General features: G+C 67.2%; 75 protein-coding genes and 3 pseudogenes (1 of these 78 only partly in view). 47 read left to right on the top strand and 31 right to left on the bottom strand.

All coding sequences use genetic code 11. The features are described from left to right. The 7 genes from C0541_RS06700 to C0541_RS06670 all read left to right on the top strand — a co-directional run. Positions 1–795 carry the end of a TonB-dependent receptor plug domain-containing protein gene (locus C0541_RS06700; RefSeq protein WP_115046869.1) on the top strand. It extends 2,019 nt beyond the left edge of the window, so the window shows 795 of its 2,814 coding nt (coding positions 2,020–2,814); its start codon lies beyond the left edge, outside the window; its stop codon occupies positions 793–795. Positions 796–1,066: 271 nt separating this feature from the next. Next, positions 1,067–5,437: an Ig-like domain-containing protein gene (locus C0541_RS06695; protein ID WP_115046867.1), complete on the top strand. Its 4,371-nt coding sequence runs from the start codon at positions 1,067–1,069 to the stop codon at positions 5,435–5,437. Beyond that, positions 5,434–7,020: a family 43 glycosylhydrolase gene (locus tag C0541_RS06690; RefSeq protein ID WP_115046864.1), complete on the top strand. Its 1,587-nt coding sequence runs from the start codon at positions 5,434–5,436 to the stop codon at positions 7,018–7,020. Before C0541_RS06695 ends, C0541_RS06690 begins: the two co-directional genes overlap by 4 nt. Positions 7,021–7,115: 95 nt before the next feature. Next, complete coding sequence (locus tag C0541_RS06685) at positions 7,116–9,380, top strand: S9 family peptidase (RefSeq protein ID WP_115046862.1); 2,265 nt, start codon at positions 7,116–7,118, stop codon at positions 9,378–9,380. Positions 9,381–10,066: 686 nt separating this feature from the next. Beyond that, positions 10,067–10,270: a hypothetical protein gene (locus C0541_RS21015; RefSeq protein ID WP_153064963.1), complete on the top strand. Its 204-nt coding sequence runs from the start codon at positions 10,067–10,069 to the stop codon at positions 10,268–10,270. Between the two features lie 249 nt (positions 10,271–10,519). Further along, positions 10,520–13,414, top strand: a complete 2,895-nt coding sequence (locus tag C0541_RS06675) for a TonB-dependent receptor domain-containing protein (protein WP_115046858.1) — start codon at positions 10,520–10,522, stop codon at positions 13,412–13,414. 163 nt (positions 13,415–13,577) lie between these two features. After that, positions 13,578–15,953 carry a glycoside hydrolase family 127 protein gene (locus C0541_RS06670; protein WP_115046856.1) on the top strand — a complete coding sequence of 792 codons (2,376 nt, stop codon included), beginning with the start codon at positions 13,578–13,580 and terminating at the stop codon, positions 15,951–15,953. A gap of 402 nt (positions 15,954–16,355) precedes the next feature. Here the strand turns inward: C0541_RS06670 and C0541_RS21280 are convergent, their stop codons facing one another. Further along, positions 16,356–16,988, bottom strand: coding sequence for a DUF6624 domain-containing protein (locus C0541_RS21280; protein WP_238601274.1), 633 nt, complete (start codon positions 16,986–16,988; stop codon positions 16,356–16,358). Positions 16,989–17,673: 685 nt separating this feature from the next. Continuing rightward, a complete protein-coding gene (htpG, locus tag C0541_RS06660; RefSeq protein WP_115046854.1) occupies positions 17,674–19,578 on the bottom strand; it encodes a molecular chaperone HtpG in 1,905 nt (634 codons plus the stop codon). Positions 19,579–19,750: 172 nt separating this feature from the next. On the opposite strand from htpG, the gene rsmD reads away from it, so the two are divergent. The 6 genes from rsmD to C0541_RS06630 all read left to right on the top strand — a co-directional run bounded on the left by rsmD (position 19,751) and on the right by C0541_RS06630 (position 25,825). Continuing rightward, positions 19,751–20,440, top strand: coding sequence for a 16S rRNA (guanine(966)-N(2))-methyltransferase RsmD (gene rsmD / locus C0541_RS06655; protein WP_193725889.1), 690 nt, complete (start codon positions 19,751–19,753; stop codon positions 20,438–20,440). After that, the gene (gene coaD / locus C0541_RS06650) at positions 20,437–20,943 is read left to right on the top strand and encodes a pantetheine-phosphate adenylyltransferase (protein WP_104582103.1); all 507 of its coding nucleotides are present in this window, start codon (positions 20,437–20,439) and stop codon (positions 20,941–20,943) included. The genes rsmD and coaD overlap by 4 nt, the downstream gene beginning before the upstream one ends. Positions 20,944–20,990: 47 nt before the next feature. Continuing rightward, positions 20,991–21,488: a hypothetical protein gene (locus C0541_RS06645; protein WP_161959918.1), complete on the top strand. Its 498-nt coding sequence runs from the start codon at positions 20,991–20,993 to the stop codon at positions 21,486–21,488. A 231-nt stretch (positions 21,489–21,719) separates the two neighbouring features. Next, a complete protein-coding gene (locus C0541_RS06640; RefSeq protein WP_115046848.1) occupies positions 21,720–22,004 on the top strand; it encodes a YfhL family 4Fe-4S dicluster ferredoxin in 285 nt (94 codons plus the stop codon). Then, positions 22,001–23,779 (top strand): gamma-glutamyltransferase, encoded by a 1,779-nt coding sequence (gene ggt, locus C0541_RS06635; RefSeq protein WP_115046846.1) that lies wholly within the window; start codon positions 22,001–22,003, stop codon positions 23,777–23,779. The genes C0541_RS06640 and ggt overlap by 4 nt, the downstream gene beginning before the upstream one ends. 285 nt (positions 23,780–24,064) lie before the next feature. Next, positions 24,065–25,825, top strand: coding sequence for a glycoside hydrolase family 9 protein (locus C0541_RS06630; protein ID WP_115046844.1), 1,761 nt, complete (start codon positions 24,065–24,067; stop codon positions 25,823–25,825). 235 nt (positions 25,826–26,060) lie between these two features. Here C0541_RS06630 and upp read toward each other — a convergent pair whose 3' ends face one another. Then, positions 26,061–26,693 (bottom strand): uracil phosphoribosyltransferase, encoded by a 633-nt coding sequence (gene upp / locus C0541_RS06625; RefSeq protein WP_024940024.1) that lies wholly within the window; start codon positions 26,691–26,693, stop codon positions 26,061–26,063. 151 nt (positions 26,694–26,844) lie between these two features. Here upp and C0541_RS06620 point away from each other — a divergent pair, with 151 nt between their 5' ends. From C0541_RS06620 to C0541_RS06605, 4 genes are all read left to right on the top strand, one after another. After that, entirely contained in the window at positions 26,845–29,406 is a 2,562-nt protein-coding gene (locus C0541_RS06620; protein ID WP_161959917.1) for a TonB-dependent receptor, read from the top strand. Positions 29,407–29,411: 5 nt separating this feature from the next. Beyond that, a complete protein-coding gene (locus tag C0541_RS06615) occupies positions 29,412–30,539 on the top strand; it encodes a phytase (protein ID WP_115047344.1) in 1,128 nt (375 codons plus the stop codon). Positions 30,540–30,583: 44 nt separating this feature from the next. Continuing rightward, a complete protein-coding gene (locus C0541_RS06610; protein ID WP_429001336.1) occupies positions 30,584–31,915 on the top strand; it encodes a metallophosphoesterase in 1,332 nt (443 codons plus the stop codon). Between the two features lie 236 nt (positions 31,916–32,151). Further along, positions 32,152–32,859 carry a glycosyltransferase family 32 protein gene (locus C0541_RS06605; protein ID WP_115046840.1) on the top strand — a complete coding sequence of 236 codons (708 nt, stop codon included), beginning with the start codon at positions 32,152–32,154 and terminating at the stop codon, positions 32,857–32,859. A gap of 271 nt (positions 32,860–33,130) precedes the next feature. On the opposite strand, the gene C0541_RS06600 is transcribed toward C0541_RS06605, so the two are convergent. Next, positions 33,131–34,627 (bottom strand): aminotransferase class III-fold pyridoxal phosphate-dependent enzyme, encoded by a 1,497-nt coding sequence (locus tag C0541_RS06600; protein WP_115046838.1) that lies wholly within the window; start codon positions 34,625–34,627, stop codon positions 33,131–33,133. Between the two features lie 121 nt (positions 34,628–34,748). Here C0541_RS06600 and C0541_RS06595 point away from each other — a divergent pair, with 121 nt between their 5' ends. From C0541_RS06595 to secF, 6 genes are all read left to right on the top strand, one after another. Then, a complete protein-coding gene (locus C0541_RS06595; RefSeq protein ID WP_104582110.1) occupies positions 34,749–35,180 on the top strand; it encodes an Lrp/AsnC family transcriptional regulator in 432 nt (143 codons plus the stop codon). A 304-nt stretch (positions 35,181–35,484) separates the two neighbouring features. Then, on the top strand, positions 35,485–36,555 hold the full coding sequence (gene queA / locus C0541_RS06590; protein WP_115046836.1) for a tRNA preQ1(34) S-adenosylmethionine ribosyltransferase-isomerase QueA: 1,071 nt from the start codon (positions 35,485–35,487) through the stop codon (positions 36,553–36,555). Between the two features lie 69 nt (positions 36,556–36,624). Further along, complete coding sequence (tgt, locus tag C0541_RS06585) at positions 36,625–37,770, top strand: tRNA guanosine(34) transglycosylase Tgt (RefSeq protein WP_115046834.1); 1,146 nt, start codon at positions 36,625–36,627, stop codon at positions 37,768–37,770. A gap of 132 nt (positions 37,771–37,902) precedes the next feature. Beyond that, positions 37,903–38,256, top strand: coding sequence for a preprotein translocase subunit YajC (yajC, locus tag C0541_RS06580; RefSeq protein ID WP_016903294.1), 354 nt, complete (start codon positions 37,903–37,905; stop codon positions 38,254–38,256). A gap of 187 nt (positions 38,257–38,443) precedes the next feature. Further along, positions 38,444–40,288, top strand: a complete 1,845-nt coding sequence (secD, locus tag C0541_RS06575) for a protein translocase subunit SecD (RefSeq protein WP_161959916.1) — start codon at positions 38,444–38,446, stop codon at positions 40,286–40,288. 111 nt (positions 40,289–40,399) lie between these two features. Next, positions 40,400–41,368 carry a protein translocase subunit SecF gene (gene secF / locus C0541_RS06570; protein WP_115046830.1) on the top strand — a complete coding sequence of 323 codons (969 nt, stop codon included), beginning with the start codon at positions 40,400–40,402 and terminating at the stop codon, positions 41,366–41,368. Positions 41,369–41,577: 209 nt separating this feature from the next. On the opposite strand, the gene C0541_RS06565 is transcribed toward secF, so the two are convergent. The 5 genes from C0541_RS06565 to ptsP all read right to left on the bottom strand — a co-directional run bounded on the left by C0541_RS06565 (position 41,578) and on the right by ptsP (position 50,001). Beyond that, a complete protein-coding gene (locus tag C0541_RS06565) occupies positions 41,578–42,738 on the bottom strand; it encodes an alpha/beta hydrolase family protein (protein WP_161959960.1) in 1,161 nt (386 codons plus the stop codon). A 456-nt stretch (positions 42,739–43,194) separates the two neighbouring features. Continuing rightward, entirely contained in the window at positions 43,195–44,472 is a 1,278-nt protein-coding gene (locus C0541_RS06555) for a carbohydrate porin (RefSeq protein WP_161959915.1), read from the bottom strand. Between the two features lie 185 nt (positions 44,473–44,657). Continuing rightward, positions 44,658–46,418, bottom strand: coding sequence for a PTS fructose transporter subunit IIC (locus C0541_RS06550; RefSeq protein WP_115046829.1), 1,761 nt, complete (start codon positions 46,416–46,418; stop codon positions 44,658–44,660). Between the two features lie 113 nt (positions 46,419–46,531). Then, a complete protein-coding gene (gene pfkB / locus C0541_RS06545; RefSeq protein WP_115046827.1) occupies positions 46,532–47,488 on the bottom strand; it encodes a 1-phosphofructokinase in 957 nt (318 codons plus the stop codon). After that, positions 47,485–50,001, bottom strand: coding sequence for a phosphoenolpyruvate--protein phosphotransferase (gene ptsP / locus C0541_RS06540; RefSeq protein ID WP_115046825.1), 2,517 nt, complete (start codon positions 49,999–50,001; stop codon positions 47,485–47,487). Before ptsP ends, pfkB begins: the two co-directional genes overlap by 4 nt. Positions 50,002–50,162: 161 nt before the next feature. Here ptsP and C0541_RS06535 point away from each other — a divergent pair, with 161 nt between their 5' ends. Then, complete coding sequence (locus C0541_RS06535) at positions 50,163–51,152, top strand: LacI family DNA-binding transcriptional regulator (protein WP_115046823.1); 990 nt, start codon at positions 50,163–50,165, stop codon at positions 51,150–51,152. A 909-nt stretch (positions 51,153–52,061) separates the two neighbouring features. Here C0541_RS06535 and C0541_RS06530 read toward each other — a convergent pair. The 3 genes from C0541_RS06530 to C0541_RS06520 are packed head-to-tail and all read right to left on the bottom strand — an operon-like array spanning position 52,062 to position 57,217. Further along, entirely contained in the window at positions 52,062–55,232 is a 3,171-nt protein-coding gene (locus C0541_RS06530; RefSeq protein WP_115046821.1) for a multidrug efflux RND transporter permease subunit, read from the bottom strand. 12 nt (positions 55,233–55,244) lie between these two features. Then, the gene (locus tag C0541_RS06525; protein ID WP_115046819.1) at positions 55,245–56,543 is read right to left on the bottom strand and encodes an efflux RND transporter periplasmic adaptor subunit; all 1,299 of its coding nucleotides are present in this window, start codon (positions 56,541–56,543) and stop codon (positions 55,245–55,247) included. A gap of 14 nt (positions 56,544–56,557) precedes the next feature. Beyond that, complete coding sequence (locus C0541_RS06520; RefSeq protein WP_115046817.1) at positions 56,558–57,217, bottom strand: TetR/AcrR family transcriptional regulator; 660 nt, start codon at positions 57,215–57,217, stop codon at positions 56,558–56,560. A 289-nt stretch (positions 57,218–57,506) separates the two neighbouring features. Here C0541_RS06520 and C0541_RS06515 point away from each other — a divergent pair, with 289 nt between their 5' ends. Together C0541_RS06515 and C0541_RS06510 are read left to right on the top strand one after the other, a co-directional pair. Then, positions 57,507–62,516, top strand: coding sequence for an NAD-glutamate dehydrogenase (locus C0541_RS06515; RefSeq protein WP_115046815.1), 5,010 nt, complete (start codon positions 57,507–57,509; stop codon positions 62,514–62,516). A 517-nt stretch (positions 62,517–63,033) separates the two neighbouring features. Then, positions 63,034–63,330, top strand: coding sequence for a hypothetical protein (locus C0541_RS06510; protein WP_115047338.1), 297 nt, complete (start codon positions 63,034–63,036; stop codon positions 63,328–63,330). Between the two features lie 32 nt (positions 63,331–63,362). On the opposite strand, the gene C0541_RS06505 is transcribed toward C0541_RS06510, so the two are convergent. The 5 genes from C0541_RS06505 to C0541_RS06485 all read right to left on the bottom strand — a co-directional run bounded on the left by C0541_RS06505 (position 63,363) and on the right by C0541_RS06485 (position 73,232). Next, positions 63,363–64,790, bottom strand: coding sequence for a DHA2 family efflux MFS transporter permease subunit (locus C0541_RS06505; protein WP_115046813.1), 1,428 nt, complete (start codon positions 64,788–64,790; stop codon positions 63,363–63,365). Positions 64,791–65,316: 526 nt separating this feature from the next. Next, the gene (locus C0541_RS06500) at positions 65,317–66,309 is read right to left on the bottom strand and encodes an HD-GYP domain-containing protein (RefSeq protein WP_115046811.1); all 993 of its coding nucleotides are present in this window, start codon (positions 66,307–66,309) and stop codon (positions 65,317–65,319) included. Between the two features lie 32 nt (positions 66,310–66,341). Further along, on the bottom strand, positions 66,342–70,436 hold the full coding sequence (locus tag C0541_RS06495; RefSeq protein WP_115046809.1) for a CHASE domain-containing hybrid sensor histidine kinase/response regulator: 4,095 nt from the start codon (positions 70,434–70,436) through the stop codon (positions 66,342–66,344). Between the two features lie 152 nt (positions 70,437–70,588). Continuing rightward, a complete protein-coding gene (locus C0541_RS06490; protein ID WP_115046807.1) occupies positions 70,589–71,893 on the bottom strand; it encodes a DUF445 domain-containing protein in 1,305 nt (434 codons plus the stop codon). Positions 71,894–72,374: 481 nt separating this feature from the next. After that, positions 72,375–73,232, bottom strand: coding sequence for a plasmid replication/partition related protein (locus C0541_RS06485; protein ID WP_115046805.1), 858 nt, complete (start codon positions 73,230–73,232; stop codon positions 72,375–72,377). A 713-nt stretch (positions 73,233–73,945) separates the two neighbouring features. Between C0541_RS06485 and C0541_RS06480 the strand changes: the two genes are divergently transcribed. From C0541_RS06480 to C0541_RS06460, 5 genes and pseudogenes are all read left to right on the top strand, one after another. Continuing rightward, positions 73,946–75,625, top strand: coding sequence for an OFA family MFS transporter (locus C0541_RS06480; protein WP_115046803.1), 1,680 nt, complete (start codon positions 73,946–73,948; stop codon positions 75,623–75,625). Positions 75,626–75,631: 6 nt separating this feature from the next. Beyond that, entirely contained in the window at positions 75,632–76,477 is an 846-nt protein-coding gene (fdhD, locus tag C0541_RS06475) for a formate dehydrogenase accessory sulfurtransferase FdhD (protein ID WP_115046801.1), read from the top strand. Beyond that, positions 76,474–78,835, top strand: a pseudogene (locus tag C0541_RS06470) (FdhF/YdeP family oxidoreductase). The gene fdhD and the pseudogene C0541_RS06470 overlap by 4 nt, the downstream one beginning before the upstream one ends. Continuing rightward, complete coding sequence (locus tag C0541_RS06465; protein WP_161959914.1) at positions 78,825–79,103, top strand: hypothetical protein; 279 nt, start codon at positions 78,825–78,827, stop codon at positions 79,101–79,103. Before C0541_RS06470 ends, C0541_RS06465 begins: the two are co-directional and overlap by 11 nt. A 526-nt stretch (positions 79,104–79,629) precedes the next feature. Continuing rightward, on the top strand, positions 79,630–80,934 hold the full coding sequence (locus C0541_RS06460) for an MFS transporter (protein ID WP_115046797.1): 1,305 nt from the start codon (positions 79,630–79,632) through the stop codon (positions 80,932–80,934). Between the two features lie 44 nt (positions 80,935–80,978). Here C0541_RS06460 and C0541_RS06455 read toward each other — a convergent pair whose 3' ends face one another. The 3 genes from C0541_RS06455 to C0541_RS06445 all read right to left on the bottom strand — a co-directional run bounded on the left by C0541_RS06455 (position 80,979) and on the right by C0541_RS06445 (position 85,069). Next, positions 80,979–82,277, bottom strand: coding sequence for a diguanylate cyclase (locus tag C0541_RS06455; RefSeq protein ID WP_161959913.1), 1,299 nt, complete (start codon positions 82,275–82,277; stop codon positions 80,979–80,981). Between the two features lie 96 nt (positions 82,278–82,373). Then, complete coding sequence (locus C0541_RS06450; RefSeq protein ID WP_193725876.1) at positions 82,374–83,693, bottom strand: NAD(P)/FAD-dependent oxidoreductase; 1,320 nt, start codon at positions 83,691–83,693, stop codon at positions 82,374–82,376. After that, complete coding sequence (locus tag C0541_RS06445) at positions 83,690–85,069, bottom strand: glutamine synthetase family protein (protein WP_115047336.1); 1,380 nt, start codon at positions 85,067–85,069, stop codon at positions 83,690–83,692. Before C0541_RS06445 ends, C0541_RS06450 begins: the two co-directional genes overlap by 4 nt. Positions 85,070–85,355: 286 nt before the next feature. On the opposite strand from C0541_RS06445, the gene C0541_RS06440 reads away from it, so the two are divergent. The 10 genes and pseudogenes from C0541_RS06440 (at position 85,356) to C0541_RS06395 (ending at position 98,209) form a co-directional block, all read left to right on the top strand. Continuing rightward, positions 85,356–86,111: a gamma-glutamyl-gamma-aminobutyrate hydrolase family protein gene (locus C0541_RS06440; RefSeq protein ID WP_115046791.1), complete on the top strand. Its 756-nt coding sequence runs from the start codon at positions 85,356–85,358 to the stop codon at positions 86,109–86,111. A gap of 6 nt (positions 86,112–86,117) precedes the next feature. Next, a pseudogene (locus C0541_RS06435) lies at positions 86,118–87,497 on the top strand (glutamine synthetase family protein). 223 nt (positions 87,498–87,720) lie between these two features. Further along, positions 87,721–89,097 (top strand): aspartate aminotransferase family protein, encoded by a 1,377-nt coding sequence (locus C0541_RS06430; protein ID WP_115046789.1) that lies wholly within the window; start codon positions 87,721–87,723, stop codon positions 89,095–89,097. Positions 89,098–89,304: 207 nt separating this feature from the next. Beyond that, positions 89,305–90,420 (top strand): polyamine ABC transporter substrate-binding protein, encoded by a 1,116-nt coding sequence (locus C0541_RS06425; RefSeq protein ID WP_115046787.1) that lies wholly within the window; start codon positions 89,305–89,307, stop codon positions 90,418–90,420. 194 nt (positions 90,421–90,614) lie between these two features. Then, positions 90,615–91,814 carry an HlyD family secretion protein gene (locus C0541_RS06420; RefSeq protein WP_115046785.1) on the top strand — a complete coding sequence of 400 codons (1,200 nt, stop codon included), beginning with the start codon at positions 90,615–90,617 and terminating at the stop codon, positions 91,812–91,814. Further along, positions 91,811–93,394, top strand: coding sequence for an MDR family MFS transporter (locus C0541_RS06415; RefSeq protein ID WP_115046783.1), 1,584 nt, complete (start codon positions 91,811–91,813; stop codon positions 93,392–93,394). Before C0541_RS06420 ends, C0541_RS06415 begins: the two co-directional genes overlap by 4 nt. Positions 93,395–93,398: 4 nt before the next feature. After that, a complete protein-coding gene (locus C0541_RS06410) occupies positions 93,399–94,886 on the top strand; it encodes an efflux transporter outer membrane subunit (protein WP_161959912.1) in 1,488 nt (495 codons plus the stop codon). A gap of 436 nt (positions 94,887–95,322) precedes the next feature. Further along, on the top strand, positions 95,323–96,453 hold the full coding sequence (locus C0541_RS06405) for an ABC transporter ATP-binding protein (RefSeq protein WP_161959911.1): 1,131 nt from the start codon (positions 95,323–95,325) through the stop codon (positions 96,451–96,453). Next, the gene (locus tag C0541_RS06400) at positions 96,450–97,364 is read left to right on the top strand and encodes an ABC transporter permease subunit (protein WP_115046779.1); all 915 of its coding nucleotides are present in this window, start codon (positions 96,450–96,452) and stop codon (positions 97,362–97,364) included. The genes C0541_RS06405 and C0541_RS06400 overlap by 4 nt, the downstream gene beginning before the upstream one ends. Continuing rightward, positions 97,361–98,209: an ABC transporter permease subunit gene (locus C0541_RS06395; RefSeq protein WP_115046777.1), complete on the top strand. Its 849-nt coding sequence runs from the start codon at positions 97,361–97,363 to the stop codon at positions 98,207–98,209. The genes C0541_RS06400 and C0541_RS06395 overlap by 4 nt, the downstream gene beginning before the upstream one ends. A 157-nt stretch (positions 98,210–98,366) precedes the next feature. Here C0541_RS06395 and C0541_RS06390 read toward each other — a convergent pair whose 3' ends face one another. Beyond that, entirely contained in the window at positions 98,367–98,789 is a 423-nt protein-coding gene (locus C0541_RS06390) for a hypothetical protein (protein WP_161959959.1), read from the bottom strand. Positions 98,790–99,032: 243 nt separating this feature from the next. Here C0541_RS06390 and C0541_RS06385 point away from each other — a divergent pair, with 243 nt between their 5' ends. Next, positions 99,033–100,424 carry an NAD-dependent succinate-semialdehyde dehydrogenase gene (locus C0541_RS06385; RefSeq protein WP_193725875.1) on the top strand — a complete coding sequence of 464 codons (1,392 nt, stop codon included), beginning with the start codon at positions 99,033–99,035 and terminating at the stop codon, positions 100,422–100,424. 272 nt (positions 100,425–100,696) lie between these two features. Here the strand turns inward: C0541_RS06385 and C0541_RS06380 are convergent, their stop codons facing one another. The 10 genes and pseudogenes from C0541_RS06380 to C0541_RS06335 all read right to left on the bottom strand — a co-directional run bounded on the left by C0541_RS06380 (position 100,697) and on the right by C0541_RS06335 (position 109,401). Continuing rightward, a complete protein-coding gene (locus C0541_RS06380; RefSeq protein ID WP_115046775.1) occupies positions 100,697–101,698 on the bottom strand; it encodes a magnesium and cobalt transport protein CorA in 1,002 nt (333 codons plus the stop codon). A gap of 14 nt (positions 101,699–101,712) precedes the next feature. Then, complete coding sequence (locus C0541_RS06375; RefSeq protein ID WP_238601273.1) at positions 101,713–102,966, bottom strand: DUF4105 domain-containing protein; 1,254 nt, start codon at positions 102,964–102,966, stop codon at positions 101,713–101,715. A 14-nt stretch (positions 102,967–102,980) separates the two neighbouring features. After that, the gene (locus C0541_RS06370; RefSeq protein WP_016901625.1) at positions 102,981–103,859 is read right to left on the bottom strand and encodes an HlyC/CorC family transporter; all 879 of its coding nucleotides are present in this window, start codon (positions 103,857–103,859) and stop codon (positions 102,981–102,983) included. A gap of 94 nt (positions 103,860–103,953) precedes the next feature. Beyond that, on the bottom strand, positions 103,954–104,472 hold the full coding sequence (locus C0541_RS06365) for a hypothetical protein (protein ID WP_115046771.1): 519 nt from the start codon (positions 104,470–104,472) through the stop codon (positions 103,954–103,956). Beyond that, positions 104,472–104,957 (bottom strand): rRNA maturation RNase YbeY, encoded by a 486-nt coding sequence (gene ybeY / locus C0541_RS06360; protein ID WP_115046769.1) that lies wholly within the window; start codon positions 104,955–104,957, stop codon positions 104,472–104,474. The genes C0541_RS06365 and ybeY overlap by 1 nt, the downstream gene beginning before the upstream one ends. Before the next feature lie 24 nt (positions 104,958–104,981). Beyond that, the gene (locus C0541_RS06355; protein WP_115046767.1) at positions 104,982–105,536 is read right to left on the bottom strand and encodes a hypothetical protein; all 555 of its coding nucleotides are present in this window, start codon (positions 105,534–105,536) and stop codon (positions 104,982–104,984) included. Further along, complete coding sequence (locus tag C0541_RS06350) at positions 105,533–106,522, bottom strand: PhoH family protein (protein ID WP_115047329.1); 990 nt, start codon at positions 106,520–106,522, stop codon at positions 105,533–105,535. The genes C0541_RS06355 and C0541_RS06350 overlap by 4 nt, the downstream gene beginning before the upstream one ends. A gap of 347 nt (positions 106,523–106,869) precedes the next feature. After that, on the bottom strand, positions 106,870–107,073 hold the full coding sequence (locus C0541_RS06345) for a hypothetical protein (protein WP_115046765.1): 204 nt from the start codon (positions 107,071–107,073) through the stop codon (positions 106,870–106,872). 246 nt (positions 107,074–107,319) lie between these two features. After that, positions 107,320–108,774, bottom strand: a complete 1,455-nt coding sequence (gene miaB / locus C0541_RS06340) for a tRNA (N6-isopentenyl adenosine(37)-C2)-methylthiotransferase MiaB (RefSeq protein ID WP_115046763.1) — start codon at positions 108,772–108,774, stop codon at positions 107,320–107,322. Positions 108,775–108,812: 38 nt separating this feature from the next. Then, positions 108,813–109,401: pseudogene (locus C0541_RS06335) on the bottom strand (glutathione S-transferase family protein). A 156-nt stretch (positions 109,402–109,557) separates the two neighbouring features. Between C0541_RS06335 and C0541_RS06330 the strand changes: the two are divergent. The 5 genes from C0541_RS06330 to C0541_RS06310 all read left to right on the top strand — a co-directional run bounded on the left by C0541_RS06330 (position 109,558) and on the right by C0541_RS06310 (position 114,588). Next, entirely contained in the window at positions 109,558–110,526 is a 969-nt protein-coding gene (locus tag C0541_RS06330; RefSeq protein WP_115046757.1) for a helix-turn-helix transcriptional regulator, read from the top strand. A 49-nt stretch (positions 110,527–110,575) separates the two neighbouring features. Then, positions 110,576–111,565 (top strand): lytic transglycosylase domain-containing protein, encoded by a 990-nt coding sequence (locus C0541_RS06325; RefSeq protein WP_115046753.1) that lies wholly within the window; start codon positions 110,576–110,578, stop codon positions 111,563–111,565. 368 nt (positions 111,566–111,933) lie between these two features. Beyond that, positions 111,934–112,578, top strand: a complete 645-nt coding sequence (gene petA, locus C0541_RS06320) for a ubiquinol-cytochrome c reductase iron-sulfur subunit (protein WP_024939275.1) — start codon at positions 111,934–111,936, stop codon at positions 112,576–112,578. Beyond that, positions 112,578–113,837: a cytochrome b gene (locus C0541_RS06315; RefSeq protein ID WP_104649060.1), complete on the top strand. Its 1,260-nt coding sequence runs from the start codon at positions 112,578–112,580 to the stop codon at positions 113,835–113,837. Before petA ends, C0541_RS06315 begins: the two co-directional genes overlap by 1 nt. Next, positions 113,830–114,588 (top strand): cytochrome c1, encoded by a 759-nt coding sequence (locus C0541_RS06310; RefSeq protein ID WP_161959910.1) that lies wholly within the window; start codon positions 113,830–113,832, stop codon positions 114,586–114,588. The genes C0541_RS06315 and C0541_RS06310 overlap by 8 nt, the downstream gene beginning before the upstream one ends. Positions 114,589–115,343: the final 755 nt, after the last annotated feature.

Here is a 115,343-nt window from a genome sequence, read left to right as displayed (position 1 = left end):
GTCACCTCCGGTGCCAACAATCTCGGCTTCCGGCTCAAGCCCGAACGCGGCCGTTCCTACAATGTCGGCCTGGTGTACGACCCGGAAGCGGTGCGTGGGCTGTCGCTCAACGTGGACAGCTGGCGCGTGGTGCTGGACGACATGCTGAGCGGGATCGGCCTGCAACAGGTGGTCAGCGATTGCTTCGACGCACGCGATGCTGCGCTCTGCCCGTTGATCCAGCGCGATGCGTCCGGCCAGCTGACCCGGGTGTCGGTGCCGTTCGCCTACAACAGCGGCAAGGTCGATATTCGCGGCTACGACGCCGGCCTCCACTACACGCTGACCGAGGCCGCCTGGGGCGACCTGTCGGCCGGGCTGGATGCAACGTTCTTCTCCCGCTATCGCTTTGCTGGCGACGCGCACAACTACGTCGGCGAAAACTCCAGCTGGGGCAACATGCCGCGCTGGCGGGCGGTGGCCAACCTGGCCTGGGACAGGGGCCCGTGGCACGCGAGCTGGACTACCCGCTATCTGGGGCGCACCGTCAACGGCAGCCGGTACGAGGCATTCTGTGCCGACACCAATGCCGATGGCAGTTGCCGCTATTTTCCGATCGGCTCGATGGTGTACCACGACGCCTCGCTGAGCCGGAAGATCGCGGCCGTGCACGGCACGCTGGCGGTGGGCGTGGATAACCTGGGCAACCGCGCGCCGCCGCGTTTCTACAGCTATTCCAACGCGGCCAATACCGAGGCGACCACCTACGACACCCTGGGCCGCTATTTCTGGAGCCGGCTGCGGGTGGAGTTTTGACGGGCGTCGATGGGTGCGCGGGTGCTGCCCGTGCCGGCGATGCGCATGCGGCCACGCCGTCCTCGCCGCTGCTCCGCCACGGCGCACCGGCGCTGCGACGCAGCCGGCCGGCGCGGTGGCCGTGCATCCAGTGCATGGGCGGTGGTGCCCGCCTGCGTGGCCGCGCGCGGGCAGTGGCCTGCCGCCACGCCGCCGGATGGGTGGCGCTGGTGCGTGAGCGGCGAGGGGCCTTGCGCCGGTGCGTCGGCAGTGTCCACCGGGGCAGCGCGGCATGCTGAGCCATCACCTGCAGCCAGGGCGACGCCTGCAGCGGCGCGGCATCGCCGCGCTGCGCTGCCGGGTCGCCGCCGCACTGTGCGGAATGGCCAGCCTGTCGATCGCCTGCGCGGCCACCGCCACACAGGCGATCGAGCCGCCACCGGCCATCGCCAACGCGGCGATCGGTGCGCCGCAGTTTCGCGGGCTGGCGCATCCGGTGCCGGACACCGGCGTGGCCTTCGCACCCGGCGGGCAGCTGGCCCGCATCTACGCCGCCGACCTTGACCATGGCGCGGGGCAGGCGCCCGGGCAGGATTTCTGGATCGATCGCATGCTGGTGCGCGAGGGCAGCGCCGGTGGTGCGGAGGAGACCAACAACTGGCTGTTCACGCGCGGCCGCGCGGCCTATCTGTCGGCGCATCTGCCGGAGCTGCCCGGCTTCGTCGGGCAGGCCGCCTATTGGCATGCCACCGATTACGACGCGTTGTTCCGTATCGAATCCACCCAGGGCAGCGCGCCTGTGCACTGGACCGAGCGTGCGCAGCAGCGGCGGCAGACGCCCAGCTATTTCAGCACGGTGTTCGAAGATGCGGCTGCCGGCGTGCGGATGCACCTGGTCAAGTACATCACCGAGCAGAACGTGGCGGTGGCCAGCATCGTGCTGTCCAGTCTGGACGGTGCGGCGCATACGCTGTCGGTCCAGGCACGCTCGCCGATGGCGCAGCACGCCGACGGTGACGAGCTGACCGGCGCGTTCGATGCCTACAACGCCATCACCACGGTATTCCCGCGCCTGTCCGGCGACGGGTTCCGGGTCGAGGGCCAGCGCCTGGTGCGCGAGGTGGCCGTGCCGGCGGTTGGCAAGACGCCGGCGATCAAGCTGCAACTGGGTCTGCTGACCGACGAGCTGCCCGAAGCACGCGCCGACTACCGGCAGATCGCGGCGCAATCGCCGCAACAGGCCTATCGGCACCACGTTGCCAGCTACAACCGCTGGTGGGTGGACAACGTGCCGTATCTGGAAACGCCGGACGAAAACATCACCAAGAGCCTGTTCTATCGCTGGTGGCTGCTGCGCTTCAACCTGCTCGATGCCAACGTGCCGGGCAACGACTACCAGTTCCCGGTCGCCATCGAAGGGGTGCTGGGCTACAACAACGCCATCGTGCTGACCACCGGCATGTTCGTGGACGACCTGAAATACCTGCGCGATCCGCTCTATGCCTACGGCAGCTGGCTCAGCGCCGGCGAAACCGCTGGCGGGGGCAAGTACACCGACAACCCGGGTTCGCCGGAACACTGGTCCAACTCCTACGCGCAGTACATCACCGCGGCCGCATGGCGATCGCTGCAGGTGCATGGCGGCCCGGCGGCATTGGCAGCCAAGCTGGCGCGTTACGGCAGCGGCGACGTGGACGGGCTGCTGGCCGCCTACGATCTCAACCACAACGGCCTGATCGAATACGAGTGGGCGGCGATGACCGGCAACGACGCCGATGCGGTGTCGTTCGATTGGGCCAGGCGGCATGGCGGCATCCGCATGGACCGCACCGAAAGCGCCTATGTGTATGCCAACGCGCAGGCTGCCGCCGAAGCTGCCGCACTGGCCGGCGACACCGCGACCGCGCACCGCATGCAGGCCACCGCGCAACGCATCCGCAAGGCAGTGCTCGCCGTGTTGTGGCAGGGCCATGGCGCGCATGCCGATTCGGTGGGCCTGCACGGCGATCTGCTCAAGCATCGCCAGGCCGGGGGCGCGCGCCTGCCGGTGGACTGGAAGGAGACCAACAACTACTACCCCTTCAGCGTCGGCCTGATGCCCAAGCGGGGCGATGCCGATGACGACCCCAGCTACGTGCGGGCGTTGCGGCTGTTCGCCGATGCGGCGCAGTACCCGCTGTTTCCGTTCTATACCGCAAACCAGGTCGACCTGAAGGCGCGCGGCAGCGGCGCCGCTGCCGGCAGCAACAATTTTTCCACCATCAATGCGACCGTGGGATTGCGCCTGCTGGGCACCGCCCTGCGCACGTATCCCAGCCCGTATCTGAGCGCGCGCAGCTACCGCAGCCTGCTGTACTGGAATGCATGGGCGACCTACATCGACGGCGACAACCGCTACCCGGACCAGAACGAGTTCTGGGCCCGGGGCAGCGCCGCTGCGGGCGGCAGCATCGGCTACCGCTCATGGATCCACCATACCCAACTGGGCGCGACCAACTTCAGCATGATCGAAGACGCGATGGGCCTGCGTCCGCGCAGCGACAGCAAGATCGAGCTGTATCCGATCGCGATCGGCTGGGAGCATTTTGCCGCCGACAACCTGCGTTACCGCGGCCGCAACCTGAGCATCGTCTGGGACCGCGACGGGACGCATTACGGCGGCAACGTCGGCAAGGGGTACGGCGTTTACCTGGATGGCCAGCTTGCGTTTCGCGTCGATCGTCTGGCGCACGTCATCTACGACCCGGCCAGCGGGCAGGTAAGCGCGGCGCCGGACGCAGTCAATCCTGAGGGGCCTGCACGGGTGCTGGAATCGCATCCCGCGCAGATCGCCTCGATCACCCAGGTGCCGGTTGCCGCCGACGCGCGCACCGCGCAGATCCTGGCCAAGGCCGGGGTGGATGTGACGCTGGCCGGCGCGGCGAGCCGCAACCTGGCCCAGGGTGCGGCCGTTGTCGCCAGCTTCGCCACGCCCGGGTACGCCGCCGCCGCGGCAGTGGATGGCAGCACCGCCAGCGCGCCGTTCTGGGGCACGCGCGGCTCGCCGGCGCGCAGCGACTGGATCGCGCTGGACCTGGGCAGCCCGCAGCTGGTCGATCAACTGGTGCTGTATGTCTACCGAAGCTCCTCGCCGGAGGGTACCCAGCACGGCTTTCCCTCCGGCACGCGTGCCGGCTATGCCGCGCCCTGGAGCTACACCCTGCAGTATTTCCGCGACGGGGACTGGAAGACGGTGCCAGGCCAGGTGCGCGACCTGCCGTTTGCCGCGGGCAACCGCAACCGTGTGCGCTTTCCGGCGATCCGTGCGCAACGGCTGCGCGTGGTCGTCAGCCATGCGGGCGATGCACGCACCGGCATCAAGGAGCTGCAGCTGTTCCACACTGGCGCGGCGCCGCCCGCCGTGGACGGCGCCGGCTCGCCGCAGGCGGGCGTGCAGGTGCAGGCCTGGCAACTGGACGACCCGGCAGCGGCCGGGCACGTTGTGGTCCGTGGCCGCATAGGTGCCGATGGGCGGTCCGCTGCGCCGCTGCAGCTGCATTGGGAGGTGTGGCAGGGGCCGGATGGCGGTGATGCGGTGTTTGCCGATTCCGCCGCGCTGCAGACATCGGTGCGCTTTACCCGCGCCGGGCACTACACGCTGCGTTTGACCGCCAGCGACGGCACCGAGCGCGCTCACGCCGACGTCGCGGTGGACGCGCCCGCAGCGCCAGCGCTGCAGTGGATTGCATTGCAGGGGGTGGCGACGGCCAGCGCCGAGGTCACTGCCGCGCATCATCGCGTGCAGGCGCTCAACGACGGCTTCGTTCCGGCTGCCGGGAGCATGCCGGGCAACGCGCGTCGCTGGGGCAGCTACGGCCGCGCGCAGCCTGCGTCGGTATGGCTGCAGTACCGCTGGCCGCTGCCGGTGCGCGTGTCCTCCAGTGCGCTGTTGCTGTGGGACGACCAGCCCGAGGGCGGTGTCGCACCCCCGACGGGCTGGAAGTTGCAGGCATTGCGCGACGGCCGCTGGCAGGACATCGCCAGCCCCGGCGGCTACCCGGTCGCTGCACACGGCGCGGCCAGCACCGCCATGTTTGCGCCGATCGTGACCACCGGCCTGCGTGCGGTGCTGACGACGCAGGCCACGCCGCGTGGACGCCTGGCACTGGGCGTGGACGAGTGGCAGGTAGCATCGGAGCTGCCCAGGCAGCTGGAAGACATCGACCTGCGCACCGCGCCCGGTCAGCGCCCCGCGCTGCCGCAGACCGTCACCGCGTTCTTCGCCGACGGCAGCGTGTTGCCGATGGCGGTGCAATGGCCGGAGGTGCCGCCGAGCAAGCTCGCCAGCGAGGGCAGGGTGGAGCTGCAGGGCCTGCTGGCAGGTGTGTTGCCGGTCAAGGCCAGCATCTGGGTGCGTGCAAGCCCGCCGGGCCAGATCACCACCGTGCAGGCATTGCCGGTGGTGACGGCCGCGCCGGGACAGCCGCCCACGCTGCCGGGCTTTGTCAGCGTGCAGTACAACGACGGCTCGCGCGAGCGGCTGCCGGTGCAGTGGCCGCTGCTCGCGCCGGCGCGCTATGCGCAGCAAGGTTCGATCGTGCTCAGCGGCACGGCGCAGGGGCGTGCGCCCACCGGGCAGGTTGCGGTGCCGCTCACCCTGCAGATCACGGCACCCACGCCATGACGCGCACGCTCGCCCGCGCATGTGCCCTGGCGTGCAACGTGGCGCTGGGCAGCGTCGCGTCCTGTGCGGTGCTGCCGCCGCGGGGCGCGCACCTGCACGTGCCGGGCAACCCGATCCTCGCCGACGGCAGCGAATACTCGGCAGACCCGGCTCCGCTGGTGGCCGACGGCAAGCTGTACATCATCGCCGGGCGCGATAGCGCCGCCGCCAACCGCAATGCCTTCGTGATGCCGGGCTGGCAGGCGTTCGTCAGCGCCGAGCCGGCCAGCGGCGAGTGGACGCACTACCGCGACGTGCTGCGACCGCGACAGGTGTTCGCCTGGGCCCGCAGGCGCCATGCCTACGCCGCACAGATCGTGCAGGGCCCGGATCGGCGCTACTACCTGTATGCACCGGTGCAGCAACGCAACTCGCCCAACCCCGATCCGTTCGCGATCGGCGTGGCGGTGGCCGACAGCCCGCTCGGGCCATGGACCGACGCGCATCCGCAAGGCCCGGTGGTGTCGCAGTCGGTGCCTGCCCGCAACACCATCCAGAACATCGACCCCACCGTGCTGGCCGACGACGACGGGCGTGTGTATCTGTACTGGGGCACGTTCGGCGCGCTGTATGGCGTCGAGCTGCAGCGCGACATGGTGACCTTCAAGGCAACACCGGTGCGGGTGCAGACACCGGACGGCTATTTCGAGGCGCCCTGGCTGTTCAAACGCAACGGCACGTATTACCTGGCGTATGCGGCCAACAACGCCGGCCGCGGCTCGGCGTGCACGCCCACGCTGTATCACGCGTGCATCGCCTACGCGAGCGCGCCCACGCCGCTGGGGCCATGGACCTACCGTGGCATCGTGTTGCCGCCGGTGTCCTCGACGACCGCGCATCCGGGCATCGTCGCCTTCCATGGGCAGTGGTACCTGGTCTATCACACTGCCGACGCGGCCGGCGGCGGGCATTTCCGCCGCAGCGTGGCGATCGATCGCCTGGACTGGGACGACAGCACGCAGCCGGCCCGCATCCGCACCGTCGTGCCAACCCGCCGTCCGCTGCCGTCGGCGCCGCCGCGCCGCAACCAGGCGCCCTCGGCCCATGCCAGCGCATCCAACGGGCCGCAGATCCCGGTGCAGTACTGGATGGGCGCGCTCAACGACGGCATCGTCAAGGCCAACCCGCTGCCGCCGCAACTCTGGGGAAGCTGGACGCCACACAACCCGCCGCAGCAATGGCTTCAATACAGCTGGACGCGGCCGGTCACGCTGGATCGCACCCGCATCGTGTTCTGGGCCGACCAGCCAGCCGGCGCCACAACCGGCGTGGCCCCGCCGGCGCACTGGCACCTGGAGGCACGCCAGGGCGGACAGTGGCAGCCGGTGCAAACCCGCGAGCGCTACCGCACGCGCACCGATCGCTACCAGGCGGTGTCGTTCGCGCCGGTGACCACGCGTTGCGTGCGGGTGGTGCTGGACGCGTCCGGCGCCGGCACCCGGCATGCCGCGCTCGCCGTGCAGGAATGGGAAGTTCTGGCCCCGCAAGCGCAGCGTCTGCCAGCCGCCAGCGCCGCCGATGCCGCACGCTGCGACGCGCCCTGAGCGCAAGCCGCTCCATCACCGCCCCTTCTGCGAGGACGCACGTGCCATCCGCCTTCTTTCGTCATCTCCGCAACCTCTCCGCCTGCTGTTTGAGCATGGCACTGTGGCCAGGCCCCGGCCACGCGGCTGCGCCGCCCACCGCCGCGCAGTACACCCAGGCGCTGGGCCTGGCCGATCACTACGAATCGCTGGTGGATCACGAACCGCTGCTGCCGGTATGGGTCGATGCCGGGCATTTTCTGTATCAACGCAAGGTGGCACGCACCGATCGGTTGCCGGCCGTCGAATACCGGCTGGTGGATGCGGCCAGCGGCCGCAACACGCTGGCGTTCGATCATGCGCGCCTGGCAGCGGCGCTGACACAGGCCGGTGCGCAAGGCGTCGATGCCGCGGAATTGACGCTCCGGTGGCCGACCCTAGAGCAGCAGCGCCTGCGCTTTCAATTGGCAAGGCTGGGCTGGCAATGCGATCTGCTGCGCTATCGCTGCGAGCACCTGCCAGAGCGCGACGCGCCGCCGCAGACGATGGACCCGCGCATGCCGCTCAAGCAGGGCGAGGCCGCTGCCAAGGTATCGCCGGATGGACGTTGGCGCGCGTGGGTGGAGCAGGGCAACCTGGTGATGGCGCCGGCGGGCGGTGGCGCGCGCAGCGTGCTCAGCCACGATGGCAGCGCCGATGACTACTACGCCATGGACAGCGTGGCGTGGTCGCCGGATTCGCAGCATCTGGCCGCGTACCGGGTCAAATCGCCACCGCCGCACATGGTGTACTACATCGAGTCCGCGCCGGCCGATCGCGTCCAACCCAGGCTGCATCAGCAGGTCTATCCCAAGGCCGGCGACCCCTTGCCGGTGATGCAACCGGTGTTGTTCGACATCGCCACCCGCGCCGCGCACCCGGTGGCGATGACGCTGCTGCCCAACGCCTTCACCCTTGGCGACCTGCAGTGGTGGAAAGACAGCCGCGGCGTCACCTTCGAATACAACGCACGCGGGCATCAGCTGTACCGCGTCATCGAAGTGGATGCGCGCACGGCACAGGCGCGCACGCTGATCGAGGAGACCTCGCCCACCTTCATCGAATACTCCCCGCTCAGTGGCGACCACGAGGACGGCGGCAAGTATGCGCGTGAGGACCTGGCCGATGGCCGGCAGATCCTGTGGGCGTCCGAGCGCGACGGCTGGGAGCACCTGTATCTCTACGATGGCCAGCGCGGCGAGGTGATCCGGCAGGTCACGCGCGGGCAGTGGGTGGTGCGCAAGATCGACCGGGTCGACGAGGCCACCGGGCAGGTGTACTTCACCGCCTCGGGCATGCAGCCCGGCGAAGACCCGTACTACCGGCACGCGTACCGCATCGGCCTGGACGGCACCGGCCTGACTGCGCTCACGCCGCTGCAAGCGGATCATCAGGTGAGCTATTCGCCGGATGGCAAGTGGTTCGTGGACCTGTATTCGCGCGTGGATCTGGGCCCGGTGCTGGAGCTGCGCCGCAGCACCGATGGCGCACTGGCCAAGACGGTGGAGCGCACCGACCTGAGCCGACTGCTGGCCAGCGGCTGGCAGCCGCCGCTGCCGTTCCACAGCGTCGGGCGCGATGGCAAGACCGAGATCTGGGGCGTGATCCATCGCCCGCAGCAGCTCGACCCGCAGCAGCGCTATCGCGTGATCGAAGACATCTACGCGGGCCCGCAGGGGTCGTTCGTGCCCAAGACCTTCACCGCGCGCACGCCAGCGTTGACCGCAATGGGTTTTGCGGTGGCGCAGATCGATGGCATGGGCACCAACAACCGTTCGCGCGCCTTCCATGATGTGGCCTGGCGCAATCTCAAGGATGCCGGCCTGCCCGATCGTATCGCCTGGCACACTGCCGCCGCCGCGCAGTATCCCTGGTACGACATCGACGGCGGCATCGGCGTGTTCGGCACCTCGGCCGGCGGGCAGAACGCCTTGGGCGCGCTGCTGTTCCATCCGGAATTCTATGTCGCAGGTGTCGCCAATTCCGGCTGCCACGACAACCGCATGGACAAGATCTGGTGGAACGAGCAATGGATGGGCTGGCCGGTGGGGCCGTGGTACGCCGAATCGTCCAACGTGGAAAACGCGGCGCGCCTGCAGGGCCATCTGCTGCTGGTCACCGGTGACATGGACATGAATGTCGACCCGGCCAGCACCTTTCAGGTGGCCGATCGGCTGATCAAGGCCGGCAAGGACTTCGATCTGCTGGTGGTGCCGGGCGGCGACCACGGCGCCGGCGGCGACTACGGCAAACGCCGCCTGCTGGATTTCTTCGTGCGCTGGATGCGCGACGCACCAACGCCGGACTGGAACCGGACCGGTGCCACGCTGCCGGCCGGCTGAACGCCTGCAGCATGCCGCAGCGCCTTGCGCGTGGCGCGCCAGGCGCGCAGCAGAAGCGCCTGGCAGCCACGCGGCCATCGTTGCCGGGCGCGGGGCAGCTGCCGGCAGCGGGCGCGCCGCTTGTGTGTGTTGCCGACCTGGTCAATGCCGGTTGCGGCGCGCCTTGCCAGCACGCACCACGGTGTATCCGGGTGCAACCGGCTTGCCCTGGGCGCAGGCCGGCGACCGCACACCGGCACCGCGACGCCGCACCGCTGACCAGTGGCTCCCGGCGGAGAAGGGCAACGGGCTGGCAGGGAACATGCGGCTCATTCCCGACTCCCCATTTCCGGCCGCTCGATGACCCGCATCCTGGGCATCGATCCCGGCTCGCAGCGCACCGCGGCCGCGCAGTCTGCGTACGAGGTCGGTATCCACGGCGCCGTGTCGTCGATGGGCGCGGCGATGAGCGGCCGGGCCTATGCGGCGACCGCTGGCCTGCACCGCACCTGGAGCTGCAACATGCACCAGGTCGCAGCGCAGCCCTGCCGCTGGCATGCGCGGCTACGCGACGATGCGGCTCCGGCGCACCGATGCGATGCCCGGGCCGGCAGCAGCAGGCGTCGCCGCACCGGGTCGGCGCAGGCTGTCCGCATTGAGTGCATCGGGTGCATCTGGGCAGCGACGGGGATGTGCAGGAAACCGCAGTGTCGGCCAAGCGCTGCGGCGGTGCGCAGGCCGACGACGCATGCCCGTACAAGGCCGGGCATGCGGGCGCGGACATGCCCGGCGGTGCGCTGCGTGACGCACCACGGCGCAGCCAGCGCCGGCGTCGACCCATCATGCGATTTTCCGCACGCGCTTTCGCCAAATGCGACAAGACGCCGCGCGTGCGCACAGGCACATTGTGACCAGCTGATGAAAGCGGATCGCATCGAACGACACCGCTCTGTGACGACATCCATCCGACACTGCGCAGTGCGACACGGCCGCTAGCGGACGTGCGCGTGCACGGTGCCGACCATACCCGCCGCGCATGCGTCGCACACGCCGTGCGGCGGCATCACCGCTCTCCAGGTTCCGACCCACGCTGAGGCTGGCGCACGCCGGCACGGACCTGTGTTGCCGATCGTTCGCCCAAGTTGCCCCAGGAGTCCCGCATGCCGATCTCGCCGTTGCCTTACGCCTCCACCCATGCTGCCGCTGCGCGTCCGATCCCGCATGTGCTCGCCACCGCCTTGTCCCTCGCGCTCTGTGCAGGTGCCGCGCTACCGGTGCAGGCGCAGCGGGCGCCCGGCGGCGACGCGACGCAAACCCTGGACAGCGTGGTCGTCACCGGCTCGCGTCTGCGCCGCGTGGATACCGAAACCGCCAATCCGGTGGTCACGGTCAGCCAGGAACAGATCGCCGCGACCGGCAAGGCCACGGTTGGCGATCTGCTGCAGGAGCTGCCATCGATCGCCGGCAACGCCACCAATCCGTACACCAACAACGGCGGCGGCACCGGTGCGTCGGCGATTTCGCTGCGCGGGCTGGGCGACAAACGCACGCTGGTGCTGGTCAACGGCATCCGGCTTGCCTACAACGACGTCAACGCGATTCCGTCCAGCATGATCGAGCGCATCGAAGTGCTCAGCGACGGCGCCTCTGCGGTGTATGGCTCCGACGCCATCGGCGGCGTGGTCAACTTCATCCTGCGCAGCACGTTCGATGGCGTGCAGTTCAGCAGCGACTTCGGCACCAGCAGCGAGCGCGACGGCAACCGCCGCAACTTCACCCTCACCGCCGGCAGGAGCTGGGAGCGCGGCAGCCTGATCGGCGGGCTGTCGTATCACAACATCGACCCGGTCTCGGCAGCGGCGCGCGACTATTCCAGGGACGCGCTCGCACTGACCAACGGGCAACCGGTGAAGCAGGGCTCGTCCGCAACGCCGACCGGCACCGTGAATTTCAACGATGGCTCGGATCAGTCCGCGCAGCTGGCGCAGGCCAACGGTTGCGGGCGGGTCACCTTTAACAGCGGCGTCAGCGGTCGTGCCGGCCCGGGCGATTTCCACTGTTACAACGCCAGCGCCGACTCCTACAACTACCAGCCATTCAACCTGCTGCAGACCCCGCAAAAACGCACCAACGCGTTCCTGCTGGGCAGCTATCGCTTCAGCGACAACGTCGAAGGCTACGTCAACACCTGGTTCAGCAAAACCGAATCCGCCTCGATCATCGCGCCGATTCCGATCTTCTCCAACGGCGACAACATCCTGGTGTCGGCGCAGAGCTACTACAACCCGTTCGGGGTGAACTTCGGCACCGATCGCGGCACCGGCACGTCCTACAACGACCTCAACACGCGCGCCACCGTGCTGGGCAATCGCAGCTATCAGTACAATACCTACAACTTCCAGATCAGCCCCGGCCTGCGCGGCCGCTTCGGCGACAGCTCCTGGCAATGGGATGCCACCTTCAACTACGGCAAGGTCAAGCAGAAGTCGATCAACAACGGCTTTCTCGACTATGCCGCGTTCAATCAGGCCATCGGCTCCTCGTTCCTGGACAGCGATGGCGTGGTCACGTGCGGCAGCGCGGGCGCGGCGATCGCCGGCTGCACGCCGCTGAACTTCTTCAACCTCAACGACAGCGCCAACCTGTCCACCTTGCAGGGCATGGTGGTCAACCCCATCGTGACCAGCGTCTATACGGTCAAGCAGTTCGAAGCCAATGCCAACGGCTCGCTGTTCGATCTGCCGGCCGGCACGGTCAGCCTGGCGACCGGCGTCTCCTATCGCAAGGAGCGCTCGACCACCGCCTCTGACGCGCTGTGGACCGGCGATGAGAACGGCCTGTGCGGAGTGATCGAATTCTGTTCGTCCACCCTGGCCGGCAGTTTCGACGTCAAGGAAGCCTATGCCGAAGCGCTGTTCCCGCTGCTGAAGGACCTGCCCGGCATCAACGCCTTGAACATCACCCTGGGCACGCGCTTTTCCGATTTCAGCTCGGTCGGCAGCAAGACCAACAGCAAGGTGGCGCTGGAGTATCGCCCGATCGAGAACCTGCTGGTCCGCGGCACGGTGTCGGAGGTGTTTCGCGCGCCCAACATCAACGAGCTGTACGCCGGCGTGGCCGGCGATGCGGCCACCGTCAACGATCCGTGCAACGGCTACACCGGCGGCAACGCCGTGGCCTGCGCCAATGTGCCCATCGACGGCAGCTACCAGCAATCCGATGGCCAGGTGTCGGGCAAGGTGTCCGGCGCGGTGGTGGCCGGGTACCAGCTCAAGCCGGAAACCGGCAAATCCTACGACGTGGGGCTGGTCTACGACCCGCAGTGGATCGATGGCCTGTCGCTGAGCGCGGACTGGTGGCGCATCGACCTGGAAGACACCATCACCACGGTGTCGGCGCAGACCGTGCTCAATCAATGTTTCGCCAATTCGGGCAGCGCCTTCTGCGCCCTGATCCATCGCAATGGCAACGGCACCATCAACTACATCGCCGAACCCACCGTCAACCTGGGCAAGCTGTGGGCCAAGGGCCTGGACGTCAACCTGACCTACCGCGCGCCGCCTACCGCCTGGGGCAATCTCAGCGCCGGCCTCAACGGCACCTATCTCACCCGCTACGACGTGCTGCCCGACACCACCGACCCCAGTTCGGTCACCATCCACAACGTGGGCCGCTACACCCAGGCCTACGGCAATTTCCCGCGCTGGCGCGCGCTGGGCACGCTGAACTGGGCCTTGGACGACTGGAGCGCCACCTGGCGCATCCGCTATGTCGGCCACACCGCCATCGGCAGCACGGATCCGGACCAGAGCCTGTCGGCCGATTCCAGCGAACCGATGGTGGTGCGCAAGATCGGTGCCTACGTCTACAACAACCTGCAGCTTGGCTACAACGTCGCGCCGTGGCACACGCGTTTTGAAGTGGGCGTGGACAATATCGCCAACAAGCAGCCGCCGCTGTATTACTCCAACAACGTCGGCAATGCCAATACCGATGTGGCCACCTACGATCTGCTGGGCCGGTTCTACTGGGCGCGAGCCACGGTGACGTTTTGAGCGCCGTCGTGTCGTCGCTACCGCTTCAGCGCGCCGCCGTGTATCGCTTGATCCCGGCGCGCGCACTGAGTACGTCCCGGGCAGCCGCGTTGATCGCGGTTGCCGACATGGGTTGCCACGGTGCGCGCAGTCTGCGCGCACAGACAGGAGCCAAGCTGATCCCATGACCGATGCCTTCGATACCGAGCACGCTGCCGGCCACGCGTTGAACCTGTCGCGGCGCCGTTTTCTGGCCTGGAGCAGCCTGGCGGTTGCGGCGGGTTTCCTCAGGTTTCCGGCGCAGGCCAGTGCCGCGCAACCCGGCAGCGTGCGCGCCGTGCCGCTGGCGCAGGTGCGGCTCACGCCGTCGTTGTTCCTGGATGCGCTGCACACCAACCGTCGCTATCTGATGCGGCTTGAGCCGGACCGGCTGCTGCACAACTTCGTGCTGTACGCAGGGCTCGATCCCAGGGCCAAGGCATACGGCGGCTGGGAGGCAGACACCATCGCCGGGCATACGCTGGGCCACTATCTCAGCGCACTGGCGCTGATGCATGCGCAGACCGGCGATGCGCAATGCCGCGCACGCGCAGCCTATCTGGTGGGCGAGCTGGCGCGGTGCCAGGCACACGCAGGCGATGGTTACGTGGCCGGCTTCACCCGCAAGAATGCCGCAGGCAAGATCGAAAGCGGCCGCGCGGTGTTCGATGAGCTCAAGCGCGGCAAGATCGACCCGGCGCCGTTCTACCTCAATGGCAGTTGGGCACCGCTGTACACCTGGCACAAGCTGTTTGCCGGCCTGCTCGACGTGCATGCGCATTGCGACAATGCGCAGGCGCTGCAGGTGGCGGTCGGCCTGGCCGGCTATCTGCAAGGCGTCTTCGCCGCACTCGACGACGCCCAGCTGCAGAAGGTGCTGTCGTGCGAATTCGGCGGCCTCAACGAATCCTTCGTCGAGCTGCACGTGCGCACCGGCAATGCGCAATGGCTGGCGCTGGCCCAGCGCCTGCACCACCATGCCGTGCTCGATCCGCTGATTGCCCAGCGCGACGAGCTGGTGCACCAGCATTCCAACACCAACATCCCCAAGCTGATCGGCCTGGCACGCGAGTACGAGGTCACCGGCGATGCCGCTTCGGGCGCGGCGGCGCGCTTCTTCTGGCACACCGTCACCGACCACCATACCTACGTGATCGGCGGCAACGGCGACCGTGAGTACTTCCAGCAGCCGGAGAGCATCTCGAAGTTTGTCACCGAGCAGACCTGCGAGCACTGCGCCAGCTACAACATGCTCAAGCTCACCCGCCATCTGTACCAGTGGGGCCCGCAGGCCGAGTTCTTCGATTACTACGAGCGCACGCTGCTCAACCACGTGATGGCGCAGCAGCATCCGCGCACCGGCATGTTCACCTACATGACACCGATGCTGGCCGGCGAAGCGCGCGCTTGGTCGTCGCCGTTCGACGATTTCTGGTGCTGCGTCGGCAGCGGCATGGAGGCGCACGCCCAGTTCGGCGATTCGATCTATTGGCAGGACGGGCAGGGCGTCTACGTCAACCTGTATGTGCCCTCCAGCGTGCGCGACGCCGCCGGGCTGGACATGACCCTGCACAGCACGATGCCCGAGCAGGGCAGCGCCTCGCTACGCATCGATGCCGCCCCGGCCGAGCAACGCACGCTCGCACTGCGCGTGCCCGGCTGGGCGCAGTCGCCGAAGCTGCAGCTCAACGGCCAATCGGTCGATGCCGCCGTCAACGAGGGCTACCTGCGCATCACCCGCCGCTGGCGCGCGGGCGACACGCTCACCCTGTCGTTGCAGATGCCGCTGCGCCTGGAAACCACACCGGACGACCCGGCCTGGGTCTCGGTGCTGCGCGGGCCGCTGGTGCTGGCGGCCGACCTGGGCGATGCGGCAAGACCCTGGTCGGGCACCGCTCCGGCATTGATCGGCGGCGATGAGGTCTTGCAGCGCCTGCAGCCGGTGGCAGGCCAGGCCGCGTTCGACTACCGCGACGGCGACCAGCAGTGGCGCTTCTCGCCGTTCTATGCCCAGTTCGATCGCCGCAGCGCGCCCTACCTGGAGCATCGCGATGCCGCTGCATGGCAACAGCACCGAGCCGAGCAGGCCGCAGCAGATGCGAAACAACAGGCGCTGGACACGCGCGCGCTGGACCGCATCGCCCTGGGCGACGACGCGTCCGAAAAGGCCCATGGCCTGCACAGCGAAAGCTCCTACGCACTGAGCTACCGCCGCCGCGCCGGCCGCGACGCCCGCACCGGCGGCTTCATCGCCTTCACCCTGCGCAACACCACCCGGGCCCGCATCCTGCGCCTGCGCTACTGGGGCGACGAAACCCGCCGCCGCTTCCGCATCCTTGCCGACGGCGAACTCATCGCCAACGAACGCCTGGACGGCAACCGCGGCCTCGACTTCGTCGATGTGGATTACGCCATGCCCGCAGCGGTCGCCGGCCGCGACACGCTGCAGATCCGCATCGAACCGGAAACCGGCTACTCGGCCGGGCCCGCGTTCGGGTGCTGGGTGCTGGAGTCGGCGTGATCAACGCATGGACCGCCATGTTGCCCTGCTTACCTACGCGCTGCGTCAGGTGTAGATGGCACATCACACAGCGATCCCGAGCGCGCAAGGAGCGAAGCATCAAGAGCAGCCTGCGCAGAAGATAAAAGCCCCTCTCCCGCCGGGAGAGGGGTCGGGGTGAGGGTACGGGCCAAGCGCCGTGTCATTCAGTCGCGCCAAGCCTGTAGTTCAGTGCCTCACTGCCCAGCATTGCGCGCCACCGGCATCACCAGCTCGCCCGCGCGCAGTGATCTGCAGCTTGCAACTAGATCGTTCATTTGCCGCCGGTTCGCCGCACCCTGGGGGCTTCTACGCGGCCTCGGTCGGTGAGGCTGTGTGGCAGGCACAGCATGGCCTTGAAGCTTCGTGGTGAATGACACAAGGTTATTCACCCAGCCCCTTGCCGGATGCCACGGCCTTCTTGACGTGCCGTAGCTTTGCGCGCAACTCCGATATGGGCGGCAATCCCATGGATTCCCGCCGCTTGTCGACGTTGCTTTCGTCCTCAATGGGATACAGCTCAAAAGATTCATTTGCTTGGGTGCCAAAACGTTGAGGCTTCCCGGCGTAGACCAGCTGGCGATCAATGAATGTGGCGAAGGCATCCTTGGGAAATTCACCCTTCTCAACCAGCTCTTGCAGCTGTTGGGCCATGTCCGCATGGAGCGTGCGGTTGTCGGAGTGTTGGAGGATGAGAAATTGCGCGGACACCGCAGCTTCACCCACTTCGCTCAGGCCCAGTAGCCTTCCCGAGGTGATCTCAAGCCAGGCTGCCTCCCGGCGCCGGTCTGCCTCTGCAAGTCGGGCGTCATCGAACCCGGGTGTCATGGCCTGCTTGCGATCACGCTGATCTTCTTCGCCAAGCGCAATCAATTGCTGCGCGACCCCAGCTGCTGATGGTTTGTCGGTTGGATGGCCTGCGACCTCACGAGACGCACTCGCCAAGTTTGAGGCAGTCACAGTCCCTGCTGCCAAGCCCATGGCGATAAAAACTAAAGATGCCGCTCGTGGTTTCATGGATGCTCTACCCACTGTTCATGGCGTTGCCTGGTCGAAAAGCTTGCTCCTGGCGAATTTATACGATCCTGCATCTGCGCAACAGCAAAGGAAGTCTGTGGCTTGCGTAGCTTTGGAATGTCTTTTGAAGCGCGGAGCCAACCCTGCTTTGCAAGGAATGAGCGGAATTTTGAAAGAATATTGGAATCCGGCGTATTGGTTGCCAACAACAACCAGGTGCCGGAGCGGTTTGAATTCAGGAAATGATGCGGTCGTTCTGGTCTGGGGGCGTTCCATGCAGGCCACTTCGGTACCCGTCCTCGACGTCAAAAACCTGCCTTCCCCCGCATCTCTGCGCTGAGCCGTCTGGCATCGGGTACGCCCATTTCAACCAATTCGTTGTGCTACAGATAGCGCGAGGCTTCGCTGAAGCCAGGGCGCCGGCAGGTCAGCCACGCCACCTTCGGCTACGCGTAGGAAACCGCGCCACAACAGGATAAATCGATGGGTTTTTTGTCAGCGATGCTTGAAGCATCTTTCAAGTCTCGCGAACAGCGCTGAATGGACAGGAGACTTTGTCTGCGGTTAAGCATCGAGGCATCTGGTCGAAGCGGTGCAGGGGCAATGACTCGAACAGTCGGCAGATTCAATACAACGGCCAGCACCCGCGCTGGCCGTTGTAGTCTCAGCTACGCCATCGCAGCTCTCAGGCCGACAACTCCAACAACAACTTGTTCAACCGCTTCACATAGCCGGCCGGGTCCTTGAGGCTGTCGCCCGCCGCCAGCGCCGCCTGGTCGAACAGCACCCGGCTCAGATCGCCAAAGCGGTCCATGTCGGCTTCCGCATCCAGCTTTTCGATCAGCGGGTGGGCCGGGTTGAACTCGAATACCGGCTTGGTTTCCGGCACGGCCTGGCCGCTGGCTTCCAGCAGCTGACGCATCTGCAGGCCCAGGTCGCCCTGGCCGATGGCCAGGATGGCCGGGGAATCGGTCAGGCGGTGCGACACGCGCACTTCGGCCACGTCGTCGCCCAGGGCGGCTTTGATGCGCGAGGCCAGGCCTTCCTTGGATTTTGCGACTTCTTCCTGCGCCTTCTTGTCTTCTTCCGAATCCAGCTTGCCCAGGTCCAGGTCGCCGCGGGCCACGTCCACGAACGACTTGCCGTCGAATTCGGTGAGGTAGCTCATCAGCCATTCGTCGATGCGGTCGGTGAGCAGCAGCACTTCGATGCCCTTCTTGCGGAACACTTCCAGGTGCGGGCTGTCCTTGATCTGCGCATAGCTTTCGCCGGTGAGGTAGTACAGCTTGTCCTGGCCATCGGCCAGGCGGCTCACGTAATCGGCCAGGCCCACGCTCTGCGCGCCGGTGCTGTCATGCGTGGAGGAGAAGCGCAGCAGGCCGGCGATCTTTTCGCGGTTGGCATAATCCTCGGCCGGGCCTTCCTTCAACGCCTGGCCGAAGTTGCGCCAGAACGTCGCATAGTCGTCCGGCTTGTCCTTGGCCAGTTTTTCCAGCATGTCCAGCGAGCGCTTGGTCAGCGCGGACTTCATCGAGTCCACCACCGGGCCGGATTGCAGGATCTCGCGCGACACATTGAGCGACAGGTCGGACGAATCCACCACGCCCTTGATGAAACGCAGGTACAGCGGCAGGAACTGCTCGGCCTGGTCCATGATGAAGACGCGCTGCACGTACAGCTTCAAGCCCTTGGCCGAATCGCGGTGATACAGGTCGAACGGGGCGCGGCCGGGCACGAACAGCAGCGAGGTGTACTCCAGCTTGCCTTCGACCTTGTTGTGGCTCCACGCCAGCGGGTTACCGGCATCGTGGGCGACGTGCTTGTAGAACTCCTGGTACTCCTCATCCTTGATCTCGGACTTGGGCCGCGTCCACAGCGCGCTGGCGCGGTTGACCGCTTCCCATTCGGGCTCGGCGGGCGCGTCGGCCTGTTCGCCGTGGTGCTCCTTGCGCATCTCGATCGGCAGGCCGATGTGGTCGGAATACTTCTTGAGGATGCCGCGCAGCGTCCAGCCGTCGGCAAAGCTGTCCTCGCCGTCCTTCAGGTGCAGCACGATGCGGGTGCCGCGCTCGGGCTTGTCGACGCTGGCGACTTCGAACTCGCCCTCGCCACGCGAGGACCAGTGCACGCCCTCGTTGGCCGGCAGGCCGGCGCGACGCGAGTACACGTCGACCTGGTCGGCGACGATGAAGGCGCTGTAGAAGCCCACGCCGAACTGGCCGATCAGGTTGGCGTCCTTCTTCTGGTCGCCGCTGAGGTGCTTGAGGAAGTCGGCGGTGCCGGACTTGGCGATCGTGCCCAGATGCGAGACCGCGTCCTCGCGGCTCATGCCGATGCCGTTGTCGTCGATGGTGACGGTGCGCGCGTCCTTGTCGTAATCCACGCGGATGCGCAGCTCGCCGCCGCCTTCCAGCAGCTCCGGCTTCACCAGTGCCTCGAAACGCAGCTTGTCGGCGGCGTCGGCGGCATTGGAGACCAGCTCGCGCAGGAAGATTTCCTTGTTCGAGTACAACGAATGGATCATCAGCTGCAGCAGCTGCTTGACCTCGGTCTGGAAGCCAAGCGTCTGCTTGTCGGTGTCAACGGTCATTGGGGTCGTGCTCCATGGTGGCCCAGGCCGCAACGCGGCCGATGGCCTGGGGGATGAGGCCGTGTGGGGATTTTTCAAGGCGAGCGTGCGCCAGATCGCCTGCGTCGATGCCGGTCGGGGGAGGGCGGTTGCGGCAATCGCGGCGGTATCATGGCCGGCCAACCGTCCTGCCCTGAGCCATGTCGCCATCCGTGCCGCCGCTGTCCCGCCTCCGTTCGCCCGCCCCCGGCGCGCAGCGATGAGCCGCCCCGCACGGCCGGCGCCACGCGGCGCGGAAGGGCAGGTGCGCATCGTCGGCGGGCGTTGGCGCAACACCAGATTGTCGGTGCCGGACCTGCCCGGCCTGCGCCCGAGCAGCGACCGCGTCCGCGAGACGGTGTTCAACTGGCTGATGCCGCGCCTGCCCGGCGCGCGCGTACTGGACCTGTTCGCCGGCTCGGGCGCGCTGGGCCTGGAAGCGGTGTCGCGCGGTGCGGCGCATGCGACCCTGGTCGAGCGCGATGCCGGCCTGGCGCAGCGCCTGCGCCAGCACGTGACCCGGCTGGACGCGGCCGACCAGGTGCTGGTGCTGCAGGAGGATGCGCTGCGCTGGCTGGAGCGCGCGCCGGTGGCGCAGGCCAGCATCGTGTTCGTCGATCCGCCGTTTGCCGCCGGCCTGTGGCCCAGCGTGCTGGAACGCCTGCCCGCGCACCTGAGCGCCGATGCCTGGCTGTATCTGGAAGCCCCGGCCGAGCTGCCGCCGCAGGTGCCGGCTGGCTGGCACCTGCACCGCGAGGGCGCCACCCAGCAGGTGCGCTATGCGCTGTACCGCCGGGCCGCTGCTACACTGAACGGCGATCCGACCCCGGTAGTTTCCGTATGAGCGTGGCCAATAGCCGCACCGCCGTCTATCCCGGTACCTTCGACCCGATCACCAACGGGCATATCGATCTGGTGAACCGCGCCGCGCCGTTGTTCGAGCGGGTGGTGGTCGGCGTGGCCTACAGCCCCTCCAAGGGCCCGGCCCTGCCGCTTGAACGCCGCGTCGAGCTGGCCCAGGAAGCACTGGCCGCGCATGCCAACGTGGAAGTGCGCGGCTTCGACACGCTGCTGGCCCACTTCGTGCGCGACATGGGTGCCGGCGTGCTGCTGCGCGGCCTGCGCGCGGTGTCCGACTTCGAATACGAATTCCAGATGGCCAGCATGAACCGCCATCTGATCCCGGAGGTGGAAACGCTGTTCCTCACCCCGGCCGAGCAGTACAGCTTCATCTCGTCCTCGCTGGTGCGCGAAATCGCGCGGCTGGGCGGGGACGTGTCCGGTTTCGTTCCAGCTTCGGTCGTCGAAGCCTTGCGGCAGGTGCGGCAAGCCCGCGCGCAGGCCTGATTCTCTAGCAGTCACACCACCACATGCTTTTCAACGGGAGGAGTTTCATGAAACACACCATGCGCGCGCTGGCGCTCGCTTCGATCGCCGCTCTGGCCGTCACCGCCTGCAAGAAGGAAGAGCCGGCACCGACCGCCGCTGCGGCTCCCGCGCCGCTGAAGGCGCCGGCCAAGGACGACAACGCCGGCTGGAAGAAGTACCTGCAGGAAGTGGTCGGCCAGAACCTGGGCGCCACCACCAACAGCCCGTTCCTGTACTACTTGCCGCCGGAGTCCGATGCCGAGTTCTCCGGCAGCTACGAGCGTCAGCTGGAAAGCGTCAAGACCGCACTGGCGCGTGGCGTGCAGCCGGGCAACATGCTGGCCTTCGGTTCGTCGGCGTCGACCAAGATGGCCGACCTGATCGAGGCCGCATTCAAGGACGTGCAGCCGGATTCGATGAAGGGCGTGCGCGTGCTGTTCATCGGCGATGCCGCCGAGAACGCGCGGGTGCAGGGCATCGTCCAGCCCAAGGGCGTGGAATACACCTTCGTTGAAGCCAAGTAATGCCGTCCCAGGCCGGAGGCGCGGGAGGGCGCGTCCGGCCGCCGTGCGGGATCGCGGCATGCCGCTGATTCCGCACCCCATCGGGGCCGGTCCGCGCGGACCGGTTGCCGACCACGTGCGTGGCAGTGTGCATGCCTGGTCCCGGGCCGGGCGCGTTGGCGTCCGGCAGTACGTTGCGTTCCAGCACCTGGCGTTGCATCGCGCCGCGTTGCATCGCAGGGTGATGCCGCCATGTCGCTGAAGATCAACGAGCTCTGCGTCAACTGCGATGTCTGCGAGCCGGCGTGCCCGAACCAGGCGATCTCGATGGGCGAAACCATCTACGTGATCGACCCGGCACGGTGCACCGAGTGCGTGGGCCATTTCGACGAAGCGCAATGCGTGGTGGTGTGCCCGGTCGAATGCATCGACCCGGATCCGGACATCCCGGAAACCCACGATCAATTGCTCGCCAAGCTCATCCAGCTGCAGCGCGATCACCCCGAACTGTACGAACAGGAGCCTCCCGCCCCGTGAGCATCTTTTCCCGACGTTTTCCTTCGCGCGGCCTGTTGCTGCTGGCCTTCGTACTGGCGCCGCCGGCCTGGTCGGCCGATGGCGCCAGGCCGGCGGCGGCCGCGACCTCGCCGGTGGCGGGGCATCCGCCCGGCGCGGCGATCGCCAGCGGGCACGCCCTGGCCACCGACGCCGGCCTGCAGATCCTGCGCGAAGGCGGCAATGCGTTCGATGCGGCGATCGCGGTGTCGTCCACCCTGGCGGTGGTCGAGCCGATCAGCTCGGGCCTGGGCGGCGGCGGGTTCTTCCTGTTGCACGATGCCAAGACCGGCAAGGACGTGATGCTGGATGCGCGCGAGACCGCACCCGAGTCGGCCAGCGAGGCGCAGTTCCTCGACAAGCAGGGCGCGCTGGACCGCGACCGCTCGGTCAACGGCCCGTGGTCGGCCGGCATTCCCGGGTTGCCCGCGGCGCTGGTGGAACTGGCCACCAAGCACGGCCGGCTGCCGCTGAAGCAGTCGCTGGCGCCGGCGATCCGCATCGCCAGCGAAGGTTTCCCGGTGTACGCGCGCATGGCCGAGGGCTATGCCTCGCGGCGCGAGGTGATGGAGCGTTATCCCGGCACGCGCGAGGTTTATCTGCGCGGCGGCAAGCCGATTGCCGAAGGCGACATCTTCAAGCAGCCCGAATTGGCCCACACCTTGACGCTGCTCGGCGACAAGGGCTTTGATGGCTTCTACAAGGGCGAAACCGCCAGCAAGCTGCTGGCCGGCGTCAAGCAGGCCGGCGGGCAGTGGAAGGCCGCCGAGCTGGCCGGGTATCGGGTCAGGCAGCGCACGCCGATCCAGTTCGATTACCGCGGCTGGAAGATCACCACCGCGCCGCCGCCGTCTTCCGGCGGGATCGCACTCGCCGCCATGCTGCAGATCCTGGAAGGCTGGGAGCTGGATACGCTCGATGATGCGCATCGCACCCATCTGGTGGTGGAAGCGATGCGCCGCGCCTACCGCGACCGCACCTTCTTCCTCGGCGACCCGGACTTTGTCGCGGTGCCGCAGCGCGTGCTGACCAGCAAGGACTACGCGCAAGGCCTGCGTGCCACGATCAACCCGGACAAGGCCACGCCCAGCGATCTGTTGTCGGGCAATCCCACGCCGCTGGAAGACGACGAGACCACGCATTTTTCCATCATCGATGGCGAAGGCAATCGTGTCGGCGCCACCCAGACCGTCAACCTGCTGTACGGCTCGGGGCTGATCCCCAAGGGCACCGGCGTGCTGCTCAACGACGAGATGGACGACTTCGCGCTCAAGCCGGGCACGCCCAATGCCTTCGGCGTGATGGGCTATGCCGCCAACGCGCCCAAGCCGGGCAAGCGCATGCTCAGCTCGATGACGCCGACCTTCATGGAATCGGCCGACAAGGTCGCGGTGATCGGCACCCCGGGCGGCAGCCGCATCATCACCATGGTGCTGCTCGGCATCCTGGGCTACGACGCCGGCCTGGACGCACAGCAGGTCAGCGCCTTGCCGCGCTATCACCACCAGTGGCTGCCGGACGTGATCGAGGCCGAGAGCAACGCGTTCTCGCCGCAGACCGCCCAGGCGCTGCAGGCGATGGGGCATGCGCTCAAGCTGCCCGGCGACACCGCCGAAGGCGGCCGCGGTTCCAGCCACGTCTGGGGCAACCTGCAGACGGTGGAGTGGGACAAGCGCAGCAACGTGCTCAGCGGCGGCAGCGACCCGCGCAACCCGGTGGGCAAGGCGCAAGTGCAGCTGGCGACACCTGCACGCTGAGTGCCGCATGCCTGCTCCGTGCATCGGGGCAGGCGTGACACGGCCGGCGATGAGAACCGGCGTGCGCTGAGGCGCGGGCCTGGCCTGCCGGTTCGGCCCAGCCGGCACCGGTGCCGAACACGCGGCGCGGCAAACCGTGTCCCTCGGCAACCACGTGCAGCACGCCTGCAGCGGCCCGAGTGGGTGCCGGAAGCCCACTGCCTGCCAGCAGCAATGCGGTTTGCTGCCGTGTCCTATGCCGGGATTGGACTTGTCGCTGTGCAGCGATTTGGAGACCATCGTGGCATGACCATTTTGCAGACCCTGCTCACCGCCATGGTGATCGCATCGCCCATCGCCGCCTGCGCGGCCGATACGACCGGCACTGCCGGTAGCACGGCGGCTGCCGGCGCCGCGATCCACGTCAATCAACTCGGTTATCTGCCGGGCTCGGCCAAGCTGGCAGTGGTCGGCTTGCCGCCGTCCGCTGCGGCGGCGACAGACCGCTTCACGGTGGAGGATGGCAACGGCCGCCGCGTGCTGGAGGGCCGCTTGTCGCCGGCGGCCAGCTGGGCACCAGCGGGGCAACAGGCGCGCGTGGCCGACTTTTCCGCGCTGCGCGCCCCGGGGACGTACCGGGTGAAGATCGCCGGTTTGCCGGCGTCGGATCCATTCCCGATTGCGGCCGCTGCCTACCAGCCCGTCGTGGATGCCTCGCTCAAGGCGTTCTACTTCAATCGCGCCAGCACCGCGCTGCCGGCGCAGTTCGCCGGGCGCCATGCGCGTGCGGCCGGGCATCCGGACACCGATGTGCGCATCCATCCTTCCGCGGCCTCGGCCACGCGCCCGGCCGACAGCGTGATCCGTGCGCCCAAGGGCTGGTACGACGCCGGCGACTACAACAAGTACATCGTCAATTCCGGCATCAGCACCTACACCTTGCTGGCCGCCTACGCGCAGTATCCGGCGCTGTTCAAGGCGCAGCCGCTGACCATCCCCGACGACGCCCCCGGCGTGCCCGGCATCCTGCAGGAGACCTGGTGGAACCTGGAATGGATGCTGGCCATGCAGGACCCGGCCGATGGCGGCGTGTACCACAAGCTCACCGACAAGCAGTTCGACGGGCTGGTGATGCCCGACCAGGCCAGGCAGCAACGCTACGTGGTGATGAAGGCCACTGCCGCCACGCTGGATTTCGCCGCGGTCATGGCGGCCGCCAGCCGCGTGTATGCGCCATTCGACACGCAGTATCCGGGCGCGTCGGCACGCATGTTGAAGGCCGCGCGCAGCGCCTGGGCGTGGGCGCAGCAGCATCCGGATGTGATCTACCGCCAGCCCGACGATGTGCGCACCGGCGGCTACGACGACGCGCAGGTGGACGACGAATTCGCCTGGGCCGCGGCCGAGCTGTATGTGAGTACGCGCGAGGACGGCTTCTACGACGCAATGATGGCGCGCAACGTGCCGGCCAGCGTGCCGGGCTGGAGCAACGTCGGCGGCCTGGCCTGGATGTCGCTGGCCGAACACCGCGACCGGCTCACCGCGCATGCCGATCGCGCGCGGATTACGCGCGAGATCGCCGGCCTGGCGCAACGCCTGGGCGACCAGTGGCAGGCATCGCCGTGGCGTTTGGCCATGGCCGACAACGACTTCGTGTGGGGCAGCAACGCGGTGGTGCTCAATCAGGCGATGATGTTGCTGCAGGGCTATCGCGTCACCCAGCAACGTCGCTATCTGGACGCCGCGCAGTCGCAGCTGGATTACATCCTGGGGCGCAATCCCCTGGGACTGTCGTTCGTCACCGGGGTCGGGCTGCGCAGCCCGCTGCATATCCATCATCGCCCTTCCGAAGCCGACGGCATCGACGCGCCGGTACCGGGCTGGCTGGCTGGCGGCCCGCAACCGGGCCAGCAGGACGCCAAGGACTGCAAGGTGGCCTATCCCTCAAAACTGCCGGCGTTGTCGTATCTGGATAACGCCTGCAGCTATGCCAGCAATGAAGTGGCGATCAACTGGAACGCGCCGCTGGTGTATGTGAGCGCGGCGATCGAAGCGTCCACGCGCTGAGGCGGCGGGCTCCAGGCGGCAGCGCGATTTTCCCTTCTCCCATCGGGAGAAGGTGGCGCGCAGCGCCGGATGAGGGTGCGGCAACGGCAGCACCACCGACACACCGTACCCTCACCCCAACCCCTCTCCCGTGGGGAGAGGGGCTTCAATCCGCCGATTACCTCACCGGCGCTATGCCGGCGCGATCGGCAATCGTCCAGCGCGCATCAGTTCTTGAATTGGTCGCTGTAGCAACTCACTCCACCCGCGTGCCGAAGATCCGGTCGCCGGCATCGCCCAGGCCGGGCAGGATGTAGCCCTTGTCGTTGAGGTGGTCGTCGATCGCGGCGGTGTAGACCTCCACGTCCGGGTGCACGGCTTCCAAGGCTTTCAAGCCTTCCGGTGCGGCCACTAAAAAGATGCCCTTGATCCGCCGCGCGCCGGCGCGCTTGAGCATGTCGATGGTGGCGATCAGCGTGCCGCCGGTGGCCAGCATCGGGTCCAGGATCAGCGCGTCGCGCTCTTCCAGGCGGCCGGTGAGGCGTTCGAAGTAGGGCACCGGCTGCAGGGTTTCTTCGTCGCGCTGCAGGCCGACCACGCTCACGCGCGCGGCCGGGATCAGCGCCAGCACGCCGGGCAACATGCCCAGGCCTGCGCGCAGGATCGGCACCAGGGTGATTTTTGCGCCGGCAATCCGCTGCACGGTCACCGGGCCGGCCCAGCCGGGTTGCACGTGCGATTCGGTATCCAGATTGGCGGTGGCCTCGTAGGCCAGCAGCGTGCCCAGCTCGGTGACCAGTTCGCGGAAGCCCTTGGTGCTCAAGGCGGCATCGCGCAGCAGACCGATCTTGTGCTGGACGAGGGGGTGACGGACTTCGACGATTTTCATGGGCAGCGACAGGCGGGAGAGACCCACAGTGTGCCGCAGCCAGCGGCAGCGTCGCCACACATTGCGCGTGATCGCGCTTGCAGATGTCATGTCGGTGAAACGTCGTGGACATAGTGTGCCCACCCATTCTTAACCGATTGGGGAAGCACCCGTGTTGAACAAGACTCCGCTGTGCCTGGCGATCACGCTGACGTTGGCGGCGGCCACGTGGAGCCCGCTTGCGCAGGCGGCCGAGGGTGCGGCAGCGGCGACCGGTGCGTCCGGCGCGGCAGCCATCGACCTGGAGCGCCTGGAAGTGCGCCCGCAGGTGGAATCGCAGGTGCGCGCGGTCGATCTCAAGCGGGGTTCCGATGCGATCCAGGATGCGGTCGCCTCCGATGTGCTGGGCCGCTACCCCGACAAGAATGTTGCAGAATCCTTGCAGCGCCTGCCCGGCGTCAGCGTCACCCGCGACCAGGGCGAAGGCCGCTTCGTGGTGATCCGCGGCCTGGATTCGGCGCTCAACAGCGTCACCATCGATGGCATGACCATGGGCACGCCCGAAGACGGCACCCGCTCGGCGCCGCTGGACGTGATTCCCTCCGACTCCACCGAACGCCTGAAAGTGGTCAAGTCGCCGACCCCGGACATGCCGGGCGACTCCATCGGCGGTGCGATCCAGGTCGAGTCCACCTCTGCGTTCGATCGCGACGGACGCACGCTGCGTGGCTCGGTCGAAGGCAGCCACCAGTCGCTGTCGGGCAAGACCAGCCCCAAGGGCGCGTTCAACTACAGCGACATCTTCGACGGCACCTTCGGCGTGGCGGTCGGTATGAACTACCAGGACCGCGAATTCGAGTCCGACAACACCGAAGTGGCCTACGACAGCTTCGACGGCGGTGCGGCCGACGATCTGTTCGCCGGCGAGGTGCAGCGCCGCAAGTACTTCATCGAGCGCACCCGCATGGGCGCCAACCTCAACCTGGACTGGCGCCCGGACGCCGACAACCGCTACTACCTGCGCACGCTGTACAGCCGCTTCGACGATGCCGAAACACGCCAGCGCACCCTCTTCGGCCTGGCCGACGGGCAGGTCAGCGCCAATGGCGATGGCACCTACACCGTGGCCGACCTGCCGGCCGATTCCATTTCCAAGCGCGTGCGCTACCGCACCAAGAAGGAAGACACCATGGCCTTGAGCGTGGGCGGCGAAAACCGTCTGAGCGCAGCCACGGTGGACTACAAGCTGGGCTACACCAAGACCACCGAGCGCGTGGACGACGAGATGGAAGCGCGCTTCAACTATGCCGGCGACGATCTGTCGGCCACGGTCGATCAGAACAGCGGCATTCCGCGCCTGGGGTTCTCCGACAACGGCTGGCAGCGCAACGACGATTTCGTGTTCGACCGCTTCGTGCTGGCGCCCAAGCGGGTGGACGACAGCGAGCGCAGCGCGCAGGTCAACGTGCGCTTCGATGGCGAGCATTCCAGCCTGAAGATGGGCGTGCTCGGCCGCTGGCGCGAGCGCGATGTCAACGTGGACGAAAACGAGCTGCGTCGTGGCCCGGCGATCGATCCGGGCGACTGGACCACCGCCGCACCGGAACACCGTGGCGGCACGCTGGGCGAAAGCATCGGCTCGGACGGCATGCGCCGTTACTGGAACACCTCCGGCACGCTGTACAGCGCACGTCCGCAGGATGTGGGCGGCAACCTGCAGGTCTCGCTGCAGGACGACTACAGGGCCACCGAAGACGTGTTTGCGACATACGCGATGGGCACCTGGGACATCGGGGCGCTGCGCATGATCGCCGGCGTGCGGGTGGAGAACACCCAGTTCAATGCCACCGGCAACCAGGTCGAGGTGGCCGAGAACGGCCGCACCGCCACGGTGACACCGCGCGAGGCCTCCAGCAGCTATACCAACGTGCTGCCTGGCCTGCACCTGCGCTACGACACCGGCAACGACTGGGTGCTGCGGTTTGCCGCCAACAAGACCTTGTCGCGGCCTGCGTTCGGCGATGTGTCCCCGCGTGTGAGCATCAATCGCGGCGACAACGAGGTGAACGTCGGCAACCCGGATCTCGATCCGTACCGCTCCAGGAACCTGGATCTGTCGTTCGAAAAATACATCGGCAGCACCGGGCTGATCTCGCTGGGCGTGTTCGACAAGTCGATCGACGACTACATCGTGCAGACCATCAGCACCAACGATGCCCAGTTCCCGGGCCTGCAGGTCACACGTTCGATCAATGGCGACACCGCCAAGGTGCGCGGCGCCGAATTCAATTGGCAGCAGGCCCTGGACTTCCTGCCCGAGGGCTGGAATGGCCTGCTGGTCGGCGCCAGCGGCACCGTGCTGGACAGCGATTTCAATCCCGGCCTGGCCGGTCGCGCCGGCGACGACTTCACCTTGCCGCGCTCGTCCAAGCGTATCTACAGCGGCCACCTGGGCTATGAGAAGTACGGTTTCAGTACGCGCGTTGCGGCGGTGTATCGCAGCGAGTACCTGGACACCATCGGCCAAAGCCGCGCATACGACATCTACGTCGCCCCGCACACCCAGCTGGATGTCAGCATGAACTACCAAATCAACAGCCACGTCAGCCTGTATCTGGAAGCGCAGAACCTGCTGGACGAACCGCTGGAGCTGTACCAGGGCGTGCCCACGCGCACGTTGCAGAACGAGCAATACGGCCGCACCTATGCGCTCGGCCTGAAGGTGGCGCTGTGATGGCAATGCGCACGCGGCTCCACGCCACGTCACTTCACACCACCTTGCTCGCCACCACGCTGGCACTGACCGCCTGCGCCAGCATGCCGGCCGACCGCGAAGCCGACGAGGCGCTGTTGAAGGACCCCTTGCTCCGCGAGGCCAAGGTGGCGCACCAAGTGGTGCCGGAAGCCTTCATCACCGCGCTGACGCCGGCCGACAACCTGGACTCGCCGGCCAGCTGGAGTGCGCCCGATGGCCGCCGCTGGTTGATCGCCACCGCGAAGGCCACGCATGCGCTGGTGGTGTTCGATGGCGACAGCGGCAAGCGCCTGCGCGTGGTCGGCGGCAAGGGCAAGGCGCTGGGCAAGCTGGATCGCCCCAACGGCATTTCGGTGGTCGACGACCTGGTGTTCGTGGTCGAGCGCGACAACCGCCGCGTGCAGGTGTTCTCGCTGCCCGACTTCAAGCCGCTGACCAGCTTCGGCCAGGACGAATTGCGCGAGCCCTACGGCCTGTGGGTGCGCAAGCACGACGGCGGCTACGAGGTGGTGGTCAGCGACAACTACATGTCGCCGGCCAACAAGGATCAGCCGCCGCCGCTGGCCGAACTCGGTCAGCGTTTCCGTCGCTATCAGGTGAACAACGCAGGGCAGGGCTGGCAGGCGCGGCTGACGCAGAGCTTCGGCGATACCAGCGAGGCGGGCGCGGTGCGGATCGCCGAGTCGGTGTTCGGCGATGAAGCCCATGCGCGCCTGATGATTGCCGAAGAGGATGTCGCCGTGGGCACGCAGTTGCGCGAATACGGCATGGACGGGCGCTATCGCGGGCGCAATGTCGGCGGCGGCCTGTTCAAGGCGCAGGCCGAGGGCATGACGCTGTTCGCATGCAAGGACGGTAGCGGCTACTGGATCGCCACCGATCAGTTCAAGGACCGCAGCGTGTTCCAGGTGTTCGACCGCCAGAGCCTGGCGCATGTCGGTGCCTTCGCTGGCCGGGTGACCGCCAATACCGACGGCGTGTGGCTGGATCAACGCGGCGATGCGCGCTTTCCGGGCGGGGTGTTCTACGCCCTGCACGACGACCAGGCGGTGGCGGCCTTCGACTGGCGCGATATCGCGCGCACGCTGCGCCTGAAAGAGTGCGCGCCATGAGTGCTGCACGTACGGCGCTGTCTGCAGCGCTGTTGCTGGGGGCCATGGCGGGCACGCGATCGCTGGCCGCCGAGCGTGCCGCCGAACCGAATACGCAGGTGCCGGCGGGTTCTACCCACTATGTTGCCGATGGCTTCCCGGACCGCATCGTCGCCACGCCCGCGCAGGCGGCGGCGACCGGTTTCGCGGTGGCGTGGCGTACCGATGCCAGCGTCGATCGGCCATGGCTGGAACTGGTGGTTGCCGGCGACTCGCCCGACGTGGGTACGCCGCGCCGTATCCGTGCCAGCACCACCACGCTGGCCAGCGAAAACGGCAGTTCGCACCACCACCGCGCCGATATCGACGGGCTGACGCCGGACACGCTGTACGCCTACCGCGTGCAGGGCAACCGCACCTGGGGCGCGTGGAATCATTTCCGCACCGCCGCCAGCCCCGACACACCGCTGACGCTGCTGTACTTCGGGGACACCCAGAACAAGAACCTCAGCCTGGTCTCGCGGGTGATCCGCCAGGCCTGGCGCTCGGCACCGGACGCCAGGCTGGCGCTGTTCGCCGGCGATCTGGTCAGCGGCAAGGACGGCCAGGACGACAACGAATGGGCCGAATGGTTCGACGCCGGGCGCTGGTTGCTGGAAGGCACCGCAGTGGCGCCGGCGCCGGGCAATCACGAGTATCACGAACAGGGCGAGGACACCCCGCAGGCCACGCGCACGCTCGGCAACCACTGGCCGGTGACCTTCGCCCTGCCGCGCAACGGGCCGTCGGCCACGGCGCGCACCAGCTACTGGTTCGACTATCAGGGCGTGCGTATCGCCGTGCTCGATGGCACCTCCGTCCTGGATCTGGGCACCGGCCCGGCACAGGCGCAGTGGCTGGACAGCGTGCTGGCCGACAACCCGCACCCGTGGTCGATCGTGCTGATCCATCAGCCGTTCTTTTCCCCGCGCGCCGATCGCCAGAACCAGACACTGGTCGAGCAGGTGCTGCCGGTGATCCGCCGCCACAAGGTCGATCTGGTGCTGCAGGGCCACGACCACACCTATGGCCGGCGCGGCGATGCGGCAGGGCAGGCCACGCCGGTGTTCGTGGTCTCGGTGGCCGGGCCCAAGCAGTACCGGCTCTCGGACATGGCGCGCAAGACCATGCATCCGGTCGGCGAGGACACCCAGCTCTACCAGGTGCTTCGCATCGACAACCAGAAGTTGCGTTACGAGTCGCGCACCGCCACCGGACGTCTCTACGATGCATTCGAGCTGGAGCGCGGCAGCGATGGCGGCAAGCGGCTGGTGGAGCAGGAGGCTGGACGCATCGCACCGCGCGATTGCCCGCGCAGCGCAACCCTGAAGGGACGCGCCGATCGATGCTGGGAGTGAGGTGAGATGACGACAGCGTGGCGAGGCCAGCCGTGCCGGATGACGAGGCTGTGAGCGAACTTCGGTTCTGGATTGATTGTGCAAATCGGGGGCAGGCGTAATCATTTAAAATTGTGAATTACGTCACACTAATAATGCGACTACTGTTATGGCTGACCGGGGCTCCATCCGGGTAGCCGGCTTCGGTGCGGTGCTTCGGTGGAGGTCTGGTTCCCCCAGCCCCCGGAGAAGCGCCCATGATTCCCCACGTGTTCCATCTCACTGCGCCGACCAAGCACCTGCTCTGGGAAGAGCGCAAGATCCAGGCCCGTCTGCAGCGGCTGCTGCCGGGCTGGACCAGCCATGTCTGGGACGACGCCGACAACTCCGCGTTGATGCGTCGCGCCTTTCCGGAACTGGCCGACCGCTACGAAGCGATCCGCTTCGGTGTGATGAAGGCCGACATCGCCCGCTGCGCCTACATGCATACCTATGGCGGGTTCTATTTCGACACCGACTACAAGCTGCTGCGCACGCTTGGCGCGGACGTGCTGGCGCAGCAATGCGTGTTGCCGATCGAAGAAGGCGCGCCCGGCAACGAGCAGTTCAAGATCGGCAATGCGGTGCTCGGCTCGGAGGCAGGGCATCCGTTCTGGCGCGCCTTCATCGAGCACATCTTCACCATGCATGCGCCCGAGACGCTGGAGGACCATCGGCAGATTCCGATGATTTCCGGCCCGCGCGGCCTGACGCGTTTCTACAACGCACATGCCGGCGAGTTTGCCGGCATCGTATTTCCGGCGCGCGATGCGTTCCACCCGGATCGCACCTGGTTCGGGCTCGGCCACCGTGGCGGCGCGGTCGCGGTGGGTTCGCATCTGTGCTGGGCGTCCTGGCGCGGCAAGTCGCCACGCCGGGCGGTGACCAATTACCTGCGTCGCAAGCTGAGCGCCGTGCCGATCTGAGCGGGACGGGTGCGGCCGTCGGACCGCAGCGCGTGACGCCCGTGGGCGCGCGTTGGGCGCCGGGCGTCTCGCATGTCCGCCCGGCAACGCGTAGCCGCTACCTGCGTCGCCCTGGTGTCAGGCAGCCCGCAGAATCGCCGCGCTCACCGCGCGACAGGCGCGACAGGCGCGGCCGGTGCGCGCATCCGGCGCGCATCGCTCGGGCAGTGCCGTTCCCGCGGGCTGTCGGCTAGCGCCCGAGGGCTGCCCGCCCAGGGTTGCCGATGTGGTCTCAGGCCGCCTGGGCCTGGCTCTGGCGCGGGCCTTCCTTCAGCGCACGCCCGATCAATCCGACCAACAGGTCCAGCTCGTCTTCGTCCATCGCAAAGTGCGGAGTGAAGCGCAGCGAATTCTCGCCGCCATGGATCACGTTGACGCCGCGGTGGCGCAGCCATTCCTCGGTGGAGCCGGCGCCATAGCACTTGAACTGCGGCGCCAGCTCGCAGGAGAACAGCAGCCCGGTGCCCTGCACCTTGGTGATCAGGCCGCCCAGCGCAGACTGCAGTGCCTGCAGCTTGGCGATCGCCTGCGCGCCGCGGGTGCGGATGTTGTCGCGCACCTGCGGGGTGAACAACGCCAGCGTGGCGCAGGCGACATCCAGCGCACGCGGATTGGTGGTCATGGTGTTGCCGTAGGTGCCCTTGCGGTACACCTGCGCGGCGTGTTCGGTCACCGCCAGCACCGACAGCGGGTATTGCGCGGCATTGAGCGCCTTGGAATAGGTTTCCAGATCCGGCGGGTCGAGCTGCTCGAAACCGGGGTAGTCCACCACCGACAGCACGCCGTGCGCGCGCAGGCCGGCCTGGATCGAATCCACCAGCAGCAGGCTGCCGTGCAGGCGGGTCAGCTCGCGCGCGGCGGCGTAGAACTCGGCCGGCAGTGCGCGGCCCGGGTCGCCTTCGCCCATCACCGGCTCCAGGAACACCGCCTCGATGAACCAATGATTGCGCGCGGCCTCGTCGAAGGCATGCTGCAGCGCCGCCACGTCGTACGGCGCGATCGCGATCACCGAGTCTTCGTCGCGGTAGCTGGCCAGGTACTTGGTATAGGTCTTGCGGCTGGAATCGGAGTACAGGCCCGGCCGATCGGTGCGGCCATGGAAGCTGCCCTTGACCACCAGGCGCTTGATGCTGGCCCCGGCATGGCGCGCGCCCGGGTCGGTGTGCAGCTTGGCGTTGGTATCGACGATACGTGCAGCCAGGCCGACCGCTTCGGAGCCCGAGTTGAGACACATGAAGCGTGCAAACGGACAGCCGCCACGGGTATGGCCGATCTCGGCGCGTAGGGCGCGGTCGAGCCGGCGCTGCGCCAGGCTCGGCGTCATCACGTTGGCCATCACCTGCGGACGCGCCATCGCCTCCAGCACCGGCGCGGGGGTGTGGCCGAAGCCGAGCATGCCGTAGCCGCCGGCGTCGTACAGCACCGCGCCCTTGAGCGTGATCACCCAGGGGCCGCGCGCGGCCAGCGCCACGTACGGGGTCACCGCATCGTCGGCGTAGAAATTGATGAAGCCGTCCTGCACCGCGCCGATCTGGGCGTCTTCGTCCAGCTCCAGCAGGTCGGCGGCCTCCGCGCGCACCTGCGCGTACTCGGCGGCCGCCGCGTCGATGGCGTGTGCGAGATCCGGGTGCGTGGCGGCCAGACGCGCGATGCTGGCATCGTCCAGGCCATCGGTCAGGCGGCGGCCGGCGTGGGTACGCAGCGGGGCGAGCGGGGCGAGGACGGACATGGCGCATCTCCTGCAAGGTGGCGTTCCCTTCCTATTATCGGCAGAAGATCGGCGGTTGGCAGCGTGAATCCGGGCAGGAAGTCGGGTATTTTCGTCGAATCGCCGAACCATTTGGGCAAAAGTGAAAATCACTCCCTCCGACGAACGCCTGCTGTCGCTGTTGCGCGAGGACGCGCGCGCCTCCACCGCGCAGATTGCGCGCCGGCTCGGGCTGTCGCGCACCACCGTGCAGAGCCGGATCGACAAACTCGAGCGCGACGGGGTGATCAGCGGCTATACCGTGCGCACCCACGACGCCTACGAACAGGGCCGCATCCGCGCGCACATCCTGATCACCGTGCTGCCCAAGAAGATGCCTGCCGTGGTCAAGGCGCTGCGCGACATCCCGCAGGTGCGCCTGCTGCACTCGGTCAGCGGCGCCTACGACCTGATCGCCCTGGGCGTGGTCGGCGGCGTCAACGAGATGGACGTGCTCACCGACGCCATCGGCGCGATCGACGGCGTGGAGCGCACGACCACGTCGATCATTCTGTCAACGAAGTTCGAGCGGTGAGGGGCGGAAATCGGAAATCGGAAATCGTGAATTGGGAATCGTAAGAGCCATGATTCGGGAGCTAGCAAAGCCCCTCTCCCCCCGGGAGAGGGGTTGGGGTGAGGGTACGGGGCGAAGCCCATGTGTCATTTCAACTCCATGAGGCTTCGCTCGTACCCTCATCCGGCGCTGCGCGCCACCTTCTCCCGGCGGGAGAAGGATCTGCTACCTCCGCAGGTCTTGTTTGCTGGGAGGAAAAGCCCGCCAAACCTGCCTCAGCATGTCCCGCTAAACTAGCGCCCCCAAACCGCTGTACCGCCACGCCTTGAAGAAGTCCGATTTCCATTACGACCTACCCGACGAGCTGATCGCCCAGGCGCCGTTGGCCGAGCGCGCGGCCAGCCGCCTGCTGGTGGTGCCGCCGTCGCCGCAGGCGCTGGTCGACCGCCAGGTGCGGGATCTGCCCGAGTTGCTGCAGCCGGGCGATCTGCTGATCTTCAACGATACCCGGGTGATCCCGGCACGGCTGTTCGGGCAGAAGGCCAGCGGCGGGCGGGTGGAGATCCTGATCGAGCGCCTGCTGGGCGAGCGGCAGGCGCGGGTGCAGATCGGCGCCAGCAAATCGCCCAAGGCAGGCAGTTGGATCGCGCTGGATGCCGGCGGCCAGGCCGAGGTGCTGGGCCGCGACGGCGAGTTTTACCTGCTGCGCTTCGAGATCCCCACGCCGCTGGAGCACTGGCTGCTGGAAGCCGGGCGCCTGCCGCTGCCGCCGTACATCCGGCGCGAGCCGGGAGTGGAAGACCGCGAGCGCTACCAGACCGTGTTCGCGCGCGAAGTCGGCGCGGTGGCCGCGCCCACCGCCGGCCTGCATTTCGACGAGGCGTTGCTGGCACGGCTGCGCGAGCGCGGTGTGGAGTTCGGCCATGTCACCCTGCACGTGGGTGCCGGCACCTTCCAGCCGGTGCGGGTGGACAGCCTCGAGCAGCACGTGATGCACACCGAGTGGCTCAACGTCGGCGCCGCGCTGGTCGAGCAGGTGCGCCGCACGCGCGCCCGTGGCGGCCGCGTCATCGCTGTGGGCACCACCGTGGTGCGCTCGCTGGAAAGCGCCTGGCGCATCACCGAGGCCGCGCCCGAGGGCGAGTTGCTGCCGTTTGCCGGCGAAACCCAGATCTTCATCCTGCCCGGCTACCGCATCCGCAGCGTCGATGCGATGGTCACCAACTTCCATCTGCCCGAAAGCACCCTGATGATGATGGTCTCGGCCTTCGCTGGCCGCGAGCGCATCTTCGCCGCCTATCACCACGCCATCGAACAGCGTTATCGCTTCTTTTCCTACGGCGATGCGATGTTGCTGTGGAGCAGGGATTGGGGAGTCGGGAGTGGGGATTCGTAACGGCCCTCCGCTCACCGCCTTCCCGCTTTTGCCAATCCCGAATCCCCAATTTCCAATCCCGGCCTTTCAATGTCCCGACTCCAGTTCCAGCTCCAAGCCACCGACGGCCACGCCCGCCGTGGCCGCCTGACCTTTCCGCGCGGCACCGTCGAGACGCCGGCGTTCATGCCGGTGGGCACATACGGCTCGGTCAAGGGCATCCTGCCCGAGCAGATCCGCGCGCTGGGTGCGGAGATCATCCTGGGCAATACCTTCCATCTGTATCTGCGGCCGGGCCTGGAGGTGATCGGCGATCACGGCGGGCTGCACGGGTTCGCGCGCTGGGATGGGCCGATCCTCACCGATTCGGGTGGCTTCCAGGTGTTTTCGCTGGCGCATCGCCGCAAGATCACCGAGCAGGGCGTCACCTTCGCCTCGCCCACCGACGGCGCGCGAGTATTCCTGGGCCCGGAAGAGAGCATGCAGATCCAGAAGGTGCTCGATTCGGACATCGTGATGATCTTCGACGAATGCACGCCGTACCCGGCCACCGAGGAGGTGGCGCGGCGCTCGATGGAGCTGAGCCTGCGCTGGGCGCAGCGCTCGCGCGATGCGCACGACGGGCTGGGCAACGACGCGGCGCTGTTCGGCATCGTGCAGGGCGGGGTGCATCCGGACCTGCGCAGCCGCTCGCTGGACGGTCTGCAGGGCATCGGGTTCGACGGCTACGCGATCGGCGGGCTGGCGGTGGGCGAGCCGGAGCATGAGCGCAACGCGATGCTGGAACACCTGCATCCGCGCCTGCCGGCCGAGCGCCCGCGCTATCTGATGGGCGTGGGCCGCCCGGAGGATCTGGTTGAAGGCGTGGCGCGTGGCGTGGACATGTTCGACTGCGTGATGCCCACCCGCAATGCGCGCAACGGGCATTACTTCACCTCCTTCGGCACCGTGCGCATCCGCAACGCCAGGTACGAGCGCGACCTGGACACCATCGAGCCGGGCTGCGGCTGCCATGCCTGCAGCAGCGGCTACACGCGTTCGTATCTGCGCCACCTGGACCGCTGCAACGAGATGCTGGCGCCGATGCTGGGCACCCTGCACAACCTCTGGTACTACGAGAAATTGATGGCCGACCTGCGTGCGGCGATCGCGGCGGGAACCTTTGTGCAGTTCCGGCGGTCCTTCTATGCGGCACGCGGCGCCATCACGCCGCCGTTGCCGGGGGAAACCAGCTGAAACCGGCCGTCGGCGCCCTTGCGCGGACGGTTGGGAACCTGCATGGCATAATTCCTGGCTGTTCCGCTCCGGCGGTACCTGAATAGCGAGCGGGCCGGTTGGCGCGCTGGCACCAAAACTAGGACGCACTGAATGAATCTGCTCGATTTCCTGATCCCCGTCGCCCAGGCGCAGGCCACCGGCGGCGCGCCGGCGCCCGGCCCGATGGGCGGCCTGTCCACCTTCGCGTTGCCGATCATCCTGATCGCGGTCATGTACTTCCTGATGATCCGCCCGCAGATGAAGCGCCAGAAGGAGCACAAGTCGCTGCTGGACAAGCTGGCGCGCGGTGACGAAGTCATCACCTCCGGCGGCGTGGCGGGCGTGATCACCGACATCGGCGACAACTTCATCACCGTGGAAGTGGCCGATAACGTGCGCATCCGCGTGCAGAAGAGTGCCGTGGGCCACGTGCTGCCCAAGGGCACGCTGAAGTCTGCCAACTAAGCGGCAAGCCAAACCGCTGCGCCCACTGTCAGGTGGGCGCAGCGGTGCCTGGGACCGGCGCGCTCCGCTCCGGCCCGCGCGCGCCGCCGCATCCACCTGACGACCGCCGGCGACGTTGTATTGGCCGCTGGACGTCGTTTTCACTGCTAGGCGCGTCGCCGGGATGGTGTCGCGCGGGACTGTCGCAATGCTCGAATTTCCTCGCTGGAAGTATTTCCTGATCCTGCTGGTGCTGGCGGTCAGCGCGTTGTACGCGTTGCCCAACATCTACCAGAAGGACCCGTCCGTGCAGATCACCGCCAGCCGCGGTGCCCAGCTGGACGACGCCTTGCGCAGCCGCATCGACGCCGACCTCAAGGCCGCCGGCATCACGCCCAAGGCCGTCACCCGGGAGGGCGACAGCCTGATGGTGCGCCTGCCCAGCCTGCAGGCACAGACCCGCGCCAACGACGTGCTGCGCCAGCAACTGGGCGAGAACTACACGGTGGCGCTGAACCTGGCCTCGACCGTGCCGGACTGGCTGGCCAAGCTGGGCGGCCGCCCGATGGTGCTGGGCCTGGACCTGGTCGGCGGCGTGCACTTCGCCATGCAGGTGGACCAGAAGGCCGCGCTGGAAAAGCGCCTGGACGGCTTTGCCGAAGACATCCGCACCACGCTGCGCGACGGCCGTATCGCCTATCGCTCGGTCGAGCGTCGCGGCGACAACAGCATCCAGGTCAGCCTGAGCGAAGGCGCCAGCGCCGACGCCGCGCGCACCGCGCTGGCCAAGTCGCAGCCGACGCTGACCTACGACATCAGCGGCCAGAACATCTCGGTGAAGGTGCCCGAGGCCGAACTCAAGCAGATCGCCAGCGGCGCGATCGAGCAGAACCTCACCACCTTGCGCAACCGTGTCAACGCGCTGGGCGTGTCCGAACCGACCATCCAGCGCCAGGGCGAAGACCGCATCGTGGTCGAACTGCCCGGCCTGCAGGACACCGCCGAGGCCAAGCGCCTGATCGGTGCCACCGCCTCGCTGGAATTCCGCGCGGTGGTCGAAGGCAATGCCGAAGACGCCGTGCGCAGCGGCAGCATCCCGCCCGAAGCCAAGGTCTACCGCGTGCGCGATACCGGCGCACCGGTGCTGCTCAACAAGCGCGCGTTGGTGACCGGCGACCAGATGGTCAGCGCCAGCGTCAGTACCGACCAGAACGGCATGCCGGCGGTGGCGGTGACGCTCAACAACGTCGCCGGCCAGCGCATGCTCGACTACACCAGCGCCAACGTCGGCAAGCTGATGTCGGTGGTCTACATCGAGCGCATCCCCACCGTGACCATGGTCGACGGCAAGGAAGTGCGCAGCGTGCGGGTCAAGGAAGAAGCCTTGTCGCCGACCCGCATTGCCGGCGTGTTCGGCAAGAACTTCCAGACCACCGGGCTGGAAAAGACCGAGGCCGAAAACCTGGCCAAGCTGCTGAAATCCGGCTCGCTGGCCGCGCCGATGGATTTTGTCGAGGAATACGTGATCGGCCCGAGCCTGGGCGCGGAGAACGTGGAGCGCGGTGTTACCGCAGTGATCTACTCGTTCCTGTTCACGCTGGTGTTCTTCACCATCTACTACCGCGTGTTCGGCGCGATCACCTCGGTGGCGCTGCTGTTCAACCTGCTGATCGTGGTGGCGGTGATGTCCTTGTTCGGTGCCACCATGACGCTGCCGGGCTTTGCCGGCCTGGCGCTGTCGGTGGGCCTGTCGGTGGACGCCAACGTGCTGATCAACGAGCGTATCCGCGAGGAGCTGCGCCTGGGCGTGCCGGCCAAATCGGCGATTGCTGCCGGTTACGAAAAGGCCGGCGGCACCATCCTGGACGCCAACCTCACCGGCCTGATCGTGGCGGTGGCCCTGTACGCGTTCGGCACCGGCCCGTTGAAGGGCTTCGCGCTGACCATGATGATCGGTATCTTCGCCTCGATGTTCACCGCGATCACCGTGTCGCGTGCGCTGGCGGTGCTGATCTATGGCCGCCGCAAGAAGCTGAAGACCGTCGCCATCTGAGATGCGAGCCCGGCCTCGTCCCTGCAGCGCGCTGCAGGGGCGGGCGATGAATCCCTTCGCAAGCGTTGCGCGCCTTGAGGGTGCGCAACGTCTAAACGGAAGATCTTTTCCATGAAATTGTTCCCGCTCCATCTCATTCCCAACGACACCAAGATCGACTTCATGCGCCTGCGCAAGCCGGTGCTGCTCCTGATGCTGGTGATCGCGGTGGCCTCGGTCGGCGTCATCGTCGGCAAGGGCTTCAACTACGCGCTGGAATTCACCGGCGGCACGCTGGTGCAGACCTCGTTCCAGAAGACCGTGGACGTGGACCAGGTGCGCGAGCAGCTGGCCAAGGCCGGCTTCGAGAACGCCCAGGTGCAGAACGCACGCGGCGGCAACGAAGTGATGATCCGCCTGCAGGCGCGCGAGCAGCACAACAACCGCGACGATGCCGCCAGCAGCGTGGCCGAAGAAGTGCGCAAGGCCGTCAGCACCGCGCAGAACCCTGCCACCGTGCAGCCGGGCGAATTCGTCGGCCCGCAGGTCGGCAAGGACCTGGCCTTGAACGGCGTGTACGCCACGGTGTTCATGCTGGTGGGCTTTCTGATCTACATCGCCTTCCGCTTCGAGTGGAAGTTCGCGGTGGTCGCCAGCCTGACCGCCTTGTTCGACCTGCTGGTCACCGTGGCCTTCGTGTCGCTGACCGGCCGCGAGTTCGACCTGACCGTGCTGGCCGGCCTGTTGTCGGTGATGGGCTTTGCGATCAACGACATCATCGTGGTGTTCGACCGCGTGCGCGAGAATTTCCGCGCGTTGCGGGTGGAGCCGCTGGAAGTGCTGAACCGCTCGATCAACCAGACGCTCTCGCGCACGGTGATCACCGCGGTGATGTTCTTCCTGTCGGCACTGGCGCTGTACATCTACGGCGGCGAGTCGATGGAAGGCCTGGCCGAGACGCACATGATCGGTGCGGTGATCGTGGTGATCTCCTCGGTGATCGTGGCCGTGCCGATGCTGAGCATCGGGCCGTTTGCCGTCACCAAGCAGGATCTGCTGCCCAAGGCCAAGGACGTGGAGGCGCTGGCGCGCCGTCCTTAATTTGCTGACTGCTGTGCAACCACGAAAAAACCGCGCAGTGCGCGGTTTTTTCGTGTCGTCGCTTCAATCGCTGGCGTTCCAGGGCGTTTCCTCGATTTCCGAGCAAGCCCGACCCGAAGGACCGCGCTTGCGCGTGCCCGGTACTGGATCATCGCTCGTGCGTGGACGCGCATTCCTTCCTCCAACCGCAGGTTGCACGCGCGGTATGTTCAACGCTGCTTGTCCAACAGCTGGGTGCGCACTGCAGCCATGCAGGGCGCCTTGCTGGCACCGTGTGGAAAAAATGCGCCAGATGTCACGGCAACGAGTTTCACCTGATTGCTGCCATTGCGCTTGAAGTCGGCCAGCGACTCTTGCGCAACGCTGAATGGCACCACATTGTCGTCCTGCACCCCGCACAGCAAGGTGGGCGTGCGCGGGGTCCAATTGACCAGATCGTTGCGCATGAGGTCTTTGATGAATGCGTTTTTGGCGTTGCTGACGACATCGCGCGCGAACTCCGGCTGAAACACGTCCTTGACGTCGGTCAGTTGTTCGAGCCCAAGCGTGATCGCATCGAATTTCCCGGGGAACAGACTCTCGACCTTGTTCGCCAATGGCTGCTGAAACACCTGCATGGGTGTCGTGTAGAGATTGGAGTAGGTGTGCTGCATGCCGATCAAGGTAAAGGTGTTGAGTACGAGCGTGAGCGTATTGAGTCCCTCGGCCTTGGGGCCGCCCCAGTTTTTCAGCACGGTCTTGGAGAGGGAATAGGGCCCGGAGATAGGACCACTTGCGACCAGGTTGAATTCGCTGGACAGGTGCAGCTCGATCTCGCGTTGGGCAGCCATCACGGCGTGGGCACCACTGGAAAAACCGGAGAGCATGACCTTGCCCGAAAGCGGCGCATGCTGCTGTGCAAGCAGGACACGCGCGGCGCGTAGCGCGTCCACGATGGCGCTGGCTTCAGGGGCAGCTTGAAGATGGGGCGCGAAGGGATAGGCCGACTTGCCAATACCCAGATAGTCGGTGCCCACGACCGCATAGCCTTGTGCCGCAAATTGGCTGATCACCTCGTGGTTGCCGCGCGATGCGCGGAACCCTTGTGCCTGTGAGCTGGCCCTCTGCAACTGCGCGCCCTGTCCCCATCCCAGCAACGGATACGACGTCGGACAGTTGATGCCGGAGGGGATCAGGACGGCGGCGGAGGCGGTGGTGGGCTCGTCATGGACGCCGACGGTGGCGTAGACGATTTCCGCCACGCTGACGTTGCAGCGTGGCGGCGGAGCATCGCGCTGTTTGCCCAGTTGCTTGGCGATCTGAGTGCTGGTGAAGGTGGTCAGTACGCGACTGCTGATCACGTCACCGCGCTGGGTTGCCGCGGTTGCCATACAGGGCAGGGCCAGGAGGGGCAGTAGCGCCAGACGGTTTGGGTTGGAGCCGGAAGCGCGCACTTTCATGTTGCGAATTGCCTCTAAAGTGCACACGACATTCCGGTGTTATCCATGAAGTCGCAGCTGTAGATGATGGTGAAGATGTTTGGGATTTGTCGTGGTGGAGCGTTCGGCGGATGCGCCATCGTCTCGTGTGTAGGCGAGCCATGAGCGTTTGCCCGGATCGCAGCGGTAATGGACATGCGAAAATGCATGCAGATCGCGATCTGTACGTCAGTCTCCGTCAGGTTGGCGCGCTGTGCTTTGATACGGTTCGTCTATGTCGCTGACGCTTCGCGCTAGCGTCAGCGTTGCAGGAGCACACTTGCGCGCGACCGCATAGCATCGATAACGCTTCATCGCGCAGGCACGCCCCTACGGGGTTACGCAACGCGGACACACCCGCCAACCCACTCACAGATTCCAGTCGATCCGCATGCCCGCAATCAGCGCGTTCTTCAGATCGTTGGTGCGCGTCGGCTCGTTGAACTGGTCGGGGTTGATCACGTAGTGCAGGTTCGGTGCGATGCGCAGGCGCTTGGTGACCTGGATGCCGTAGCTGAGCTCCATCATGATCTGGTTGTCGGCCGGGGTGCCGGTGCCGCCGGCGGAGGCGCGCGCCAGGCGCAGGTTTTCCAGGGCCTCGTCGCTGTACTTCTGCTGGGTGATCACGAAGGCGATGTTGTCCTGCGGGCGGCTGGCGAAGGTGCCTTTCTGCACCAGGCCCAGTTGCACGAAATGGTCCTCGATCGCCTGGCCGCCGGTGCTCTTGAGGATGGCGCCGAACACGGTCAGGCCGCGGGTGCCGGACGGATCCGGATTGGTGACCTGTTGTTCGAAGCGGCCGAACAGGCCCGAGCGCCCCTGCTTGTTTTCGTAGCCCAGGCCGCTGAGCACGGCCGGGTTGCCGTTGCGGTCGCGCAGCGGGTCGGTGTAGTCGGAGTTGTCCTGCCAGCCGCCGAGTTCGTACATCGCGGCCATGCTGCCGTCGCCGCCCTTGTTCTTGTAGCCGACCGCGTACGGCACCACCACGCCGGTGGTGTCGTCGGTGCTCCACTTCAGGCCGTGCTGGCCGTCCTGGGCCTGCACCGGGTTCACCTCATACGCGCCCACATGCACATAGACCTTGGGCGTGACCCAGGCGGTGGCGTGCGCGGCCCAGCTGGAGACCGGCCAGTAGGTGAAGTTGCTGGTGCGGAACACGAAGGTGGGGTTGCCGCAGGCCGAGTTGCCCTGGAAGTACTGGCACAGGTCCGAGCCGAGGAAGTGGATGTTGGCCACGCTGCGGCCGGCTTCCAGTTCCAGGCGGTCGTTGAAGAGCTTCTGCAGCAGGGTGAAGTTGGCCAGGCGCGTGCCCTGGCCGCCGTAGATTTCCTGCACCGAAGTGCTGTTGCCGATGCTGCTGTTGGACAGGTTGGTGCCATGGCGGTTGGTGACGTGCAGCTTGACGGTGGCGCCGCCCCAGCCGAACAGGCGGTCCATGTCGACGTCGGTGCCGACCATCAGCTGGCCGGCGTAGGCGTCGCCGCTCTTGCGACCACCGTCGATCATCGAGGCGGCTTCGCCGGTGTAACCCAGCTTGAGCTTGAAGGCGTCGGCGGCATCCTGCGCGTGGGCGAGCGGGGTCAGCGCCAGTGCCAGCGACAGGCACAGCAGGCGGGGACGGGCATGGCGGGGGGCGAGGGCGGTCATGGCAGGACTCCGAACAAAGAGGGCGTGGCCGAGGTGGCGAACGCGACAGCTAGGGGATGGGCAAGCCGCCGGCCGCGCACGAAGGTGCGCAGCGCAGCGGTGAAACCGGTCAGGGGCGGGCGGGGCGGCGATCAGGCGTGTCGAATGCGCGAGGCGGCAATCGGCAGTGACGCGGCGGCCGACCGTCAGGCGACCACGTCGGCCACCGGCTTCTTGAGCAGGCGCAGCGCCACCGCTGTGACCACCACGCCGACCACCAGGGCCAGCACGTAATTGAGCAGGTGTGTCACCGCGTTGGGGATCAGCAGCACGAAGATGCCGCCGTGCGGCGCCTTCAACTCGGCACCGGCGGTCATCGAGATCGCGCCGGCCACGGCCGAGCCGATCACCAGCGCCGGGATGGTGCGCAGCGGGTCGCGCGCGGCGTAGGGAATGGCACCTTCGGTGACAAAGGCCAGGCCGAGCACGCCGGCGGCGGTGGCCGATCCGCGTTCTTCCACGGTGAAGCGGTTGCGGAACACCCAGGTGGCCAGCGCGATGCCCAGCGGCGGGGTCATGCCGGCCACCATGGCAGCGGCCATCGGGGTATAGACCTGGCTGGCGATCAGGCCAGTCGAAAAAGCGTAGGCGGCCTTGTTGACCGGCCCGCCCATGTCGAAGGCCATCATGCCGCCGAGCAGCAGGCCCAGCAGCAGCGCGCTGCTGCCCTGCATGCCGCGCAGCCAGGCGGTGAGCCAGGCCAGCAGGTCGGCGACCGGCTGGCCGAACACGTACATCATCGCCAGCCCGACCAGCAGCGTGCCCAGCACCGGCAGGATCAGTACCGGCTTGAGCCCTTCCAGGTTGCGCGGCAGGCGGATGTAGCGGTTGAGCGCGGCCACGCCGTAGCCGGCGATGAAGCCCGCGATGATGCCGCCGAGGAAGCCGGCATTGAGGTTGGCCGCGACCAGCCCGCCGATCATGCCCGGCGCGATGCCGGGGCGGTCGGCGATGGAGTAGGCGATATAGCCGGCCAGCGCGGGCACCATCAGGGTGAAGCCGGCCTTGGCGCCGATCTGGAACAGCGACCAGGCCAGCGTGCCCTGGTGCGCATCGTCGCCGGCATAGATGCCACCGAGCGCGAATGCCAGCGCGATCAGCAGGCCGCCGGCGGTGACGAAGGGCAGCATGAACGACACGCCGGTCATCAGGTGCTTGTAGGCGCCGGTGCGGCCGTTGCCCTTGCTTGCGGTCGTGCTGGCGGCGGTGCCGGTGGCCGGTGCCGCGCCGCCGTGCACGCCGGCTTCGGCCAGCGCCTTGTTGATCAGGGCCGGGCCGTCGTTGATGGCCGGCTTGGTGCCGCTCTTGAGCACGCGCTTGCCGGCGAAACGGGCCAGGTCCACTTCGCGATCGGCGGCGATGATGACCACATCGGCCGCGCGGATTTCCTCGTCGGTCAGTGCGTCCTGAGCGCCGACCGAGCCCTGGGTTTCCACGCGGATCTGGTGACCGAGTTTCTTCGCGGCCTGCTGCAGGCCTTCGGCGGCCATGAAGGTGTGCGCGATGCCGGTGGGGCAGGAGGTGATCGCGACGATGTGCTTGCTGCCAGTGCTGGCGCTGCCTGCGGCAGCCGATGGGCTTGCAGTAGCCGACGCGTTTGCGGCGGCCGGCGCGGCCAGCTGGTTCACCGCAGCGGCCGGGTCGTCCAGCACCGCGCCCAGGCTCAGGCGTAGCAGCTGCGCATCGCCGAAACGGGCGGTGTCTGCATCGGCATCGCCGATCACCAGCACCTGGGTGGCGCCGCTGGCCAGGTCGTCCGGCAGTGCGCCGAGCACGCCCTGGTCGCTGCGGATTTCGATCGTCACGCTGCGCCCGGCGGCGGTGGCCGCGCGGCGCAGCGCTTCGGCCGCCAGGACGGCTTCGGTGCTGCGGTCGCCAGCGGCGATGACCACGATGGAAGAGGACATGCAAATCTCCTGCGTTGTTCGGTCGCCGGCGAGCGCCGGCGGGATACGTGGTGTCTTGCGCAAGACCCGTGCACGCTGCGGTGGTGCTCCCACCGGGCGCGCCGCCGGCCTTGCTAGGAGCGCTGGTCGATGACGACCTCGCCGGCGAGCTTGCGTACCTGCTGCGGGTTCAGCCGGCGCGCATCGCCGCTTTCCAGCCGGCTGACCGAGAACGCCGTCGCCAGCCGCGCGCACTGTTCCAGGTCGGTGGAGTCGTCGAGCAACGCGGCGGCCAGGCCGGCCACCATCGCGTCGCCGGCGCCCACGCTGCTGCCCTGCGCCAGCCGCGGCGGACGCGCGATCAGGCGCTGGTCGCGCTGCACGAACAGGGCGCCCTCGGTGCCCATCGAAATGACCACCAGCTGGATGCCGCGGGCGATCAGTTCGTGCGCGGCGGCGCTGAGCGCGGCGCGGTCGGCCAACGGGCGGCCGGTCCAGGCTTCCAGTTCGTGCCGGTTCGGCTTGACCGCGTACGGCAGCGCCTGGCGTGTGGCGCCGAGTGCGGCCACCAGCGGCGCGCCACTGGTGTCCAGCAGTACGCGTGCGCCGGCGGCGCCGGCCTGGGCCTGCAACTGCGCCCAGCTGTCGTCCGGCAGGCCGGCCGGCAGGCTGCCCGACAGCACCACCGGCAGGCCGGGCCGCAGCAGCGGGGCGAGGTGGTCGGCCACGCCCTGCAGGTGCGGCTGGCCCAGGCGCAGGCCGGGCAGGTTGATGTCGGTGGTGTCGTTGCTGCGCGCTTCGACCAGCTTGAGGTTGGTGCGGGTTTCGCCGGCCACGCGCTGGCAGTGATCGGTGATGCCGCGCTCGCGGAACAGCGCCTCGAACACGCCGGCATTGCCGACCCCGAGCACGCCCAGCGCGGCGACCTGGCTGCCCCAGTCGGCCAGGCAGGCGGCCACGTTGATGCCCTTGCCGCCGGCATCGTTGCGCACGCTGCTGGCGCGATGCACCGCGCCCGGCTGCAGGCTGTCGAGCTGGATGGTCTGGTCGATCGCCGGGTTCAGCGTCACCGTGATGGCGTGCAGGCTCATGCCTGGCCCTCGCGCGTTGCTTCGAGCGCGCGCACCTGCTCTGCGGTTTCGCAGTTCAATGCCTGCTCGGCCAACTGCTGCAGCGCGCTCAGCGCGGTACCGCGCAGGCGCGCCTTGACCGCCGGGATGTCGTTGGGCGTCATCGACAGTTCCTGCACGCCCAGGCCGGCCAGCAGGCTGGCGCCGAACGGATCGCCGGCCAGGCCGCCGCACACCCCGACCCAGCGCTCGTGTTTGCGCGCACCCTCGATGGTGCTGCGGATCATGCGCAGCACCGCCGGGTGCAGGCTGTCGGCCTCGGCGGCCAGCTCCGGGTTCTGGCGGTCGATCGCCAGCACGTACTGGGTCAAATCGTTGGTGCCGATCGAGAAGAAGTCCGCATGGCGCGCCAGCACGTCGGCCTGCGCGGCGGCGGCGGGCACCTCGATCATGATGCCGATCGGCACTTCGGGCGCGTCGAGTTCGGCGCGGAGGCGCGCACAGATCGCGCGCAGGCTGATCAGCTCCGGCACCGAGGTGATCATCGGGAACATGATCGACAGCCGCGCCCCGTCCCTGGCGGCGCGGTACAGCGCACGCAACTGCGGTTCCAGCAGGTCCGGGCGACGCAGCAGCAGGCGCGCGCCGCGCACGCCCAGGAACGGGTTTTCCTCGTGCGGCAGCTCCAGATGCGCCACCTGCTTGTCGCCGCCGATGTCCAGCGCACGCACGATCAGCGGGCGGCCCTCCAGCGCCTGCGCCATCGCCAGGTAGGTCTGGTACTGCTCGTCTTCGCTGGGGGTGGTGCCGCTTTCCAGGAACAGGAATTCGGTGCGCATCAGGCCGACGCCTTCGGCGCCCTGGGTCAACGCCATCGCCACTTGATCGGGCAGGTTGACGTTGGCGCCGATGTCGATGTGGTGGCCGTCGGTGGTTTCGGCCGGCAAGGCGCGCTGGGCGGCCTCGCGCTCGCGGATCGCCAGCTGCTCGGCGATATGCGTGCGCGCCGCATCCAGGTCCAGCGCGGACGGGTTGATGTACAGCCGCCCGCTGCTGCCATCGATGATGGCGGTGACGCCGTCTTCGATCTCCAGCAACTGGCCGCCGGCCGCGACCAGCGCCGGCAGGCCGAGCGTGCGCGACAGGATCGCGGTGTGCGAGGTCGGCCCGCCTTGTGCAGTGGCCAGGCCGAGCACGCGCGTGGTGTCCAGGTTGGCGGTGTCCGACGGCGACAGATCGCCGGCCAGCAGGATGCAGGGCTGCTCCGGCAGGTCGGTCAGGCCGGCGCCGGCGGCGGCCGGGTCGAGCTGGGCCAGCACGCGGCGGCCGACATCGCGCAGGTCGGCCGCACGGCCGGCCAGCACCGGGTTGCCGAGTGCGGCCAGGCCCGAGGCGATCTGTTCCACCGCCTGATGCCACGACCACGCCACGCCGTGGCCTTCGACCATCAGCTGGCAGGTGCGGGTGATCAGGTCGGTGTCGTTGAGCAGCTCGGCCTGGGCCTTGAAGATCGCCGCGTCCGAGGCACCGAGCCGGCGTTGGGTGTCGTCCTGGATCGCCGCCAGCTGCTGGCGGGTGCGGGTCAGCGCGTCGTGCAGCAGCGCGCCGCCATCGCCCAGGCCGACCGGTTGATCGGCCACTTCGGTTTGCGCCGCACGCAGCCGGTGCACGATGCCGATCGCCACGCCCGGGCTGGCGCCGATGCCGACGATGGCCGGCTGTGCCTGCGGCGGCGTCCAGCCGACCACCGGCGCGGCGCGGCGTTGCGCGGCGCGTTCGGCATCGGCCTTTTCCTGCGCGGTCAGGCTGTCCATCACCGCGCGCAGGCGCTTGAGCAGCGCGGCGGCATCGTTGCCTTCGGCCGAGACGGTGATGCTGTCGCCGGCACGCAGGCCCAGCTGCAGCAGGCCGACCAGGCTCTTGGCATCGGCGGCCTGGTCGCCGGCGCGCACCTGCGCGCGCGCCGAAAAACCGCGCGCGGTCTCGGCCCAGCGGGTGGCCGGGCGGGCGTGCAGGCCGCTGGGGTAGGCGATGGTCCACGCGAAGGATTCGGCCAGGTCGTTGGCCGGTGCGGCGCTGGTGTCGGGCGCACGGTCGCCGGTGAGGGCGGCCACGATCACGCCGGGGTCGTCGGTGGTGAACAGCGCTTCCAGCTGGGCCGGGTCCTGGATCAGGCGGGTCAGCCGGCGCAGCAAGGTGATGTGGGTGTCGGACTGGGCGGCGATGCCGACCACCAGCCGGGTGGTCTGGCCCGGGTTCCACTCCACGCCCTCGGGCAACTGCAGCACCGCGATGCCGTCGCGGCGCACCAGGTGGCGGTCTTCGCCAACGCCGTGCGGGATCGCCAGGCCATGGCCCAGGAAGGTGTTGGCCAGGCCTTCGCGGCGCCGCATGCTGGCGTCGTAGCCCGGCGCCACGCAGCCGGCGGCGACCAGCAACTGGGCGGCCTGCGCGATGGCATCGTCCTTGTCGCGGGCATGCGCACGCAGACGCACGAGTTCGGGAGTGACGGGGGCTGGCGACGGAGAGGACAAGACGGACTCCGGGGTGGGAACGGGCTGGGCAGTATAGTGGGAACGTTCCCACGTTCCAGGTCAATGTGCGCTGCACAAAAACGCAGTAGTGCTTTCGGGTTAGCATCGGATCATGCACTGCACCTGGCTGCAGGTGCGCAAATGGAGCGGGAACGGTCCCAGTGAGTATCAGCATCAATGACGTGGCCCGCGTGGCCGGGGTTTCCAAATCGACCGTCTCGCGCGCGCTGGGCACCGGCCCGGTCAGCGAGGAGGTACGGGCCAAGGTCGAAGCGGCGGTGCGCCAGACCGGCTACCGGCCCAACCTGATGGCGCGGCGCCTGCGCTCCCAGCAGTCCGGCATCCTGGGGGTGATCGTCGCCGACATCCGCAACCCGTACTTCACCGCGCTGATCCGCGCGGTGGAGGAGGTGGCCTACCGCGCCGGCATGCGCGTGACCCTGTGTAACACCGACGAAGACCCCGAGCGCGAGGCGCTGTACCTGCAATTGATGCAGGAAGAGCGCATCACCGGGCTGATCTTCGCGCCGACCCGCAGCACGGTCGGGCGCATGCACGAACTGGTGCTGGACTACCCGACCGTGCTGGTGGACCGCGCCGGCCCCGGCAGTCGCTACGACAGCGTGGTGCTGGACAACGCCGCGGCCATGGGGGCGCTGGTCGCGCATCTGCAGGCGCAGGGGTACCGGCGCATCGGCGGGCTGTTCGGCACCAGTACCACCGCGAGCGAACGCCGCGATGGGTATCTGGCTGCGATGGCTGCGCAAGGACTGACGCCGGCCTACCGGGAAGTGGCGCCCACCGCCGAAGCGGCGATTGCCGAGGTCGGCCAGTGGCTGGCTGGTGCAGACCGGCCCGAGGCCATCGTCACCAGCAACAGCCTGCTGTTGATGGGCGCGCTCAAGGCCGCCCGCACCGCCGGTCTGCGCCTGCCCGACGACCTGGCCCTGGCCGGCTTCGACAACGAACGCTGGACCGACCTGGTCGAGCCCGGCATCACCGTGGTCGAGCAGCCGGTCGAGGACATGGGCCGCGCGGCGATGTCGCTGCTGCTGGAACGCCTGGGCAATCCGCAGTTGCCGATCCGCCGCATGGTGATGACGGGCCGCTGCGTGGTGCGCGGCTCCACCGCCGCCCGCACCCCAGCGTAGGAGCGCACCTGGGCGCGACGGGGGTGTTCCCGGTAAGGCCCGTCGCGCCCGGGTGCGCTCCTACAAGGGCATGGGGTTTGTTGCGGATGCGTTGGGCGCGTCCTGCCCGGGCACGCCATGCCGCCGATCGCCGTTACACCGTAGGAGCGCACCTGGGCGCGACGGGGCGTTCCCGGTAAGGCCCGTCGCGCCCGGGTGCGCTCCTACAAGGGCATGGGGTTTGTTGCGGATNCGGGTCCTGCCCGGGCATGCCATGCCGCCGATCGCCGTTACACCGTAGGAGCGCACCAGGGCGCGACGGGGTGTTCCCGGTAAGGCCCGTCGCGCCCAGGTGCGCTCCTACAAGGGCATGGGGTTTGTTGCGGATGCGTTGGGCGGGTCCTGCCCGGGCACGCCATGCCGCCGATCGCCGCCACACCGTAGGAGCGCACCTGGGCGCGACGGGGCGTTCCCGGTAAGGCCCGTCGCGCCCGGGTGCGCTCCTACAAGGGCATGGGGTTTGTTGCGGATNGTTCCCGGTAAGGCCCGTCGCGCCCGGGTGCGCTCCTACAAGGGCATGGGGTTTGTTGCGGATGCGTTGTGCGGGTCCTGCCCGGGCACGCCATGCCGCCAATCCCCGTTACACCGTAGGAGCGCACCTGGGCGCGACGGGGGCGTTCCCGGTAAGGCCCGTCGCGCCCGGGTGCGCTCCTACAAGGGCATGGGGTTTGTTGCGGATGCGTTGTTCGGGTCCCGCCCGGCCATGCCATGCCACCGATCGCCGCCACACCGTAGGAGCGCACCAGGGCGCGACGGGGCGTTCCCGGTAAAGCCCGTCGCGCCCGGGTGCGCTCCTGCGGGACATCGCTGGCGCAGGCCAAAAAAAGCCCCGGCAGTGCCGGGGCTTTTCGTTTGACGCCTGGTGCCGGATCAACGATCCGGACGATGGCTTCCGGCGTCGCCCTGTGCCGCGAGATAGTCCTTCGACTGCTCGTCCAGCTTGTCGCCCAGCATGCGCCGCACCACCACGAAGAACAGCGGGATGAAGATCACGCCGAGCACGGTGGCGAACACCATGCCGCCGATCACGCCGGTACCGATGGAGTGACGCGAGTTGGCGCCGGCACCGGTGGAGATCGCCAGCGGCAGCACGCCCAGGATGAAGGCGAACGAGGTCATCAGGATCGGGCGGAAGCGCAGGTGCGCCGCCTCCAGGGTCGCCTCGCGCAGGGTCTTGCCCGCCGCACGCTGCTCCACCGCGAACTCCACGATCAGGATCGCGTTCTTCGCCGCCAGACCGATCACCGTGATCATGCCGATCTTGAAGTACAGATCGTTCGGCAGGCCGCGCAGCATCGAGAACACGATCGCACCCAGCACGCCGATCGGCACCACCATCAGCACCGCCACCGGAATCGACCAGCTCTCGTAGAGTGCAGCCAGGCACAGGAACACCACCACCACCGACAACGCCAGCAACAGCGTGGCCGCATTACCGGCGATGATTTCCTGGTACGACATGCCGCTCCAGTCGAAGCCGAAGCCCGGCGGCAGATCGTTGTTGACGATCTCTTCCATGGCCGTCATCGCCTGGCCGGAACTGCCGCCCGGGGCAGGGTTGCCGACGATGTTCACCGCCGAATAGCCGTTGTAGCGGTTCAAGGCCGGCGAGGCGTAGGTCCATTCGGCCTTGACCACATTGCTCAGCGGAATCATCCCGGGCTGACCGTCGCTGCCAGTGGCCGTGAGGCTCGGGCTGAAGAAGCTGCGCAGCGACTCCGGACCGGTGCGGAACTGGTCGTCGGCACGGATGTTGACGCGCTTGATGCGGCCTTCGGCGAAGTAGTCGTTGACGTACACCGGCGCCAGCATCAGCTGGATCGAGCTGTAGATGTCGCTGACCTCCAGGCCCATCGACTGCGCCTGCACACGGTCCACGTGCAACTGCAGCTGCGGCGCGTTTTCCAGGCCGTTCGGACGCACGCCGACCAGGGTGTCCTGCTTTTCCGCGGCCTTGCCGAGCACGATGTTGCGCGCTTGGGTCAGCGCCTCCTGGCCGGCGCCGGCGCGGTCCTGCAGCCACATGTCGAAGCCGCCGAACTGGCCCAGGCCCTGTACGGTAGGCAGGTTGACCACGAAGATCTGCGCGCCCTTGATGCCATAGAAGGCGCCGTTGAGCTGCTTGATCAAGTCCTCGGCAATCACGTCGCGTTCTTCCCACGGCTTGAGCCGGATGAAGCCCATGCCGACGTTTTCGCCCGAGCCCAGGAAGCTGAAGCCGGCGATCTGCAGCATGCCTTCGACGGCCGGCTGCTTCTCCAGCACCGCACGCATCTGCGCGAACGTCTCGTTGGTGCGGATCTTGGTGGCGCCCGGCGGCAACTGCACGATGGCCAGCGCAAAGCCCTGGTCTTCTTCCGGCAGGAAGCTGCCCGGCATGCGGGTGAACAGGAAGCCGCACAGCACCACCAGCACCACGAACACGATCATCCACGGCGGCGAGCGCTTCAAGGTATGTCCGACCACGCCCACATAGCGATGCGCGAGCTTGTCGTAGTACTTGTCGAAGGTACGGTAGATCCAGTTCTTCTTGGTCGAATGGGTCGACTTGAGGAACGCGCCGCACAGCGCCGGGGTGAAGCTCAACGCCAGGAACGCGGAGAACCCCATCGACATGGCGATGGTCAACGCAAACTGCTTGTAGATCGCGCCCGAGGCGCCGGGTTGCAGCGAGGAGGGGATGAACACCGCCGCCAGCACCACGGTGATGGCCACCACCGCACCGGTGATCTGGGTCATCGCCTTCTGGGTGGCCGCCTTCGGCTCCAGGTGCTCCTCGCTCATGATGCGTTCGACGTTCTCGATCACCACGATCGCGTCGTCGACCACGATGCCGATTGCCAGCACCATCGCAAACAGCGTCAGCTGGTTGATGGTGAAGCCGATCATGTACATGCCGAAGAACGTGCCCAGCAACGCGACCGGAATCACCAGCGTGGGAATCACGGTGGCGCGGAAGTTCTGCAGGAACAGCAGCATCACCAGGAACACCAGCACGATGGCTTCCACCAGCGTGTGGATCACCTCCTCGATGGAGATGCGCACGAAGGTGGTCGATTCGTACGGCGCAAACCAGGTCACGCCCTGCGGGAAGGTCGGCTGCAGTTCGTCGAGCTTGGCGCCGACCGCCTCGGACACGTTCAGGGCATTGGCGCCCGGCAACAGCTGGATGCCGAAGGCACCGGTGGGCTTGCCGTTGTACTGGGTATCGAAGCCGTAGTTGCTCGGCCCCACCGACACGCGCGCAACATCCTTCAGGCGCACCGTGGCGCCGGTGTTGTCGGTACGCAGGATGATGTTTTCAAATTCCTGCGGCGAGCTGAAGCGGCCTTCGGCCGACACCGTGGCGGTGAAGCTGATGCCTTCCGGGGTGGGGTCGGCGCCGACCGAACCGGCGGCGAACTGCACGTTCTGGTTGCGCACCGCGGTCAGCACCTGGGTCGCCGACAGGTTGTAGCCCTGCAGCTTCTCCGGGTTCAACCAGATGTTCATCGCATACTCGGCGCCGAACTGGTTGGTGCTGCCGACGCCGGGCACGCGCGAGATCTGCTCCAGCACGCGCGAACCGACGATGTCGTTGAGCGCGTCGCGGTCGATGGACGGGTTGTCCGAGCGCAATGCGGCCACCATCAGGAAGCCGGCATTGGCCTTGGCCACCACCACACCCTGCTGGGTGACTTCCGAGGGCAGGCGCGGCGTGGCCAGCGACACCTTGTTCTGCACCTGCACCTGCGCGATATCCGCGTCGGTGCCGGTCTCGAAGGTCAGGGTGATGGTCACGCGGCCGTTGGCGGCCGAGGACGAGTTGAAGTACAGCAGGTGGTCGATACCGGTGAGCTGCTGCTCGATGACCTGGGTCACCGCCTTTTCGGTGGTATCGGCGCTGGCGCCGGGGAAGTTGGCGGTGACGGTGACCTGCGGCGGGGCGATCGTCGGGTACGACTCGATACCCAGATTCAGGATCGAGATCACGCCCGCAAGCGAGATCAGGATCGCCACCACCCAGGCAAAAACAGGGTGTTCGATAAAAAACTTAGGCATGTCCGGGTTCCGTCACTGCTGCTTGGACTGGGAGTCGGCCGGCTGCGCCGCAGCGTCCGGCGTGGACTGTTCCTGCGCGGCCGGTGCCGCGGCATCGGCCTTGTCGGCGGCCGGTGCGTTGCCGCCCTGGGCCGCGGCGGGCGCCGCGCCCGGTGCGCCCGGCTGGCCGCCCTGCGCCGGCTTGTTCGGATCCCACGGCACGCCCTTGGCCGGCTGACCTTCCTTGGCCTTCTGCACGCCGTCGACGATCACCTGGTCGCCGGGGGCGACGCCACCGGTGACGATCCACTGACCCTTCTGCTGGCCGTCCACGGTGAGGTTCTTGCGTACCACCTTGCCGTCCTTGCCCAGCACCAGCGCATAGGCGCCCATCGCATCGCGCTGCAGTGCCTGCTGCGGCACCAGGTAGGCATTGTTGCGCTGGCCCAGGCTGGCCTTGAAGGTCACGAACGCGCCGGGCAGCAGTGCCTGTTCGGGGTTGGGCAGGGTCGCGCGCAAGGACACCGCGCCGGTGCTCGGGTCCACCGTCACCGCCGACACGTCCAGGGTGCCGGGGTGCTGGTACTGCGTGCCGTTGCCCAGTTGCACGTTGATGGTGGACTTGCCGTCGCCGCTGAGCTGCACGTTGCCGCTGCTCTGCGCCTGGCGCAGGGCGGCCAGTTCCTCGCTGCTCATGGCGAAGTTCACGTACAGCGGGTCGATCTGGTCGACCGTGGTCAGCAGGGTGGCCTCACCCGAGCCGACCAGGGCACCTTCGGTGACGCGCTGGATGCCGGCACGGCCGGTGATCGGCGAGGTGACGCTGGCAAAGCTGAGCTGGATCCGGGCCGCTTCGACCATGCCGCGCATCTGCTGCACGCTGGCACGGGACGAGCGCTCGGTGGCTTCGGCATTGTCGATGTCGGCCCGCGAGACGTACTGCTGCGGCGCCAGGCTGCGCGCGCGCTTGGCGGCGACCTGGGCGTTGGCGTAGGTCGCCTCGGCGGCGGCCAGCTGGCCCTGGGCCTGCAGCAACGTGGCCTTCAGCGGCTCGGGGTCGATCTGGAACAGCGGCTGGCCTTCCTTGACGTCGGTGCCTTCGGTGTACAGGCGCTTGAGCACCACGCCGTCCACGCGTGCGCGCACGTCGGCCGACCGGAATGCCGACAGGCGGCCGACCAGGTCGCGTTCCAGCGGCAGGGTCTGCGGCTTCATTTCCAGCACCGAGACTTCCGGCGGCGGCGGTGCCTGCTGTTGTTCGGGCTTGCTGCAGGCAGCCAGCGCCAGGGTAATGGCACAGGCCAGGCCGAATGTGCGGAGCGGGGCGATCATCGGGAGGAACTCCGTTAGGGTCTTGAAGTGAGAAAGGAAAGCGGGGACAGCGAAGGCGGGGCAGTAACCGCGGCGAATGCGCGCAGGAAACCGTCGACAGCAAATTGCGCCCACTGCTGCCTGGCGGAGAGGCCGGCGCGGTGGGGAACCTGAAAGCGCTGCCGGTCGAAATCCAGACCAACGATCATGCTCAACAGCAGTTCGGCCATACAGTGCGGATCGTCATGGCGCAGCTGGCCGGCCTGCATCGCCTGCTCGAAGCGTTGCGCCAGGCGTTGCTGCATGCCGACGATCCCATCCTGGAAGATCTGCTGCGACTGATCGGGGAACCGGTGCGATTCGGCTTCCACCAACCGGCAGGTCTGTAACACATCGGGACGGTTCAGGCGGTCAAGGTGGGCCAGCGCAAACGCCAGCAGATCCTCGCGCAACTCGCCCGAGGCGGTGCCCAGCGGCACCGTGGCCAGGTGGACATGGTCCTGAAGCACATCGCGCAGCAGGTTTTCTTTACAACCGTAATGACTGTAGAGCGTCTGCTTGGAACAGCCGGCACGCTCGGCCACCGCGTCCATGCTCAGCCGCATGCCGCGCTCGGCAAGCAGGGTATGCACAGCCGCATGGATGCGGCGATCGCAGTCCGAGCGCCGGGCAGCACGGTGGGAATGGGGGGTCATGGCGGTAGACTATACCGTCCAGTTTAGTTTTTAAACAGGCTTGACGGACGCCGCCCTGTCTGCACAACCCCTGCTGCACCGGGCGCCCGGGCGGACTGTGCCGAGTGTGGCGGTCCGCCCGGGCGGCAGGGCGGGCGCCCATCCGGCGCCGCCTGAAGAATGACCGTCGGGTAATGCTTCGGCGCCGTGCTCCGGCCGGCGCCGGGCCGGGAATTTGCGCTATGCAGCAAGGCGTCTTCATCCGGCGTCAGTACAATTCAGGTTTTCCACCGAGCATCCCAGCGCTCTCATGACAGCCAAGAAAGCTGCTTCGAAATCGTCCGCGACGTCGGTCAAACCGGTCGCCGACCATGCCGTTCCCGTGCTTGCCACCGCGCCGCAGGCGGTCACCCTGGAACCGGTCTTTGCCGCGTTGCGCAAGCGCTACCCGGCTGCCCGCCAGTCCGAGGTACAGCTGTTTGCAGCGGACTTCTATCGGCGCATGGAAGAGGACGAGTTCCCCAACCATCCCCCCGAGCAATGGGCGGCCCTGGCGGCCGACATGCTGGAATTTGCGCGCACGCGCAAGGCCGGCACGGTCAATGTGCGGGTGTTCAACCCGACCCTGAAGAGCCACGGCTACGAGTCGCCGCACACGCTGCTGCAGATCGTCAACGACGACATGCCGTTCCTGGTGGACTCGGTGAGCATGACGCTGTCGGACCTGGGCATCGGCGTGCACGTGCTCGGCCACCCGGTGCTGCGCATCGCGCGCGACAAGGCCGGCAAGCTGGCCGCGGTGGGCGAGGGCAAGAGCGAGTCGCTGATGGTGCTGGAGATCGACCGCCAGCCCGCCGACGACATGCCCAAGGTGGAAGCGGCGGTGCGCAAGGTGCTGGCCGAAGTGCGCGCGATCGTGCACGACTGGGCGTCGATGCGCGAAAAGATGGTGATGCTGGCCGACGACCTGGCCACCCGCCGCCTGCCGATGGACGACATCAGCCGCCACGAGGCGCAGGAATTCCTGCGCTGGGCGGCCGCCGACCACTTCACCTTCTTCGGCTATCGCGAATACCGCGTGGAGAAGCAGGACGGCCAGGACGTGCTGGCGCCGGTGGAGGAAACCGGCCTGGGCCTGATGCGCGGCCGCGACACCTCGCCGGCGCGCCCGGTGACCACGCTGGCGGCGCACGGCCTGAACACCTCGGCCAAGCTCAAGGACGCGCTGATCCTGACCAAGACCAATGCGCGCTCGCGCGTGCATCGGGTCGGCTACATGGATTACATCGGCATCCTGGAATTCGATGCCAAGGGCCGCATCGTCGGCGAGCAGCGCTTCCTGGGCCTGTTCACCTCCAGCGCCTACAACCGCCGCCCGTGGGAAATCCCGCTGGTGCGCCAGCGCCACGAATACGTGATGAGCAAGTCCGGGCTGACCCCGAGCAGCCACAGCGGCAAGGCGTTGCGGCACATCCTCGAGACGCTGCCGCGCGAGGAGCTGTTCCAGTCCAACGAGGAAGAGCTGTACCGCACCGCGATCGGCATCCTCGGCCTGCAGGAGCGCGTGCGCAGCCGCATGTTCCTGCGCCGCGACAAGTACAGCCGCTTCATTTCCGCGCTGGTGTACATCCCGCGCGAGCGCTTCAACACCGATGTGCGGCTGCGCATCGAAGCCCTGCTCAAGGATGCTTTGCACGGCGAATACATCGATTCCAGCGTGGTGCTGGGCGAATCGCCGCTGGCGCAGCTGCACCTGATCGTGCGGCCCAAGAGCGGCGAGGCGCTGGAATTCAACACCACCGAGCTCGAGTCGCGGCTGGCGCATCTGCTGCGCAACTGGCGCGATGCGCTGCGCGAGGCGCTGGTGGCGCGGCACGGCGAGGTCAATGGCCTGCGCATGGCCGCCAACTTCGGGCGTGCGCTGCCGGCCGGCTATATCGAGGACTCGTCGATCGAATCGGCGGTGTCCGACGTCGAGCACCTGGCGGCGCTGGATGGTCCGGACGACCTGCACCTGAGCCTGCAGGAGATCCGTCGCGACGACGGCATGCGGCTGGACGCCGGCGAAGGCCTGCGCCTGAAGCTGTATCGCCAGCTCGACGACATCCCGTTGTCCGATGCGATGCCGATGATGGAGAACCTGGGCCTGCGCGTGATCTCCGAGCGGCCATACCGGCTGCAGGTCGGCGAGACACCGGTCTACATCCAGGATTTCGAGGTCGAATCGACCTCCGGCAAGATCAATGCAGCCAATGCCGACGCCGGTTTCGGCGAAGCCTTCGAACGGATCTGGAATGGCGATGCCGAGAACGACGGCTTCAACCGCCTGATCCTGGCGGCCGGCCTGCACTGGCGCCAGGTCGCGCTGCTGCGCGGCTATTGCAAGTATCTGCTGCAGACCGCGGTGCCGTTCTCGCAGGCCTACGTCGAAGCGACGTTCACCCGCTATCCGCTGCTGGCGCGCCTGCTGGTGGAACTGTTCGAGGCGCGCTTCGATCCGGCCACCGGCAGCGAGACCAAGGCGCAGATCGTTGCCGGGCAGGAACGCCTGCGCGAGGAACTGTCGGTGCTGGCAGCGGGCGACGAGGCCACGCTCAAGGCGCTGGAGCCGGTGCTGCAGGCACGCGGCAGCGACCGCGATGCGCAGCAGGAAGCTGCGCGCGCCACGCTGCTGAAGTTGATGGACCGGGTCTCCAGCCTGGACGAGGACCGCATCCTGCGCAGCTTCATCGGCGTGATCGACGCGACCCTGCGCACCAACTACTACCAGACCGACAAGAGCGGCAAGCACGGCCATTGCATCAGCTTCAAGCTGGATTCGTCGATCGTGCCGGACCTGCCCAAGCCGCGTCCGTACCGCGAGATCTTCGTCTACAGCCCGCGGGTGGAAGGCGTGCACCTGCGCTTTGGCGCGGTGGCGCGTGGCGGCCTGCGCTGGTCGGACCGGCGCGAGGATTTCCGCACCGAGGTGCTGGGCCTGGTCAAGGCGCAGATGGTCAAGAACACCGTCATCGTGCCGGTCGGCGCCAAGGGCGGTTTCTACGTCAAGCGTTCGCCGGTGGGCGGCGACCGTGACGCGATCCAGGCCGAAGGCATCGCCTGCTACAAGCTGTTCATCCAGAGCCTGCTCGATATCACCGACAACATCGTCGGCGGCAAGATCGTGCCGCCGACGCAGGTGGTGCGCCATGACCTGGACGACCCGTACCTGGTGGTCGCGGCCGACAAGGGCACCGCCACGTTCTCCGACATCGCCAACGGGCTGGCGCTGGACCACGGCTTCTGGCTGGGCGATGCATTCGCTTCCGGCGGGTCGGTCGGCTACGACCACAAGGGCATGGGCATCACCGCGCGTGGTGCGTGGGAGTCGGTCAAGCGCCACTTCCGCGCGATGGGGCGCGATTGCCAGAGCCAGGATTTCAGCGTGGTTGGCATCGGCGACATGTCCGGCGACGTGTTCGGCAACGGCATGCTGCTCTCAAGGCATATCCGCCTGCTGGCCGCGTTCGATCACCGGCATATCTTCCTGGACCCCAATCCGGATGCCGCCGCTTCGTTCGCCGAGCGCGAGCGCCTGTTCAAGCTGCCGCGTTCCAGCTGGGCCGACTACGAGGCCACACTGATCAGCGCCGGTGGCGGCATCTATCCGCGCACGCTCAAATCCATCGACATCAGCGCGCCGGTACGCGAGGTGCTGGGGTTGGAAGCCAGCATCAAGCAGCTCTCGCCCAACGAGCTGATGAACGCCATCCTCAAGGCGCCGGTGGACCTGTTCTGGAATGGCGGCATCGGCACCTACGTCAAGGCGTCCAGCGAGTCGCACGCCGATGTGGGCGACCGCGCCAACAACGGCCTGCGCGTCAATGGCGGCGAGTTGCGCTGCAAGGTGGTGGGCGAGGGCGGCAACCTGGGCCTGACCCAGCTCGGCCGCATCGAGGCCGCGCAGGCCGGGGTGCTGCTCAACACCGACTTCATCGACAACTCGGCCGGCGTGGACACCTCCGATCACGAGGTGAACATCAAGATCCTGCTCAACGACATGGTGCAGGCCAAGAAGCTCACTTACGACGCACGCAATACGCTGCTCGCGTCGATGACCGACGAAGTGGCCGACCTGGTGTTGTGGGACAACTACCGCCAGAACCAGGCGATCAGCCTGATGGAGCGGATGAGCGTCAAGCGCCTGGGCTCCAAGCAGCACTTCATCCGCACGCTGGAACTGCAGGGCCTGCTCGATCGCCAGATCGAGTTCCTGCCCTCCGATGCCGAACTGTCCGCACGCAAGGCGCGCGGGCAGGGCTTGTCGCGCCCGGAGCTGTCGGTGCTGTTGTCGTACTCCAAGCTGGTGGCGTTCCAGCAGCTGCTGGAATCGGATATCCCCGAAGACCCGTATCTGTCCAAGGAACTGCAGCGCTACTTCCCGCAGCCGCTGCAGAAGAAGTACGCCGATGCGATGGAGCGTCACCGCCTCAAGCGCGAGATCATCGCCACCGCGGTGACCAACACCACCATCAACCGCATGGGCGCCACCTTCCTGATGCGCATGCAGGAAGACACCGGCCGCAGCATCGCCGAGGTCGCCAAGGCGTACACCATCAGCCGCGAGACGCTGGATGCACGCGCGCTGTGGACGCAGATCGACGCGCTGGACGGCAAGGTGCCCGAGTCGGTGCAGATCGATGCACTGGAAGTGATCTGGCGCCTGCAACGCTCGTTCGTGCGTTGGCTGCTGCTGCGTCCGGGCCAGATGCCGGGCATCACGGCGGCGGTGGAGCGTTACCACGGCCCGTTCAACGACATCCGGGTCGCTTCCGGCGTGTTGTCGGATGCACAGCGCCCGCAGTACGAGGCCAGCGTGCAGGAATGGCAGGACAAGGGCCTGCCGCCGCAACTGGCGCAACAGCTGTGCGAGTTGCGTTACCTGGAACCGGCCTTCGACATCATCGAAACCGCGCGCACCCGCAAGCTCAAGCCGGTGGACGTGTCCAAGGTGCATTTCCGCCTGGGCGAAGCGCTGCGCCTGCCGTGGTTGTTCGAGCAGATCGACGCGCTGGAGGTCAACGGCCGCTGGCATGCAGTCGCACGTGGCGTGCTGCGCGACGAGCTGGCCGCGCACCAGCGTGCATTGGTGGCGCAGGTGCTGACCCTGCCCGGCAGCAGTGCCGAGGACAAGGTGGCCAACTGGCTGGCACGCGACGATTCCAGCCTGCGCTTCACCCTGGCGATGCTGGCCGATGTGGCCGAGCAGAAGACGCTGGACTACCCGACCGTGTCGGTGGCGGTGCAGCGACTTGGGCAGCTGGCGGCGCACGGGATGTAACAACGTGCAGCGAGGTGATGGCGGAGCAGGTGCTTCGCCATCACCTTGGCTGAGCTGGTGCAGTTATGGAGTTGTCTGCCCATGCACAAGGCGGCCCAAGGGTCGCCTTGTTTACATGCGGAATTGCTCCGTACGATCGCGAGCCCAGTGCGTCGTTCGGGTGTGACCAATCGCGTGGACCACATCCGGTTGGCGACGACACACGCGCTGCCTTTCTGTGGGCATGTCTGCATGCCAGAGGCATGTCAGGCAACGCACGCGGGTAGGTGAACAATCCCGGGCTTCTTGACACTGTCGAGTAGTCCGATGAGTATCACCTTGCTGCAGTGGATCCTGCAGACGGGTGTGGAAGCCCGAAATCCAAGGCGCACGAGCGCCGGTCAACGATGGCGGTGCTCTCCACTCTCCAAGGAGATCCCTCATGCCGCGTACCAATCCTGCCCATTCGGCCACTACCGCAACCGCCTCGCAGCCGACCGCCCATACCGTGGCCGATCATGGTGATGCGCGTGAGGACGTGTTCTTCCGTCGCCTGTCTGAGTCACGTGGTGCGGAAGCCACCAATGGCCTTCATTGGTCCGATCTGCCGATGCAATTTGGCCTGGCTCTCAAATGCGCGCATATCGATCACTGCTTGCTCGGGCTGCAGGGCGTGTTGGAGATGCTGCACGCCGGCGAGGCGGCCCGCGATGCGGGTCAACCTGGCCTGGGTGGCGAGCTCACCGATCGCCTGCTTTATGCATCGCGTGCGCTGGCTGCGTCGGGAAAAGAATCGCTGCATGCGTTGCAACAACGTATCGCAGATACGCTGTAAACGCTTCGATTGCAGCCGGGCGGTCTTGATGCCTAAGCCCGGTGCCCGCTCATTTCCTGCCCGGCATCCTTGTCGAAACGCAGGTGCCACCAGGTGGCGCTGAGCGAGATCAGGCTGACCACGCAGAACGCCAGCGAAAAATCGCGTTGCGCCGGTTGGCTGTGATCGCCGGCCAGCATCGCCAGCTTGAGGATCATCGCGCCGGCGCACACGCCCACCGACAGCATCAGTTGCTGCAGGGTGGTGTACAGGCTGCTGGCGCGGCTCATGCGCGATGCGGGGACGTTTTCGTAGGCGATGGTGTTGTAGGCGGCGAACTGGAACGACATGAAGGCGCCGCAGCACAGCAGCAGGCCGAACATCAGCACCGGCGGCCAGTCGGGCCGGAACAACGCACACACCATGTAGCCCAGGCTGGCGAGCACGCCATTGCCGATCAGGCTGTTGCGGTAGCCGAAGCGGCGCAGCAACTGCGGCGTGATGCTGCGCATCAGCAATGCGCCAAGTGCGGTGGCCAGAATCAGCCGTCCGCTGTGTGCGGCGCTGAAGCCGAAGCTGATCTGGAACAGCAACGGCAGCAGGAACGGGTGCGCGCCCTGGGTGATGCGCATCAGCGCGCCACCGATCACCGATAAGCGGAACGAGTCGATCCGCAGCAGGCTCAGGTCCAGCAGCGGAGCGGGGTGGTGGCGCGCATGCCACAGATACCCCAGCGCTGCGCTGGTGCCGATGGCCAGCAGCCAGCTCGCGGTGCCGATGCCGTCCTGCTGGCTGACCATTTCCAGGCCGAACAGCAGGCAGCCCAGCGCGGTGCCGCACAGCACGAAACCACGCAGGTCGAAACGTGCCGGCGTGGTTTCGGTGGGAATTTCCGGGATGAAACGGCGGACCAGCAAAAAGCCGGCAATGCCGATCGGCACGTTGATGTAGAAGATCCAGCGCCAATCCAGATACGACACGAAAAAGCCGCCCAGCGGCGGACCCAGCATCGGGCCGATGAAGGCGGGGACGAGCGTCCAGGCCATCGCCGACACCAGATGGCGGCGCTGCACGGTGCGCAGCAGGATCAGCCGGCCGAGCGGGGCCATCATCGCGCCGCCGGCGCCTTGCAGCACGCGTGCGGCCACCATGGTGGACAGGCTGTCGGCCAGCGAACACAGGATCGAGCCGCCCACGAACACCCAGATCGAGGCGCCGAACACGCGGCGCAGGCCGAAGCGGTCGGCGATGGCGCCGCTAGCCGGGATCAGCACCGCCAGTGCCAGCAGATAGCTGGTCATGGCGATGCTCATCGCCGGCGCGGCCACGCCGAAGTCGCGTGCCAGGGTCGGCAACGCGGTTGCCAGCACGGTGGCATCCATCTGCTCCATGAAGATGGCGCAGGCCAGGATCAGCGAGATGATGCGGTAATCGGGATAACGCGGCGGCGTGACGCCGGCCTCGGACACGCTGGAGGACATCGGACTCTCGGTTGCGGGGCCGCAGCGGTGGGGCGCCGATGGCGATGGGAGCGGCCCGCGTCGCACGGTGTTGTGCGGCGCAACATGGGTATTGTCCGCCGCTGCGCAGCGGGGTTCAAGCGTGCAGGGGCAACAGTGCGTGTGGCTTGATGGGGGATGCGCGGGGGCTGTTCCGGGACGCTGGGGATCTGCGCTGGCGTCCGGAGTGCCGTCAGCGGTGTTCCGGACGGCGCGGGCGGCTGATTGGTGTGGCGAGTCGGTCGCCAGGCTGTGCGTCCCCTCATCCGGCGCTACGCGCCACCTTCTCCCGAGGGGAGAAGGGAAGCAACGACCCCGCCTCTCATTCGGCCGGAGAAGGAAAGCAACGACGCCGCCTTTCATTCGGCCGGAGAAGGGAAGCAACGACCCCGCCTTTCATTCGGCCGGAGAAGAGGAGGTACTGGCGCTCGTCTTTCTCCCGATCGGAGAAGAGCATCTGGCCGGTTGGGGGAGATGCCGCCAGCGGCCGCAGCGCGCATCTTCCAGCTCAACGCTGTGCGGCCGGGTTGTCCCAGGCCTGCATGATCTGCAGGACCTGTGGCACGGCCTCGCGGAAATGCTGCACCAGGCGCGGTTCCAGTCGCTTGCCGGCCATGCTGTCGAGCTTGCGCATGGCCTCGTCCACCGTCCATGGCGCCTTGTAGGCGCACCGCCCGCACAGCGCGTCGAACACGTCGGCCACCGCCACGATGCGCGCCGATTCGGGAATGGCAGCGCCGGCCAGGCCACGCGGATAGCCGCTGCCGTCCCAGCATTCGTGGTGGTGCAGCGCGATTTCCGCAGCCAGTTCGAACACCGGCCCGCGGCCCCGGCGCAGCAGGTCGTGGCCGACCTGCGGGTGCTGGCGCACCACTGCGCGTTCCTGTTCGTCCAGCGCATCGGGCTTGTGCAGGAGCCGGGCGGGCACGGCGATCTTGCCGGCGTCGTGCAGGGGCGCGGCATCCTGCAGCAGTTGCGCCTGTTGCGCCGACCAGCCGACCTTCTCTGCCAGCAGCTGCGCATAGGCGGCCATGCGCCAGATATGCGCGCCGGTGTCGGCGTCCCGGCCCTGCCCGGCGGTACCGAGCAGGTGGATCGCATCGCGGTATTGCTGGGCCAGACGCGCGGCGTCGGCCAGCTGCAACTGGGTGGCGATGCGGACCTTGAGCAGGGCGGGCGAGTAGGGCTTGCTGACGTAGTCGGCCGCGCCCGCTTCCAGGCCCGCGCGTTCGTCGCGCTCGCCGCTGCGCGAGGTCACGAACAGGATCGGGATGGCCGCGCTGGCCGGTTGCTGCTTGAGCGTGCGTGCCACCGCATAGCCGTCCATGTCGGGCAGCTCGACATCCAGCAGGATCAGCGACGGCGCATGGCGGATCACGGCTTCCAGCGCTTCGCGGCCGGACTTGGCGAACACCAGCGGAAAATCGTCGCGCAGCAACTGGCGCAGGGTGGCCAGGTTGCTGGACTCGTCGTCGACGCACAGCAGGGGACGATGCGGCATGAAGACTCCTTGCGACCCTGCGTGGTGATCGGTCAGCGCAGCTGGGTGGCTTGCCAGTCGCGCAACGTGGCCTCGGCGCGACGGAAGTCGAAATCGTCCACCGCACGCTGCAGTGCTTCCTGCAGGCTGCGCGGCAGGCGCGGCGCGCAGATCAGCAGCGCGTGGTCGATCCGGTCGGCATCGTCGCTGGCCAGGGCCGCTTCCAGGATCTGCACGCTGTCTGCGTCCAGCGCGACTGCGTCATCGCTTGCCGCCTGGTCGCTGGCGCCGGGTTGCAGGAAGGCGTGGATCGCGGTGGTGGTGCGCTGCATGGTGTCCCCGAGCGCGAGCAGCGCCGAGGTGATGTCGTGGCCTTCCTCGATGCGGGTCTCCAGATCGCTGGCGGCGCCGGCCAGGGCAGGCAGGGCCAGCGAGCCGGCCGCGCCACGCAGCTTGTGCGCCAGCGCGCCGATCGCCGCCAGCTCGTTGCGACGCAGATGCTCGGCGGCGGTCGCGGCCGGGTCGGGGTTGTCGCGCAGCAGCTTGAGCAGATAGCGCTCGTACGGTTCGCGTTCGCGCCACAGGCTGCGTGCACGCGCCGCATCCAGCACCTCCGGGTCGGTGTGTTCCCACTCCGGGCCGGCATGGGCATCGGTCTCGTGCGGCAGCGATGGGATGCGCCGCACACCCGGCTGCAGGAAATGGCGGATGGCGGTGACCAGTTCCTCCACGTTGAACGGTTTGGCGATGAAGCCGTTCATGCCGGCTTCCAGCGCCTTCTCCTGCTGCGGGCGGAAGGCGCCGGCGGTCAGCGCGATCACCGGCAGGCTGGCCAGCGCCGGGATCTGCCGCAACCGCCGCGTGGCTTCGTAGCCATCGACCACCGGCATCTGCACGTCCATCAACACCAGCTGGAACAGCTCCGGCGCACGCTTGAGCGTGTTGATGGCCTGCTCGCCATCGTGGGCGACCGTGACCATGGCGCCTTCGCCTTCGAGAATGCGCTGGGCCACTTCGCAGTTGATCTCGCTGTCGTCCACCAGCAGCAGATGCGCGCCTTCCAGGCGACGCGCCACGACGGTGGGCGTCGCCGGCCGTGCGCCGGGGCGTTGGTCGACCAGCTGCTCCACCAGCCGGTGCAGCGCCGCAGTGGTGACCGGCTTGGTCATGACCGCGTCCAGGTCCTGTTGCTCGGGATGCTGTTCGAGCAGGCGGCGCTCGTACGCGGTGACCATGACGATCACCGGATGCGGGCCGGGCACGGCCCGCGCGCGGATCTGCCGCGCGACCGCCACGCCGTCGATATCGGGCATGCGCCAGTCGAGCAGGAAGATGTCGTAGGGCTCGCTGGCCTGTTCGATCGCCTGCAGGGCGGCCTGGCCGCTGGCGACCGCATCCACGCGCCAGCCGAGCTCGGTGGCGATACGCACCAGGTTGTTGAGCGCGGCATCGTGGTCGTCGGCGATCAACACGCGCGGCATCGCCTCGGGCGGCAGCGCGGGCAGCTCGCGCTGGGCCGGTGGCGGTGCGGATTTTTCCAGCGTCACCACGAAATAGAATTCGCTGCCGCGGCCGGGCACGCTTTCCACTTCCAGCTCGCCGCCCATCAATTCGATCAGGCGCCGGCTGATGGTCAGGCCCAGGCCGCTGCCGCCGTAACGCCGGCTGGTGGAGGTGTCGGCCTGCAGGAACGGCGAGAAGATCAGGCTCTGCTTTTCCTTGGAAATGCCGATGCCGGTGTCGCGCACCGAGAACAACAGCTTGAACTTGTTCGGATCGCCGCTGGGAAAGCGCCGCACCGACAGCACCACTTCGCCCTGCTCGGTGAACTTGATCGCGTTGCCGACCAGGTTGACCAGCACCTGGTTGATGCGCAGCGCATCGCCGAGCAGCCAGCGGCAGTCGCGCGGCAGCGGTTCGACGATCATTTCCACCGGTTTGGCGCTGAGCGAGGAACGCATCAGGTCGGCGATGTTGTCGAACAGTTGGTTGAGGTCGAACGGTGCGCGTTCCAGGTCGATGCGCCCGGCCTCGATCTTGGAGAAGTCCAGGATGTCGTTGATGATTTCCAGCAACGACCGCGCGGAGCGATCGATCTTGGTCACCATGTCCTGCGCCGCAGCGGGCAGTTCGCTGCGCTGCAGCAGGTACAGCATGCCCAGGATCGCGTTCATCGGCGTGCGGATTTCATGGCTCATGTTGGCCAGGAAATCGGACTTGGACTGGTTGGCGCTCTTGGCCGCATCCATCGCCAGGCGCAGTTGTTTCTCGTGCAGTTTCTGTTCGGTCAGATCCACCGCCATGCCCAGGTAGCCGATCACCTGGTCGTTGTCGTCGCGCAGCGTGCTCAGGGTCAGCAGCACCGGCAGGCGGCGGCCTTCGTGGCTGACGTAGGTCCATTCGCTGGTGTCGCTGCGGCCCAGGCTGGTCAGTGCGGCGATCGCCTCCAGGGTGTGCGCCACCGGCGCGCCGGTCTGCTCGGCGAGCAGCTGGGCGCGCTGCTGCAGTTCCTCGGGCTCGATGAACTGGCCGGCCTTGCGGCGCCCGATCACCTCGTCGGCGTTGTAGCCCAGCAGTTTCTCCGCGGCACGGTTGAACAGCGTGACAAAGCCGCCGGAGTCGGTGGCGATGATGGCAAAGCCGGCATGCGCCAGGATCGCCCGATGTAGCGCGGAGAACTTCATCAGTTCGCTGGTGCGTTCGGCGACCTGGTGTTCGAGCGACGCATTGAGGGCGACGATGCGCTGGTGCGAACGCACCCGCTCGGAGATGTCGCGGAAGAAATGCGAATGCCCGCTCAGGGTGGCATTGCGTTCGATGATCGGCGCCTTGCTGGCCAGCACATGCACCAGATGCCCGTCGCGATGGCGCATGCTCTGCGCCGCCGAGGTATCTGCCGAACGATGTTCGTCGGCATGCTCGATATCGGGAATCGTGTACGGCTGCGGCGACAGCAGCTGGGTCAGGTTCTGGCCGATCGCCTCGTCTGCGCCGTAGCCGAACATCGCTTCGGCAGCGGGATTCCAGTGGGTGATGTCTCCGTCCGGGGTTTCGGCGACGATGGCTTCGCTGGAATGGCTGACCAGTGCCGCCAGTTCCATCTGCTTGCGCAGCACTTCCTCGCGCCGCAGTCCATTGCTGAAATACAGCACAAGCAAGGCCGCAAGCAGCACCGACACGCCCAGCACCAGGCCGCCCATCAGCCATGGCGAGGTCTGGTTGAGCGAGGCCAGGAAGCTGGCGGTGGGGTGGGCGGTGATGATCCAGGTGCGGCCATAGATCTGCAGCTGCTGGATCACCGGCGGGCGACGCGCACTGTCGCTGGACGGCGTGCCGCTGCGGAAGAAGTTGTGGGTCGGCTCGTTCCTGTCGGACAGGTCCAGCGCCATGTCGTTGCGCTCGCCCAGGGTGCTTTCCACCATCTGCCCGACACTGAAGGGTGCGTACACCCAGCCGGTGGTCGCGGCCATGCGCTGTTGCGGCGTCTGCAGCGGCATGCCCTCGCGATAGACCGCCAGCAGCACCAGGAATCCGCTCTCGCTGGGAATGCGATAGCCGGACAGCGAGATCGGCGAGGTCATGATCGGCAGGCCGCTGCGTGCGGCCTGCAGCGCGGCGGCGCGGCGGCGCGGCTCGGAGGCGATGTCCAGCCCGATCGGACGGTTGCCCGAGGACTCCGGTTCGAAATACAGCACGATGTAGCGCTCGCCGTCCCACGGCTCCAGCAGCCGGCGCTTGATGTCCGGTGCGCCGTCGGCGCGGGCGGCCTGCAGGAAGGCCTGTTCGTCCGCAGGCGCGACACGATGGATGTAGCCGTACCCCAGCACGCCGGGAAACTCGCGCGCGTAATCGCGCGAGCGGCTGTACAGGGTGAAGCGGTCGCGACTGATGACGTCCTTGCCGGCGCCGATCACGGCCCCGCGCGCGCCGCGCAGTCCGTGTTCGAAGGTATACATGCGCTCGCTGATGTTGCGCGTCAGCGTGCGCACGACGTAGTTGAAACGCTGCTCGCGCTCGAGTTCGTTGTGCCGCTGCAGCGACAGGCCGGCGGAAATGGCAGCAATCAGACCTGCGGCGAGAACCAGCAGGGCACCGATCGACGCACGGCGCCCGTATTTTCTGCGCAGATCCCAGCGGCCATTCGGCATTTTTTTCCCTTTGCCTTGCCTGTTGCGTGCCCGGTGTGCTGACCGATAGTGAGGTCGGCTTCGTGGTGGCGCCTGACGATCATCGAAAGACGTGCAGTCTCCCCGGTGTCTGCACGTGCTTCCGGTGGGCGATCAACGTCATTGCCAATGCATCAGAACGCCAGCCAGATCGATAGTGCGTGAAGGGCCAGGCCGATCAGCCCGCCTACCAACGTTCCGTTGAACCGAATGTATTGCAGATCGCGTCCGACACCCAATTCCAATTGTTCGACGAGGTGACGTTCGTCCCAACTTTTCACCGTCGAGGCGATATGGTCGGTCACCGATGCGCGCAGGCGCGTGGTGAGTTTGTCGGCCGCCTGCAGCATGTGCTGGTTGAGTGCTTCCCGCAGCGAGGGATCCTGCGACAAGGCCTGGCCGAGCGATTGCATGGAGCGCTCCATGTGCGCGGCCATCGATGATTCCTCCCGCGCCAGGTCGTTGCGCAGTGCATCGCGAATCTCGCCCCATAGCCCTTGCACGTAGTCCTGCAGGGCCGGATGTTCGATCGCGCGCTGCTTGAGCTCTTCCACACGCTCGGCCATGGCCGGCTCGTCGCGCAGGCGCGCGATGTAGCGTTGCAGCCACGCCTCGTAGTCGAGCCTGATTGGATGCTCGGGTGTCTTGAGGATGTCCTGCAATTCCTCGATCGCCGCACGCGCCATGCGGTCGGCCAGGCTGTCGCCGATCTCCTCGATCGGCTTGACCCAGTTCACCGTGCCGACCAGCTTGGGCCACTCGCGTCGCGCGTAGCGCACGATCAACGCCGAGGCGCGCGTCTTGACCTGTTCCTGGTCCAGCCATTCGCCCAGGCGCAGCAGCACCTCGTCCAGCAGTTTCTGATGCCGGCCATCGGTGGTGAGCAGCGCCATCACATCGCCGACGGTGGCGGCGGCGTTCCACTTGCGCAGACGGTCGACCACGAAGCGCTGGATCGCGCGGCGCACCGCGGCCTCGTCCAGCAGCTCCAGCGCCTGCAGCATCCAGCTGCGCGCCATCTGCGCGAGCATGCGCGCCTGCTCGGGTTTGGCCAGCCATTCGCCGAGGCGGCTGGCCGGGTCGAACACGCGCAGTTTTTCCATCAACGCGTCCGGGGCGAGGAACTGGTCGCGCACGAACACTGCCAGGCCATCGGCCAGGCGGTCCTTGCCGCGCGGCAGGATGGCGGTATGCGGGATCGGCAGGCCCATCGGATGGCGGAACAAGGCCACCACCGCGAACCAGTCGGCCAATGCGCCGACCGTGGCTGCTTCGCAGAAGGCCGACACCCAGGCCCAGATGCCTTGTTCGCCCATCAGGTGGCTGACGACGAAGCCGGCCAACATTGCCAGCAGCAGGGCCACCGCCAACAGCTTCATGCGCTGCAGCTGGGCACGACGGGGATCGACGGGACGGGGAGTGCTAACGCTTGGTTCCATCCGCGCAGTGTACCCAGTCGCCGGAGCAGGGCATGTCCACGGCGGGGCGTGACGGTTTGCCGGAGCGCGCTTGCGCGCGATGGCGTTACCGGGGAAGCCACGTCGCGCCCGGGTGCGCTCCTACGGGTGGGTATCGTGCGGTTGCGGGCGGTTGCCGTTCGCGAAGGCGGTTGGTAGGAGCGCGCTTGCGCGCGATGGCGTTACCGGTGAAGCCACGTCGCGCCCGGGTGCGCTCCTACGGTTGGGTATCGTGCGGTTGCGGGCGGTTGCCGTTCGCGAAGGTGGTTGGTAGGAGCGCGCTTGCGCGCGATGGCGTTACCGGGGAAGCCACGTCGCGCCCGGGTGCGCTCCTACGGGTGGGTATCGTGCGGTTGCGTGCGGTTGCCGTTCGCGAAGGCGGTTGGTAGGAGCGCGCTTGCGCGCGATGGCGTTACCGGGAAAGCCTGGTCGCGCCCGGGTGCGCTCCTACGGTGTCTGGCACTTAGTTGCGCAGGCGCTCCAGCTGCGATTGCAGCGCGGTCACCTTGGCCTGCAGCGCGGCGTTTTCGTTTTCCAGTTCGGTGACGCGGCGTTGCAGGGCTTTCACATCGCGGCGTTCGGCTTCGCCGCCTTCGGCCTCGTCGGCCCTGGGCTTGCGCTTGGCGTCGCGCACGCGCTTGGCTGCCTGTTTGAGTTCGGCCTTGCCGGCCTGGGCGGCGGCGCGTTGCTCGTCCTCGGACAGGGTGGCCACGGCAGCGGCGGCGCTGATGGAAATCTCGCCGGCCTTGACCGCCTGCACCACTTCCGGGGCGGCCTGTTTGTGGATGCGCTCGATCATCACCACCTGGTTGTTGCTCAGGCGGGCCTCGCGCGCCAGCTCGGCGCGGCTGACCGGGGTGGAGCTCTCTTCCCACGGCGGGCTGTCGCTGTCGGTGGCGGCCTGCGTAGCACCGTGGTCGATGCCGGCGGCCGGTTGGTCATCGTCGGCAACCGTCGGCGCTTCGGCCGCGGCGTCGGCGTCGCGCTGGCTGCGCTGGCGCGCGGCCAGGATCTCGCGCTTGCGCAGCGCCAGCACGCCACGCTGGAAGTCCGACACGCTGCGCCGGCCCAGGTGCTGCTCGATCATCCACAGGTGCACGTCCTGCATCGACTGGAAGCGCGGGTTCTGCACGGTCTGGAACGGCAGGCCGTGCTTCTGGCAGATGCCGTAGCGGTTGTGGCCATCCACCAGCACATCGCCCCACAGCACCAGCGCATCGCGGCAGCCCTCGGCCAGCAGGCTGCGTTCCAGCGCCTCGTGCTCGTCGGGCGTCAGCGGGTCGATGTAGGCCTTGAGTTCTTCTTTGACAACGATGTTCATGCGGCAACTGCGGGGAAGTGCGGGGCCGGCATTGTAGTGAGCCTGCTCCGGCTTTGCGCGCTTGACCGGGTTGCACGCGGACGTTACGCGCGGGCGCCCGTGCCTTTGTCGTCGGGCGGTGCTGCGCACACGCCTGGCCCGCGTGTCGGCGGCCTGCACGATCTGCAAGGGGGTACGATCAGGGCGGCGGCGCGATGACATCCCCGGTGACGCGGACCGGCAGGCCGCAGTCTGGCAAGCCGCGCTCGAAGAGCGCGTCGCCAGGTGCGCTCCGGCGTGCCATCGCGTGCAGGTTGGACGTGCAGGGCCAACGCCGTCGCGGGGAGGGGCCGGCTGCACCGCCGCTGCGGCTAAACCGCCGCCCTGGCGCAGCGCGACGGCGAGCACGATTTGCAGGCCCGCGCGCGCCGTTGCGCACGGACTAGTCAATTAGTCGCAGCGCCGGCCGCTAAGCTGTGGGAACGCCTTGCGGCGCGGGCCATGACGGGGTTTTGACTGGCTGCGGGGCGCGTCGAAGCATTGCAAAGATTCAACGATCGCCGATGATGCGCCAGACGCGTACCAGTTGGGCCTGGTAGTCGCCTTTGTCCTTATCGCAACACGTCAATCGATCGCAGCCATCAATCGTAATCGGGATCACTGACAGCGCCTGCGTGCAGCCGTCCTGTCAGGCGCTCCGGACACAATTCATCGTATTTTCTAGGGGAACGGGAATGACACAAGGGTCCACCGTGGCGGGCGCCAACGGCGCAGACGCCGGCCTGCTGTCCAAGGAGCGCATCGTCGCGCGTCCGGGATTCAATCGTTGGTTGGTACCGCCGGCCGCATTGGCGATCCATCTGTGTATCGGCATGGCCTATGGCTTCAGCGTGTTCTGGCTGCCGCTGTCCAAGGCGCTGGGCATCACCGAGGCGATCGCGTGCCCGGCCGACATGGGCCTGTTCGCGCGCATGGTCGCCACCACCTGCGACTGGAAGATCAGCGAACTGCAGTGGATGTACACGCTGTTCTTCGTGCTGCTGGGCTGCTCTGCGGCGGTCTGGGGCGGCTGGCTGGAACGTGCCGGCCCGCGCAAGGCCGGCGTGGTCTCGGCGCTGTGCTGGTGCGGCGGCCTGGTGATCTCGGCGGCCGGTATCCACTTCCACCAGATCTGGATGCTGTGGCTGGGCTCGGGCGTGATCGGCGGGATTGGTCTTGGCCTGGGCTACATCTCGCCGGTGTCGACCCTGATCAAGTGGTTCCCGGACCGCCGCGGCATGGCGACCGGCATGGCGATCATGGGCTTCGGTGGCGGCGCGATGATCGGCAGCCCCCTGGCCGATGCGCTGATGCGCCACTTCGCCACGCCGACCTCGGTGGGCGTGATGGAAACCTTCCTGGTGATGGCGGCGCTGTACTTCGTCTTCATGATGGCCGGTGCGTTCGGCTACCGCGTGCCTCCGAGCGGCTGGACCCCCGCCGGCTGGACCGCGCCGGTGGCCAGCAACAACGCCATGATCACCGCCAACCACGTGCACGTGAGCAAGGTCTGGGGCATCCCGCAGTTCTGGCTGCTGTGGGGCGTGCTGTGCCTGAACGTGTCGGCCGGTATCGGCGTGATCGGCATGTCCTCGCCGATGCTGCAGGAAGTGTTCGGCGGCCGCCTGATCGGGCTGGATGCCGGCTTCGGCAGCCTGGATACGGCCCAGCTGGCCAGCATCGCGGCCATCGCGGCCGGCTTTACCGGCCTGCTCAGCCTGTTCAACATCGGCGGCCGCTTCTTCTGGGCCAGCATGTCCGACAAGCTCGGCCGCAAGAACACCTACACGCTGTTCTTCGTGCTGGGCATCTGCCTGTATGCGGCAGCACCGTCGGCCGGCAGCGTGGGCGGCATCGCGCTGTTCGTGGGCATCTTCTGCATCATCCTGTCGATGTACGGCGGCGGTTTCGCCACCATCCCGGCCTATCTGGCCGACCTGTTCGGCACCCAGATGGTCGGCGCCATCCATGGCCGCCTGCTGACCGCCTGGGCCACCGCCGGCATCCTCGGCCCGGTAGTCGTCGGCTACATGCGGGAGTACCAGCTGGCCCACGGCAGCCCGCCGTCACAGGTCTACAACACCACCATGTACATCCTCGCCGGCATGCTCGTGCTCGGACTGATCTGCAATCTGTTGGTGCGTCCGGTGGCCGCGCGTCACTTCATGACGCCCGACGAACTGGCGCGCGAAAAGCAGCTGGCGCACGAGAAGGTGGACCGCAGCGGCAAGGCCGTGCTGCCGCCCGAGCAGATGGCGCGGATCGGGCACGGCGGCAATCCCGCCCTGGTCGCGCTGGCCTGGCTGGCGGTCGGCGTGCCGATGTGCTGGGGCATCTGGGTCACGCTGCAAAAAGCCTTCGTCCTGTTTCATTGAGATGAGATGACCACTCCGTCCTCCCGTTCCGTGCGCGCCGGCAGTGTGGTGCGCACGGTCGTCCGCCACCGCGGCGGCCGCAACGCCACGGTGCAGGACATGGTGGCGGCCGAAATGCCGGTCGCCTTCCACTACAACGGCGTGCCGTTCGCGGTGATGATGGCCACGCCGGAAGACCTGGAGGATTTCGCCTTCGGGTTCTCGCTGAGCGAAGGCATCGTCGAGCACCCGCAGGACCTGCGGGTGGTGGCGGTGGAGACGTTCCTGGAGGGCGCCTCGCTGCAGATCGAAATTCCGCCCGGGCGTGCCGCCGCGCTGGACCAGCGGAGGCGCAACCTGGACGGGCGCAGCGGGTGCGGGGTATGCGGCAACGAATCGATCGAGGCGGTGCTGCGCGTGCCGCCGGTGCTGCAGTCGTCCCTGCAGATCGATGCGCAGGCACTGGCGCGCGCGCTGGACGCGTTGCATGCGCAGCAGCCGATCGCCGCGCAGACCGGCGCGGTGCATGCCGCCGGCTGGGCCGATGCGCAGGGAGTAGTGCGCTACGTGCGCGAGGACGTCGGCCGGCATAACGCGCTGGACAAGTTGATCGGTGCCCTGGCGCGCGCACGCGTCGATGCATCGCACGGGTTTGCGGTGGTGACCAGCCGCGCCAGTTACGAAATGGCCATGAAAGCCGCGCAGGCCCGGATCCCGCTGCTCGCAGCGATTTCGGCACCGACCGCGCTGGCGATCAGCCTGGCCGACAGTGCGGGACTGACCCTGATCGGGTTTGCCCGCGATCACGATTGTGTCGTTTACAGCCATCCGCAGCGCCTGCATCTGGGCGTTGGCGTGGGAGAGCCCGCATGAGCAAGAAGACCATCCAGCAATACGACAATCCCGCCGGCGGCTGGGGCGCATTGCGCTCGGTCGCCAAGCACCTGATGGAACAGGACATCGCGGTGCAGGGCGCCAAGACGCTGCTGCATGCCAACCAGCCGGACGGTTTCGACTGCCCCGGCTGCGCCTGGCCCGACCGCGACCACACCTCCACCTTCGAGTTCTGCGAGAACGGCGCCAAGGCCGTTGCCGCCGAATCCACGGCGCGCCGCGCCGGGCCGGAGCTGTTTGCCTCGCACAGCGTCAGCCTGTTGTCGCAGTACAGCGACTACTGGCTGGAAGGGCAGGGCCGGCTGACCCAGCCGATGCGTTACGACGCCGCCACCGATCACTACGTGCCGGTGGGCTGGGACGCGGCCTTCGCGCAGATCGCCGGGCACCTCAACGGGCTGGCATCGCCGGACGAGGCGATCTTCTACACCTCCGGGCGCACCAGCAACGAAGCGGCCTTCCTGTACCAGCTGTTCGTGCGCGAGTTTGGCACCAACAACTTCCCGGACTGCTCCAACATGTGCCACGAGCCGTCCGGCACCGCGCTGCGTTCGCAGATCGGCGTGGGCAAGGGCACGGTGTCGCTGCACGACTTCGAACTGGCCGATGCAATCTTCATCTTCGGCCAGAACCCGGGCACCAATCATCCGCGCATGCTCGGCGAGTTGCGCCAGGCCTCCAAGCGCGGCGCGGCGATCGCGGCATTCAATCCGCTGCGCGAACGCGGGCTGGAGAAGTTCGCCGACCCGCAGGACAAGCTGGAGATGCTGCACAACGGCTCCACCCGCATCGCCTCGGATTATTTCCAGCTCAAGATCGGCGGCGATCTGGCCGCGGTCAAGGGCATCATCAAGCATGTGCTGGAGCGCGATGCGCAGGCCCAGCGCGATGGCACGCCGCGCTTGCTGGATCTGGAATTCATCCACGCCCACACCGCCAATTTCGAGGCCTTCGCTGCCGAGGTGCATGGCGAATCCTGGGACACCATCATCGAAGAGTCGGGGCTGGACGAAGCCTACGAGGTAGCCAAGGGGCACCTGTCGGTGCTCAGGCAGACCGGNTGCCGAGCGCGTGATTGCCTGCTGGGGCATGGGCATTACCCAGCACAAGCATTCGGTGGCCACCATCCACATGATCACCAACCTGCTGTTGCTGCGCGGCCATCTGGGCCGGCCGGGCGCGGGCGTGTGCCCGGTGCGCGGGCACAGCAACGTGCAGGGCGACCGCACGATGATGATCTACGAAAAACCGCCGGCCGCCTTCCTGGACAAGCTGCAGACGCTGTTCGGGTTTGCGCCGCCGCGCGAAGACGGGTTCGACACCGTCGGTGCGATCGAGGCGATGCTGGACGGGCGCGGCAAGGTGTTCTTCGCGATGGGCGGCAACTTTGCCGCGGCCACGCCGGATACCGACGCCACGCACCGCGCGCTGCGCAACTGCGAACTCACCGTGCATGTCACCACCAAGCTCAATCGCAGCCATCTGGTGCATGGCCGCGATGCGCTGATCCTGCCATGCCTGGGCCGTACCGAAATCGATATCCAGGACGCCGGCCCGCAAGGCGTGACGGTGGAGGATTCGATGAGCATGGTGCACCTGTCGGCCGGCATCAATCCGCCGGCCTCGCCGGAGCTGCTGTCCGAGCCGGCGATCGTTGCACGCCTGGCCGAGGCAACGCTGGGCGCGCGCAGCGCGATCCGCTGGCGCTGGCTGGTGGGCGACTACGACCGGGTACGCGACCTGATCGCACAGGTGTTCCCCGATTTTGCCGACTTCAACCAGCGCGTGCGCGTGCCGGGCGGCTTCCGTCTGTCCAACACCGCGCGCGATCGCCAGTGGGTGACGCCGGAGAAGCGCGCGGTGTTCAAGCCGCACGCGGTGCCGACCGACAACCCGATCCATCGCGCGCGTCGCAGCCACACCGGGAAGATGGTGTTCACGCTGGCCACCACGCGCTCGCACGATCAATACAACACCACCATCTATGGGCTGGACGACCGCTACCGCGGCGTGTTCGGCGAGCGCCGCGTGCTGTTCATCAATGGCGCGGACATCGCGGCATTGAACATGAAGGCCGGCGACTGGGTGGACCTGGAGAGCCTGTGCGAGGACGGTGTGCATCGCGAGGCACGTCGCTTCCTGCTGGTGGACTACAACATCCCGCGCGGCTGCCTGGCAGCGTACTACCCGGAAACCAACGCATTGGTGCCGCTGTCCAGCTTCGCCGACGAAGCGCGCACGCCCACCTCCAAGTCGATTCCGGTGATCGTGCTGCCGCACCGCGCCGAAACCGCCGATGCGGCGCCGCGCGACATCGGAGCGGTGCTTGTCCGCTGATCCACAACTCACCGCGCAGTTGCTCGTTGCGTTGGCCGACACGCCGGAGGGCGTGTCGCTGGCCCGGTTGTGCAAGCAGCTGGGCGTGCGCATGAGCGTGCTGCTGCGCACGCTGGCCTGGTTGGGCAGCGCCAGCCTGGACGGTCAGGCCGGCCCGGGCTGGATCCAGGTGGAAGACCGCGGCGAGCGCCAATTCGCGGTGCTGACGGATGCCGGGCGCGCTGCGTATGCGCAGCGTGCAATGGCACAGGCGCCGCACGGCGACTGAGCAACTTGCTGTTAGTTCCCGGCTGAGGAAAGCGGGAGACTGAAGCCTCTTCACCTGCACGGGAAGCTTGATCAGACGCAACCTGATCCGAACAACGCAGGCCGTGCTTTGCTTGCAGCCAAACACACCGAGTGTCTCGACTGGTCCTTGCAGCCAAATAGCTGACCGACCGCTCTGTCAGTGATCCATCCGCATTGTCTGACGACCACCCTAAAACACCGAGATTTCAGGAGTTGGCGATATACCCAGAGCGGACTTGCGGCATGTCCTGCCGTGGCGAGCAGACAAGGGCGCTGCGGCAAAGCCGCAGGCCCGCCGCTCTGCAACCGACGCATTTTCTGCGCGATCGATCCTCGGTGCAGAGAACGCGCCGCGCTCTGTCGGTCACTGCCAGAGCTGAGGCTGACATGGCCCGCCTGGGCCGGCGGTCACGTCTGTCACTTCTTGCCGGCGGGTTGGTGTGCGCAAACCCTTGCTGCAATCTGCCAGAATCGGCTGTCATGTCCTGTCTGGAAGCCGATCAACGATGACTGCTGCCGCGCCGCTCGCTGCTCCCATCAATTCGCCCGCGCGCGTGCTGTTCGCCAGCCTGATCGGCACCACCATCGAGTTCTTCGATTTCTATATCTACGCCACTGCCGCGGTACTGGTGTTTCCCATCCTGTTCTTTCCGGCGGGCGATGGCAGCGCGGCGATGCTGCAGTCGCTGGCGACGTTTGCGGTGGCCTTTGTCGCGCGGCCGGTGGGATCGGCGGTGTTCGGCCACTTCGGCGACCGGATCGGGCGCAAGGCCACCTTGGTGGCGGCGTTGCTGACGATGGGCTTGTCCACCGTGGCGATCGGCTTGCTGCCCAGCTACGCGCAGATCGGCGTATTCGCGCCAGCGCTGCTGGCCTTGTGTCGCTTCGGCCAGGGCCTGGGCCTGGGCGGCGAATGGGGTGGGGCGGTGCTGCTTGCCACCGAAAATGCACCGCCGGGCAAGCGCGTGTGGTACGGCATGTTTCCGCAGTTGGGTGCGCCGCTGGGCTTTCTGCTGTCCACCGGCACCTTTCTCGGCATGGGCGCGGTGCTCGACGATGCGCAGTTCATGCAATGGGGCTGGCGGGTGCCGTTCCTGGCCAGCGCGTTGTTGGTGCTGACCGGTCTGTGGGTGCGCCTGAGCATCACCGAGACGCCGGATTTCCAGAAGGCCGTGGACCACAAGACCCGCGTGCGGTTGCCCTTGGGCACGGTGATCTCGCAGCACTGGTCGGCGCTGGTCATCGGCACGCTGGGCGCCTTCGCCACCTTCGTGCTGTTCTATCTGATGACGGTGTTCGCGCTGGGCTACGGTACCAAGACCCTGGGCTACGACAAGGAGCAATTCCTGCTGTTGCAGATGGCGGGGATCGTGTTTTTTGCGATCGGCATTCCGCTCTCGGCCAGGTTCGGTGACCGCCATGGCGCGCCGCTGGCGATGATGCTGGCCAGCGTGGCGATCATCGCGTTCGGGTTGGCGTTCGCGCCGCTGTTCCAGGCCAATCACCCGCTGCAGGTACTGGCATTCCTGGGGCTGGGCTTCTTCTTCATGGGCCTGACCTACGGGCCTTGCGGCACGTTGCTGGCCGAGCTGTATCCCACCGAGGTGCGCTACACCGGTGCCTCGCTGTCGTTCAACCTGGCCAGCATTCTCGGTGCGGCGCCAGCGCCGTACCTGGCCACGCAGCTGGCCGCACGCTATGGCGTGCAGGCGGTCGGGCAGTATCTGGGCGGCGCTGCGGTCGTCAGCCTGTTGGCGTTGATGGCCGCACGTGCGATGCGGCGGCGTTCGGCAGCGGCGATTTCAACCTAGCCGGTGCAGCGCGCATCCGCGCGTCACGGCGGAGCCGGTGCGGCTCAATTGGCCAGACGCACCTGGTTGCGGCCACCGGCCTTGGCCAGGTACAGGTACTTGTCCGCTTCGCCCAACAGGTGGTGCAGCGACTGGCCGTCTTCGGTGGCCACGCACACCCCGATGCTCACCGTCATGCTGAGGGTTTCATCGCCGATCCGTACGCGCAGCGCGCTGATGCGTTCGCGCAGGGTTTCAAAGTAATTGGCGGCGTTGGCGGCATCCAGCCCCGGAACCAGCAGGCAGAATTCCTCGCCGCCGAAACGTGCCACCAGGTCCTGCGGCCGCGCGTGACTGGAGACCGATGCGGCCACCGCCCGCAGCGCCTGGTCGCCGGCCTCGTGGCCCCAGGTGTCGTTGATGTGCTTGAAGTGGTCGATGTCCAGCATCGCCGCGGTGACCGTCTGCTCCTGCGACAGCAGGGTGGGGATCACCCGCTGGCTCTGTTCCAGGAAGTAGCGCCGGTTGGGCAGGCCGGTGAGGAAGTCGCGGGTGGCCAGGTCCTGCAGCGTGCCGATCAGTTCCAGCTGGTCCACATTCTGCGACACGCGGCAGAAGAATTCCTCGCGCGAAAACGGCTTGCGCAGGAAGTCGTTGGCGCCATTCTTCAGGAAGCGCGGGATCAGCGACGAGTCGGTATTGCCGGAGATGCCGATCACCGCGACCTTGTCGCGCGAACGGATCGCGCGCAGCCGGCGGGTGAATTCCACCCCTTCCATGCCGGGCATCTCCTGGTCGACGATGGTCAGGCGGATGCCGGGGTCGCGTTCGATCGCCTGCAGGCCGGCTGCACCGTCGGCGGCCATCACCACGCGGTAGCCGTACATCGACAGCAATGCCGCCGCGTAGGTCCGTGCGGACAGGGAGTCGTCCACCACCAGCGCCGCGATGCGGCGGTTGCGTTCCAGGCGCTGCACCAGCCACGCCAGATATTCGATGCTGCCGGGCGCGTTCTTGAGCACGTAGTCGATGATCTGCTGCTGCAGCACGCGCTGGCGCAGGTCCTCGTCGTAGACGCCGCTGACCACCACGGTGGGCAATTGGCGCGAGAGGAAAAACTCCACGACCTTGTCGCGGTCGCCGTCCACCAGCACCAGGCCGGTCAGGACCAGGAACCAACCGTCTTCCTCGTCCAGTACACGGGCCGCTTCGGCCAGGGTCGATACGACCGTGACCGGCAGTTCGACACGTTGCTCGATGGCCTCGCGCAGCATGCTGGTGAAGGTGCGCGAGTTCTCCACCAGCAACACGCGTTGCGGCAGGACTGCGCTTTCACTGTTGCGATGTAGGGTACCTGGGGACATCGGCTGGCCGTGCGGATCGAACCGTCATACCAGCTAACGGCCCTGCTCGCCAAAACTTGAGTACCGCGTCTCAACGTGCCCAAGACGGCATCCGACTCACCACAAGGCGTCGCGCAGCCGGTACCAGCTCATGGCGGCCACCAGCAGCGGCATGCGCAGCAGGCGCCCCCCGGGGAAGGGCCGATGCGGGATGCGCGCGAACACGTCCAGCCGCCGGCTCTGGCCGGCGATGGCCTCGGCGATGACCTGGCCGGCCAGCCCGGTGGCGGCGACGCCATGCCCGGAGAATCCCTGGGCGAAATACACATTGGACGCCAGCCGTCCCCAGTGCGGGGCGCGATTGCGCGAGATGTCCACGTAGCCGCCCCACAGCGTTTCCAGCGGCACGTCGTGCAGTTGCGGGAACACCGTGTGCATGCGCCGGGTCATCAAGCGATCCAGCCCGGGGGGCGGGCGCGAGGAGTAGCTGGCGCGTCCGCCGAACAGCAGCCGGTGGTCGGCGCTGAGCCGGTAATAATCCAGTGCCCAGTTGGTGTCGGCGACCGCCATGTCGTTGGCGATCAGGGCGCGCGCGCGGGCTGCGCCCAGCGGCGGCGTCGCACCGACATAGGTGCCGACCGGCATGATGTGGCGTTCCAGCGCTGTGGAAACGCCCTGCAGCAGGGCATTGCCGGCGATCACGCCGAACTCGGCGCTGACGCTGCCCTGGGCGGTCTGCATCGTCACGCGCGCGCCATGTTCCAGGCGGCACACCGCCGAGCCCTCGTGGATGCGCACGCCGGCCGCCAGCGCCGCGCGCGCCAGGCCCAGCGCATAGGCCAGCGGCTGCAGGTGGCCGCTGGCCGGGTCGAACATCGCGCCCAGGTAGAGCGGACTGTCCAGCACCTGCCGCGTACGCGCGCGGTCCCACCATTCCAGCGGGTAGTCATAGCGCTCGGCCATGCGCACGATGCCGTGCCGCAAGGCCTGCGCCTGGCGCGGTTTCAGCGGCACGTGGGCGTGACCGTCGCGCCAGTCGCAGGCGATGGCATGACGCGCGATGCGCGCGCGCAGCAGGCGCATGCCGTCGCGCGAGAAGTCGAACAGCAGGCGCGCGTCGGCGTCGCCGACCAGCGCTTCCAGGGTGTCCTGCTCGCAGCCATAGCCGACGATGGCCTGGCCGCCGTTGCGCCCGGAGGCGCCCCAGCCGATGCGCCGGGCTTCCAGCACGATGACGGAGTAGCCGGCCTCGGCCAGGGCGAGCGCGGCGGTGAGGCCGGTGTAGCCGGCGCCGAGGATGCAGACATCGGCATGTGCGACGCCCTGCAGGCGCGGTTGCTCCGGCAAGGCCGGCGTGCTGCGGGCGTACCAGCCGTCGGGATAGCCGTTGCCCGGCGGATCGGCAGGCGGCAGCGATGTGGCCGGGCGGTCCATCACACGATCCGTAGATACCGGGCGTAATCCAGATCCGGCACCTGCGCCTGGTAGTCGAGCAACTCGCGTTGTTTCTGCTGGCCGAACACATGCTGGAACTGGCTGCCGAACTGCGCGCCGACAAAGTCGCTGGTGCCGAATGCATCCACCGCGCCCTGCCAGGTGCGCGGCTGGAACACCGCTTGCGCGTAGGCATTGCCGGTGACGGGCGCGGTGGGCTCGCCGGGGTGTTGCAGGCCGTCCAGCATGGCGCCGAGCACGGCGGCGGCGGCCAGGTACGGGTTGGCATCGGCGCCGGCGATGCGGTGTTCGATGCGGGTGTTGCGTGCATCGCTGTGCGGGATGCGCAGCGCCACGGTGCGGTTGTTGAAGCCCCAGCTCGCATCCAGTGGCACGAAGGCGTTGCTGACGAACCTGCGGTAACTGTTGGCGTGCGGGGCGAACATCAGCAGCGTGGCCTCCGCATGCCGTTGCAGGCCGGCGATGGCATGGCGCAGGCGGTCGGCGGGTGCAGCGGCGCTGCCGGCAAACACGTTGTGGCCGTCGGCATCGAGCAGGCTCACGTGCAGGTGCAGGCCGCTGCCGGCCTGGCCGGGAAACGGCTTGGCCATGAAGCTCGCGAGCTTGCCCTGCTGCTGCGCAATCGCCTTGATGGTGCGCTTGAGCAGGATCGCCTCGTCGCAGGCGGCCACTGCATCGGCGCGATGCTGCAGGTTGATTTCGAACTGGCCGGGCGCGTACTCGGCCACCGCGGTGTCGGCCGGGAGGCCTTGTTGCCGGCAGGCGCCGGTGACCGCGTCAGTGAACGCGCGCTGGTCGTCCAGATCCTGCAGCGAATACACCTGGGTACTGTCGCTGCGCGCACCGGTGTGCGGGTCGCGCGGCGTTTGCGGACGCCCCTGTGCATCGGGCACCGCATCGAACAGGTAGAACTCCAGTTCCACCGCAATCACCGGGGTCAGGCCGAGCGCGGCAAAGCGGTGCAGCACGCGCTGCAGGACCGCACGCGGTGCGACCTCGAAGACGCTGCCGTCCGGCTGCTGCATCGCCAGCAGCAGCTGCGCCATCGGTCGCGGTGCCCATGGCACCGGGCGCAGCGAGCCGGCAATGGGCCGGCAGATGCGATCGGCATCGCCGATGGCATAGCCCAGCCCGGTTTCCTCGACGGTATTGCCGGTGATGTCGGTGGCGATCAGCGACATCGGCAGGCACACCCCGTCGCGATAGATCTTGCCCAGGACCTCGGCGGTCACACGTTTGCCACGCAGCACGCCATTGGTGTCGGGCAACAGCAGGTCGACCGCCTCGCAGCCATCGATCCGCGCCAGTGTGGCGGCATCGTTGGCGGGCAAGCACGCGACGGAGTTCTCGGAAACCATGGGCACCACCTGCAGGGTCGCCATCCAGACTAGCAAAGCGCATGTGATCTTTCGCAATCGTGCGCATGTAGGCCCTGGCAATGCCGCTGGCTGCGCGGTAAGTTCGCAGGCATCCACGACACACCCTCAACCCGTGGCGACCACTCGCTGGCGAGTCGTCGCGGTCGGAGGGCTGCACGTGATGCGCAAGCCGCCAGCTGCGCGCCCCATGTGCCCTGTACAGTGCACACGCCTGCCTGATGGCGCGCACGCGCGTGATGCAGCCGCGTCCAACCGGGAGATCCGCATGGCTGTCGTTCCCCTGGTCGGGTTGCCGACCGATCGCATCCAGCAAGGGCCGCATCCGTTTCTGGCCACCGGCGAAAAATACATCCGCGCGGTGGTGGACGCGGCCGGCGCAATGCCGGTGCTGCTGCCCAGCCTGCAGCCGGCGCTGGAGGCGGGCGTCTGGCTGGAGCGACTGGATGGCCTGTTGCTGACCGGGGCGGTGAGCAATGTCGAGCCGCATCACTACAGCAACGAGCCGAGCTGGGAGGGCAATCCGCACGATCCGGCGCGCGATGCCACCAGCCTAGGGCTGATCCCGCAGGCACTTGCGCGTGGCCTGCCGGTGCTGGCGATCTGCCGCGGCCTGCAGGAGGTCAACGTGGCGCTGGGCGGGCGCCTGCATCAACGCGTGCACGACGTGCCCGGCCTGGCCGATCACCGCGAGGACCGCACCGCGCCGCTGGACATCCAGTACGGCCCGGCGCATCCGGTGCAGCTGCATGCCGGCGGCCTGCTGGCCGGCATCAGCGACAGCGCGCAGGTCGCGGTGAACTCGCTGCACGGGCAGGGCATTGCGCGGCTGGCCGACGGCCTGCTGATCGAGGCGACCGCGCCGGATGGGCTGATCGAAGCCTTTCGCGGCCCCGGGCCGGGCTTCCTGCTGGCGGTGCAGTGGCATCCGGAGTGGCGTGTCACACAGCATCCGTTCTACCGTGCCATCTTCCAGGCCTTCGGCGAGGCCTGCCGCCAATACGCCGCCCGACGCGGTCAGTGAGGTTGCATGTCCATCCGCACACGTTCGCGCACATCCACGCCCAAACAGCCCGAAAGCGCGTTGCGCCGCTGGCTCAAGGAGCGCCACATCACCGAGGTCGAGTGCCTGGTCCCGGACATCACCGGCAACGCACGCGGCAAGATCATTCCGGCCGACAAGTTCTCGCACGACTACGGCACCCGCCTGCCGGAAGGCATCTTCGCCACCACCGTCACCGGCGATTTCCCGGACGATTACTACGCGCTGACCTCGCCATCGGATTCGGACATGCATCTGCGCCCGGACGCGTCCACCGTGCGCATGGTGCCGTGGGCGGCCGACCCCACCGCGCAGGTCATCCACGATTGCTACACCAAGGATGGCCAACCGCATGAGCTTGCCCCGCGCAACGTGCTGCGGCGCGTGCTGGACGCCTATGCCGAGGCCGGGCTGCAACCGGTGGTGGCGCCGGAACTGGAATTCTTCCTGGTGCAGAAGAACACCGATCCGGATTTTCCCTTGCTGCCGCCGGCCGGGCGCTCGGGGCGTCCGGAGACGGCGCGGCAGTCGTATTCGATCGATGCGGTCAACGAGTTCGACCCGATCCTGGACCTGATGTACGACTACTGCGATGCGATGGAGCTGGACGTGGATACGCTGATCCACGAATCCGGCGCCGCGCAGCTGGAGGTCAACTTCACCCACGCCGATGCGCTCTCGCGCGCCGACCAGGTGTTCCTGTTCAAGCGCACCATGCGCGAGGCCGCGCTGCGGCATGGCGTGTATGCGACGTTCCTGGCCAAGCCGATGGAGACCGAGCCGGGCAGTGCGATGCACATCCACCAGAGCCTGTCTCTCCTACACATCTAGATGTTTATAAGAAATAGNAGATGTGTATAAGAGACAGCCTTTGCGCACTATCTCGGTGGCTTGCAGAAATACATTCCGATGGCGATGGGGCTGCTGGCGCCCAATGTCAATTCCTACCGGCGGCTGATGTTCGGCGAGGTCTCGCCGAGCAATGTGCTGTGGGGCTTCGACAATCGCACCTGCGGGCTGCGCGTGCCGATCGATGCACCGCAGAACATGCGGGTGGAAAGCCGCTTTGCCGGCTCCGACGCCAACCCGTATCTGGCAATGGCGGCGACCCTGGCCTGCGGGTTGCTGGGCATCCGCGAGAAGCTCGCGCCGACTGCGCCGATCAGCAGCAACGGCAAGGAGCAGGGCTACGACCTGCCACGCTCGCTGGGCGAGGCACTGGACGGACTGGAGGGCTGCGAGGCCCTGCAGGACATGCTGGGGCGGCGCTTCGTGCGCGCCTACATCTCGGTCAAGCGCAAGGAATACGAGACCTTCTTCCGGGTGATCAGTTCGTGGGAGCGGGAGTTCCTGTTGTTGAATGTGTGAGTGGTTGTGCTGCCGAACACGCGACGGCTCGTTGAAGTTCGGTGTGCCACGCTGTTCCCTTCTCCCCTCGGGAGACGGTGCCCGAAGGGCGGATGAGGGAAGGTCGTCTGGCAATGGCTCGAACCCACGTGCACTGCCGGCGTCCGACGCGTTTTGCGCCAGCTGCTTTTCATAACGCCACTGCATTCGCGCCACTGGCGCGAGCCACCTTCCGGAGCAAGCCGTGCACCCCACCGCGTTGAAAACCCTGCAGCACCTCGATGCCGCCCATCACCTGCATCCGTTCAACGACAACGCGGCGCTGGCCGGGCAGGGCACGCGCATCCTGACCCGCGGCGAGGGCGTGTACGTCTGGGACGCGCACGGCAACAAGCTGCTGGATGCGTTCGGTGGCTTGTGGTGTGTGAATGTGGGCTACGGGCGCACCGAGCTGGCGCAGGCGGCGGCGCGCCAGATGGAACAGCTGGCGTACTACAACAGCTTCTTCCAGTGCACCACCGAGCCCACCATCCATCTGGCCGCCAAGCTGGCGCAGCTGGCGCCGGGCGATCTGAATCATGCGTTCTTCGCCAACTCCGGGTCGGAGGCCAACGACACCATCCTGCGGCTGGTGCGGCATTTCTGGGCGGTGCAGGGGCAGCCGGAAAAGCGCATCTTCATCGGCCGCCATGACGGCTATCACGGCACCACCATGGCCGGTGCCAGCCTGGGTGGCATGCGCGGCATGCACAGGCAGGGCGGCTTGCCGATCCCGGATATCCACCACATCGCGCCGCCGTATCACTTCGGCGATGGCGGGGAGATGGACCCGGAGGACTACGGGCTGCTGGCGGCGCGTCGGCTGGAAGACAGGATTGTCGAACTGGGCCCGGAAAACGTCGCGGCCTTTATCGGCGAGCCCATCATGGGCGCGATCGGCGTCTACATTCCGCCGCGCAGCTACTGGCCGGACATCCAGCGCATCTGCCGGCGCTACGACGTACTGCTGGTGGCCGACGAGGTGATCTGCGGGTTCGGGCGGACCGGTGCCTGGTTCGGCGCGGAGTATTTCGGTTTCCAGCCCGACGTGATGACGCTGGCCAAGGGCATCACCTCCGGCTACATCCCGTTGGCAGCGGCAATGTTCAACGATCGTGTCGCCGGCGTGCTCAAGGCGCAGGGCGGCGAGCTGGCGCATGGCGGTACCTATGCGGGGCATCCGGTCTGCGCGGCGGTGGCGCTGGAGAACCTGCGCCTGCTGCAGGACGAGGGCATCGTGGAGCGCGCGCGCAGCCACGTCGCGCCGTATCTGGCGCAGCGTTGGGCCGAGCTGGGCGAACACCGGCTGGTGGGGGAGGCGCGTATCGCCGGGCTGGTCGGGGCACTGGAATTGGTGCCGGACAAACGCCGGCGCGGCGTCTACTTTCCCGAGCGCGGTCGGGTCGGCGCGCTGTGCCGTGATTTCGCGCTGCGGCGCGGGCTGATCCTGCGTGCCACCTACGACGCGATGCTGTTGTCGCCGCCATTGATCATCACCTGCGAACAGGTCGATGAGCTGTTCGACAAGGCCTGGGCGGCGCTGGACGATACTGCGCAGGCGCTGGGCATCGGTGCCGCCTAAGCCTGCCGGCGCACGTCAAGCTTTGCCGGTCGCGTACCCGCGAGGGCGGCCGGCAGAGGCGATTGCGGCACCTGCCGCGCCGGCCAGCGGGTGCATACGGTTGGTATCCGCCACGCCGCGCTGTGCAAACACAAACACCATGGGTAGGCTGGCCCTTCGACCGGCCGCATCCCGGCCCGCCCTGATCGCGCTGCCCTGGAGACCCGCATGACGCTGCGACTGCTCGCCCTGACGCTGTCCACCACCTTGCTGGCCGCCTGCGGTGGCCGCGATGCGCCCGGCGATGCCGAGGCGCAGGCCAAGGTGCTCAATGTCTACAACTACTCGGACTACATCGCCGAAGACACCATTCCCGCGTTCGAAAGGAGCACCGGCATCAAGGTCACCTACGACGTGTTCGACAGCGACGAGATGGTGGAGACCAAGCTGCTGGCCGGCGGCAGCGACTACGACGTGGTGGTGCCCACGCTGAACTTCTTCGGCCGGCAGATCCAGGCCGGCGTGTTCCTGCCGCTGGACAAGGCCAAGATCCCCAACCTGGCCAATCTGGACCCGGACATCATGCGGCGCATCGCCGCGCAGGACCCGGGCAACGCCTATGGCGTGCCGTACATGATCGGCACCACCGGCATCGGCTACAACGTCGACAAGCTCAAGGCGATCTTCGGCAGCACCGAGGTCGCCAACAGCTGGGATCTGGTGTTCAAGCCGGAGAACCTGTCCAGGCTCAAGGAGTGCGGGGTGACCATCCTGGATACGCCCTCGGACATGATTCCGATCGCGCTGAACTACCTGGGCCTGGATCCGCACAGCACGGTGCCGGCCGAGATCGAACAAGCCGCCGCACTGATCAAGTCCATTCGCCCGTATGTGCAGAACTTCCACTCCAGCCAGTACGTGACCTCGCTGGCCAACGGCAACACCTGCCTGGCGGTGGGCTGGTCGGGCGACATCATCCAGGCGCGCGACCGCGCGGTGGAAGCCGGCAACGGCATCAAGGTGGCCTATGCGATCCCCAAGGAAGGCGCGCCGCAGTGGTTCGACATGCTGGCCATTCCCAAGGACGCCAAGCACCCCGACAACGCCTACGCCTTCATCAATTATCTGTTGACGCCGGAGGTGGCCGCGGCCAACAGCAACTTCATCCACTACGCCAACCCGGTGCGCACCGCCACGCCGCTGGTGGACGCGGCGATCCGCAACGACCCCACCATCTACCCGCCGCCGGAGGTGACCGCCAGGATGTTCACCTATGCGATCAATCCGCCCGAGGTGGACCGGCTGTACACGCGGCTGTGGACCGAGATCAAGACCGGGCGCTGATCGCCGCATTGCCTCCGTCGGTCGGGTATCTGCCTGTCAGGCGCTCGTACGCAAGGCCCAGCGCGCGCTGACTGCGGTCGTCACGCAATCTGTACCGGGCGGTTCAAATAATTGTATGGTTGCGCCGCCTTCGCCGAGCCGCTGATGCGGCCCGCCGTCGCGCGCGCCTCGCCCACGACACAGGATGCATCATCTTGAGCAACCACGACCAGCAGTCCAACGACGGCCAGCCCTCCGGCCCGGATGCGCAAGGCACCGGCGCCAACGAACAGGAGCCGCCCAAGCCCTCGCCGTTGAAGAACCCCAAGGTCAAATGGACGCTGATCGTGGTCGGGGTGCTGGTGGTGGTGCTGCTGGTGATCTGGCTGGCCTATTACCTGATCAAGGGCCGCTACCTGCAGGACACCAACAACGCCTACCTGCAGGCCGACTCGGTGGCCGTGGCGCCGCGGGTCAGCGGCTATGTGACCAAGGTGATGGTGAGCGACAACCAGATCGTGGACGCCGGCCAGCCGCTGCTGCAGATCGACGACCGCACCTACCAGGCGACCCTGCAGCAGGCCGAAGCCGCGATTGCCGCGCGCCACGCCGATATCGCCGCGGCCACCGCCAATGTGTCCGGGCAGGAGTCGGCGCTGGTGCAGGCACGTAGCCAGGTGAGTTCGGCAGCGGCAAGCCTGAGGTTCGCCCAGGCCGAAGTGAAGCGCTTCGCGCCCTTGGCCGCCTCCGGCGCGGACACCCACGAACACCAGGAAAGCCTGCAGCACGAACTGCAGCGCGCACGCGCCCAGTACGAGGCCGCGCAGGCGCAGGTCAAGGGCGCGCAGAGCCAGGTCCTGGCCAGCAGCGCACAGCTGGAGCAGGCCCAGGCCGGCCTCAAGCAGGCCACCGCCGATGCCGACCAGGCCCGCGTGGCCGTGGAAGACACCCGCCTGACCAGCCGCATCCACGGCCGGGTCGGCGACAAGACGGTGCAGGAAGGGCAGTTCCTGGCCGCCGGCACCCGCACCATGACCATCGTGCCGCAGGAATCGCTGTACCTGATCGCCAATTTCAAGGAAACCCAGGTCGGCCTGATGCGTCCCGGCCAGCCGGCCGAGATCGAGGTCGACGCCTTGTCGGGCGTCACGCTGCACGGCAAGGTCGAGAGCCTGTCGCCGGGGACCGGCTCGCAGTTCGCACTGCTGCCGCCGGAGAACGCCACCGGCAACTTCACCAAGGTGGTGCAGCGCGTGCCGGTGCGCATCCGCGTGCTGGCCGGCGAGGAGGCGCGCAAGGTGCTGGTGCCGGGCATGTCGGTCGAGGTCACCGTGGACACGCGCTCGGCCAAGGACGCCAAGCAACGGGCCGAGGAGGAATCCGATCGGGTGCAGGCGCAGGAGCGCGCACAGTGAGTGCAGCGGCAGCCACCGGCCAGCGTGCCGGCGGCGGCGCCCGCGAGAAGGCCGAACCGGGCGCCTGGCTGGCGGTGCTGGCCGGCACCATCGGCTCGTTCATGGCGACGCTGGACATTTCCATCGTCAACGCGGCGCTGCCCACCATCCAGGGCGAGGTCGGCGCCAGCGGCACTGAAGGCACCTGGATTTCCACCGCGTATCTGGTGGCCGAGATCATCATGATCCCGCTGACCGGCTGGTTCGTGCGCACCTTGGGCCTGCGCAACTTCCTGCTGATCTGCGCGGTGATGTTCACCGCGTTTTCGGTGGTGTGCGGGCTGTCGACCTCGTTGACGATGATGATCATCGGCCGCGTGGGGCAGGGCCTGGCCGGCGGTGCGCTGATTCCCACCGCGCTGACCATCGTCGCCACGCGCCTGCCGCCCAGCCAGCAGACCATGGGTACCGCCCTGTTCGGCATGACCGTGATCATGGGCCCGGTGATCGGGCCGCTGCTCGGCGGCTGGCTCACCGAAAACGTCAGCTGGCACTACGCGTTCTTCATCAACGTGCCGATCTGCGTCGGCCTGGTGGCCTTGCTGCTGCTCGGCCTCAAGCATGAAAAAGGCGATTGGGCCGGCCTGCTCAATGCCGACTGGCTGGGCATCTACGGCCTGACCGCCGGCCTGGGCGGACTCACCGTGGTGCTGGAAGAAGGCCAGCGCGAGCGCTGGTTCGAATCCAGCGAGATCAATACGCTGAGCCTGATCGCCCTGAGCGGATTCATCGCCCTGGTGATTTCGCAATTTCGCCGCCGTGCGCCGGTGATCCGCCTGTCGCTGCTGCTGCATCGCAGTTTCGGCGCGGTGTTCGTGATGATCATGGCGGTGGGCATGATCCTGTTCGGCGTCATGTACATGATCCCGCAGTTCCTGGCGGTGATCTCCGGCTACAACACCGAGCAGGCCGGCTACGTGCTGCTGCTGTCCGGGCTGCCGACCGTGCTGCTGATGCCGATGATGCCCAAGCTGCTGGAAGTGGTGGACGTGCGCATCCTGGTGATCGCCGGGCTGATCTGTTTTGCCGCGGCCTGCTTCGTCAACCTGTCGCTGACCGCCGACACCGTGGGCATGCATTTTGTCGCCGGCCAGTTGCTGCAGGGCTGCGGCCTGGCGCTGGCGATGATGTCGTTGAACCAGTCGGCCATCTCCTCGGTGCCGCCCGAGCTGGCCGGCGATGCGTCGGGCCTGTTCAACGCCGGCCGCAACCTGGGCGGCTCGGTGGGACTTGCGCTGATCTCCACCTTCCAGGAGCGCCGCATGACCTTCCACACCGAAACCATCGGCAGCGCGATCACTGCCAACTCCGCGCGTGCGCAGGACTTTCTCTCCGGCCTGACCGCGCAGATGCAGGGCAGCGCCGGTGGCGAAGCCGCCCTTCGCTCGGTCGCGCAACTGGCGCGCCTGGTGCAGCAGCAGGCCCTGGTGATGACCTATAGCGACCTGTTCTGGATCTTCGGCGTGATCGTGGTCTGCACGATTCCGCTGGCCTTTTTGCTCAAGCCGTTACCCAAGGGGACGCACCTTGCAATGCACTGATTCCATGCGCCTGATCCGCATGCCGCTGGCCGCCGCGCTGAGTGTGGTCCTCGGCGGCTGCATGCTCGGTCCCAACTACACCAAGGCACCGGCAGTGGCCGATGCGGCGGTTCAGGCGCCCGCATTGCATCGCGCCAGTGGCGCCGACGTGGTCGCTGCCGCGCCGCTGAATCACTGGTGGGAGGAGTTGCACGATCCGACCCTCACCCAGTTGGTCACCCGGGCCCTGGCCGACAGCCCCAACCTGCGCGCGGCGCAGGCGCGGCTGCGTGCCAACCGCGCACTGGCCAGCCAGCGTCGTGCCGAGCGCCTGCCCAAGCTCAACGCCAGCGCGGTGTATGCGTATGCCGAGCCGCCGCAGACCATCGTCGATACGCTGGGCGGCTTGCAGAACGGCCAGAACGGCCAGCCACCGGCACAGGGCAGCGAGGCGCTGGATCTGGACAAGGCCCAGCTCTACAGCGCCGGCTTCGATGCCAGCTGGGAGCTGGATTTGTTCGGCCGCCGCCGTCGCGCCGCCGAAGGCGCCCTGGCCCAGGCGCAGGCCTCGGAAGCCGAGCTGGCCGATGCGCAGGTACAGCTGGCCGCCGAAGTGGGGCAGGTGTACCTCAACTACCGCGGCCTGCAGGCACGGCTGGACATTGCCGATGCCAACCTGGACAAGATCGGCCAATCGCTGGCGCTGACCCGGCAGCGCCGCGCGCGTGGTGCGGCTTCGGACCTGCAGGTCGAGCAGATCGCCACCCAGGTGCAGCAACAGCAAGCGCAGCGCCTGCCGCTGGAGATGCAGCTGCAGGAAGCGCTGGACCAGCTCGCCTTGATGGTGGGACGCGAACCCGGCGCGCTGGACGCGCAGCTGGCTGCGGTGCGGCCGCTGCCGATGCTGCCCACCGCTGTGCGCGTGGACGATGCCGCTGCGTTGATTCGCCGCCGCCCCGACGTGCGCAAGGCCGAGCGCGAGCTGGCCGCCTCCAGCGCACAGATCGGCGAGGCATTGAATGGCTATTTCCCGCAAGTGACCTTGCTCGGCGGCCTGAGCTGGGTGGCCGGTTCGCCCGGCGATTTCAATTCCGACGCGCTGACCACGCTGGCGGTGCCGATGCTGCGCTGGTCGATCTTCGATTTCGGCAAGACCCGCGCGCAGGTGGAGCAGGCGCGTGCCGGCAACGCCGGGCGCGAGGCGGCCTACGAGGGCGCGGTGCTGGCGGCGTTGCAGGACGCCAATTCCGCGTTGTCGCGTTTCGGTTCGGCACGCAGGCAACTGGTGGTGGCGCGGCAGGCCGAAGCCTCGGCCACGCGCTCGGCCGGGTTGATGCAGCAACGGCGCGATGCCGGAGCGACCTCGTCGATCGATCTGCTCGACGTGCAGCGCCAGCAACTGTCGGCGCAGGACGCCGCCGCGCAGGCGCAGGTGCAGCTGTTGGTCAACTATGTCGCGTTGCAGAAGAGCCTGGGGCTGGGCTGGAGCCAGGCGCCTCGGGAAACGCGCTGAGCCGAGCGCCAGCCGTGGCCCGGTGGTCACGCGTGGATGCAACGGCGGCCAAGCTCGACGCGCTGTGCCGGCGCCGCGTTGGCATGGCGTCGGCAGGGATGGCCGGCCACGCGTATGCACCGGGCTGGTGTGGCCGTCATCGCCGCGTCCGTCGGCCGCTGGGCCCGGACGCGCCCGGCGGCGCACTTTGCACCGGACGACAGGGATGTCGCATGCTGCCAGGCAGCTGCCGCGCCGGATCGATGGCGCGCCGGGTCATGTGGTGGGTCGGCCTACGTGCAGGACCGTCACTGCCCAGCCCAGGGCCGCGATGCCGCCATCATCGTTGCCCGCAGTCGCGCTGCCTGCAGGTGGGCGGCAGCCGCCACATGCTTTTGCCATCATGGCGCGCAGGCTCTGCACACGGCGCCTGCGTCTGCCGCAATCGAGAGGAACCATGTCACTGACCGAGGCCCTGCCGTCACGCTCCAGCGCCGCTGATGCCGGCTACCTGTCCATCAGCGAGGTCCGCAAGGAGTTCGATGGATTCGTCGCGGTCGACGATGTCAGCCTGCAGATCCGCAAGGGCGAGATCTTCGCGCTGCTGGGCGGCTCGGGCAGCGGCAAATCCACCTTGCTGCGCTGCCTGGCCGGTTTCGAGCGGCCTACCAGGGGGCACATCGTGCTCGATGGCCAGCCGATCGACGCACTGCCGCCGTACCAGCGGCCGATCAACATGATGTTCCAGTCCTACGCGCTGTTTCCGCACATGAGCGTGGAGCAGAACATCGCCTTCGGGCTCAAGCAGGAAGCGTTGTCGAAGACGGCCATTGCCACCCGCGTCGGCGAGATGCTCGAGCTGGTGCAGTTGGGCGCGTTGGCCCGGCGCAGGCCGCATCAACTCTCCGGCGGGCAGCAGCAGCGTGTTGCACTGGCACGCTCGCTGGCCAAGCGGCCCAAGCTGTTGCTGCTGGACGAACCGATGGGCGCGCTGGACAAGAAGCTGCGCTCGCAGATGCAGCTGGAACTGGTCAACATCATCGAAACCTCCGGCGTCACCTGCGTCATGGTCACCCACGACCAGGAAGAAGCGATGACCATGGCCACGCGCATCGCGCTGATGGACCAGGGCTGGATCCAGCAGGTCGGCACGCCCGATGAAATCTACGAACAGCCGGCCAATCGCTTCGCCGCCGAATTCATCGGCTCGGTGAATCTGCTCGATGCAGTCATTGCCGAGGACCAACCGGAGTACGTCGCCTTGAAGACGCCTGCCTTCAACGCGCCGATCCGCATCGGCCACGGCATCACCGGGTTCGAAGGGCAGGCGGTGGCGTTTGCACTGCGTCCGGAAAAACTGTCCATCGGCAAGGACGAGCCAGCGCAAGCCTGCAACAAGGCGCAGGGTGTGATCGAGGAGATCGCCTACTTCGGCAGCCATTCGGTCTACCACGTGCGCCTGCCCAGCGGGGTCAAGCTGATGGCCGACTTCGCCAATCGCCAGCGCTGGGCCAGCGAAGCGCTGACCTGGGGCGATGCGGTGTGGGTGGGCTGGGGCGAGGACGACGGCGTGGTGCTCACCGCATGAGGCCGCGCCTGCTCCGTCGCGCAGTGCCCGGCGCGCGTTGGGGCGTGATCGCCGCGCCCTATCTGTGGCTGCTGGTGTTCTTCGCGATCCCGTTCCTGATCGTGCTGAAGATTTCCTTTGCCGAGCGCGCCACTGCAATGCCGCCGTACACGCCGCTGTTCGCGGTTGCGGCCGATGGCGCGGTGAGTATCAAGCTGCACCTGGGCAACTACCTGGCGCTGCTGCGCGACAGCCAGTACCTGGCCGCATACCTGAGCTCGATCAGGATCGCGGCCATCTCCACCGCACTGGCGCTGTTGATCGGCTATCCGATGGCCTATGTGATCGCACGTCTGCCGCTGGCCACGCGTAACGTGGCGATGATGCTGGTGGTGTTGCCGTCGTGGACCTCGTTCCTGATCCGCGTCTATGCCTGGATCGGCATTCTCGACGGCAACGGCCTGCTCAACCAGGCGCTGCTGGCGCTGGGCGTGATCAGGCAGCCGCTGCAGTTGCTGTATACGCCGATCGCCGCCTATATCGGCATCGTGTACTGCTATCTGCCCTTCATGGTGCTGCCGCTGTACGCCAACCTGGTCAAGCACGACAACCGCTTGCTGGAAGCGGCCTACGATCTGGGCGCGCGGCCGTGGCAGGCGTTCGTGCGCATCACCTTGCCGCTGTCGCGCAACGGCATCGTGGCCGGCTGCATGCTGGTGATGATCCCGGCGGTGGGCGAATTCGTGATTCCGGAAATGCTGGGCGGGCCGGACACCTTGATGATCGGCCGCGTGCTGTGGGGCGAGTTCTTCAATAATCGCGACTGGCCGGTGGCCGCTGCGGTGGCCACCGTCATGCTGATCGTACTGTTGGTGCCCATCGTGATCTTCCACCGTTACCAGCAGCGCGAGCTGGAAGGGCGGCTGACATGATGCGCGCCTCTGCCGGCACGCGCCTGCTGGGTGGTGGTGTGCTCGCGCTGGGCCTGGGCTTTCTGTACCTGCCGATCCTGTTGCTGATGGTCTATTCGTTCAACGCCTCGCGTCTTGCCACGGTGTGGGGCGGATTTTCCACGCGCTGGTATGGCGAGTTGCTGCGCGACCGGCAATTGCTGGACGCGGCCTGGGTCAGCCTGGAAGTCGCGTTCTGGACTGCCTGTGCGTCGACGGTGCTGGGCACGATGGCGGCGCTGGCGATGGTGCGCCTGCGGCGTTTTCCCGGCAAGACCCTGTTCGGTGCGCTGATCACCGCACCATTGGTGATGCCGGAGGTGATCATCGGCCTGTCGATCCTGCTGTTGCTGGTCTCGATGGGCGGGGTGCTGGGAATCGCGCCGCGCGGGGCGGTGGCGATCTGGGTGGCGCATGTCACCTTCACCGTCTCCTTCGTCACCGTGGTGATTTCCTCGCGCCTGCAGGAGCTGGATCGCTCGCTGGAAGAAGCGGCGATGGATCTGGGTGCCACGCCGCTGAAGGTGTTCTTCCGGATCACCTTGCCGATCATCGCGCCGGCGTTGGCGTCGGGCTGGCTGCTCGCGTTCACGCTGTCGCTGGACGATGTGGTGATCGCCAGTTTCCTGGCAGGGCCCAGCGCGACGACCTTGCCGATCAAGGTGTTCGCATCGGTGCGGCTGGGCATCAGCCCCAAGATCAACGCACTTGCCACGCTGATGGTGCTGGCGGTGTCGATCGCCGCGGCGATCGGCTGGTGGCTGCTGGCGCGCAGCGAAAAACGCCGCCTGCGCGATCAGCAGCTTGCGCAGCACGCTGGTGCCTGAGCACGCATCCGCGTTGATGCGATGCATGCGCCCCCGGCAGTCGGCCGCCGGATCGGCGTAAACGCTCAGGCCGCAGACGGGTGCGGATGCTGCGGCTCGCCTCCGGAGGTTTGCTGCGCCTGCCGACCGCCGAGCGCAGCAGTTCGATCGGCGACGCTTACCTGGCTGGTGGCGTGTAACCGTTGTCCCAGGGCTGCGGCTTGGTCAGGTAGCACTGGTATTCGGCCCTGATCGTGTAGCCGTGCTGCTCGATTCTGGGTTGTTCGTCGGCGCGGTCCTTGCGGTCGTTCCTGCGGCCGTCCTTGCCGTCGTCCTTGGATGTTCGCTTGTCGGGAAAGACCGTGACCAAGTTCGGCGACGACTGCGCGGTGATGAGTTGGCGGATGGCAGTGTCCGAGCACGCACGCAGCGCGTCGTCCTCGCAGGGTTGCGCGAGATCGGCCTGCAGGCTGGTGCAGCTCACGGTGACAAAGCCGGCCGGCCCGGGCCGCGGTCCACGCAGGAGGTCCTGAACAAAGGCACATCCAGGCAGGCACGCGCTGGTGCCGAGTACACCCAGGACAATGAGATTCCGGCGCATCGTGATGGTCTTCCATGAATGAACAAAGATGCCACTGCGCATGCTAGAGCATCTTGCGCGTTTGGGCAGTTGGATCGTGCAACAGGGCAGGGCGGCTTTTTTGCCTGATCCGGAGTGTGATCACCACCGCTGTTCGTCCGCAGGCTGCCATGGAGGTGCGGCATCGCGTCGCGGCGCCGGCAAACACAGCGTTGCACAGATTTCAGGTGGTTGTGACACGGCTGCAACTTCCCGGCGACTAGCATGACGGGCCTGCAACAGGAGACCGTCATGTCCTACGACACCGTCAACCCGGCCAATGGCCAGGTCGAGCACACCCAGCACACCCTGGACGCTGCGGGCATCGAAGCGCGCCTGGCCGCATCGGCGAAGGCGTTTCCGGCCTGGGCGGCGTTGCCGCTGGCCGAGCGCGGCGCGCTGTTGCGGCGTGTGGGCGAAGAGCTGACCCGTCGGCGCGATGACCTGCAACGCATCATGACCGCAGAGATGGGCAAGCTGCGCGCGGAAGCCCTGGCCGAAGTCGACAAGTGTGCGCAGGCCTGCGCGTATTACGCCGAGCATGCCGCCGAGTACCTGGCCCCGCGCGAGATTCCCACCGAAGCGCAGTCCAGCTATGTGCGTTACGAACCACTGGGCTGCGTGTTTGCGGTGATGCCATGGAATTTTCCGCTGTGGCAGGCATTCCGGTTCCTGGCCCCGGGGCTGATGGCCGGCAATGTCGCGCTGCTCAAGCACGCCAGCAATGTGCCACGCTGCGCCGATGCGATGAAGCAGGTGCTGGATGCGGCCGGTATTCCGCCTGGCGTGTTCGACGTGCTGCATATCGACAACGACCAGGCCGCAGACGTGCTGCGTGACGATCGCATCGCCGCGGTGACGCTGACCGGCAGCGAACGCGCCGGACGCTCGCTGGCTGCCAATGCGGGCGATCAGTTGAAGAAGTGCGTGATGGAACTGGGCGGCAGCGACGCGTTCGTGGTGCTGGAAGACGCCGACCTGGAGCATACGGTCACCTCCGCCGTGCAGTCGCGCTTCGACAACAGCGGGCAGACCTGCATCGCCGCCAAGCGCTTCATCGTGGTGGACGCCATCGCCGATCGCTTCATCGAACGCTTCGTGGCCGCCGCGTCCAGGCGCGTGCCCGGCGACCCGCAGCAGGAGGGCACCACGCTGGCGCCGATGGCGCGCGCGGATCTGCGCGACGAATTGCACAAGCAGGTACAGGCCAGCGTGCAGAAGGGCGCCAAGGTACTACTGGGCGGCGAACCGGTGCCGGGCTCGCATGCAGGCTACCCGGCCACGATCCTCGACCAGGTCGCGCCCGGCATGCCGGCCTACGACGAAGAATTCTTCGGCCCGGTGGCGTCGATCATTCGTGTGGCCGACGAAACAGAAGCAGTACGCGTGGCCAACGACACCAGCTTCGGCCTGGGCGGCAGCGTGTGGACTGCAGACGCCAAGCGCGGCGAGCGCGTCGCGCAGCAACTGCAGTGCGGGGCGGCCTTCGTCAACTCGGTGGTCAAGAGCGATGTGCGCCTGCCATTCGGCGGCATCAAGCGCTCGGGCTTCGGCCGCGAACTCGCCGACCACGGCATCCACGAGTTCATGAACATCAAGACGATCTATGTGGCTTGAGGGCCGGGATTGGGGATTCGGAATCGGGGATTCGCAAAGGCAAGCCGGCTCCCTTCTCCCTCTGGGAGAAGGTGTCCGAAGGGCGGATGAGGGTACGGGCAGCACACGATGATGCCGACGCCTTCAAACCAGCCAGTGCATAGCCGACGCGGCTTGCAGTAGATGCAGTGCGGAAACCTCCAGCAGCTCTGTGCCAAAGCAACACCCAGCAGTCAGAAACCCGCTCGAACCAATCCCGAATCCCCACTCCCGAATCCCGGCCGTAACGCGGCCTACAGCCAGCGCGCACGCTTGAACAGGCGATACAGCACCAGGCAGGAGGCGACCACGCCGGCGACCAGCAGCGGGTAGGCGTAGGGCTTGTCCAGTTCCGGCATGTGGGTGAAGTTCATGCCGTACCAGCTGGTGATCAGCGTAGGGGCGGCCAGCAGCGCGGCCCAGGCGCCCAGGCGCTTGACGGTTTCGCCCTGGGCCAGCGTCACCATCGACAGGTTGACGCTCAGCGCGGTGCCCAGCATTTCGCGCAAGGTGTCGATGGCGTCGTTGATGCGCACGGCATGATCGAGCACGTCGCGCAGGTAGATGCCGACTTCGTCGTGGATCAGCGAGCCCGGGTTGCGCTTGAGGTGTGAGAGCACGTCCTGCAGCGGTGCCACCACCAGCCGCATCTTGTTGAGTTCGCGCTTGAGCTCGTACAGGCGCACCACGGTTTCGCGCTTGTAGTTGTCGGCAAAGATGTCCTTTTCCAGGCCTTCCAGCGTGTCGCGGAACTCGTCCATGATCGGCAGGTAGTTGTCGACCACGAAATCGAGCACGCCGTACAGGCAGAACGAGGCGCCCATGCGCAGCATCGCCGGTTCGCGTTCGACCCGGTGCCGCACCGGCGTATACGACAGCGATGCGCCATGGCGTACCGTCAACAGGAAGCGCGCGCCCAAAAACGCGTGCGTCTCGCCGTAACGGATGCGCTCGTTGACCAGCTGCGCGGTGTTGACCACCACGAACAGGGAATTGCCGTAGCTCTCGGCCTTGGGGCGCTGGTGTGCCTTGAGCGCATCCTCGATGGCCAGATCGTGCAGGCCGAACTCATCCTGCAGTTTGTGCAGCACCGATTCCTGCGGCTCGTACAGCCCCACCCAGACGAACCCATCCGGGCGCTGCAGCACGTCGCTGATCTGTTCCAGGCTGATGTCGTGGCGTTCGCCCTCGCCGTCGTAATAGGCGCAGGTGATGACGCAGGAGGGGTTGTCCGGATGGCGGCCGTGGTGGTTCATGGACGCATCCTGGATCAGCGCGTGGGCACGGACAAGTCACGCCGTCGCAAGGCGATCGCTAGCGCGGCGTGGATCGGCAACAGCAGCAGCACCCATTGCAGGTTGCCCTGCGCCTGGAACGACAGCCAGTGGATCAACAGGGCCAGCAGGGCCGAGCCGGCGACCACCCAGCGCAGCACGTCGAACCAGCGTCCGGGCCGGCGCCCGCGCAGCAGTGCGATCCCGCCGACCACCAGCAGCACGCACAGCGGGTTGACCAGCAACAGGTTGCGATTGGCCCAGGCCGATTGATGCACGGTGAAGCCCCACAGATACACCAGCAGGCCGCCGCCGATCGCGCACAGCAGCCAGTACGGCAGGGCGAAGGCGGCGAGCACGCGCTGCCGGCGGCCGAGCGCCAGCACGCCGGCAGCGACGAGCAAGCCGGTCAGCAACCATGGCCACCAATGCCGTTGCTGTTCGGCTGGTTCCGGTGCGATGCGATGCGGCAACAGCACCTGCGTGGACTGCACCAGCGGGCGGCCGGCGCTGTTGTGCACCTGGGTCAGGCTGTCGGCCAGGCGCATCGGTACGAAGGCTTCTTCCCAGCGCGACAACGGACGGTCTGCGTACGGTCCCAGGCCCAGGTCGAAGCCCAGCCACATCCACGGCGCAGGGGAGGCCAGGCGCACCGCCTCGCTGCGGTAGGTATTGCCACGCGAGCGCCCGGCCAGTTGCGATTTCAATGCGCTGCCCATCGCCCGGTCCAGCGTGTCACGAACCATCGTGGCGCAGTTGGCCACGAAGTAATCGTAGTGGTAGCGCGCGTTCTCGGGACGGCTGCGGACGGCCAGCCCGTCGGCCAGCGCACGCGCCTGGTCCGGTGGCAGATCCAGCCACTGGATGCTGACGCCGCGGCCGACCGCGCGGTATTGCTGCAGGTCTTCGTCCAGCGGCAACGCAACCAGGTAGTACATCATTTCGCCGCGCGCAAAACGCGGAACGAAATCCGGCTCGCCGGGATCGAAGAAGCCGAAGTTGTACGAGGTGGCCTGCCCGGTGACCGGATCGACCACCACGATGGCATCGTGACCGAAGCGCTCGAAGAACACCTCGCCCGGCTGCATGGTGACCACGCCGACCCGCGGCGCCGGCACGACGGGCTGGGCCGCCGGCCGATCCGCACCCTGGGCAACGGCGGCAGGCGCCACCAGCAGTGCAAGCAACAGCAGCAGACAGGACGCTGCCCATCGCCGAACCCTGCCGCGGCCTGTTGCTGCAGCAGTCATGCGGTGCGACAGGTTCAAGCGTCGTCCTGCGGGTCGGGCGGCAGGATGGTCACGTGGAAGGCATGCACGCGCCGCGCGTCGGCCTTGGCCACGCGGAACGCAAAGCGCCCCAGGGTCAGTTCCTCGCCGGTTTCCGGCAGATGCCCGATCGCATCGGTGACCAGGCCGCCGACGGTGTCGTACTCGTCATCGGGGAAGTCGGCGCCGAAGCGCTCGTTGAAATCCTCGATCGGCGTCAGCGCATCGACCACATAGCGGCCGTCGGCCTGGATGGCGATCAGCGAATTCTCTTCCTCGGCATCGTCGTGCTCGTCGTCGATCTGGCCGACGATCTGCTCCAGCACGTCCTCGATGGTGACCAGCCCGGCGACACCGCCGTACTCGTCCACCACGATGGCCATGTGGTTGCGCGACAGGCGGAATTCCTTGAGCAGGACGTTGAGCTTCTTCGACTCCGGGATCAGCACCGCCGGGCGCAGCAGTTCGCGCACGTTGCCGGGACCGTTGTCGGCGACCACGCCGCGCAGCAGGTCCTTGGCCAGCAGGATGCCGAGCACCTCGTCCTTGTTCTCGCCGTGCACCGGGAAGCGCGAATGGCCCGATTCCACCACCTGCTTCATCAGGTCGATGAAACGCGCCTCCACCGGCAGCGAGACCATCTGCGAGCGCGAGATCATCACATCGCCCACAGTGAGCTCTGACACGGAGATCGCGCCTTCCATCATGCGCAAGGTGTCTGCGGCGATCAGGCCGTCCTGTTCGGCGGTCCGCAGCAACGCGACCAGTTCGTCGCGGGTGTGGGGTTCGCCAGAGAAGGCAGCGCTCAGGCGCTCAAGCCAGCTACGGCGTTTTTCGGGTGTTTCTTGGGATTGGCTACTGTCGTCTTCGGACATCGTGACGGGGGGCGGCACCCGGCAAACCAGGCGATAGCAGGCAGTCTAACAGGAAGCCGCTAAGGCGCTGTAGACGGGGCGGGGCGGTGCCGCGTCAGGGCAGGTCCAGGCTGTAGCCGCAGCCGACCACGGTCTTGCCCGGATGCGACTTCACGTTGGAGACGCTGAGCACGATCGATTCGATCATCGCCTCGCCGGTCTTGGGGTCGGTGGTGTCTTCGCTGACCAGCTCGCGGCCGTACATGACCTTGTCGGCGTTATCCACGCCCAGTTCCAGGTTCAGCTGCCTGGCCAGCGGGCGCGGGTCGGGCAGGTCCAGCAGCGCCATGACGCTGGCGCCGGCGAACGCAATATGGGTGGTGCGGTGGCCGAACACGCTGATCGGCGTGTTGAGCGTGTACTCGGTCATGAACAGGTTGGCCTGCTGCAGCGGCGTCCAGCCTAGCGCAACCGCCTTGAGCGGGTCGGCCAGCACCGGCGCCAGCGCGTTGAAGTCGCCGATGCGCTGGCGGCATTCGATCAGGGCCGGCAGGTCCGGGCGTACCGGCGCGGTCTGCGCCCAGGCGCCGGAGCAGGCCAGCAACAGCACCGCGGTGGCGACGCAGGCCCGCATCAGCGCTCCCCCGCATAGGGATCGTCGATGCCGAGATCGGCCAGGATCTCGCGTTCGAGCTGCTCCATCGCGTCGGCCTCCTTGTCGTCCTCGTGATCCCAGCCCAGCAGGTGCAAGGTGCCGTGCACGGTCAGATGGGCGTAATGGGCGGCCAGCGACTTGCCTTGTTCGGCCGCCTCGCGCGCCACCACCGGCGCACAGATCACCAGATCGCCGAGCAGCGGCATCTTGATGCCCTTGGGCAGGCCCTCGGGCAACTCGGCCGGAAAACTCAGCACATTGGTGGCGTAATCCTTGCCACGGTAATGGTGGTTGAGCGAGCAGCCTTCCTTCTCGTCGACGATGCGCACCGCCAGATCGGCCTCGCGGATGCGCCCCTTCAGCGCGGCCGCAACCCACTTGCGAAAACTCACCGCCGACGGCAGGCCGGCGCGCGGCAGCGCATAACTGACAGCGACGTCGAGGCGGACAGGTCCACGGGTCATGGCGAGCGTTTCCTGGGCAGGGGGTCAATGCGTGCACGTGATCAGCAGTACCACCGCAGGCCCGTTAGCCACGCGGTAGCTCGAACTACCGATCGGGCCGCGCCCGCAGCCGCGATTGTAGTCCCGCACCCGCAACCTTGAAACGAATCCGGGTTGATCATGCACCCAGACCGCAGCGATACCGCTTTCCAGGAGCCCGCCGACCAGTGACTGGCTTGCGCGGTGCGCGTGCTGGATCGGTGAGCTTTCGCAACCGCGTGCATCGGTGACCGTTCCCGGTAGATCGAGCAGCCAGCGTGCACTGCGCCCTTGCTGCCAAGCACCGAATCGTGCGCGCTCGTTTCCTGCCGGCATATCGCCTCGCGCCTGTTCGGCCAGTTTCTCCAGGTACGCGGTTGGAATGCTGATGCTGGTGTGGTCGGCAGCCAGCGACACGCAGGGAGGCGCCACTTGCGCGGCCGGGACCACATCGCGATCCACAATGGGGATCCCTGGCGCCGGCGGCACTTCGGTGGCATCGAGCGATGCCGCCGCGAGCAATCCGCTTGCCAACGTCAGGCCGGCAAGGCGCAGCTTCACTCAGCGTTGTTCTTGGCAGCGGCGTCCTGCTGATCGCGTTTTTCATACGCGGTAACGATGCGCTGCACCAGCGGGTGGCGCACCACGTCGCGTGCCTCGAAGAAGGTGAAGCTGGCGCCGTCCACATCGCGCAGCACCTCGATGGCGTCGCGCAGGCCGGACTTGACGTGCTTGGGCAGGTCGATCTGGGTCAGGTCGCCGGTGACCACCGCGGTGGAGCCGAAGCCCAGGCGGGTCAGGAACATCTTCATCTGCTCGATGGTGGTGTTCTGCGCCTCGTCCAGGATCACGTAGGCATCGTTGAGCGTGCGGCCGCGCATGTAGGCCAGCGGCGCGATCTCGATGACGTTCTTTTCCAGCAGCTTGACCACCTTTTCCACGCCGAGCATCTCGTACAGCGCGTCGTATAGCGGGCGCAGGTACGGGTCCACCTTCTGGCTGAGGTCGCCAGGCAGGAAGCCCAGCTTCTCGCCGGCTTCCACCGCCGGGCGCACCAGGATCAGGCGCTGTACGCGCGACTCGTTCAAGGCTTCCACCGCGCTGGCCACGGCCAGGAAGGTCTTGCCGGTACCGGCCGGGCCGATGCCGAAATTGATGTCGTGCGTGGCAATCGCATGCAGGTACTTGGCCTGGTTGGCGCCGCGGCCACGCACGGTGCCGCGCTTGACCTTGATCGCCACGTCCTGGGCCACGTAGGAACGATCGACCACGTGCTCGACATTGGCATCGTTCAGGCGCAGGTGGATGGCGTGGTTGTCGAACGTGGTGGCGGCGGCTTCCTCGTACAACGCCATCAGCAGCGTCTGCGCGGCGGTGATCGCCGGCTCCGGGCCGGTGACACGGAAGATGTTGCCGCGGTTGGCGATCTCCACGCCGAGCTTGAGCTCGATCTGGCGCAGGTGCGCGTCGAACGGGCCGGCCAGATTGGCCAGGCGCTCGGTATCGTCGGGTTCCAGGGTGAAGTCGCGGTGTGCAGGTGAGTTCATGGTCGGATCGGACCGCGCACGCATGCGCTGGTCGGTTGGGCGGCAGACGAGGGTAGCGCGCAGCGTGTGATCCCACCAACACGCCCGGCCACTGCAATCACCCGGTCTGGCCGGGACCCGGCGGCGTGCGCGGGTTTTCCACAGTCGCTGTGGAGTCACACATCACTAACCTGTGGATAAAAATTGTGGCGCCTACTGGCACAAGGTCCGGCAGGGATGTGGTGAAAAAATCACCACTACAGTGGCGGTTGTCCACAAGCGGTGTGGATCGAATTCGGCAAAGCCTGTGGGTAAGTGCTCGCACGCCTTGTGCCGCAAGGCGTTGCAGACGGGTGGTGAAATTTTGATCACTCGGCGTGCGTGCCGCGTGCCGCGTGCTGAGGCGAGTCGCTGTCGATGTCGTCGCTGTGCGCGATCAACACATTGCCCGGCCTTTGCGAACGATGCGCGCAGTCGCTGGCTTGCAGACCGGGCATGGCCCAGTGCTGCGCCAGGTCACCGGGCCATTGCAGACGCTCGAGCGCCAGCTGGCGACTCAGCACGGTGCGCACGCCGCTGCGTGCTCGCGAAAGATCGAGGCGCGCCGCGTGACGTGCGTGACCTCGCTGAAGTGCCAGCGTATTGCACGCACGCACGCAGCCACGCAAGGTAAGGACCATCGCAGGCGGATGTGGCATCGGGTGGCTGGTGGCAGCACCACGACCGTCGCGACCGACCGGCACGCACTCTGTCGTCCATTACCAATCCGCCACCAAGAGCTGACGGAAGGCGCCAGGCAAGCCGGCGCCCGTGCCGCGTCAGCTCGCGCTGTCGTCCACCTGGATCTGGCCACGCAGCGAGTTGCTCATCGCCTCGGTGATCAACACATCGACGAAGTGCCCGATCAGGCGCGGGTTACCGGGGAAATTCACCGGGCGCATGTTCTCGCTCTTGCCGGTCAATTCGTTCGGATCGCGCCGTGACGGGCCTTCCACCAGCACCCGCTGCACGCTGCCGACCATGGACTGCGAGATACGCGTGGCGTGCGCATTGATCTGCGCCTGCAGGCGGGCAAGGCGCGCCTGCTTGACGGCTTCCGGCGTGTCGTCCTGCAGGTCCGATGCCGGCGTGCCGGGACGACGCGAGTACACGAACGAGAAACTCTGGTCGAAGCCCACGTCCTCGATCAGCTTCATGGTCTTTTCGAAATCCGCTTCGGTCTCGCCGGGAAAGCCGACGATGAAGTCCGAGCTGATCGAAATGTCCGGGCGCACCGCGCGCAGCTTGCGGATCTTGGACTTGAATTCCAGTGCGGTGTAGCCACGCTTCATCGCCGACAGGATGCGGTCGCTGCCGGCCTGCACCGGCAGGTGCAGGTAATTGGCCAGCTGCGGCACGTCGCGATAGGCATCCACCAGCGAATCGGAAAATTCCAGCGGGTGGGAAGTGGTGAAACGGATACGGCCGATGCCCTCGATCTGCGCGATGGTGCGGATCAACAAGCCCAGATCCGCATACTGCGCCGCGTCGCCGGCATCGGCGCCGTATGCGCCGCGATACGCGTTGACGTTCTGGCCGAGCAGGTTGATCTCGCGCACGCCCTGCGCGGCCAGTTGCGCCACTTCCACCAGCACGTCCTCGAACGGCCGGCTGACTTCCTCGCCGCGGGTGTAGGGCACCACGCAGAACGAGCAGTATTTGGAGCAGCCTTCCATGATCGACACGAATGCCGACGGTCCATCGGCGCGCGGCTCGGGCAGGCGATCGAACTTCTCGATTTCCGGAAAGCTGATGTCCACCTGCGACTTGCCCGATTCACGCCGCGCGCGGATCAGCTCCGGCAGGCGATGCAGGGTCTGCGGGCCGAACACCAGGTCCACGTACGGCGCGCGCTTGACGATGGCCTCGCCTTCCTGCGACGCCACGCAGCCACCCACCCCGATGATCACCGGCTTGCCGCCGGCCTTCAGCGCCTTCCAGCGGCCGAGCTGGCTGAATACCTTTTCCTGCGCCTTCTCGCGGATGGAGCAGGTGTTGACCAGCACCACGTCGGCGTCTTCGGGGTTGTCGGTCAGCTCCAGGCCCTCGGAGGCGGCGAGCACGTCGGCCATCTTGGCCGAGTCGTACTCGTTCATCTGGCACCCGTGGGTCTTGATGTAGAGCTTGCCGCGCACCACGGCAGGCGCCGACGGGCGCGCCACCGGCAGCGGCAACAGGGCAGGTGCGTCCACGGCGGTGGCCGCGGACAGGTCGGAAACGGATGTCCCGGGCATGGCGCTTATTCCAGGCGGGTAGAAGATAGCCGCACAGTTTACCCGCTTGCGCCGGGCCCGTCCGCCTGCTCAGGCCTTGGCGTTGGTCGCCTCGGCACGCGCGAACGCCGGCCGGTCGGCCATGCGGGCGATGTAGGCGCGGGTGCTGGCAGGCGGATCGACCAGGCCGAAATCGAGCATCCAGCCCAGCGCGCCGCCCCACAGCACATCGGCCGCGCTGCAGCGTTCGCCCAACAGATAGTCGCCCCTGGCCAGTTGCGCATCGATCACCTGCAGCACCGTGTCGCAGTCGGCGTAGGGCGAGATCGCGCGCGGCGGCGCCTCGCGCTTCAGCGCGCGGTCGATGATCGCCGGCTCGAACGCCGAGCCGTAGAAGGCCAGCCAGCGCAGGTAGGCGCCGCGATCGGCATCGCCCGGGGCCGGCGACAGGCCGGCTTCCGGATACAGCTCGGCCAGGTACTGGTAGATCGCGCCCTGTTCGGTGACCACGCTGTCGCCGTGCCGGATCGCCGGAATCTTGCCCATCGGGTTGATCGCCAGGTACTCGGCCGCCAGTTGCTCGCCTTTTTCCAGATCGACGATCTGCAGGTCGTAACTGGCGCCGAGCTCTTCCAGCAGCACCAGCACGCCGCGCGAACGCGAGCGGGGATGATGGAACAGGGTGATGTGGCGCTGGTGGGACATTGCAGGTTCCTTGGTGGGTGCGGCGGGCATGGGGACGCGGTGCCAGCGCCATCCTACGCAGCCATTGCGGACAGTTCCTGTCCGCAATACGGTGGCGCGATGGCTTCGACCGCTGCCCGCCTGTTGCGTCTGCTCGCCCTGCTGCAAGGCGGCCGGCGCTGGTCGGGCGTGGCGCTGGCCGAGCGCCTGGAGCTGCATCCGCGCAGCGTGCGGCGCGCGGTCGAGCGCCTGCGCGAGCTGGGCTACCCGGTGCAGGCCGCGCCCGGGGCCGGAGGCGGCTATCAGCTGGGGCAGGGCGCCGCGGCCCTGCCGCTGTTGTTCGAAGAGGACGAAGCGCTGACCGTGGCGATCGCCTTGCGCGCAGCGGCTCCGGTGATGCGTGGCATGGATGCGGCGGCGGCGCGGGTGCTGTGCAAGCTCGATCCATTGTTGCCGCGGCGCAGCGGCCAGCGTGCCAGCGGCGCACATGCGGCCACGGCCAGTTTGCCGATCACCGAGGACGCCGCTGCCTTGGTGGATGCGGCGCTGCTGGCGCAACTGGCCAGTGCCTGCCGCGACCGGGCCACGCTGCGGCTGGACTATCGCCGGCATTCCGGCGCGCCGATCACGCGCTGCGTGGAGCCGGCCTTGCTGGTGAACTACGGGCGGCGCTGGTACCTGCTGGCCTGGGACTGCGAGCGTCAGGACTGGCGTACCCTGCGGGCCGACCGGATCGACCAGGCCAGCGCGACCGGCGCCCGGTTCGCCGCGCGCGCGTTGCCGGAGGAGCCGCTGCAACTCCTGCGCAAGGCGATCGGCGAGTCGCCGTTCCCGTGCCGGGCGCGGGTACGCCTGCACGGCACGCTGGACGCCCTTGCCGCGCGCATCCCGCCCTGGCTGGGCGCGCTGGAAGCCGACGGACCGGCACATTGCTGGCTGGGCCTGGGCGCGCCGAGCATGCCGGCGCTGGCGGCCAACCTGCTGCTGCTCGATCTACCGTTCGATGCGATCTCCCCGCAGGCCGTGCGTGCACCCCTGACCCAGGCGCTGAACGCGTTGCGGACGCGGCTGGAGCAACTGCCCGGATAACCGCGGCGGCCACTTGGCAAGCCCGGGCCAAGCTGGGACACTCCGCCGCATGAAGGGGATGTCAAGGGTGCTGGGGCTGTTCCTGCTCACGTTGTCGGCGGCGCCGGCCAGCGCCGGCACCTTGTACAAGTGCGTCAGCGGCGACGGGATCACCAGCTACCTGAGCAAGCGCCAGAGCGGGGCGACCTGCAGCGTCATCAGCAGCTACACCCCGGACCGGTCCGCGCGCCGCGCCGCGCCGTCCATGCTCCGCCCGACGCCGGCCGTGGCCGCCAGCCCGGCGCGTGCCAGCGCCAGCATCGACAGCGGGGCGCCGGCCACGATCATCAGCCAGCCGGTCAGCCAACCGCCACCCCGCGCTGTCGAGCTCACCTCGGCGCTGAGGCCGCGCGCGCAGCCGCTGTCGGAGACGTCGATCGTGCAGGCGCCCGCTGCCGCCGCGGTCAATCCGCGCCGGGTGGTCAGCGGGCAGGTCTATTCCTATATGAAGGACGGTGTGCGCCATTACACCAGTGCGCGTCCGCGCCAGGTCGCCAGCATCCAGGGCCTGCGCACCATCCACTACAGCTTCATCGAAACCTGCTACGCCTGCGGGGCCAACCCGGGCGTCAATTTCGGTGCGATCCGGCTCAACACCAATGCCTACCAGCAGGAAATCACTGCGGCGGCGCGCGAGTTCGGGGTCGAGGAAGCGATCGTGCGCGCGATCATCCATGCCGAGTCGGCCTACAACCCGCTGGCACTGAGTCGTGCCGGCGCGCAGGGGCTGATGCAGTTGATGCCCGGGACCGCGCGCCGCTTCGGGGTCAGCGATGCCTATGATGCAACGCAAAATATTCGCGGTGGCGTGCAATATCTTTCGTGGTTGCTGAAGCGCTTCAACGGCGATCTCACGCTGGCTGCTGCCGGCTACAACGCCGGCGAGGGCGCGGTGGATCGCTATGGCGGCGTGCCGCCCTACAGCGAGACCCAGCGCTATGTCCAACGCGTCGGGCTGCTGGCCGGACGCTATCGTGGGCAGGCCACGGCAGCCAACTGAGCTGCCTGCGTTTGCGCGTATTTGCGCACGCCGCGGCCTGCTTTGACGGCAACGCGCGCAGACGGACGCCGTGCGGCCACCACCCCGCGGAGGCCGTCATCCCATCCGCTGCGGCGATCGCGCAGCATGTCCTCGACGGATGCACGGCGTTTGTCACATCGCGTCACAGCTGTCCGCCCCGGTGCAGGCCGGCGCGTGATGCAATCCACGCACGCCTGCATCCGGTGTTTGCACTGCGCCGGTCCGACTGCGTACATTGCGTTGTCTGTGCATTAAGCGTTCCGCTACACTGCGGTCGATTCATCGCGGCTGGACCCCCCGCCAGCCGTTGGCAGCCTCACGCTACCTAATCAAGATCGGAGAGCCGGATGGCCAACGATGGGGTTAACGCACCTGCTGATATCGGGCGTCGTCGGTTCTTGACCGCGACAACGGCCGTGGTCGGTGCGGTCGGAGCAGGATTTGTCGCAGTTCCGTTCGTGAAGTCGTGGAATCCCAGTGCGCGCGCCAAGTTGGCCGGTGCCCCGGTGACCGCCGACATCAGCGCCTTGCAGGAGGGACAACGGCTGGTTCTGGAATGGCGCGGCCAGCCGATCTGGATCGTCAAGCGCTCCAAGGCGATGCTCGACGCGCTGCCATCGCTGGATGACCGGCTCAAGGATCCCAAGTCCGAGAACAAGGACCAGCAGCCGGACTACGTACTGAAGAATCCCGAATACCGCTCGATCAAGTCCGACATCTCGGTGCTGGTCGGGCTGTGCACGCATCTGGGCTGCTCGCCGGAAATGGTCGCCGAGATCCGCCCCGAGCCCTACGACCCGCAGTGGAAGGGCGGCTATTTCTGCCCCTGCCACAAGTCGCGCTTCGACATGTCCGGCCGCGTCTTCGACGGCGTGCCGGCACCGATCAATCTGCTGGTGCCCCCACACCACTATGTGGACGACAACACGCTGGTGATCGGCGTCGATCCGGACGCTGCCGGTACGTCGGCCAACAGCACGGGGGCTGCCTGATGAGCAATATCCTGGTCCGTACCGCCAACGGTGTGTTCGATTGGGTCAACGAACGCGCGCCCGGGCTGATGCCCATGTATCGCAAGCACGTCAGCGAGTACTACGCGCCGAAGAACTTCAACCTCTGGTACTACTTCGGCTCGCTGGCCATCGTGGTGCTGGTCAACCAGATCGTCACCGGCATCTTCCTGACGATGCACTACAAGACCAGCGCCGCCGATGCATTCGCCTCGATCGAATACATCATGCGCGACGTGGAGTGGGGCTGGCTGATCCGCTACATGCACAGCACCGGCGCCTCGCTGTTCTTCATCGTGGTGTATCTGCACATGTTCCGCGGGCTGATGTACGGCAGCTACCAGAAGCCGCGCGAGCTGGTGTGGATCCTGGGCATGCTGATCTACCTGGTGCTGATGGCCGAAGCCTTCATGGGCTACGTGCTGCCGTGGGGGCAGATGTCATTCTGGGGCGCGAAGGTCATCATTTCGCTGTTCGGCGCCATCCCGGTGATCGGCAACGGGCTGACCGAATGGATCATGGGCGACTACCTGCCCGGCGATGCCACGCTCAACCGCTTCTTCGCGCTGCACGTGATCGCGCTGCCGCTGGTGCTGTTGCTGCTGATCGTGCTGCACATCGGCGCGCTGCACGAGGTGGGCTCCAACAATCCCGATGGCGTGGACATCAAGAAGGGGCCGAAGGGCAACCGCTGGGACGCACACAAGCCGGCCGACGGCATCCCGTTCCACCCGTATTACACGGTCAAGGATCTGGTCGGGGTCGGCTTTCTGCTGTTGATCGCGGCCTTCATCATCTTCTTCGCGCCGGCGTTCGGTGGCCTGTTCCTGGAGCACGACAACTTCACCGAGGCCAACCGCCTGGTGACCCCGGAGCACATCAAGCCGGTCTGGTACTACACGCCGTACTACGCGATGTTGCGGGTGGTGCCGAACAAGCTCGGCGGCGTGCTGGTGATGTTCTCGGCGATCGCGATCCTGTTCCTGGTGCCGTGGCTGGATCGGGCCAAGGTGCGCTCAATCCGCTACCGTGGCTGGATCTCCAAGGTCGCGCTCGGCGTGCTGGTGGTGTGCTTCGTGTGGCTGGGCGTGATCGGCTCCGGCCCCGGCACCGACGCGCACGAAACCTATGTCGGGCGCGTGCTGACCTTCCTCTACTTCGCCTTCTTCATCACCATGCCGGTGTGGACGCGGCTGGACAAGACCAAGCCGGTGCCGGAGCGGGTGACCACCCATGACTAAATCCTACCTGAGGTCATGGACGTCGCGCGTGGTCGCCCTGCTGTGCGGGCTGCTCATTGGCGGTGGTGCGATCGCGGCCGAGGGCGGTGCGGTGCAGCAGGCCGGCAACGACCTGAGCGACCGCGCCTCACTGCAGCGTGGCGCGCAGTTATTCATGAACTATTGCTCTGGCTGCCACTCGCTGAAATACCTGCGCTATTCGCGCATGGCCAGCGATCTGGGCCTGAGCGAAGCAGAGGTCATGACCAACCTCAACTTCACCGGCGCCAAGATCGGTGAACACATCGAAGGCACCATGCCGCACGATTCAGCGGCCAAGTGGTTCGGCAAGGCGCCGCCGGACCTGACCCTGATCGCCCGCGTGCGCGGCACCGACTGGGTCTATACCTACCTCAAGTCGTTCTATCTCGATCAGACCCGCCCCCTGGGCTGGAACAACCAGTTGTTCCCGAATGCGTCCATGCCCAACCCGCTGTGGGAGCTGCAAGGGCTGCAACAGGCGCAGTTCGGCCCGCCCGACAAGGCGACCGGCGACAAGCCGGTGCAGGCGCTCAAGCTCGGCCAGCCCGGGCGACAGACGCCGGTGGAGTTCGACCAGACCGTGCGCGACATCGCCAACTTCCTCGAGTACGCGGGCGAACCGGCGGCGCTGAAACGGCAAAGCATGGGCGTGTGGGTGATCCTGTTCCTGGCCTTGCTCACCTTCATCGCCTACCTGCTCAAGAAGGAATACTGGAAGGACGTGCATTGATCGTGCTGTGAACCCGAGGCAGCCGCGCAATGCCGCGGCCGCCCAGGAGCAGCAGACTGGTCGCCCGGTGCATGCAGGCGCTGCGCAGGGCAGGGGTGCGCATGCTAGTTGCCGATTTCGGGCCTGGGCCGCGTCTGTCGACGGTAGCGCAGGCGTTGGGCGGCATGGACGCCGTTCAAGCGCCTAGATCGACTCAAGAGCCTACATGGACGTACTTGCGGCGTGTCCTGCGACGGTGGGCGGGCAAGGGCCCTGCAGCAAAGACTCACAGCGTCGAGGGCGCGGTGCCCTCACCGCTTGCGGGACACGCCGTGAACCCACGGTGGCGGCATCCATGCCGCCACACGGTCCCGCAACCGNGTCGAGGGCGCGGTGCCCTCACCGCTTGCGGGACACGCCGTGAACCCACGGTGGCGGCATCCATGCCGCCACACGGTCCCGCAACCGGCGAGGACACCGCACCAGAGAGTTGGTCGGTGCTCAGTCGAAAAGCTGTCTGTCGTGCGATCTGCATCAGGCGTGGAGCCGATACTTCACGATCGAACAAGGCGCACCCAGCACTGCTCTTACCTTGCGTACCAACCATCCCGACTGGTCCTTGCCCGCTCACCGTCGCGGGACCCTGAGCGGCATGGATGCCGCGCCGGAGCCTACACGGACGTACTTGCGGCGTGTCCTGCGATGGTGGGCGGGCAAGGGCCCGGCAGCCAACTCGCAGCGTCAAGGACGTGCTTGCGGCGTGTCCTGCGATGGTG

This window comes from Xanthomonas arboricola (assembly GCF_003353015.1).
Classification (GTDB): Bacteria; Pseudomonadota; Gammaproteobacteria; order Xanthomonadales; family Xanthomonadaceae; genus Xanthomonas; species Xanthomonas arboricola_E.
This window is presented reverse-complemented; position numbering and strand designations above follow the sequence as displayed.

Excerpts from the sequence above, each read along its gene's own strand:
- C0541_RS06695 (WP_115046867.1), top strand. The coding sequence starts at position 1,067 with ATGCTGAGCCATCACCTGCAGCCAGGGCGACGCCTGCAGCGGCGCGGC.
- C0541_RS06690 (WP_115046864.1), top strand. The coding sequence starts at position 5,434 with ATGACGCGCACGCTCGCCCGCGCATGTGCCCTGGCGTGCAACGTGGCG.
- C0541_RS06685 (WP_115046862.1), top strand. The coding sequence starts at position 7,116 with ATGGCACTGTGGCCAGGCCCCGGCCACGCGGCTGCGCCGCCCACCGCC.
- C0541_RS06675 (WP_115046858.1), top strand. The coding sequence starts at position 10,520 with ATGCCGATCTCGCCGTTGCCTTACGCCTCCACCCATGCTGCCGCTGCG.
- C0541_RS06670 (WP_115046856.1), top strand. The coding sequence starts at position 13,578 with ATGACCGATGCCTTCGATACCGAGCACGCTGCCGGCCACGCGTTGAAC.
- C0541_RS21280 (WP_238601274.1), bottom strand. The coding sequence starts at position 16,988 with ATGAAACCACGAGCGGCATCTTTAGTTTTTATCGCCATGGGCTTGGCA.
- htpG (WP_115046854.1), bottom strand. The coding sequence starts at position 19,578 with ATGACCGTTGACACCGACAAGCAGACGCTTGGCTTCCAGACCGAGGTC.
- coaD (WP_104582103.1), top strand. The coding sequence starts at position 20,437 with ATGAGCGTGGCCAATAGCCGCACCGCCGTCTATCCCGGTACCTTCGAC.
- C0541_RS06645 (WP_161959918.1), top strand. The coding sequence starts at position 20,991 with ATGAAACACACCATGCGCGCGCTGGCGCTCGCTTCGATCGCCGCTCTG.
- C0541_RS06640 (WP_115046848.1), top strand. The coding sequence starts at position 21,720 with ATGTCGCTGAAGATCAACGAGCTCTGCGTCAACTGCGATGTCTGCGAG.
- C0541_RS06630 (WP_115046844.1), top strand. The coding sequence starts at position 24,065 with ATGACCATTTTGCAGACCCTGCTCACCGCCATGGTGATCGCATCGCCC.
- upp (WP_024940024.1), bottom strand. The coding sequence starts at position 26,693 with ATGAAAATCGTCGAAGTCCGTCACCCCCTCGTCCAGCACAAGATCGGT.
- C0541_RS06615 (WP_115047344.1), top strand. The coding sequence starts at position 29,412 with ATGCGCACGCGGCTCCACGCCACGTCACTTCACACCACCTTGCTCGCC.
- C0541_RS06610 (WP_429001336.1), top strand. The coding sequence starts at position 30,584 with ATGGCGGGCACGCGATCGCTGGCCGCCGAGCGTGCCGCCGAACCGAAT.
- C0541_RS06605 (WP_115046840.1), top strand. The coding sequence starts at position 32,152 with ATGATTCCCCACGTGTTCCATCTCACTGCGCCGACCAAGCACCTGCTC.
- C0541_RS06600 (WP_115046838.1), bottom strand. The coding sequence starts at position 34,627 with ATGTCCGTCCTCGCCCCGCTCGCCCCGCTGCGTACCCACGCCGGCCGC.
- tgt (WP_115046834.1), top strand. The coding sequence starts at position 36,625 with ATGTCCCGACTCCAGTTCCAGCTCCAAGCCACCGACGGCCACGCCCGC.
- yajC (WP_016903294.1), top strand. The coding sequence starts at position 37,903 with ATGAATCTGCTCGATTTCCTGATCCCCGTCGCCCAGGCGCAGGCCACC.
- secD (WP_161959916.1), top strand. The coding sequence starts at position 38,444 with ATGCTCGAATTTCCTCGCTGGAAGTATTTCCTGATCCTGCTGGTGCTG.
- secF (WP_115046830.1), top strand. The coding sequence starts at position 40,400 with ATGAAATTGTTCCCGCTCCATCTCATTCCCAACGACACCAAGATCGAC.
- C0541_RS06565 (WP_161959960.1), bottom strand. The coding sequence starts at position 42,738 with ATGGCAACCGCGGCAACCCAGCGCGGTGACGTGATCAGCAGTCGCGTA.
- C0541_RS06555 (WP_161959915.1), bottom strand. The coding sequence starts at position 44,472 with ATGACCGCCCTCGCCCCCCGCCATGCCCGTCCCCGCCTGCTGTGCCTG.
- C0541_RS06550 (WP_115046829.1), bottom strand. The coding sequence starts at position 46,418 with ATGTCCTCTTCCATCGTGGTCATCGCCGCTGGCGACCGCAGCACCGAA.
- pfkB (WP_115046827.1), bottom strand. The coding sequence starts at position 47,488 with ATGAGCCTGCACGCCATCACGGTGACGCTGAACCCGGCGATCGACCAG.
- C0541_RS06530 (WP_115046821.1), bottom strand. The coding sequence starts at position 55,232 with ATGCCTAAGTTTTTTATCGAACACCCTGTTTTTGCCTGGGTGGTGGCG.
- C0541_RS06525 (WP_115046819.1), bottom strand. The coding sequence starts at position 56,543 with ATGATCGCCCCGCTCCGCACATTCGGCCTGGCCTGTGCCATTACCCTG.
- C0541_RS06520 (WP_115046817.1), bottom strand. The coding sequence starts at position 57,217 with ATGACCCCCCATTCCCACCGTGCTGCCCGGCGCTCGGACTGCGATCGC.
- C0541_RS06515 (WP_115046815.1), top strand. The coding sequence starts at position 57,507 with ATGACAGCCAAGAAAGCTGCTTCGAAATCGTCCGCGACGTCGGTCAAA.
- C0541_RS06505 (WP_115046813.1), bottom strand. The coding sequence starts at position 64,790 with ATGTCCTCCAGCGTGTCCGAGGCCGGCGTCACGCCGCCGCGTTATCCC.
- C0541_RS06500 (WP_115046811.1), bottom strand. The coding sequence starts at position 66,309 with ATGCCGCATCGTCCCCTGCTGTGCGTCGACGACGAGTCCAGCAACCTG.
- C0541_RS06495 (WP_115046809.1), bottom strand. The coding sequence starts at position 70,436 with ATGCCGAATGGCCGCTGGGATCTGCGCAGAAAATACGGGCGCCGTGCG.
- C0541_RS06490 (WP_115046807.1), bottom strand. The coding sequence starts at position 71,893 with ATGGAACCAAGCGTTAGCACTCCCCGTCCCGTCGATCCCCGTCGTGCC.
- C0541_RS06485 (WP_115046805.1), bottom strand. The coding sequence starts at position 73,232 with ATGAACATCGTTGTCAAAGAAGAACTCAAGGCCTACATCGACCCGCTG.
- C0541_RS06480 (WP_115046803.1), top strand. The coding sequence starts at position 73,946 with ATGACACAAGGGTCCACCGTGGCGGGCGCCAACGGCGCAGACGCCGGC.
- fdhD (WP_115046801.1), top strand. The coding sequence starts at position 75,632 with ATGACCACTCCGTCCTCCCGTTCCGTGCGCGCCGGCAGTGTGGTGCGC.
- C0541_RS06460 (WP_115046797.1), top strand. The coding sequence starts at position 79,630 with ATGACTGCTGCCGCGCCGCTCGCTGCTCCCATCAATTCGCCCGCGCGC.
- C0541_RS06455 (WP_161959913.1), bottom strand. The coding sequence starts at position 82,277 with ATGTCCCCAGGTACCCTACATCGCAACAGTGAAAGCGCAGTCCTGCCG.
- C0541_RS06445 (WP_115047336.1), bottom strand. The coding sequence starts at position 85,069 with ATGGTTTCCGAGAACTCCGTCGCGTGCTTGCCCGCCAACGATGCCGCC.
- C0541_RS06440 (WP_115046791.1), top strand. The coding sequence starts at position 85,356 with ATGGCTGTCGTTCCCCTGGTCGGGTTGCCGACCGATCGCATCCAGCAA.
- C0541_RS06425 (WP_115046787.1), top strand. The coding sequence starts at position 89,305 with ATGACGCTGCGACTGCTCGCCCTGACGCTGTCCACCACCTTGCTGGCC.
- C0541_RS06410 (WP_161959912.1), top strand. The coding sequence starts at position 93,399 with ATGCGCCTGATCCGCATGCCGCTGGCCGCCGCGCTGAGTGTGGTCCTC.
- C0541_RS06405 (WP_161959911.1), top strand. The coding sequence starts at position 95,323 with ATGTCACTGACCGAGGCCCTGCCGTCACGCTCCAGCGCCGCTGATGCC.
- C0541_RS06400 (WP_115046779.1), top strand. The coding sequence starts at position 96,450 with ATGAGGCCGCGCCTGCTCCGTCGCGCAGTGCCCGGCGCGCGTTGGGGC.
- C0541_RS06395 (WP_115046777.1), top strand. The coding sequence starts at position 97,361 with ATGATGCGCGCCTCTGCCGGCACGCGCCTGCTGGGTGGTGGTGTGCTC.
- C0541_RS06390 (WP_161959959.1), bottom strand. The coding sequence starts at position 98,789 with ATGCGCCGGAATCTCATTGTCCTGGGTGTACTCGGCACCAGCGCGTGC.
- C0541_RS06385 (WP_193725875.1), top strand. The coding sequence starts at position 99,033 with ATGACGGGCCTGCAACAGGAGACCGTCATGTCCTACGACACCGTCAAC.
- C0541_RS06380 (WP_115046775.1), bottom strand. The coding sequence starts at position 101,698 with ATGAACCACCACGGCCGCCATCCGGACAACCCCTCCTGCGTCATCACC.
- C0541_RS06375 (WP_238601273.1), bottom strand. The coding sequence starts at position 102,966 with ATGACTGCTGCAGCAACAGGCCGCGGCAGGGTTCGGCGATGGGCAGCG.
- C0541_RS06370 (WP_016901625.1), bottom strand. The coding sequence starts at position 103,859 with ATGTCCGAAGACGACAGTAGCCAATCCCAAGAAACACCCGAAAAACGC.
- C0541_RS06365 (WP_115046771.1), bottom strand. The coding sequence starts at position 104,472 with ATGCGGGCCTGCGTCGCCACCGCGGTGCTGTTGCTGGCCTGCTCCGGC.
- ybeY (WP_115046769.1), bottom strand. The coding sequence starts at position 104,957 with ATGACCCGTGGACCTGTCCGCCTCGACGTCGCTGTCAGTTATGCGCTG.
- C0541_RS06350 (WP_115047329.1), bottom strand. The coding sequence starts at position 106,522 with ATGAACTCACCTGCACACCGCGACTTCACCCTGGAACCCGACGATACC.
- miaB (WP_115046763.1), bottom strand. The coding sequence starts at position 108,774 with ATGCCCGGGACATCCGTTTCCGACCTGTCCGCGGCCACCGCCGTGGAC.
- C0541_RS06330 (WP_115046757.1), top strand. The coding sequence starts at position 109,558 with ATGGCTTCGACCGCTGCCCGCCTGTTGCGTCTGCTCGCCCTGCTGCAA.
- C0541_RS06325 (WP_115046753.1), top strand. The coding sequence starts at position 110,576 with ATGAAGGGGATGTCAAGGGTGCTGGGGCTGTTCCTGCTCACGTTGTCG.
- petA (WP_024939275.1), top strand. The coding sequence starts at position 111,934 with ATGGCCAACGATGGGGTTAACGCACCTGCTGATATCGGGCGTCGTCGG.
- C0541_RS06315 (WP_104649060.1), top strand. The coding sequence starts at position 112,578 with ATGAGCAATATCCTGGTCCGTACCGCCAACGGTGTGTTCGATTGGGTC.
- C0541_RS06310 (WP_161959910.1), top strand. The coding sequence starts at position 113,830 with ATGACTAAATCCTACCTGAGGTCATGGACGTCGCGCGTGGTCGCCCTG.